This is a genomic window from Actinoplanes sp. NPDC051861, from assembly GCF_040681145.1.
Taxonomy (GTDB): Bacteria; Actinomycetota; Actinomycetes; order Mycobacteriales; family Micromonosporaceae; genus Actinoplanes.
In genome coordinates this window covers 57,672-173,014 of record NZ_JBFAYE010000008.1, presented here as the reverse complement: position 1 = coordinate 173,014, position 115,343 = coordinate 57,672, and the positions used below count along the sequence as shown (strand labels likewise).

78 protein-coding genes (1 of these 78 only partly in view) are annotated in these 115,343 nt (G+C 71.0%); 44 read left to right on the top strand and 34 right to left on the bottom strand.

What is annotated here, in order from left to right; genetic code table 11:
• Positions 1-242, bottom strand: partial view of a Crp/Fnr family transcriptional regulator gene (locus tag AB0M02_RS22845; protein WP_364229758.1) — the beginning only. 463 nt of this gene lie to the left of the window's left edge; 242 of the gene's 705 nt are visible here — the first part of the coding sequence; its start codon is at positions 240-242; the stop codon falls past the left edge of the window.
• A 131-nt stretch (positions 243-373) separates the two neighbouring features.
• Here AB0M02_RS22845 and AB0M02_RS22840 point away from each other — a divergent pair, with 131 nt between their 5' ends.
• Genes AB0M02_RS22840 through AB0M02_RS22830 form a run of 3 tightly spaced genes read left to right on the top strand, consistent with a single transcriptional unit; the run spans position 374 to position 4,043 of the window.
• Positions 374-1,111, top strand: coding sequence for a hypothetical protein (locus AB0M02_RS22840; RefSeq protein ID WP_364229757.1), 738 nt, complete (start codon positions 374-376; stop codon positions 1,109-1,111).
• Entirely contained in the window at positions 1,108-3,264 is a 2,157-nt protein-coding gene (locus AB0M02_RS22835; protein WP_364229755.1) for a hypothetical protein, read from the top strand. Before AB0M02_RS22840 ends, AB0M02_RS22835 begins: the two co-directional genes overlap by 4 nt.
• Positions 3,261-4,043, top strand: a complete 783-nt coding sequence (locus AB0M02_RS22830; RefSeq protein ID WP_364229753.1) for a hypothetical protein — start codon at positions 3,261-3,263, stop codon at positions 4,041-4,043. Before AB0M02_RS22835 ends, AB0M02_RS22830 begins: the two co-directional genes overlap by 4 nt.
• A gap of 16 nt (positions 4,044-4,059) precedes the next feature.
• Here the strand turns inward: AB0M02_RS22830 and AB0M02_RS22825 are convergent, their stop codons facing one another.
• Complete coding sequence (locus AB0M02_RS22825) at positions 4,060-5,550, bottom strand: phospholipid carrier-dependent glycosyltransferase (protein ID WP_364229751.1); 1,491 nt, start codon at positions 5,548-5,550, stop codon at positions 4,060-4,062.
• A 118-nt stretch (positions 5,551-5,668) separates the two neighbouring features.
• Between AB0M02_RS22825 and AB0M02_RS22820 the strand changes: the two genes are divergently transcribed.
• From AB0M02_RS22820 to AB0M02_RS22810, 3 genes are read left to right on the top strand one after another with little or no spacing between them, the layout of a single operon-like run.
• Positions 5,669-7,084 carry a hypothetical protein gene (locus tag AB0M02_RS22820; protein ID WP_364229750.1) on the top strand — a complete coding sequence of 472 codons (1,416 nt, stop codon included), beginning with the start codon at positions 5,669-5,671 and terminating at the stop codon, positions 7,082-7,084.
• Entirely contained in the window at positions 7,081-8,292 is a 1,212-nt protein-coding gene (locus AB0M02_RS22815) for a zinc ribbon domain-containing protein (protein WP_364229748.1), read from the top strand. The genes AB0M02_RS22820 and AB0M02_RS22815 overlap by 4 nt, the downstream gene beginning before the upstream one ends.
• Complete coding sequence (locus tag AB0M02_RS22810; protein WP_364229746.1) at positions 8,289-10,691, top strand: GTPase-associated protein 1-related protein; 2,403 nt, start codon at positions 8,289-8,291, stop codon at positions 10,689-10,691. Before AB0M02_RS22815 ends, AB0M02_RS22810 begins: the two co-directional genes overlap by 4 nt.
• Positions 10,692-10,694: 3 nt before the next feature.
• On the opposite strand, the gene AB0M02_RS22805 is transcribed toward AB0M02_RS22810, so the two are convergent.
• The 6 genes from AB0M02_RS22805 to AB0M02_RS22780 all read right to left on the bottom strand — a co-directional run bounded on the left by AB0M02_RS22805 (position 10,695) and on the right by AB0M02_RS22780 (position 21,651).
• Entirely contained in the window at positions 10,695-14,627 is a 3,933-nt protein-coding gene (locus tag AB0M02_RS22805; RefSeq protein ID WP_364229744.1) for an ATP-binding protein, read from the bottom strand.
• Positions 14,624-15,619, bottom strand: a complete 996-nt coding sequence (locus AB0M02_RS22800) for a MoxR family ATPase (RefSeq protein WP_364229743.1) — start codon at positions 15,617-15,619, stop codon at positions 14,624-14,626. Before AB0M02_RS22800 ends, AB0M02_RS22805 begins: the two co-directional genes overlap by 4 nt.
• 58 nt (positions 15,620-15,677) lie before the next feature.
• Complete coding sequence (locus AB0M02_RS22795) at positions 15,678-17,426, bottom strand: trypsin-like peptidase domain-containing protein (RefSeq protein WP_364229742.1); 1,749 nt, start codon at positions 17,424-17,426, stop codon at positions 15,678-15,680.
• Positions 17,427-17,647: 221 nt separating this feature from the next.
• Positions 17,648-18,394, bottom strand: a complete 747-nt coding sequence (locus AB0M02_RS22790) for a hypothetical protein (protein WP_364229740.1) — start codon at positions 18,392-18,394, stop codon at positions 17,648-17,650.
• Positions 18,391-19,902 (bottom strand): type VII secretion protein EccE, encoded by a 1,512-nt coding sequence (eccE, locus tag AB0M02_RS22785; protein WP_364229738.1) that lies wholly within the window; start codon positions 19,900-19,902, stop codon positions 18,391-18,393. Before eccE ends, AB0M02_RS22790 begins: the two co-directional genes overlap by 4 nt.
• Before the next feature lie 90 nt (positions 19,903-19,992).
• Entirely contained in the window at positions 19,993-21,651 is a 1,659-nt protein-coding gene (locus tag AB0M02_RS22780) for a right-handed parallel beta-helix repeat-containing protein (RefSeq protein WP_364229736.1), read from the bottom strand.
• Positions 21,652-21,944: 293 nt separating this feature from the next.
• On the opposite strand from AB0M02_RS22780, the gene AB0M02_RS22775 reads away from it, so the two are divergent.
• Together AB0M02_RS22775 and AB0M02_RS22770 are read left to right on the top strand one after the other, a co-directional pair.
• The gene (locus AB0M02_RS22775; RefSeq protein ID WP_364229734.1) at positions 21,945-22,250 is read left to right on the top strand and encodes a WXG100 family type VII secretion target; all 306 of its coding nucleotides are present in this window, start codon (positions 21,945-21,947) and stop codon (positions 22,248-22,250) included.
• 51 nt (positions 22,251-22,301) lie between these two features.
• On the top strand, positions 22,302-22,604 hold the full coding sequence (locus AB0M02_RS22770; RefSeq protein WP_364229733.1) for a WXG100 family type VII secretion target: 303 nt from the start codon (positions 22,302-22,304) through the stop codon (positions 22,602-22,604).
• Positions 22,605-22,728: 124 nt separating this feature from the next.
• Here the strand turns inward: AB0M02_RS22770 and AB0M02_RS22765 are convergent, their stop codons facing one another.
• Entirely contained in the window at positions 22,729-24,141 is a 1,413-nt protein-coding gene (locus AB0M02_RS22765; protein ID WP_364229731.1) for a S8 family serine peptidase, read from the bottom strand.
• A 155-nt stretch (positions 24,142-24,296) separates the two neighbouring features.
• Here AB0M02_RS22765 and AB0M02_RS22760 point away from each other — a divergent pair, with 155 nt between their 5' ends.
• From AB0M02_RS22760 to AB0M02_RS22745, 4 genes are read left to right on the top strand one after another with little or no spacing between them, the layout of a single operon-like run.
• Positions 24,297-24,680 (top strand): YbaB/EbfC family nucleoid-associated protein, encoded by a 384-nt coding sequence (locus tag AB0M02_RS22760; protein WP_364229729.1) that lies wholly within the window; start codon positions 24,297-24,299, stop codon positions 24,678-24,680.
• Between the two features lie 11 nt (positions 24,681-24,691).
• Entirely contained in the window at positions 24,692-25,018 is a 327-nt protein-coding gene (locus tag AB0M02_RS22755; protein ID WP_364229727.1) for a hypothetical protein, read from the top strand.
• A 16-nt stretch (positions 25,019-25,034) separates the two neighbouring features.
• Positions 25,035-42,551, top strand: coding sequence for a hypothetical protein (locus AB0M02_RS22750; RefSeq protein WP_364229725.1), 17,517 nt, complete (start codon positions 25,035-25,037; stop codon positions 42,549-42,551).
• 10 nt (positions 42,552-42,561) lie between these two features.
• Positions 42,562-43,398 carry an SMI1/KNR4 family protein gene (locus AB0M02_RS22745; RefSeq protein WP_364229723.1) on the top strand — a complete coding sequence of 279 codons (837 nt, stop codon included), beginning with the start codon at positions 42,562-42,564 and terminating at the stop codon, positions 43,396-43,398.
• A 3-nt stretch (positions 43,399-43,401) separates the two neighbouring features.
• Here AB0M02_RS22745 and AB0M02_RS22740 read toward each other — a convergent pair whose 3' ends face one another.
• The 5 genes from AB0M02_RS22740 to eccCa all read right to left on the bottom strand — a co-directional run bounded on the left by AB0M02_RS22740 (position 43,402) and on the right by eccCa (position 51,756).
• Positions 43,402-43,971 (bottom strand): hypothetical protein, encoded by a 570-nt coding sequence (locus AB0M02_RS22740; RefSeq protein WP_364229721.1) that lies wholly within the window; start codon positions 43,969-43,971, stop codon positions 43,402-43,404.
• A gap of 24 nt (positions 43,972-43,995) precedes the next feature.
• Positions 43,996-45,045 carry a PQQ-binding-like beta-propeller repeat protein gene (locus AB0M02_RS22735; RefSeq protein ID WP_364229719.1) on the bottom strand — a complete coding sequence of 350 codons (1,050 nt, stop codon included), beginning with the start codon at positions 45,043-45,045 and terminating at the stop codon, positions 43,996-43,998.
• Between the two features lie 15 nt (positions 45,046-45,060).
• Positions 45,061-46,893: a hypothetical protein gene (locus AB0M02_RS22730; RefSeq protein ID WP_364229717.1), complete on the bottom strand. Its 1,833-nt coding sequence runs from the start codon at positions 46,891-46,893 to the stop codon at positions 45,061-45,063.
• Positions 46,894-46,897: 4 nt separating this feature from the next.
• The gene (locus tag AB0M02_RS22725) at positions 46,898-47,707 is read right to left on the bottom strand and encodes a hypothetical protein (protein WP_364229715.1); all 810 of its coding nucleotides are present in this window, start codon (positions 47,705-47,707) and stop codon (positions 46,898-46,900) included.
• Between the two features lie 89 nt (positions 47,708-47,796).
• A complete protein-coding gene (eccCa, locus tag AB0M02_RS22720) occupies positions 47,797-51,756 on the bottom strand; it encodes a type VII secretion protein EccCa (protein WP_364229714.1) in 3,960 nt (1,319 codons plus the stop codon).
• Positions 51,757-51,865: 109 nt separating this feature from the next.
• Between eccCa and eccD the strand changes: the two genes are divergently transcribed.
• A complete protein-coding gene (eccD, locus tag AB0M02_RS22715; protein ID WP_364229712.1) occupies positions 51,866-53,257 on the top strand; it encodes a type VII secretion integral membrane protein EccD in 1,392 nt (463 codons plus the stop codon).
• A gap of 20 nt (positions 53,258-53,277) precedes the next feature.
• Positions 53,278-54,663, top strand: coding sequence for a type VII secretion protein EccB (gene eccB, locus AB0M02_RS22710; RefSeq protein WP_364229711.1), 1,386 nt, complete (start codon positions 53,278-53,280; stop codon positions 54,661-54,663).
• 38 nt (positions 54,664-54,701) lie between these two features.
• Here the strand turns inward: eccB and AB0M02_RS22705 are convergent, their stop codons facing one another.
• The 3 genes from AB0M02_RS22705 to AB0M02_RS22695 are packed head-to-tail and all read right to left on the bottom strand — an operon-like array spanning position 54,702 to position 57,037.
• Positions 54,702-55,328 (bottom strand): hypothetical protein, encoded by a 627-nt coding sequence (locus AB0M02_RS22705; protein WP_364229709.1) that lies wholly within the window; start codon positions 55,326-55,328, stop codon positions 54,702-54,704.
• A gap of 1 nt (position 55,329) precedes the next feature.
• The gene (locus tag AB0M02_RS22700) at positions 55,330-56,478 is read right to left on the bottom strand and encodes a hypothetical protein (protein ID WP_364229707.1); all 1,149 of its coding nucleotides are present in this window, start codon (positions 56,476-56,478) and stop codon (positions 55,330-55,332) included.
• Positions 56,479-56,488: 10 nt separating this feature from the next.
• Entirely contained in the window at positions 56,489-57,037 is a 549-nt protein-coding gene (locus tag AB0M02_RS22695; RefSeq protein WP_364229705.1) for a hypothetical protein, read from the bottom strand.
• Between the two features lie 33 nt (positions 57,038-57,070).
• On the opposite strand from AB0M02_RS22695, the gene AB0M02_RS22690 reads away from it, so the two are divergent.
• From AB0M02_RS22690 to AB0M02_RS22660, 7 genes are all read left to right on the top strand, one after another.
• Positions 57,071-58,321 (top strand): glycosyltransferase 87 family protein, encoded by a 1,251-nt coding sequence (locus AB0M02_RS22690; protein ID WP_364229703.1) that lies wholly within the window; start codon positions 57,071-57,073, stop codon positions 58,319-58,321.
• A 68-nt stretch (positions 58,322-58,389) separates the two neighbouring features.
• The gene (locus tag AB0M02_RS22685; RefSeq protein WP_364229702.1) at positions 58,390-59,415 is read left to right on the top strand and encodes a hypothetical protein; all 1,026 of its coding nucleotides are present in this window, start codon (positions 58,390-58,392) and stop codon (positions 59,413-59,415) included.
• Between the two features lie 148 nt (positions 59,416-59,563).
• Positions 59,564-60,697: a glycosyltransferase gene (locus AB0M02_RS22680; RefSeq protein ID WP_364229700.1), complete on the top strand. Its 1,134-nt coding sequence runs from the start codon at positions 59,564-59,566 to the stop codon at positions 60,695-60,697.
• 31 nt (positions 60,698-60,728) lie between these two features.
• Complete coding sequence (locus tag AB0M02_RS22675) at positions 60,729-61,811, top strand: glycosyltransferase family 1 protein (RefSeq protein ID WP_364229699.1); 1,083 nt, start codon at positions 60,729-60,731, stop codon at positions 61,809-61,811.
• Positions 61,812-61,823: 12 nt separating this feature from the next.
• Positions 61,824-62,984, top strand: a complete 1,161-nt coding sequence (locus AB0M02_RS22670; protein WP_364229697.1) for a glycosyltransferase — start codon at positions 61,824-61,826, stop codon at positions 62,982-62,984.
• Positions 62,981-64,753, top strand: coding sequence for a hypothetical protein (locus tag AB0M02_RS22665; protein WP_364229695.1), 1,773 nt, complete (start codon positions 62,981-62,983; stop codon positions 64,751-64,753). Before AB0M02_RS22670 ends, AB0M02_RS22665 begins: the two co-directional genes overlap by 4 nt.
• Entirely contained in the window at positions 64,750-65,964 is a 1,215-nt protein-coding gene (locus AB0M02_RS22660; protein WP_364229694.1) for a hypothetical protein, read from the top strand. The genes AB0M02_RS22665 and AB0M02_RS22660 overlap by 4 nt, the downstream gene beginning before the upstream one ends.
• Positions 65,965-66,760: 796 nt before the next feature.
• Here the strand turns inward: AB0M02_RS22660 and AB0M02_RS22655 are convergent.
• A complete protein-coding gene (locus AB0M02_RS22655; protein WP_364230005.1) occupies positions 66,761-67,801 on the bottom strand; it encodes an LCP family protein in 1,041 nt (346 codons plus the stop codon).
• Between the two features lie 451 nt (positions 67,802-68,252).
• Between AB0M02_RS22655 and AB0M02_RS22650 the strand changes: the two genes are divergently transcribed.
• Positions 68,253-69,755, top strand: a complete 1,503-nt coding sequence (locus AB0M02_RS22650; RefSeq protein ID WP_364229693.1) for a sugar transferase — start codon at positions 68,253-68,255, stop codon at positions 69,753-69,755.
• Positions 69,756-69,801: 46 nt separating this feature from the next.
• A complete protein-coding gene (locus AB0M02_RS22645) occupies positions 69,802-81,771 on the top strand; it encodes an SDR family NAD(P)-dependent oxidoreductase (RefSeq protein WP_364229691.1) in 11,970 nt (3,989 codons plus the stop codon).
• A gap of 334 nt (positions 81,772-82,105) precedes the next feature.
• On the opposite strand, the gene AB0M02_RS22640 is transcribed toward AB0M02_RS22645, so the two are convergent.
• Positions 82,106-85,087 (bottom strand): DUF4132 domain-containing protein, encoded by a 2,982-nt coding sequence (locus tag AB0M02_RS22640; RefSeq protein ID WP_364229689.1) that lies wholly within the window; start codon positions 85,085-85,087, stop codon positions 82,106-82,108.
• Between the two features lie 113 nt (positions 85,088-85,200).
• On the opposite strand from AB0M02_RS22640, the gene AB0M02_RS22635 reads away from it, so the two are divergent.
• The 3 genes from AB0M02_RS22635 (at position 85,201) to AB0M02_RS22625 (ending at position 87,110) form a co-directional block, all read left to right on the top strand.
• Positions 85,201-86,394, top strand: coding sequence for a S8 family peptidase (locus tag AB0M02_RS22635; protein ID WP_364229687.1), 1,194 nt, complete (start codon positions 85,201-85,203; stop codon positions 86,392-86,394).
• 90 nt (positions 86,395-86,484) lie between these two features.
• Positions 86,485-86,739 carry a type II toxin-antitoxin system prevent-host-death family antitoxin gene (locus AB0M02_RS22630; RefSeq protein ID WP_364229686.1) on the top strand — a complete coding sequence of 85 codons (255 nt, stop codon included), beginning with the start codon at positions 86,485-86,487 and terminating at the stop codon, positions 86,737-86,739.
• The gene (locus AB0M02_RS22625; protein WP_364229684.1) at positions 86,736-87,110 is read left to right on the top strand and encodes a type II toxin-antitoxin system VapC family toxin; all 375 of its coding nucleotides are present in this window, start codon (positions 86,736-86,738) and stop codon (positions 87,108-87,110) included. Before AB0M02_RS22630 ends, AB0M02_RS22625 begins: the two co-directional genes overlap by 4 nt.
• On the opposite strand, the gene AB0M02_RS22620 is transcribed toward AB0M02_RS22625, so the two are convergent.
• Genes AB0M02_RS22620 through AB0M02_RS22610 form a run of 3 tightly spaced genes read right to left on the bottom strand, consistent with a single transcriptional unit; the run spans position 87,083 to position 89,204 of the window.
• Positions 87,083-87,676 carry a lysoplasmalogenase family protein gene (locus AB0M02_RS22620; RefSeq protein ID WP_364229682.1) on the bottom strand — a complete coding sequence of 198 codons (594 nt, stop codon included), beginning with the start codon at positions 87,674-87,676 and terminating at the stop codon, positions 87,083-87,085. The two genes, AB0M02_RS22625 and AB0M02_RS22620, sit on opposite strands and share 28 nt — an antisense overlap.
• Complete coding sequence (locus AB0M02_RS22615; protein WP_364229680.1) at positions 87,673-88,500, bottom strand: sterol desaturase family protein; 828 nt, start codon at positions 88,498-88,500, stop codon at positions 87,673-87,675. The genes AB0M02_RS22620 and AB0M02_RS22615 overlap by 4 nt, the downstream gene beginning before the upstream one ends.
• The gene (locus AB0M02_RS22610; RefSeq protein ID WP_364229678.1) at positions 88,497-89,204 is read right to left on the bottom strand and encodes a GntR family transcriptional regulator; all 708 of its coding nucleotides are present in this window, start codon (positions 89,202-89,204) and stop codon (positions 88,497-88,499) included. Before AB0M02_RS22610 ends, AB0M02_RS22615 begins: the two co-directional genes overlap by 4 nt.
• A 41-nt stretch (positions 89,205-89,245) precedes the next feature.
• On the opposite strand from AB0M02_RS22610, the gene AB0M02_RS22605 reads away from it, so the two are divergent.
• From AB0M02_RS22605 to AB0M02_RS22570, 8 genes are all read left to right on the top strand, one after another.
• Positions 89,246-90,052 (top strand): hypothetical protein, encoded by an 807-nt coding sequence (locus AB0M02_RS22605; protein ID WP_364229676.1) that lies wholly within the window; start codon positions 89,246-89,248, stop codon positions 90,050-90,052.
• Positions 90,053-90,337: 285 nt separating this feature from the next.
• Positions 90,338-90,790, top strand: a complete 453-nt coding sequence (locus AB0M02_RS22600) for a helix-turn-helix transcriptional regulator (RefSeq protein ID WP_364229674.1) — start codon at positions 90,338-90,340, stop codon at positions 90,788-90,790.
• Between the two features lies 1 nt (position 90,791).
• Positions 90,792-91,325, top strand: coding sequence for a hypothetical protein (locus AB0M02_RS22595; RefSeq protein ID WP_364229672.1), 534 nt, complete (start codon positions 90,792-90,794; stop codon positions 91,323-91,325).
• A 28-nt stretch (positions 91,326-91,353) separates the two neighbouring features.
• A complete protein-coding gene (locus AB0M02_RS22590) occupies positions 91,354-92,550 on the top strand; it encodes an MAB_1171c family putative transporter (RefSeq protein ID WP_364229670.1) in 1,197 nt (398 codons plus the stop codon).
• Positions 92,534-93,127 carry a phosphoesterase PA-phosphatase gene (locus AB0M02_RS22585; protein WP_364229668.1) on the top strand — a complete coding sequence of 198 codons (594 nt, stop codon included), beginning with the start codon at positions 92,534-92,536 and terminating at the stop codon, positions 93,125-93,127. Before AB0M02_RS22590 ends, AB0M02_RS22585 begins: the two co-directional genes overlap by 17 nt.
• 148 nt (positions 93,128-93,275) lie before the next feature.
• Complete coding sequence (locus AB0M02_RS22580) at positions 93,276-94,082, top strand: alpha/beta hydrolase (protein WP_364229666.1); 807 nt, start codon at positions 93,276-93,278, stop codon at positions 94,080-94,082.
• Positions 94,083-94,133: 51 nt separating this feature from the next.
• Complete coding sequence (locus tag AB0M02_RS22575; RefSeq protein ID WP_364229664.1) at positions 94,134-94,445, top strand: hypothetical protein; 312 nt, start codon at positions 94,134-94,136, stop codon at positions 94,443-94,445.
• Positions 94,446-94,455: 10 nt separating this feature from the next.
• Positions 94,456-95,346: an alpha/beta hydrolase gene (locus AB0M02_RS22570; RefSeq protein ID WP_364229662.1), complete on the top strand. Its 891-nt coding sequence runs from the start codon at positions 94,456-94,458 to the stop codon at positions 95,344-95,346.
• Here AB0M02_RS22570 and AB0M02_RS22565 read toward each other — a convergent pair.
• From AB0M02_RS22565 to AB0M02_RS22545, 5 genes are all read right to left on the bottom strand, one after another.
• Positions 95,311-96,048 (bottom strand): aminoglycoside phosphotransferase, encoded by a 738-nt coding sequence (locus AB0M02_RS22565; RefSeq protein WP_364229660.1) that lies wholly within the window; start codon positions 96,046-96,048, stop codon positions 95,311-95,313. The genes AB0M02_RS22570 and AB0M02_RS22565 overlap by 36 nt on opposite strands.
• A complete protein-coding gene (locus AB0M02_RS22560; protein WP_364229658.1) occupies positions 96,049-96,474 on the bottom strand; it encodes a hypothetical protein in 426 nt (141 codons plus the stop codon).
• Between the two features lie 2 nt (positions 96,475-96,476).
• Positions 96,477-96,926: an Asp23/Gls24 family envelope stress response protein gene (locus AB0M02_RS22555; RefSeq protein WP_364229656.1), complete on the bottom strand. Its 450-nt coding sequence runs from the start codon at positions 96,924-96,926 to the stop codon at positions 96,477-96,479.
• Between the two features lie 36 nt (positions 96,927-96,962).
• Complete coding sequence (locus AB0M02_RS22550; RefSeq protein ID WP_364229654.1) at positions 96,963-97,586, bottom strand: lytic transglycosylase domain-containing protein; 624 nt, start codon at positions 97,584-97,586, stop codon at positions 96,963-96,965.
• Positions 97,587-97,651: 65 nt separating this feature from the next.
• Complete coding sequence (locus AB0M02_RS22545) at positions 97,652-98,938, bottom strand: alpha/beta hydrolase (RefSeq protein ID WP_364229652.1); 1,287 nt, start codon at positions 98,936-98,938, stop codon at positions 97,652-97,654.
• Positions 98,939-99,018: 80 nt separating this feature from the next.
• Here AB0M02_RS22545 and AB0M02_RS22540 point away from each other — a divergent pair, with 80 nt between their 5' ends.
• Positions 99,019-99,708 carry a hypothetical protein gene (locus tag AB0M02_RS22540; protein WP_364229650.1) on the top strand — a complete coding sequence of 230 codons (690 nt, stop codon included), beginning with the start codon at positions 99,019-99,021 and terminating at the stop codon, positions 99,706-99,708.
• Between the two features lie 16 nt (positions 99,709-99,724).
• On the opposite strand, the gene AB0M02_RS22535 is transcribed toward AB0M02_RS22540, so the two are convergent.
• Genes AB0M02_RS22535 through AB0M02_RS22515 form a run of 5 tightly spaced genes read right to left on the bottom strand, consistent with a single transcriptional unit; the run spans position 99,725 to position 105,297 of the window.
• Positions 99,725-100,549: a carbohydrate ABC transporter permease gene (locus AB0M02_RS22535; protein ID WP_364229648.1), complete on the bottom strand. Its 825-nt coding sequence runs from the start codon at positions 100,547-100,549 to the stop codon at positions 99,725-99,727.
• Positions 100,539-101,432 (bottom strand): sugar ABC transporter permease, encoded by an 894-nt coding sequence (locus AB0M02_RS22530; RefSeq protein ID WP_364229647.1) that lies wholly within the window; start codon positions 101,430-101,432, stop codon positions 100,539-100,541. Before AB0M02_RS22530 ends, AB0M02_RS22535 begins: the two co-directional genes overlap by 11 nt.
• A complete protein-coding gene (locus AB0M02_RS22525; RefSeq protein ID WP_364229646.1) occupies positions 101,429-102,667 on the bottom strand; it encodes a sugar ABC transporter substrate-binding protein in 1,239 nt (412 codons plus the stop codon). Before AB0M02_RS22525 ends, AB0M02_RS22530 begins: the two co-directional genes overlap by 4 nt.
• A gap of 13 nt (positions 102,668-102,680) precedes the next feature.
• Complete coding sequence (locus AB0M02_RS22520) at positions 102,681-104,288, bottom strand: FAD-dependent oxidoreductase (protein ID WP_364229644.1); 1,608 nt, start codon at positions 104,286-104,288, stop codon at positions 102,681-102,683.
• A complete protein-coding gene (locus tag AB0M02_RS22515; protein ID WP_364229643.1) occupies positions 104,281-105,297 on the bottom strand; it encodes a LacI family DNA-binding transcriptional regulator in 1,017 nt (338 codons plus the stop codon). Before AB0M02_RS22515 ends, AB0M02_RS22520 begins: the two co-directional genes overlap by 8 nt.
• A 192-nt stretch (positions 105,298-105,489) precedes the next feature.
• Between AB0M02_RS22515 and AB0M02_RS22510 the strand changes: the two genes are divergently transcribed.
• The 3 genes from AB0M02_RS22510 to AB0M02_RS22500 are packed head-to-tail and all read left to right on the top strand — an operon-like array spanning position 105,490 to position 107,471.
• Positions 105,490-106,458 (top strand): hypothetical protein, encoded by a 969-nt coding sequence (locus AB0M02_RS22510; RefSeq protein WP_364229641.1) that lies wholly within the window; start codon positions 105,490-105,492, stop codon positions 106,456-106,458.
• A gap of 52 nt (positions 106,459-106,510) precedes the next feature.
• The gene (locus AB0M02_RS22505) at positions 106,511-107,095 is read left to right on the top strand and encodes a hypothetical protein (RefSeq protein WP_364229639.1); all 585 of its coding nucleotides are present in this window, start codon (positions 106,511-106,513) and stop codon (positions 107,093-107,095) included.
• 13 nt (positions 107,096-107,108) lie between these two features.
• Entirely contained in the window at positions 107,109-107,471 is a 363-nt protein-coding gene (locus AB0M02_RS22500) for a nucleotide pyrophosphohydrolase (protein ID WP_364229637.1), read from the top strand.
• Positions 107,472-107,535: 64 nt separating this feature from the next.
• Here AB0M02_RS22500 and AB0M02_RS22495 read toward each other — a convergent pair whose 3' ends face one another.
• Positions 107,536-108,633, bottom strand: a complete 1,098-nt coding sequence (locus AB0M02_RS22495) for a cellulose binding domain-containing protein (RefSeq protein ID WP_364229635.1) — start codon at positions 108,631-108,633, stop codon at positions 107,536-107,538.
• 186 nt (positions 108,634-108,819) lie between these two features.
• On the opposite strand from AB0M02_RS22495, the gene AB0M02_RS22490 reads away from it, so the two are divergent.
• From AB0M02_RS22490 to AB0M02_RS22470, 5 genes are all read left to right on the top strand, one after another.
• Positions 108,820-109,089: a hypothetical protein gene (locus AB0M02_RS22490; protein WP_364229633.1), complete on the top strand. Its 270-nt coding sequence runs from the start codon at positions 108,820-108,822 to the stop codon at positions 109,087-109,089.
• Positions 109,086-110,318 carry a hypothetical protein gene (locus AB0M02_RS22485; RefSeq protein ID WP_364229631.1) on the top strand — a complete coding sequence of 411 codons (1,233 nt, stop codon included), beginning with the start codon at positions 109,086-109,088 and terminating at the stop codon, positions 110,316-110,318. Before AB0M02_RS22490 ends, AB0M02_RS22485 begins: the two co-directional genes overlap by 4 nt.
• A gap of 8 nt (positions 110,319-110,326) precedes the next feature.
• Entirely contained in the window at positions 110,327-110,788 is a 462-nt protein-coding gene (locus AB0M02_RS22480) for a SitI3 family protein (RefSeq protein WP_364229629.1), read from the top strand.
• A gap of 75 nt (positions 110,789-110,863) precedes the next feature.
• Positions 110,864-112,063 (top strand): hypothetical protein, encoded by a 1,200-nt coding sequence (locus tag AB0M02_RS22475; protein WP_364229627.1) that lies wholly within the window; start codon positions 110,864-110,866, stop codon positions 112,061-112,063.
• Positions 112,053-112,751, top strand: a complete 699-nt coding sequence (locus tag AB0M02_RS22470) for a hypothetical protein (protein WP_364229625.1) — start codon at positions 112,053-112,055, stop codon at positions 112,749-112,751. The genes AB0M02_RS22475 and AB0M02_RS22470 overlap by 11 nt, the downstream gene beginning before the upstream one ends.
• A 2-nt stretch (positions 112,752-112,753) precedes the next feature.
• Here the strand turns inward: AB0M02_RS22470 and AB0M02_RS22465 are convergent, their stop codons facing one another.
• Positions 112,754-113,653, bottom strand: coding sequence for a hypothetical protein (locus AB0M02_RS22465; RefSeq protein WP_364229622.1), 900 nt, complete (start codon positions 113,651-113,653; stop codon positions 112,754-112,756).
• A 57-nt stretch (positions 113,654-113,710) separates the two neighbouring features.
• Here AB0M02_RS22465 and AB0M02_RS22460 point away from each other — a divergent pair, with 57 nt between their 5' ends.
• Positions 113,711-115,294 carry a cellulase family glycosylhydrolase gene (locus AB0M02_RS22460; protein WP_364229620.1) on the top strand — a complete coding sequence of 528 codons (1,584 nt, stop codon included), beginning with the start codon at positions 113,711-113,713 and terminating at the stop codon, positions 115,292-115,294.
• Positions 115,295-115,343 lie beyond the last annotated feature (49 nt).

Below are 115,343 nucleotides of genomic sequence, written 5' to 3'. Positions count from 1 at the left end.
CCGACGATGTCCCCGGAGACGCGAATGCCCATCAGCGCCTGCCGGCCCCGTGGCAGCAGCGCGGTGACTTTGACCAGCGCGTCCTCGAGCAGGATGACGTGGGTCTCGAACAGTCCCTCGTGAATCAGGACGTGGCCGGCCTCGTAACGGCGACGCACACCGGCACCGAGCAGGTCGGCGCGCGCCGCGGCATCGAGGCGGCCAAGGATGGTTCGAGCCGCCCAGGTCGCCACGATCTGCATTCTTACGAACACCCAGCGCGACGCGCGACTCGATGCCAATAGCTGACAATCTATCTTTAGATGCATTTCGCCTGCGGCCGGACCGGTACAGATAGCAGAGCCCGATCCCCCCACCGGAAAGGCTGAGGCAGGTGCCCGAGTTCAGTGACCCGCAGCGTCGCGTCGTCGTCTCCGTAGACATGGAGAGCTACGGCCAGCGCGGCAACCTCCTGCAATACCGCGCCCAGCAGGACTTCCGCCGCATCATGGAGGACGCGGCGGCCGAACTGGGCGTGGACCGGCCGGCCTGGCTCCAGCAGCAGGCCGGCGACGGCGAACTTGCCATCCTGCCTCCGGGCGCGAGCGAGCGCACCCTCGTGAGCAAGCTGTCGCCCACCCTGGACCGCCTGTTGCGCCAATACAACCTGGGACGCACTCCGGACGGCCGGATCCGCCTGCGGGTAGCGGTCCACCAGGGTCTCGTCCACGTCGACGGCGCCAACGGCTTCCCGGGAGAGGCGGTCGTCACGGTGTCCCGGTTGATCGACTCACCGGCGCTGAAGGACGCCCTCAAACGCCGCTTCCCGAAGGCGAATGTGGCACTCATGGTTTCGGATCAGCTGTATGCGGACGTGGTGCGTGAGTATCAGGATCTGCGGCCGGACCTCTTCCAGCGGGTCCTGGCGGAGCTGCCGGAGAAAGAGTTCTCCCAGCCGGCGTGGCTGTATGTACCGGATGAGAACGCCGCAGGCGAAACGCCCGGCACTTCGCGAGCGGACGACGACCGGGTGCGACCGACGCAGGAGATCCACCACGTTTACACGAACGGTCCCGCGATCTTCGGCAACCACGGCACGCAGAACAACAACTACGGCGGTCCGCGGCAATGAGCGACGATCCGGCACAAGCAAAGGCAGATTCTCACCCACAGGAGCCGCCGGAACCGCAGAGGTCAACGGACATACCGGAAACGGCTGCGACGTCCCCACCCGATGGGCCGGAGGCCGAGCCCGTTGAAGAAGCACCGGCCCCGTCCGAGGAAACGGGTTCCGATGAGGCCGAGCCGGACTCCCGATACCTTGAGCGGGACGAACTGCGTGTCCCCGAGAGCCTCAAGGCAGAGGTCAACGGACCCGCTTACGAAGCCCAGGACTTTCACGACAACGTCACCTACGGGCCGTCGGCCTCGGGCCGGAACATCGTCCAGAACAACTTCGCGGACCGAAGGCTGCCCGACTTTCAGCGGCCACCCGCGGTAGAGGAGCTGGCGCGCTGCTACGCACCGACCGCCACCGACAAGGAACTGGAGAACGCACTCGGATGGCGTGCCACCGTGTGCCTGATCGGAGCGCCGGGATCCGGGCGTTTCAGCGCGGCCTGCCGATTTCTGATGAACCGCCTCGGACCCGACCACGTCACGGAGATCCTGCCACCGCTGGATCAGAGTGCCGCTGACGCGGTCCACGACATCAAAAGTCTGCGCCCGGAGCACGGCTACCTTCTCCGGATCTTCGATGAAGACGCTGCCCCGATCATCAGCCGGCTCGACGCCGTGGTGAAAGCAGCAGGGAGTCTCCTGATCCTCATTCGCGACGTGGCACCGAGAGCGGCGATCGACAGCGAGGCCGAGATCTGTCACATTCCGCCGGTCCCGCACGCGGTGTTCGCCGCTCACGTTTCGAACACGCCATGCGCTCGGCGGGAGGATCCCGAGACGTACCTCCGCCTCGTGCACGAGGGCGCACCGCTTCCCGAGCTGGCCCGAGAGGCAGCCGTCCTGGCGAAACGAGTGATCCAGCTGCCGAAGGAGGAGGCACGAGAACTTCTGGTCAGCGAGGACGGCCGGACCCGCCGGAAGAACGCGCTGTCGATCCTGGCTCCATCGTGCGAGGACGCACTTCCCAGCAGGCGACGACTCCGGCAGCACCGGAGAGCGTTCCGGCTCGCTTACGCGGCGCTGCGAGGCAATCCCATCGGTCATGTCTTCACCGCCACCGGCTGGCTCCTGTCGGAGCTGGATGCGGAGTCCGGATGGGATGATCTTGGCCGCACGGCCCTGGAGTGCTCCCTCAAGGATTTGCTGGGTACCGAGCTCGCGGCGCAATGGGAGCATGCCGACACCTACGGCACCGTCGGGATCAAGAGCAATCTCGTCGGCCCGATCTTCAGCGCCGCATGGCACGAGTTCGACCACACACGGCCCGCCCTGATCGCTTGGCTGCATTCGCTGGTCGAGGCGGATGATGCGTCACGGCAGGCGGCGGTACGCGTCGCCGCGACCCTTGCGCAAATCGACTTCGGCGAGATTCTCGTCGCCGTCATCGAACCGTGGAGTCAGTCGGGGAAATTCAGGGTGCGGGAGGCGGCCGCGCAAACCGTCGCGATCCTCAGCGCCACGCACACCTTGAACAACCGGGTCATGCGCATCGTCCACAGCTGGGTCTGGCACGGAACGAGAAGGCAACGCGCCACCACTGCCGCAGCGTACGCCAGCGGCCTGCGGCAACGTGACGCCCGCTGGACTCTCGCGGACCTGGGCGATATCGCCAACGACCCGATGCAGAGACATGACTGGACCATCGCCGAGGGCATCCGGCAGCTCCTGAAGCTCCACGGACCCGCGGTCGCGAATCTGGTCGTTGCGACGCTCGCCGCCTGGATAAGGAGCGACGATCCGGCCCGGCTCGCCACACGGCACGCCGCTCGCTCGCTGATTCGAGTGGCGGACCTGACCCAGCAGAACCGGTGGGATCGGCCGCCTCTGCTGGTGGCCGGCTTGGCCGACGGCACCGTCTCCGCAGCCGAACTGGCGGTGCTCTGGTACGCCGCGTTGCTCGGCACCAGTACCCAGAGCCAGGCATGGCCCGTGCTGCTCGACTGGTTACGCCACGCGGATGACGACGCCGGCCTGCGGACGGGGGTCGGGGCGTTGGTGACCGAGATAGCGGGTGCGGCGAATCTTCGCCGCCGGATGCGGCTCTTCCTGTCCAGACCGGACACGCCCGAATGGATCGCGAAACTGATCGAGGAGTGGAGACGATGAACCAGCCGACGGAGAAGACCACCTGGCGGCGACGCCTCGCCGCGTTCTGGCGGAGGTGCCTCGCCGCCCTGCGCGGTCCCGATCCGGTACCGCAACCGGCACCGGCGCCACCACTCCCTCCCGGGCACCTCGTCGAACGCCGGTCCATCACCCCGATCGACGTCGCGGCCCGCGGCTTCGCATTCCAGTTCCAGGTTCATGGCGTGTTCGTGTGGTCCAGTGACGGCCTTGAGCGACAGCACCTGCGCTCGCTCGTCGACCGCTTCGCCCCATACGCACACCGCTACCTGAAAGGCATCGCCGCCGGGCTGGCTCGAGGCGTGGAACCGCACCGTGGTGAGGAGTTCGAAGGCCGCCTGCGCCGCAGGCTCCGGGATCTGGGCGACTGGTCCTACACCCGGGACGGCATGAAAGTCACCTGCCGGCCCCAGGTTCACATCCAACTGGACGAGCGCGTACAGCAACACATCCGCCCGTTCTGGGAAGAGCTGATCTCGCTCGACTATGAGCGCGACGTCGCGGCGCGGCGGGCACGCCACACTGCCAGAACGAGCACCCAGTGGGCGGCGGTTCTCGACGAGCTTCTGACGGGTCCGGTGCCCGGTGCGGCGGCGAGTATGACGAACGAACGGCTCGCCGACGTGGTGCGGGAAGTCCTCAAGGAACGCCTGGCCGAGCAGCAGACCCTGGCAGATGCCATGACCGCGCTGGGCCCACAGAACGAATACGCCCGCGAGGGGTTCTTCGACCTCCTGGAAGAACATCGCGGACCGGCCTGACGAACGCGGGCGTCGCCTAGATCCAGCGGCTGCCCAGCCACATGCGGTCCAGCCAGGATTCGTACGGAATCTGCCAGCCCAGGAAAAGTGGGAGGAAGTAGGCGAAGCAGAGAGCGACCGCCCCCACATAAACGCCAGCAATCACAGCTCCGGCGCGGCGGTGGGACGGTGGGGTGACGATCGTGCCGAGGACGTAGACGACGGCGAGGATCAGGAAGGGCAGGGCGGGCAGGGCGTAGAACGAGAACATCGTCCGGCCGTCGGCCACCGCGAAGTAGAACCACGGCAGGAGGCCGGCTGCGGCGCCGGTGAGGAGGGTGTGAGCGCGCCAGTCGCGCCGGGCGATCGCGAACCACAACAGGGCGGCGAGGGCGGGCAGGAAGGACCACCACAGGAGAGGCGTGCCGAGCAGGAGGATCTGGCTGGCGCACTCGGGAGTGCGGCAGTCGCCCCTGTTGGGGAACCAGAAGTTGACCGGGCGGCCGATCAGCAGCCATTGCCACGGCCACGACTGGTAGTCGTGCGGCTTGGTCAGGCCGCTGTGGAAGTTGTACGCCTCCGAGTGGTAGTGCATCAGGTTGAGCAGGGCGCCCAGCACCGGTGGTTCGCTCATGCCGTTGGCGGCCCGGTAGTGGCGGAAGTAGCCGGTGTCGGTGAGGAACCAGCCGGCCCAGGTGGCCAGGTAGAAGACCGTGGTCAGGGTGAAGCTGACGACGCCCCAGCCCAGGTCGGCGATCGGTGAGCCGGACACGCCCGCGGAGCGCCGGGCCTGGAACCGCCACGTCAGGATCAGGGCGGCGAAGAACGGCAGGAAGAACAGCGCGCTCCACTTGACGCCGCAGGCCAGGCCGAACGTGACGCCGGAGACCAGCAGCCACCACGGCACGCCTCGGGTGTGGCCCGGACTGCCCTGTTCCAGGGCGCGCAGCTGGGACCGGCGGTAGTGGTCGCGGTCGAGGAGCATCGCGGCGAAGGTCATCAGGATGAACAGGCCGAGGAAGATGTCGAGCAGCGAGGTGCGGGACAGCACCAGCTGGAAGCCGTCCAGCGTCATCAGCAGCCCGGCGGCGCCGGCGAGGACGATCGAGTGGAACAACCGGTACGCCACGCGGATCAGGATGAGGATCATGAGGGTGCCGGCGATCGCTGTGGAGAAGCGCCAGCCCAGCTCGTTGTTGCCGAAGATCTGCTCACCGAACGCGATCAGCCACTTGCCGAGTGGTGGGTGCACCACGTACGCCGGGCCGTTGACCTTCTCGTCCCACTCCACGCCGTGCTGCAGCATGTCCCAGGCGTCGGTCGGGTAGTAGACCTCGTCGAAGACGTGGCCCTTGGGGCTGCTCAGGCCGGCGAACCGCAGGATCGCGGCGATCGACACGATGACCGCGGTGACCAACCACGAGGTCCGGCTGCCGGCGGGCGTCGACAGGCGGCGCCGCACGATCTCCGGCACGCCCGGGGGCTCGACCGGCGCGGGCGCCTGGGGGAGAACGGTCGCCGTAGTCACGCCGCGATCGTAGGACCCGGTGGCCAGGGTCGTCCGTCCGACGTCGCGTTCTGCACTCCCATCCCTTGTGCTCACTCCAGCCACTGTGGTCGGCTGCTAGCACTGACGACACGGAGCGATGGGGTTTTCTTTGTTCGACGCCAGTCGCTACGACCGTGAGGTGCTCCGGCCGTTGCGTGGCACCCACGGTCAGCTTCCCCCGGGTGATCTGGTCGCCCGTTACGCGGTGGACCCGGGCATGGACGCCGACGCCCTGCGCCTGCATCTCACGCGGATGCGCGCCTGGTGGGCGCAACGGGCCGAGGCACCGGACTTCCGGGCCGCGGTGTGCCGGCTGCTGCTGCAGGCGGACGAGGACCTGCAGGCCACGGTCGGCCCGGCGATGGAGGACCCGGACTGGTGGCGGGAGCAGGCCCGGGCGTCGCCGGCCACGGCTGCCGAGCCGGCCGAGGACTTCGTCGCGGCCGAGCAGCCGGCGGCGGAACCGGTGGCCGAGCCGGACTGGCGTGCGGACGCGCGGGCCCAGTTCTGGGCGGCGCTGTCGGCGCTGGACCGGGTGCCGGTGGCGGCGGGCGCGGCCCGGCCCGCCGCCCGCGAGCGGGTCGCCGAGCGGGAGCCGGCCGCGTCACCGCTGCCGGGGCTGCGGGTGGTGCCGGTGACGGCCGAGGGCGAGCGGTGCCGGGTGAACCTGTCCTGGCCGGGTGATCTGCCCGAGGGCGTACGCGTCCGCTACTCCCGTGACCCGTCCCCGTTCCCACCCGGCGCCCCGATGCCATGGTCGCAGGCGGCGCAGTGGGGCCGGGACCTGCACGCCGAGGCGGTACGCGAGGACGGCCGGACCGTGCTGGCCGCGACCGTGCCGACCGGTTACCACGTGTACGTGCCGTTCCAGATCTCCGGCGAGACCGCCGTACCCGGGCGGGGTGTGGCACTCGGCGTCGCCGCCCCGGTGCGACGGCTGCGGCTGGACCGCTCCGGCGCCGGCGCCCGGGTCACGTGGGAGTGGCCGGACCAGGCGACCGCCGTGCAGGTCGCGTGGACCGCCGGCGAGGTGACCGAGCGCGAGGTGGTCAGCCAGGCCCGCTACACGACAGCCGGAGGTTTCACGATCGAGGACGCCCGCGGTGGCGGCCGGGTCGAGGTGCGCGCGCTCACCCCGGTCGGCGACGGCACGGCGTACTCCCCCGCGGTCTCCGCCTCGATCGCCGCCGCACCGGCCGCGGTGGCCTACGACCTGCAGCGCCGCCGCAGGCTGGGCGCTGTCGACCTGGTGGTGACGCTGATCGCCGACCGCGACTGCGCCGGCCTCGAGGTGGACGTCGTGGTGAGTTCCGCCGAGGTCATCCCGCTGGACGCGAGCCGTGGCGAGGTGCACGCCCGGCTCGGCCCGCTCGACCTGACCGCCGGCGTCGAGGACCGGCACGTGCTGCCCTGGCCCCGCGCGGACCGCCCGTACTGGATCCGCTGCTTTTTCCGAGCTCCCTATCCGGTGTTCCCGAAGGACCCGGCGACCGACCGTATGAGGATCGCATGACGTCCAAGCTCGCCTGCCCGTTCTGCTACCACCCGATCAAGCGGCGCAGCGACCTGTGGTTCCTGTGCCGCGGTCGCCCCGCGGGCAACCGGCCGGCCTGCCGTCGCCAGGTGGATCCGGTACGGCTCAACCAGACCGGCTTCACCGAGGCCACGCTGCCGGCGTTCCCGCCGTCGGCCGAGCTGTCGCTGCTGCCGACGTCGAAGGCGAACTGCCCGTACTGCGGCGGGGAGACCCAGTCGCGCGCGTGCCCGGAGTGCCACACGAAGCTGCCGATGGAGTTCGGGGTGTCGGCCAGCCCGCTGATCTCGATGCTCGGCGCGCGCGGCACCGGCAAGACGGTGTTCCTGACCGTGCTCTCCGACGAACTGCAGCAGGAGCGGATCCGCAAGGAGTTCGGTGCCACGGTGCAGCCGATCGGTTCCGGTCAGGAGGGGTTCACGTCGCAGGCGAAGGCGGTCCGCGAGCGGATCCATCAGGTCTATGTTGAGGGACAGCTCTTCGACACCAGCCCGCAGGCGCGCGACGGCCGCAAGGAGCCGATGGTGCTGGAGTGGCGCAACGAGCGGCCCACCGGCAACCGGCTGGGCCTGCGCCGGCAGCGGACGCACTACCTGTCGTTCTTCGACACCGCCGGTGAGGATCTGGCGCACGACGCGGACACCCACAGCCTGCACTACCTGCGGGCGTCGAACTACCTGATCCTGCTGCTGGACCCGTTCCAGCTGCCGGAGGTGCAGCAGATGCTGAACCTGCCGGAGGCGGCGATCCTGAACCGGGAGCCGACCCGGGACGTGCTGACCCGGATCACCGAGACGCTCAAGGACAGCGCGCACTGGAACGGCCGGCAGATCACCGTGCCGGTGGCGGTGGCGTTCACCAAGATGGACGGTTTCTTCGCCAGGCACCTCGACGACAGCCATCCGCTGCGCCGCGCCGAGCGCCGGCCCGGCGGGTACGACGAGGTGCACGGCCGGCTGATCCACGAGCAGATGGCCGCGCTGCTGGAGGACTGGGGCGGTGGCGACATCAACAGCCAGCTGCGCGCGTGGTACCGCGACTACCAGTACTTCTTCGTCTCCGCGCTGGGTGAGCAGCCCAACTACGAGAGCGCCACCACCCGGGAGCGGCCCCGGCCGGTACGCGTCGAGGAGCCGCTGCTCTGGCTGATGAGCAAGGGTGGTCTGGTGGCGAAGGTGACGCCGTGACCGGTGCGTTCCACACGTACATCTACACGAACTGCCGCGCCGACGAGGGCCTGCAGCAGCGCGACGGCTTCCAGTTCCAGGCGGTGTCGCCGGGCGCGAACCTGTCGGCGATGTCGGTGATCCAGCGCCGCCTGCTCTACGAGCCCTCACCGCAGTGGATGCGTGAGCGCCGCCCGGTCTCCGACTATCCGCCGTCGTTCTCGCACGTCTACGACAGCAACATGTACGCCACCGCCGCCGGACTCTACGTGGGACGCGAGTCCACCGGTGGCCGTGAGGGCAACCAGCTCACCCACGCCATCGCCACCACCGACCCGTCCTCGTACGGCCTGGTCCGCCCGGCACAGCTGTTCGGTGCGCCGTTCTGGACCCCGGTGCAGGCGCCCGCCCAGCAGTGCCCGCCGCTGGAGCCGGGCTGGCAGCCGGGCCCGTTCGGCGTGGTCGAGGCTCAGCGGTTCGTCCGTTCCCAGGACCGTGGCGAGGCGATGCTGACCGCGCTCGTGTCGCACCTGCGGCGGGGCGACGACCGGCGGCGGGTGATGTTCGTGGCCCGCGAGCCGGAACTGGTGCTGCGCTGGGTCACCGCGGCCACCCTGTTGATCCCGCACCGGGAGGCCCTCCGGATCGGGTTCAAGATCTTCACGCTCAACCCGGCGTACGCCGACCACCGCATCCTGGCCGTGCACCCGGAGTGGTCGACCGGCTCGGCGAGCCTGGACAACCAGCTCGGCTATGTGGTGTTCGACCTGGTCGCGCACGACTGGACGCGGGTGGAGCCGGACCCGTCCTGCCGTCGCTGGGTGCGGCTGTTCCTGACCGAGGACCCGTACGACGTGGCGGACGCGGTCGAGGTGGCCGCCGAGGTGGCCGACGGGCATCGCGGCCTGGGACCGGCGGGCATGTCGCTGGCGCTGGCGGTCGTGCTGGGCCGCCCACCCGAGCCGGAGGCGGTTCCGGCGATCACCGAGTGGCTAGCGACGTGCCGGCCGAAGCTGCTCAGCCGGTACGGTCCCGACCTGATCGACCGGCTGCTGGAGAACACCGACCGCTGGCAGCCCGGCGAGCTGATCCGCCTGGACGAGGCGGTGCACGAGGCCCTGCCGCAGCGCGCCGCGGCGGTGCGGCTGGCGCTGCTCCGGTCCGAGATCCGCGAGCTGACCGACGGTGGGACGGTCCGGCCCGGCACGCTGGCCGAGATCGAGGACTCGGCGTGGCGGCCGGACGCCTCCGACCGGCTCGCCGACGCGATGCGGATGGCGCCGCCCGAGCCGTTCGAGGCACTGCTGCGGCTGAGCGCCCGGTTCGGGGTGGCACCGCAGCAGACGATGCTGGAGCCGGGGCTGCAGAGCTTCGTCGAACACTGGCTGCAGCACCCGGAGCTCAACTACTACTCGGGTGACTGGGCCGGCGGCGATGAGGTCGAGCACAAGCTCAAGGTGCTGCTCAACCGGCGGGTCGAGGACGATCCGAAGGCGGCGGACCGGCTGGCCGACCTGTGGTGCGACACGCTGGTGGACGGGGCGACCGGCCTGGCCACCCGGCTCGACGAGGTGCTGGTGAGCGCCGGCATGCGGATCCTGGAGGAGGACGACCGGTTCCGGTTCGTCCGGGACATGCTGCAGGCCGCCCGCGACGCGCCGGAGCCGATCGCCACCTTCGAGTTCGTGACCGCCGTGCTGTGGCGGCGCGAACCGCCGACCGAGACCGAGGCGGAGCGGCTGCTGGGTCTGCTGCCGGAGGGTGCGCGGTTCGGGCCGGAGCACTTCCCGGCGCTCTCCGCCCGGCTGCTCGTCCAGCGGGTCGAGGACGAGCACTTCCTGGCGGCGCGGGTGCTGGCCGGCAGCCGGGCCTGGACTCCGCCGGCACCGGTCATGCGGGCGCTGATGCACGAGGGAACCATGCGCGACGTGCTGGACGAGCTGGCCCGGGCCAAGGTCGACCCCACCGAGCTCACCAAGCTCGTCCGCCGGGTGCCCCAGCACACCCTCGACAACCACCGGAGCGAGTTGCTCGAGGCCATGGTCTCGGCGAAGGTGGCCGCCGCGGCGCTGGCGGTCCTGGAGGAGACCCCCGACCTGCAGCGCGACTACCAGCGCAAACTGGTGTCGAAGGTGGCCCGGCCGAAGTGGCATCCGGCGCAGATGGCGATGGTTTTCGTCCTGCACCTGCTGCCGCCGCCCCCGGACAGCCGGGAGTCCGACGAGCAGGCGATGGACTACATGGTCCAGCGGCTGCAGAACTTCCTGACCCGCGGCTCGGACGCCCGGCGCGGTGAGGTGGACAGCCAGATCGAGCTCCTCGGCGGTGACTGGCCGGCGAGGTGGGACACCTTCACCCGGCCGGGCCGGGCCCGTCGCCGGATCACCTGGCTGCTCCGGGGCGACAACAACACGATCTGAGGCTCAGTCGGCGCGCAGCAGGCGGGCACGCAGCGCCGGGGCGCGGGCGGCCTCGGTGTCGCCGCGACGCTCGTACAGCCACGCCAGGCTCTGCAGCCCGGCGGCCAGGTCGCGGCGCAGGCGCGCGTCGAGCGGGTCGTCGTTGTGCAGGCGTTCCCGCAGCTCGCACGCGGTGAGCAGCAGCGTGGTGGCCTCGTCGAAGCGCCCGGCGTCGGCGTTCACCTCGGCCTGCGTGGTGAGCACGCCGGCCAGCGCGGAGGTGTACGGCTCACCGAGCCCGCGATAGACCTCGGCGGCGCCGGCGAACGCCTCGGCCGCCTCGTCCAGGCGTTCCAGGTCGGCGAGCAGCACACCGCGCCCGATCCCGGCGGCGGCGAGACCGGGCAGGTGTCGCGGGTCGGCCGCGGCCAGCCGGCGGTAGAGCGCCGCGGCGCGGTCGAGCAGCCCCAGGCCCGCGAGGTGCGAGCCCAGGTCGGCAAGGTCCATGCCGAGGGCACCGCAGGCGTACGCCAGCCGCGCCCGCAGCTCCGGCGAGGCGGTGGCGAGTTCGGTGAGCCTGTCGACCGCCTCGTTCCCGGCGCGGACGGCGAGCTCGCGATTGCCCCGTGACCGAGCCTGGGCGGCCTCGATGAGCAGCGCCTCGGTGAGCCCGGCACGGTGGCGGGGGTCGGCGGCCTCCAGTGCCCGGTACCGGTTGGTGGCGTCGCGGGCGACCTCGGTGGCCTCCGTCCCGCGGTCCGCCCGGCCGAGCAGGCGGGCCTTCTGGACCAGGGCGTATGCCCGGAGCCGGGCGAGGACGGCGTCGTCGGCCAGACGGTCCAGCACCTGCAGCGCCTCGTTGATGACGACGAGCCCGTTCACCGGCTGCCCGGAGCGGTCGAGTCGCTCCGCGTACGTTGTCAATGCTCTTGCCAATGAAGCCGGACCCGGAAGCCGGCGACGCAGCTCGACCTCCTCCGCCGCGGCCCGCAGCGCCAGATCGTCGCGGCCCTCGCGCTCCCAGATCAGCCCGCGCTGGCGCACCGCCTCGGCCTGGCCGGACCGGTGCGGCGCGCTGACCGCGGCCAGCCGCTCGAACGACTCGGTCAGAGCCTGCGCGGTCGTCGTGTCCTGCCCGGTGAACAGCATCGACGTGTGCGGCAGGCCGTCCGCGACCGCCCGCAGCACGGCGACCGGCGCGTCCGCGTCCGCCATCGTGCCGCGCGCCAGGTCGAACAGCTCCGGTGTGATGCCGCCGGTGCGGGCGGCCAGGTCGAGGATCGTCGCGTAGAGCGCGGGCTGCCGGTCGGCGGCCTGCCAGAGCGCGCGCAGCAGGTCCGGGCGGTCGCGGGCGGCGGGCACCAGCAGGTCCAGCGCGCGGCGGCCCTGCGCCGGGGAGACGGTGGCGAGCGCGGCGATCAACCGCCGGTCGCGCAGCACGGCGGGTACGGCGAGGCGCTCGCGCAGCAGCGGCGGCAGCGGCGCCCAGTAGCTCTGCCGATCACCGGGATAGAGATCGGAGAGCCAGACGACGATCCGCCGGATGATCTCGGGATCGGTCGCGCCGACCCCGCGGACCAGGTCCTGCGCCTCGGTGACCGTGCCTGCGCCGTAGAGCTGGGCGGCGGCCAGATAGGCGTCGAGCCGGTCGGAGTCGGCGAACGGGATCTCGGCCTGGACGGCGGCGTGTTCGGCGTACTGGCGTTCCCGGCCGAGCAGGAAGTCGGCGACGGGCGCGGCGGCGGGGCCCAGCAGGGCGCGGGACGCGTGCAGGGCCAGCGCGAGCGGCGTGGCGCCGTCCTCGGCCGACGGTTCGCCGACGGCATGCCGGGCGCGCGACACGGCCGATCCGTCCTCCGGGAAGATCCGCTCCCCCAGCTCGGAGACCATCTCCCGGGCGTAGGCCGCGTGGTCCTCGTCCCGGCCGAACGAGGACAGCTCGATGGTGCGGCTGGGGCGCAGCGGCTGGTCCGGCATGCCGATCCGCACGTCGCGCCACCAGTGACCCGCGCTGCGGGCGATCACCAGGAGCCGGATGGCCCGGTCCCCCGGCGCAGGCAGCGGTTCCAGGATCTTGTCCTGGTAGATGTCCGCGCGATCCGCCACGATCAGCACCGGCGCGTCGCCCGGTGGCACCTGCCCGGCGCCGCCGATCACCCGCCAGCCGGCCGCGACCTGGTGCCGGGCGAGTTCGTAGGCGAGCCGGGACTTACCGGCGCCCGGTGGGCCGGTGAGCAGGACCATCGACGTGCCGCCGCCGGCGCACCAGTCACGCAGGGTGGTCATCTCGGCGTCGCGGGCGCGGAACGCCAGCGGCGACGTGCGGGGCAGGAACAGGCTGTTGACGTCGACCGTGACAGTGGGCTCGGCCGTCGCGGTGCTCTCCGGCTCGGCGACCGGCTCCGGGGTGTGCTGAAGGCGGCGACGGGCCAGGTCGACCCGGCGCAGGCCGAGCGGGGTGATCGCGAACGGGAGGCTGCCGGTGCTGAGCTGCTCGTCGCCGTCGGCGGGTGTCAGGGCGGGGAAGCGGTCGCGGCCGGGCGACAGGCTGCGTACCGAGGCGGAGACCCGTTCGAGGAGCTGGTTGGCGTACAGGGTCTGGCTGACGCTGAGCGTGGCGGTGAGCACCTCGGGCACGCCGTCGACGAACCGGTACCGCCCGAGCCGGCTGTCCTCGACCCGCAGCAGGCCGCTGAGCAGCACCTCGGCCAGATGCGCCGGGAGGGCCGGGCGGAACATCGCGTGGTGGACGTGACGGATGACGTCCAGCACCGGCTCGCCGAGGGCCACGTACCGGGCCAGCTCGAACGCCTCGCTGGAGGCCACCGCGCGGAAGGCCCGCACCCGCTGGTCGGGGGTGGGCGCCGGCCCGGCGGGACGGTCCGGCGCGGGCCCGGCCGGTCGGCTGGTGACGCCGGTGACCGCGGCGGTGACCGGTGGCCCGCCGGCGACCAGCGTGGTCCAGCGGCGCAGCCAGGCGCCGTCGATCTCCAGCACCGGCACGACCGTGCCGGCGGGCCGGCCGCGCCCGCCGAAGGCGGCGAACCGCAGGTCACTGTTGGGTGCGCAGGGCCGTGGCGCGGTGAGCACCCCGGCGACGGTCCGGGCGAACGTGCGTCCCCAGAGCCGTTCGGGCAGCGGCTGCAGGATCGCCACCGGACCGCGCCGGGCCAGCTCGCGCAGCACGTTGCCGGCCGATCCGGACCGCCAGGTCGGCCCGACGCAGTCGCTGACCACCAGCACCACCCGCCGGTTCACCGGATCGACCAGCCGTCCCGCCGGCATCGCGCGGCCCTGCCAGTCGGTGAGCCGCGCGGTGCCGCCGTCGTCGTCCAGGCGGTGCCGCGACACCTGCCGGAAGACGCCCGACTCGCGCAGCACCGCGATGATCTCGGTGGCCAGGTCCTGCCAGATCGCCATCGAGTCGCCGGTGTCCACCACCACGACGGCGTCCAGCCAGAGCCGCATCGCCGGGCGCATCACAGCCTGCCAGCGGGCGTGCTCACCGTGCCGGACGGTCTGGTCGGCGGCGCGCTGCGCGGTCGCCTCCTCGTCGAGGGTCCCGATGCCGGGCACCGGCATGCGTCTCAGCAACGGGTGCAGGGCACGCTGGAAGGCGAGGCGGTCACCGAGCTCGATCGGTTTCGGTACCTCCTCCAGCGCCGCCTCCCGCGCCCGCCCGGCGGGCGGAAGATAGGGGTGCAGCTCGACCGGGGGCGGCGCCGGCGGAGGGGGTGGCGGCACGGCAGTCGGTGGTGACTCCGGCGGGTCCGGCGGCGGCTCGCGTCTCGGTCGTTCTTTTTCCGGGGGTACGGGTAAAGCGTCCGCGATGGGGACGGCGTCCACCCGCGCCGGGGACATCTGGGCCGCCAGCCAGAGGGTCTCGGCGAGCTCCAGAGGGGTGGGCTCGTCCACCCCGCCCCGGCGCACGACGGCGCGCAGGTCCTCCAGGTTCATCGTGGTATCAGCCGGGTCATCACCAGATCGGCCAGGGCCCGGCGGGTCTCCTCCTCGTCGAGACGGGACGCGTACACCAGGTAAATGGCGTTGAGCAGCTGGTCGGTGGCGAGACCACGGGCCTCCCGGTTCTCCAGGAAGTCGCCGATCACCGCGGCGCTGCCCGGCTCCATGTCCGGCAGGTGGGCGGCGACGATCTCCTTGAGCTTCTGCGGGCCCGGGGTCTCGATCTCGACCGGGATGCAGCGGCGCAGGAACGCGGGCGGGAACTCGCGCTCGCCGTTGCTGGTCATCACGACGATCGGGAAGCGGCTGCAGCGGTTGCGCCCGCTGACGGTGACCGGTTCGCTGCTGTCGATCGTGGTGACCCGGATCGGGGTGTGCTCGGGGCGGCGCAGCAGCTCGGCGATCTCGAACTCGCCGTCCTCGAAGATGGTGAGCAGGTCGTTCGGCAGATCCAGGTCGGCCTTGTCGATCTCGTCGATGAGGAGCACCCGGGGCCGGCGGCGCGGGAGCAGGGCGGTGCCGAGCGGGCCGAGCCGCAGGTACTGGCCGAGGTCCTCGTCGCTGTCGGCGGGCTCGTCGTCGCGGCGGCTGGCGGCGTACAGGCGGGCCAGGGGGTCGTACTGGTAGAGGCCGTCGCGCAGGGTGACCCGGCTGGTGATGTTCCAGCGCAGCACCTGGCCCAGCCGCAGCTCGTGCGCGATGGCGGTGGCCAGGGTGGACTTGCCGGTGCCGGGTGAGCCGGTGACCAGCAGCGGGCGCCGCAGATACAGGGCGGCGTTCACCAACTTGACGATCTTGGCGTCCGGCCGGTAGCGCTCACCGGCCCGGCGCTCCTTGTCCCGTACCTCCGCCACGAACGGCGGGTCGTCGGCGAGCGCCGGATCGGGGCCGAACGCCCGCCACGGCGGTGGAGGCGGGAGCTCCTCGATCCGGTTGTGCTCCCTCCCGGTGCCCTGGTAGATGAACCAGGCGTCGTCGTCGGGCACGGTCACCTCTCTCGTATCCTGTTCTCGCCGCTCATATCGCTCATACCGCTCATTTCGGTCACTCCGCGAAGCTGAGTGGGATCGGGCGGCGGCGGGCGTCGTCACGCAGCAGCGAGAGGCCGGTGCCGAAATGTGCCTCGTCCTCCGCGGCGACGGCCGAGGCCCGCATCTTCCGAACGGCGGAGCCGATGCCGTCGATGGTCACGTTGTGCAGCCGCTTGCGAAGCTCCTCGACGAAGCGCGTGCCGCTGCACTCACCGTCCTCGACGTGCGCGCCCGGAGGACACGGCTGACGGCGCCAGAGCAGGATCGGCGGGCATGCGGCAGCGGCGGCGCTGACGTGCTCCGATCCCGCCCACTCCCCGGACAGGCCGACCGCGAACGGGCCGTCGTCCTCGTCGCGCAGCCATCCCCCGAACGACCGCAGGCTGCGCGGCGGGTCACCGCAGTCCTGCGACCGCAGAACCTCGCCGATGCTGATCCGCTGGTCGCGCAGCACGGCGGCACGGCGGATCAGGTCCGACGGGTAGGCGTCGCTGAACCAGTCGAGATCGCGTACCGCCACCGGCCGGTTCACGCCGAGCGGCACGCCACCGTCGACGAAGTCCTTCCACTCGTCCACCGGCTCGGCGAGGAACCTGCGGGGGAGGACGAATTCCACGTACACCGTCCCGGACGTCGGCGGAAGCCGGCGACGGGCCTTGACCAGCTCCTCCTCCACCCGCTCCTGCCACTGCGCCGGCGTGACCCGCTCCTTGTTGACCACCGGCTCGCACAGCTCGCCGTCCGGCTCGCTGACCGTCCACACGGTCAGCTCGTAGGACTCGGTACCGGTGGCGGCGGCCGGTTCCAGACAGACCACGATCGCGCAGTCGTGGTCGACGACCCGGGGCGGCGGCGCGGCGGCCGGCACGTCCGGGCCCAGGTGCTTATGGGCCCAGCGCCAGGTCTCGTCTGTCTTGAGCATGCCGAGCAGCGCGTTCAGGTGGTACCGCATGCGCCGGTCGTCGACCATGACCGTCTCCACCACCAGGGCCTCGACGAGCGCCTGCACGGTGTTCAGCTCCGGGATGTCCTTCACTCCCCCGGCGCGGACCAGGGTGAGCAGCTGCCCCACCTCCTCGCGGGACAGGTCCCGCACGGGGTGCAGAGCGGCGCGCAACTCCGTGTACGCCCTCGGGCTTATCGAACCGAGCCGGATGATCTCGTTGAGCTGCGGGCAGTGCTCGGCCAGCTGCGACACCGGCACCATCACGCCGAGCCGCTCCTGGTCCCACACCGCCGACTTGACCATGCCGACCACCTGCCGGGTCGTCATGTGGTACGCCGCGGCGCCGCTGAAACCGGACTGCAGCCAGACGCCGAGGTCGTCACTCGCGTCGAGTTGCACGTTCGGCCCGATCGGACGGTCCGGTGCGGCGGTGAACGAGCTGTTGACGCCGTCGCGCACGAACCGCTCGGGAAAGCCCAGCGCGGTCAGCTCCTGCCGGGCGTAGATCTCCACCGCCGAATGCGGCGCCAGCCGGGCCGGCGCGACGCTGACGGGCCGGTCCAGCTCCACGACGGCCAGATCGGCGTCCTTGGCGGTCGGCGAGAACCACGGCCCGGACGTGACCACGGTGCCCGCCCGGCGCTCCGGGGTGTCCCGCAGCTTGACCAGCACCTCGGTCGCGTCGAGCACGACGTGCGCACAGGTGAGCACATGCCGGTCGGTCACCAGAAAGCCACTGCCCCACCGGGAGGTGGCCGGAACATCGACCCGGGCCTGCCAGAGCGGTTCGCTCATCCGGCGCTGTTCCCGTCCCACCCGAACTCAGTCGGCACCTCACGCCCTCCCGCGTCACCAGCGTGAGACGAGCTTCCCTCTCCGCCCATACGGGGCACTATCGGCCATCCGTCCACGATGCTCAAACACCCCGACACACACCCCAGACATCCGAGGAACACCCGCCGCGCCCTCGGCAGATCTTGGGCACCCACACCGGCGGCGGACGGCCGCGAGGCCCAAGGTCCCGGCGGCGGTGGGGGTCAGCGGAGGGTGGGGGGATTTGCCTGCTGCTGCACGGCCTGGGCGGTCATCACGGGGTAGGCGAAGCGGTCGAGGGGGCCGACCACCCCTGCCTCGACGTCGGTGGGGCCGAGCATGACCCAGCGGACGGTGCGCTGGCTCAGGACGGCGACCATCGAGGGGCGGATCTGGGTGAGCCAGTGTTCGATCTCGGAGAGGCCGGTGGTGGGTGCGGCGACGGCGGCCTCGGCCGGGGTGAGCTGCTGCATGATGGCGGCGTCGACGCGGGTGAGCAGGTCGGCGTCGACGGCGGTGACCTCGTGGCGGACCACCAGCGCGGGGACGTCGGGTGGGACCGGGCGCAGGAAGTCGCCGGTCACCGGGCCGACGTCGATCACCACGGCCCGGGAGCGGCCGGCCGGTGCGACCTGGATGGGCTCGCCGGGCTGGGCCGGGATGAGCAGTTGCGGGCCGATGCCGGTGCGGTGCACGAACGGCGCCCACTCCTGCGGGCGCAGCGACTGCACGATCACCTGGACGCCGAGCGCCACCAGGCGGAAGACCATGAGCTGCGCCATCGGCAGGCCGCCGACCAGCAGCAGCCGCGTCGGCTCGGGGCGCAGCACGCGCAGGGTGACCGGGCGGTTCTCCCGGTCGCGGCCCACCATGAGACCGTCGCCGGCGACGGTCGGCGTGAGGTCGGCCAGTGCCGCGGCCGGCGCCAGGTGGGGTGCGACCTTGCTGAGGCCCGACGGATACCGGATCACAGCAGGAAACCTCCGAACGGTAGGGTCGCCGCCAGCCCGGCGGCCTGCCGGCCGTCCAGCCGCTCGACGTCGCCGCCGATCGCGCGGATCAGCTCGGCCAGCCGCTTGCCCGCCGCGTCCAGGGTCACCCGGTCCGGCGCCACGAGGCGGATCACCAGTTCCATGGCGATCTTCCCGCTGTCACCGGCGTGCACCGGGTCGTTGCTCGCGGCCAGACCCACGGCGACCGTCGTGGACAGGTTGCTCAGCAGCCGGTCGAGGGCCCACTGCTGGGTGGGCCACTTCCTGATCCGGAACGAGGACTGCACGGTCCGGCCGGTGGTCACGCGGCTCCAGCCCTCCCGGGCCGGCACGGCGTTCGCACCCGCCGCGGCGGCACCCGGTTCGAGCCGGGCCAGCGCGGCCGCGGCCACCAGCAGCTCCTCCGGGCCGAGCAGGCGGTTCGGCAGCTTGTCCTGGCGCAGCCGGCGGCGCGCCCGCTGAACCGCGTTCAGCAGCGCGGGCCGCAGGTCGTCGTCGTGGCAGGCCTCGGGCGTCCGCCGGACCTGGACGGCCAGCCAGCCCTGCCGCTCGGTCGGCACCTCACCGTCGGTGAGCAGTCGATAGGAGTCGAAGGCGGCGCCGGCACCGGCCCAGGCGGTGACCGCCTCGGCCCGGATCAGCGACTGCACGACCACGGGCGGAAGGTCCGGCTCGCCGACCGGCAGCAGTGACACCAGGTCGGGCAGGCGGCGTGCCTCGGCGCCGAAGAGCGTGTGGTTTCCGGGCGCCAGCTCGAGCACCGCGGTGATGCCGCTGGGGTGCGCGATGGTCGCCACGGCCTGGCCGTCGACCTGGAGCTCACCGAGCACCAACGACGGCTGGAGCTGGCGCAGCAGCGTCAGCCGGGGGTCGTCGAGCGCACCCGCGCCGGCCCGGCCGCGGTTGCGCCACGAATACCGCATGCGCAGGCCGAGCCACTGGTAGAGCCAGACGCCGCGCCACGGCAGGCTGGTCACCACCAGGCAGACCACGGCAACCGCGGACGCGGCGGCCATCACGGCGGGATGACGTCCCCAGGCCACCAGCACCGCGACGATCGCCACCTGCCAGGCCACCACCTGGGCCACGCCCAGCCGGCGGGCGCCCGGGGTCTCCGGCCGAGCGAAGCCCGCCGCGTCGCCCGCCGGGCCGCGTGGGCCGCTCGACGAGGAGGCGGCGCGGGGAGCGGTCGCCGTGACACCGCTGGTCGCGCCGACACCGGTGGCCTCGACCGCGGCACGGGCACCGGCGGCCGCACGGGCCGCCTGCCGGGCGGCCTCGGCACCGGCCGCGGACGTTCCGGCGTAGGCCCGCTGGTCGGTGCGCGCCGCGTACTGCGCGGGGGCCACCTGAGCGGCCCGGGCGTCCGGCTGACGGACGGCCTGCGCCCGTGGATCGGCAGCGGCGGCGGGCACGCGCGCGGAACCCCGCGCCTGCGCCTGCTGTTGCTGCTGCCAGTCGGGCTCCGGCGCCTGCGGCGCGGTCATGCCGGCACCCCCCGTGGCGCTGACGTCATGTCAGCGGGCCTGGATCGCGGCGCGGTCATGCCGGCACCCCCCGGTGGCACTGAGGTCATGTCAGCGGGCCTGGATCGCGGCGAGCACGTCCGCCACCGCGATGGTCCGTAGGTCTTCCATGCTCGGCATCCGGCCGAGAGCGCGCAGCCGCTGCGCCTGGAACTTGCGGACACCCTCGAAGAGGGTCCGGGCCTCACGGGCGTTACCGAAGTTCGGCCCGCGGTCGATCGTGGTGAAGTGGTCCACCAGCACACCGAGCACCTCGGGCGACAAAACGTACGAGTCGGCCTCGGCGATCCGGATCGTGATCTCACCGAGCTCCTCGGCCGAGTAGCTCTTGAACTCGATCGTCCGGGTGAACCGGGAGGCGAGACCGGCGTTCGCGGCCAGGAAGTCGACCATGTCGGCCGTGTATCCGGCGGCGATCACGGCGACCTCGTCGCGGTGGTCCTCCATCAGCTTGACCAGCATGTCGATGGACTCCTGACCGAAGTCGGCACCGGAGCCGGCCGAGCGCGACAGGGTGTACGCCTCGTCGATGAAGAGGACGCCGCCCAGCGCCTCGTTGAAGACGCCGGCCGTCTTCTCCGCGGTGTGACCGATGTACTGACCGACCAGGTCGCGCCGCGACACCTCCTTGAGGGTGTCCTTCGGCAGCACGCCCAGTGCGAACAGCAGCTTGCCGTAGAGGCGGGCGACGGTGGTCTTACCAGTACCGGGGGCGCCGGCGAAGATCAGGTGGCGGCTCACGCTGGAGCTGCCCAGACCGGCGAGGCGGCGCCACTCGCTGACCTGCATCTCGTCGATCAGACTGCGGACCTCGGCCTTCACCTCGGCCAGGCCGATCAGGCTGTCCATCTCGGCGAGGAGTTCCTCGACCTTCTCCTGGCCGCCGCCACCGGTGTCGGCGCCGACACCGACGCGAGCGGTGACCGCCGCCTCGATGATCTCCAGGGTGGCGCCGGGGTCGATCGACATGCCGGCCGAGTCGACCTTGCAGCCGTCCAGCACGCCGCCGCAGCCCGCGTCGGCGGAGATGGCGAAGTCGTCGGTGTCGCGGATCGCCGTGCCACGGATCGTCGGGCTGCTGCCGTGCGCGATCGCGATGCCGACGGCGCGGGTGCCGATCACCTCGCAGTTCGCGATGGTGGGCTTCCCGTACTGATAAATGTAGATGCCACGGTTGCCGCAGTTGCGCACCGTGGTGTCGCTGATCACCGGGTCGGCGCCGAGGCTGACGATGATGCCGTCGCCGCCGATCTCCTCGACCGTGCTGCCCTTGACCGTGCCCGAGCAGCCCTCGAGCGACAGCCCGTACTGCGAGTTTGTGATCTTTACCGCGTCGAGCGCGAGGCGGGCGCCCTGGCCCACCTGGACGGCCACGCCGAACTCCGCGGAGATCTCGCAGTTGTTCGCCTTGAGCTCGCCGCCGTCGACCGTGATCGCCGCGCCGTAACCGCCGCGCAGGGTCAGATCGGCCAGCGTCACGGTGCCGGACTCGAGGCGCAGCACCGACTCGGAGGAGTCGGACAGGAGCACGACGGTGCCGGGCCCGTCGGCCGCGGACAGGGTCACGTCACGGCCGCGCAGGACCAGCGCCTCGCGGTATTCACCGGGGGTCAGAGAGATGGTCCCGCCGTCGGCGGTGATCTCGAGTGCCTCTCGGACGGTCGGGACGGCACCCGGCCGGTCGGACGAGACGATAACGGTGCGTGCCATGGCTCCGAGAGGGGGTCGAGGAATCGTCAGGCGACACTACAACAGGGCCGCCCGTGGATCGTGCGGGCGCCGTCAGACTACTCGCCCACGGGGTTTCACCGCCGTCCCGCGTGACAGCGTTGGCACCATTCGCGTCACCATTGTCGCCAATGTGGAGATCTGGGGCCTCCCCCGTCTTTGAGCAGTCCGGTAAGTTCGATGTCTGAACGTAGAAGACCATCACTCCGGCGCGGGCTGCCGAGGCGCCGCAGTCGGAGGACGACCGAAACGGGTGGATGACCTTGGCCGAAAAAATGGACGCAGTAACCGGTCAGCTTCTTGCAGCGGCAAAGGACGCGGACCAGACCGCGGAGAACATCACGGCGAGCCTCGCCCGGCTGATGGGTCAGCTCGACGACCTGCCGGGTGGCTTCAAGGGCGCGGCGGCGACCGTGTTCGACCAGACCAAGGCCACCATGCAGCAGAAGCTCACCAACATCACCGACGCCCTGCACAGCGTCTCCAACGGCATCACCAGCTCGAGCCACAAGTTCGACGCCGCCGACGAGGAGGCCGAGCGCGAGGTCTCCAGCATCCTGGCCGCCCTCGGCGGTAACTGACGGGCCGCGCGGCCACCGGCACTTTCACGAAGCGAAAACAAGGAGACGAGAATGAGTGGCGACGGCTACGGCGGCATTACCTATGCCTACGGCACGATCGAGACGGCGGCGGGCAACATCGACGCGTTCATCAACTTCATGAACTCGGAGTTGAGGGACATCGAGAGCAAGCTCATGCCGCTCGAGACGGACTGGACCGCCGACTCGCAGAAGGCGTACCTCGAGCAGAAGAACAAGTGGAAGACGAACGCCGAGGAGATCGTCGAGACCCTGGGCCGCCTGAAGACGGCACTGAGCTCGGCCGGAACCCGGATGCAGGAGGCCGACCAGGCCGCCACCAAGATGTTCGGCTGACCTGTCGGATTTCCGATCGCACATTCCACAGGCTCGCGGCAGGTCGTTCCCGACCGGCCGCGGGCCTGATTTATTTCAGGATTTCAGAGGACGAAAGTCTTCCTGTTCGGGGCATCCGCCCCGGTCACTCGTCCTCGAGGTCGTCGAAGAGACGGCGGTTGCCCTCGGCCGGTGTGCGCGGCGCCGGCTGCGGCGCACGGCCCGGGCGCCAGCCACGGCGACGGCCCCGCGGCATCGCGATGCTGCCCATCCCGGCCGCCGCGGCGACGGCCAGCACCACCACCGCGATGATCAGCGCCCAGCGCACCTGATTGGCCCGGACCGGGTCGGTCTCGTCCGGCGAGTACGCGCTGAGCGCCTTCGCCTCGCGCGGCTCGGCCGCGACCGGGCGCTCGACCAGCGCGCGTAGCGGCTGCACGATGCCGAACCCGTACCCCGTGCCGTTCGCCCACGGGCGCACCGGCGAGCCGCCGAACGTCGGGTCGGCGGTGGCGAACAGTCGCCGCGAGACCTGGTCGGGCGTCAGGCCCGGCTCACGGGACAGGATCAGGGCGGCCGCCGCCGACACGAACGGCGCGGCGAAGCTGGTGCCGTTGTAGCGGGCGTAACCCCTCACCCGGGTCGCGGCGATCACCTGGTCGCCCGGAGCCACCAGGTCCACCCACGGCCCCACCGGTGAGGAGTCGGGGCGGGCCGCGCCCTCGTTCACCGCGCCGACGCCGATCACACCCGGGTACGCCGCCGGGTAGGGCGTGCGGCCGGCATTGGCGGACTTCGCGTCGACGTTGCCGACCGCGGCGACCACGACCACACCGCGGTCGATCGCCCGCTGCACCGCGTTGCGGACGGCGGGCACGTCCTCGTACAGGACCAGGGAGATGTTGATCACTTGGGCGCCGGCGTCGGTGGCGAACCGGATGCCCTGGGCGAACCCGGACGCCGAGCCCGGCTCACCCTCGCCGTCCTTCGCGTTCTTCTCGCTGACCACGACCGGCACGATCTCCACGCGGGGCGCGTACCCCCGGAAGGGAATGCCCTCTTCGCCGCCGCCGGCGATGATGCTGGCGACCGCGGTGCCGTGCCCGATGCAGTCGAAATCACCCGGGCCGCCGCCGGGGAAGAGCAGGTCACGGCCGGGTCGGACCTTGCCGGCCAGCTGTGGATGGCCGCTGTCGACGCCGGAGTCGATCACCCCGACGACCACGCCGCGGCCGTCCGACAGGGTCGCCACCTTCGCCGGGTCCAGCGCACGCTGATGCCACGGAACGTCGCCGATCGGCTCACCCGGATCCGCGCAGTCCCGGTTCGCCGGCGGCTTTCTGACCGCCTGCTCAGCGACCGGCGCGTTCGCGACGGCGGCTTTCCCGGCCGCCTGCGCCTGGCCGAGCGTCGCCAATTCGACAACGGGTGCTTTTTCGGGCGTGGATGTCTCGGGAGGCGGGGTCGCCAGGGCTGTCGTGGGCGCGATCGCGCCGCAGAGAACCGTTACCAGCGAGACGGCGGACAGCCGTCGCAGCAGCAGGAACCCGCGCCGCACATCGCCTCCCTCCACCGTGTCGGTCGCGGCGATGGTAGTACTGTTCTGCCTCCCGCCGCGGGGCGGGACATCGCTGTGTGCCGTCATTGACTATCGTCGGGTAGCGATACGCGTACGCCGCGGCACGGCGGGCAGTCGAGGTAACGGGGGAAGCCATGCAGCCGGGAGGGGAGTCCCGTCAGCGTCTCGAGTCGATGATGGAGGACGCTCAGAAGCTGCTGACCAACGCGGCCGAGATGAAGCGGAAGCTCGACGAGCTCACGGTCAGCACGCGGTCCGAGGACGGGTTCGTCGTCGCGACCGTCGACGCGCGCGGTCGCCTGGTGCAGCTCGACCTCGACCCGCGGATCTACCGGTCCCCCAACGCGGGCGGTCTGGCCAGCCAGATCATCGAGACCTATCAACGCGCGGTCGATAAGGTCGATACCGATACCCGTACAATTCTGGAGCGGTATCTGCCGCGCGAGTTCGACGTCGATCAGTTCACCAACATCGACTTCGACAAGTACGCGTCTCGCCGCGACGTGGCTGACTACTGAGGGGGTTCGCGATGGCCAACAACCTGTGGTTCGACAGTCGTGGTGTGATCGCCGGCACCTCCGACATGAAGGCCAGTGGCAAGGAGCTGGGCGAGGCGTTCACCAAGCTGAACGACGCCGGCAACCGCCTGGCCGCACTCGCCGCCGAGAAGCCGGCCGGCACCGACGACACCGGCACCGAGTTCGAGAAGACGTACAACGAGCTTCTCACCGGCCTCGTCAAGCAGGGCAAAGAGGTCGGCGAGCTCCTCACGGGTGTCGGCGGTGACGCGGAGAAGGCGCTCGCGATGTTCACCAAGACGGACCTGGAAAGTGCCGACGATCTGAAGCTGGACTGAGGCCCGCCGGATGGGGATGAGCCTCGACTGGCTGATCGAGTGGATCGAGGATTGGCCGGAGCCCATCCGGGACGCCGTTTCGATTCTCTTCACCGGTCAGAGCTGGCCTGAGGGCGACGAGGACAAGGTCTGGGAGCTCGCCGAGGCCTGGGGCCAGTTCAGCGAGCAGATCGCTCGTATTCACACGGACGCCGGCAACGGCGCCAACCAGGTGATGAACAGCTGGTCCGGCGACGGCACGCCGGAGGCGTTCCGGGAAACCTGGATGCTGCTCGCCGTCAACCAGGACTCCGCGGTGATGGCGCTCTACGAGAGCATCACGGTCGTCCAGGACGTCACGTATCAGACCGGTTTACAGATCTCGCAGAGCAAGTACGAGATCGTCATCGAAATCATCATGCTGCTCGTCGAGCTGATCGTCTGGGCGATTCTGATACCGCTCACCGGTGGTGGCTCGACCGGCGGCATGATGGCCTCGGTCGCGATCAGACGTCTCGCCATCCAGCGCATCATGTCCACGCTGCGGTCCAAGGTCGCGGCGCTCGGCCTCCGCCGGCTCGCCACCACGACCGCCCGGCGCGGCGCACAGCAGGCGGTGCAGGCCGGCCGCCGGGCGATCACCCAGGACCTCCGCAAGAACGCGCTGAAGCTGGGCAAGGAGGGCCTGCAGGAGGGCGTCGAGGAGGCCGCGACGAACGCCGCGGCGCAGGCGGGCGCGATCGGGGACTCCGGCAAGGACGTCTCCGACAACATGGACTGGAAACAGGTCGGCCAGTCCGCGTGGGCCGGTTTCGCCGGTGGTGTCGGCGCGGGCGCCACCGGGATGGGCCTGGACAAGCTGGGCCGCCGCGGCCGGACGGATCTGCCCGACGGCGCCACGCCGGGGCCGCGGTCGCTGGGCCAGAAGGCGGCCGACGTCGCGAAGGCCGCCGGCAAGGACGCGGTCGTCGAGGCCGGCGGTGAGATCGCCGGCTCGGCGGCGATGGGCCAGCTGCCGACGCTGGACAGCCTCGGCGGGTCGATGCTGTCGGGTGCGTTCACCGGGCAGCTGCAGGCGGGCGCGCATGCGGGGTCGACCGCGATTCATGACGCTTTCGCCAACCGCGGAGGGACCGAGCCGTCGCTCGGCGGCAACGAGGGCGAGGGCGAAGAGGGCGAAGAAGGCCAGGGCAACCGCGGGGGCAATCAGAGCGAGGGCGAAGAGGGCGAGGGGAACCGCGGGGGTAACCAGAGCGAGGGCAACCAGGGCGAGGGCGAAGAGGGCGAAGGCAACCGCGGCGGTAGCGAAGAGACGCAGACCGGCAACCAGAGCCAGACGGGCAACCAGAGCCAGACCGGCAACCAGGGCGAATCGGGTAACCAGGGTCAGACCGGCAACCAGGGCGAGACGGGCAACCAGGGTCAAACCGGGAGCCAGACGCAGGCCGGGAGCCAAGGGCAGACCGGGAGCCAGGGTCAGACGGGAGCCCAAGGGCAGACGGGCGGGCAGCAGCAGACTGTTGTCAATCAGCCTCAGGCGCCGGTCCAGGCGCCCGGTGGGGCCCAGGGCGGGCAGGGCGCCGGCGGGAGCCAGTCGTCGGGCACGCAGTCGACCGGGTCGCAGTCGTCGGGGTCGCAGTCCGGGTCGCAGTCGGGATCCCAGTCCGGGTCGCAGTCGGGTGACCGGTCGTCCGGGTCGAGTCAGTCGTCGGGTGGCACGGACGGGGTGGATACCGGCTCCCAGGATGGTTCGACGGAGAGCTCGGAGACGTCGGGCGGCGAGACCGGCAGCCAGGAGAGCAGCGCCCAGGACAGCAGCACCCAGGACAGCAGCGGCCGGCAGTCCACGGAGACCGGGCCCCAGGCCAGCACTGAAACCGACACCGACACCGGGACGCAGACCAGTGCTGAGACCGGGACGAACGGTGTTGTCGCGGATGGGACTTCGACGTCGGTCGCGCCGGGGTCGACGGTCAACGCGGACCCGACGCAGCAGGTGGCCAACGGCCAGACGGCCGGGCCGGCGACGGAGACCGCGAACGGTGCGGGGCCGAGCACGGATACGAACGGTTCGACCACATCCGGCGGGCCGGGGATCACGCTCACGCCGGGCACTCCGGGCGGTTTGTCGACGCCTACGGCTACCGGGCCCAGCTCGACACCCACGGCTACCGGGCCCAGCACGACTACCACGGGACAGGTCTCCACCAGCACGTCGACGAGTACCAGTACGTCGACGACTCCGGGTAGCCGGTCCGAGACCGCGACGACGACGGCGCAGTCGGCGACCACCGACACCACGACGTCCGTCGAGACGGACACGAGCAGCGAGACCGAGACCGCGACTGATCAGGACTCGGATGTCGAGGTGGAGACCACGGCGGCCACGCCCGAGCCGGTCGCCACCGACCAGGACAGTGATCTCACGGTCCTGGTCATGCCGCCGCCGACGGTGAGCAGCAGCACTACGACCACAGCGAGCGACCAGGATCCGGACGCCGAGACGGAGCCGGAAGAGGACTTCGACGACGACGCGCCGGTCTCGTTCGGCGAGCCGGAACCGGACGCCACGCCGGACGACACCACGCCGGAGACCGAGTCCTCGTCGGACGGGCCGACGAACCGGAACGCCGCCCTTGAAGAGCAGGCCATCGCGGACCTGACGCCGGCCGAACGTGAACTCTTCGAGGCGGCGCTGGCCGAGGCGCAGGTGGCGGCTGACCGGATCCTCGGCGATCTGGGGAACATCGCCGAGGACATGCGCGGCGCGCCTGGAGGCTCGCCGGACATCGAGCCGGTCAGCACCAATAATCGGGTCAAGGGGCTCGGATCGCTGGCCCGCAAGTACCTGGACGCTGTGGCGGCCGGGTCCATCACCCGCGATCCGGTGGCTTTCCTGGACAGCACCGACGACCTGGTGCGGTTCTCGCTTCAGCTGCCCGCCGGTGACTACGGCCGGATGATCAACGAGGCTCTGCGGCGGCTCGCCGCGCAGGGGTACATGGCAGATACCGACGGCAGGGGCGCGCTGAGCCACGGCTGGGCGGAAGGCAGCCGTTACCTCGGCGGGAGCGTCATCCTGACGGACCGGTCGGGTCAGCGGTTCGAGCTGCAGTTCCCCACGCCGGATTCGTATGCCACCGGCAACCGAACCCATGGCTACTACGAAGACGTCCGAACTCCGGGGCCGGACCCGGAAAACCCCCGTGGTCTGGAGAGGCTCGAGTCGTTCATCACGATTCTCCAGATCAACCGTCAGGAGATCCACTCCCCGCCGCCGCCGGAGGGTCAGGAGGAAGCACCTCGGCGGTTCCCTGACCTCGACGGTCTTCCGCCGGCCCAGCCGCGCCTACTCTCTGACTGGGTCAACGGCAGCGGTACACGGGCATGGGCGGACGTCGTCGCCAACCACGGCAGGCAGGCCGTCGTCGACCTGCTCAACAATTACGGCCTGCGACCGGAGGATGTGCCGGGAGCGCCGGAAGCACTGGGAGTGAGCTTCGATGACGAACAAGGTGCTTGGGTACTGGGTGATGTGGGGACCCCCGCCACGCCCGGGGACACCGCAGGGGATAGCGATCGAGGGACCGGGGACCGGTCCGATCAGCTGGGAACCGACCCGGCCGGAGTGGACGTACGGCCAGCCGAACGTGGGACTGATGATCGATCGGGCGGGGCCGCAGACACCGACACCGCCGGAGCGGCTGACGGCCGAGGCGGGGCCGGTACAGCCGATCGATCGGCCGACAGCGGAGCGGATCGCGACGGAACTGGGGCTGACCCTGCCGCCGGAGACCGAGCTGTGGGAGATGCTGCGAGCCGGGATGGCGAAGCGGGACGCACAGAGGTGGCCGGCGAGCCTGCAGCGGATGTACGGCCGGACGCACACGAGTCTGGGATCGAAGCCGATGCGGAATCCGGGATGGGAGCCGGAGCAACAACAGACGACGTTCTACCTGTCGTACCCGACGGACCAGGCGACGGAGGCGACCGGGGTGGCGTGCGTCCAGCCGTGGACGACGTACATGCGGGCGGTGGCCTGGGCACCGAGTCGCAAGAAATGGGTGTACGCGGGGAAGGCGGTGCGGTCGTTCCTGAGGGACGGCAGCCCGAAGCGCAAGGAAGTGGTGGACCGGGAGACGGCGGAGCAGGTGTCGCAGAGGGTGAACGGGGCGGCGCTGCCGACGGACGAGGAGATAACCCGGATCTGCGACGCGGCGATAGCCAAGCTGCCCTAGAGGACCGGGCCAGCCGGGTACGGGACATCGCTGCGAGGATCAAGAACGCCATCGTCACCGGCGGCAACGCGCCGACGATCATCCTGGGAACACACGAGTTCAGCGGGAACCTGGGCGAGTTCCTGACCTCGATGGGAGCGGAGGGCTTCCAGCGGGTGAGCCGGGACGAAACCTGGACGTCAACGGGCGGGTACACCATCACGTTCCGTGACCCGAAGACCCAACAGGAGTTCACGGTACAGGTACACACCCCTGCTAGTTTCCTGGCTGACCGGGCCGCCCGGGCCGTGGCCGAGGCGGATCCGAACGACCCGGAGCAGCAGCGGTTGCGGCAGGAGCGGGCGGATCGGCTGGCGGGCCGCTCGAGTGAGCCGCTCAGCATGGAACGGCACGGGGCACGGACAGAGGAGCAGCATGACGGCGACGGAACTGCCGGACGGCCTGTACATCCGGTGGCAGGGCCGGACGCGGCAGGCGATGGAGACGGCGGACCCGCCGGAGACCGTCCTGGTGCAGCTGGACCCGGGGGAACAGGCTCCGGACCGGTACGAGAGGGAGGACGGGACGGAGACCTGGATCTTCGTTCCGGAGAGGGAGCTCGAGGAGATGTTCGAGCTTCAGACGATCGCTCTGTGGCAGGGGATGCGCTGCCCGGTGCAGCGGATCGGTCCGGACCGGGTGGTGCTGTCGACCCCGATCATCGGGGAGGACCGGGCACGGGAGCTGGGGCTGACGCCGACTCTGGACCGGGGGATCTACGTGGGCGAGGTGCCGACGGCGGACCTGACGCTTCTCCAGGAACGGACGGAGATCGACCTGGACTGACCGGCGAGACCGGAACAGATCAGGACGGCGACGACGATCCGGACGGCCCGGATGGCCCGGACACCGACGGGCCGGAGCCGGACGGGCCGGCGCCCGACGGCACGGACCCCGACAGCAGCGGGCCGGACGGGACCGACCAGGACGGTGCGGAGCCGGACAGCGACGACGACCCGGTGTCGTTCGGCGCGGACGACCAGGGTGACCCCGGGACCGGCGAGCCGGGCCCGATCCAGAACGCCGCCGGTGGCACCACGTTCGGCGGGGCGAGCCTGACCCCGGACCAGGCGCGGACCGAGGCGGCGATCCTGGCCGGCATCGAGGCCGCGCTCGGCGGCGACGTCGAGCGGGACCCGGACAACCCGCGCGCGGTCATCGACAGGCGGTCCGGTTACCGGATCGAGTTCGATCCGCACCCGCCGCTGGGCCCGGACGTCGCCCCGGTCGCGATCCCCGACGCCGCCTCGGCCGGCGCGACGGTTCGCGTCTCGACCGGCGCCACCCCCGAAATGATCCGCCGCGCCGTGGTGAGCGCGGTCGCCGAGATGACCCACGGCGCCCGGGAACGGGCCGGCGGGCACCGGACCGACGCCACCCCGGCTCTCGCCGAGGGCGGGTTCATCCCCGGCAACCGGCGCAACGAGGTCGACCCGGACTTCGAGATCACCCTCGCCGAGCGCGACCACGGGCGGATCGCCGAACTCCGGCTGCTGCTCAACGACCTGGCCGAGGCGGAGGCGTCACCGGACACCGCCGCGCGGGCCGCCGAACTGCGTACCCAGATCGTCGGTCTCGCCCTCGACATGGGCCTGAACGAGCCGGAGACCAGGGTCCACCGGCATGGCATCAGCCAGCCGGTCGTCGGGCCCGAGGCATCAGCGGCCCGCCAGCAGGCCGTGGACACCGAGCTCGGTCCCGATGCGGCGAGTGCTCTGGCCCGTACCCTCGCAAGCCCTGAGGCCGCGGCAGACCGCGATGCGATCCGCGCGGCACAGGCCGAGATGCGCGCCCAGGCCCGCGAATGGGCCCGGCAGGAGGCCGCCCGGCGCGACGCGGCCGACCGGGCGCTCACCGACCGTGTCAACCAGGCGCTGGCGGCCGACCCGAACCACGTCTTCGACCGGCTGATCATCGGCAACGGATGGGCCGCCACGCAGTCGTTCGTGACGATGGGCGCGCCGCCGGACACCGGGACCGGACTACCGCCGGTGATGGCCATCGGTGACGGACCGCAACCGTGGGGCGGGCGCGGCGACCTGATGCTCGGGCAGGTGCCGAGCGAGTACCACCTGCCGGGGATGCCGTTCCAGGTCGGTGACCTGGCCGACAGCGGCACCGAGTTCACGCCGTCGAGCACCTTCAGCGCCGCGGTGGCGGCCGGGCGCGGCATGGCCGACATGCCGACCTACGAGGGCCGGGTCACCCAGATCGAGGCCCGGACCAGCGACGACACCGACTGGCCGGACGGCGCGGCGTTCCGGATCACGGTCGGTGACACCACGATGTACGCCTCCTCGGTCGACATCACCGGCGGGCCGGGGCCGGCGCGGGTGCCGTCCGCACCGTTCACCGCGTCCGGCGTCTACACCGACCCGGCGACCGGGTACTCCGTCGACTGCTCGACCGCACCCCGCTTCCTGGACGATGCCGGTAACCCGGTCGGCCGGTCGGATCTCCCGCCCGGCGAGTACGTCTGGGACGACGGGAAGGGCCGCCAGCACACGATCACCCTCAACCCGGACGGCTCGTTCACCGATCAGGACGGCCGGCAGCTCGACGACTCGCAGCTGCCGCTGGAACGGTTCGTCGGCCCGGACGGGCACGTCATCGAGCGGCGCCCGGTCTACACCGACCCGAACGGCTCACCCGTCGACGTCGAGGACCTGCCGCCGGCCGCGGAGATGGCGCTGGCGACCGCCGACCGGCAGACCCACGTGCTGCCGCTGTTCGCCGACCCGTCCGGCCGCCTGACCGACCCGGTGGTGCTGGACCCGGACACCGGTTACAGCGTCAACCCGAGCGTGCCGCCGTCGACGGCAACGGACCCGGACGGCAACCCGGTCGGGCTCGCGGGCCTGCCGGAGGGTGATTACACGAACAGCGAGACCGGCGAGCAGGTCAACCGCAACCCGGACGGCTCGTTCACCCGGGCCGACGGCACCACGGTCCCGCCGGGGTCGCTGGACTACGGCACGTGGACCTCGGACAGCGACTTCGCCTTCGAGCGGGCGCCGGTCTACATGGACGAGAACGGCCAGGTGGTCGACGCCACGCCGGAGATCGAGGCGGCTTTCGAAGGGGTGCGGCCCGGCCAGGAGGGCCGGCGCCTGGCCTTCGGTGGACAAAACCTTTCGCAAACGTACGGGCCGAACGACAGCATCCTCGTGTTCGGCTCGGCCGCCTCGGGTGCCTGGGACATCGAGCAGGCGGTCGGTCTTCCCGGTCCGGGCGGTGAGGCCCGCGCACCGCAGGACGGCGACTCCACCGACGGCCGTCACGTGGAGTGGACCGCCGACGTGTCCGTGCCGGCACCGGCCGACCTCCCCCGCAACGCGACGCCGATCCAGCGTCGCCTCGCCGCGATCTACCACAACCCGGACCCGAACATCCCGCAGGAGTTCCGCGACCGGATCGCACAGCGGTACGCGTTCTTCCACTCGGGTGGCTACAACCGCCGCAACACGGTGCCCGGCCTCGGTGCGTTCTCGCGGGAGGTGTTCGCGCGTACCAACCCGCGGCTGTCCGCGATCAGCTCCGTCCGGGCCACCACGGACGGCCGGTTCCGGGTCGAGTTCGCCAACGGTGACGTGCGGACGTTCAACCACGTCGTGCTCTCCATCGGGCAGGACGCCGGTTATGTCGGCGGGCCCGCCGGTCTGGCCGGCAACCTGCCGGGCGGGCTGCGGCCGATCCACGGCCCGCAGACGACGCCGGCCCGGGAGCAGGACGTGCTCGGCGCTCAGGGCGCCAACGACCGGCTGCGGCTGCTCGGGTACGCGTCCGTCACCCCGCCGATCGCGCGGGCGATGGGCACCGACGCGAACAACGGCGTCACCGACCAGGCGTCCGAGCTGCCGCCGGACTCGCGCGGCATCGCGCCCAGCATCCGGGCACAGGCCATGCGCATCGCCGAGGCGAACCGGTCGATGCCCCGGCCGCCGGCCGCGCCCGATCCGGCCGGGCCCACCGTCGACCCGGCGGGGTCAGACGGCGGTGTAGTCGGGGGGCCCGCTGCGGGCGAAGGCGTCGCTCAGCCAGACGAAGGGACCGAACTTGGTGTCGAGGATCTCGGCGTACCGGGGGCGACGGACCTCGAACTCGGGGAGGGGGGCGTCCCAGCTGTCGGAGACGGTTCCCTCGACCTCGGCGACGAACGGAGTGAGGCGCAGCCGGTTGTCCTCGAAACCGAGGAATCGCAGGCTGGGCAGGACGTCGCGGGCGGTCGAGACCAGGGTGTAGGCACCGGCCTGGTCGATCCGGCATCGGTGGAGACCGAGCCAGCGGACGGCACCGAGGTGCGGCGAGGCGAGCAGGGCCTTGACCCCGTCGTCACGGAGGGCGTTGCCACTGAGGTCCAGGACGGCCAGCCGGGCCAGGAGGGGACTCGCGGCGAGGTCGGCCGCGACGGCGGCGTCGACGTCGGTCAGGACGGCACCACGCCACGGGACGACACCGGCGAGCTCGGCGCCCCGGGCCAGGAAGTCGGCACCGGACATCTTCAGGATCTCGGCGAAGCCCCGGCGCATCAGGGACCCGTCGGTGAGTCCACCGAGACTGCCGCCGATCCGGCGGGCGACCTTCCAGGAGAGCTCCTCGACGTCGCGCAGGACGGCGGTGTCCTGGACGGGCTCACCGGCGATCGCGAGGCGGTCGTGGGTGATCTGCAGCCGGATGAGGGCGGCGTGGTCGGGGTCGGACCCGGCGACGGCGTCGGCGTAACGGAGCCTGAGGTCCATGTCGAAGGGATCGGCGAGGACGGCGGCGAGGAGGTCGTTGGCTTCGGTCACAGGCGCAGCGTATCCACCGGCGCCGACTCCGTCGGCCCGCCGCCGCCCCTGAACGCCGGTACGGACGGCTGGGTGCGGATGGCGAACGGCGAACGGGTGCGCCCGGCGTTCTCCCGCCAGGCCATGTCGGGCCGGCCGTCGTTCGAGTCCACGCTCGGGAACAACCTGCCGCCGGGGATGACCGCCGAGGAGTTCAACCGGCTGCGTCAACTGCCGCCGCGGGAGCTCACGCCGGAGCAGGTCGCGCAGATGCGCCAGGTGCGGGACAGCGTGCGTACGCCGCGCAACCTGCCGGTGCAGCGCGCGCTGCCGCCCGAGACGCTGCGGAACTACCTGTCGAACAACCCGGTCGGCAGCATCTTCGACCCGACCCGGGCGCGTGGCTTCACCTCGCGGTACGAGGACACGCAGATGCTGGCCACGCCGGAGTCGGTGTACGAGGGCCTGCGCCTGGACTACAACGACCCGGGGTACGTGGGGCGCAACGGGCGGCCGCCGTATCACCCGGCCGACGCGGGTGTCGCGGTCATGCGGTACTCGCTGGGGCGGCCGGGGCGGTTGTCGACGCCGTATGGCGGGCCGACGCCGGAGGACCGTGCGGCGATGGGCGGCAGCGTCAGCCAGTCGGCGCCGTTCACCGGGAACGGGTTCACGGGCAGCGCGGAACACTCGGTGCCGGAGTTCGAGATGGCGGAGAACGCCATTCCGAACCGGGCGGAGATCTATCTGCTGGACCGGGACGGCAATGAGGTGTTGCTGGCGCGGTATCGGGGCCCGGACCGCCAGTGGGTGATCACGGACGAGGGTCAGGCGATCCTGGACGACGCGGGGTGGCCGCCGAGCGCTGCTACCGCCACGCCGCCCGCCGCTTCCTCTGTCGATCCGGCTTCGTCTGTTGATCCCGCTTCGTCTGTTGATCCCGCTGCCTCTGTTGATCCCGCTGCCTCTGTTGATCCGGCGTCCACGACGACATCGCCGGACCCGGCGGCGACGACGGACCCGGGGACGGATCCGGCGGCGGCTGGGCCGGCGCGGTCGGAGTTCCCGCCGGCGACCGACGAGCAGGCGCTCGCGGCGATGGCCGGCAACATGACGATCGGCCCGAACGGTGTCCTCGGCTTCCACGCCGGCCCGTCGATGCCGCTGCACCCCGACCGGCTGCGCGGCGTCGACGGACACGTCACGATCGCCGCGCACACCGGGCGCGACGGCAGCGTGCTGGTCGGCGGGCTGCGGCTGACGCCCGAGCAGTTCGCCCGCGCGCTCAACACGCTCGCCGCCGAGGGCCGGATCGACCTCGGCTCGCCGGACACCGCGCTGCGCCTGGTGATGTGCCGCTTCGCCGACGGGCAGGGCGCCGCCACCGTCGCCGCGATCACCGGGCGCCAGGTCCGGGCCGCCACCGACCTGGTCTGGGCGTGGCGGGACGGCTCCGAGGCCGTCGCGCCGGCCGACCCCGCGCGCGGCGGGCTGCCGTCGCAGACCCAGCACGGCGAGTGGCACACCATCAACCCGGACGGCACGGTCGTCAGCACGGAGCCCGGCAACCGGACGATCCCGCCGCGCGACGGCGACCCGGTCAACTACGGCGCCGGCAACGGACCCGTCGGCCCCAGCCAGAACGACGTCAACCAGTCCCTCGACAGAGCGGTCGACGCGTTCCGGGCACTCGATCCGAACAGCGAGATCGCTGTGGTCCGGGATCCTCAGGGCAACGGCGTCCGGGTGCAGGTGCCGGGCCGGCCGGAGCAGACGGTCCGGATCGCGACCGCGGAACTCGCCGACGGCGACGTCCGGGTGGGCCGGGGCGGGCGCCGGGACGTAACGGTCCTGGTGTCGGAGGGTCAGGTCGCCGCGGCGCTGGCGGCACAGGACACCGCCGCCCTGGACCGGCTGCTCACCGACGCGCTGGCACTCGGCATCGGTGAGGCGAGCGCTCGGCGTGGATTCCGCGTGGGTGGGCGTACCCCCAGTCCGGTGACCGACCGACGGCGCGCGACCCTCCCCGCCGCAGCCGGACGGCTGCGGGTCCTGGAGACGCAGCTGGATGCCGCCCGGCAGGCGGCGCAGACCGACCCGGCTCGCGTCGCCGAGGTCGAGGCCGCCCTGCAGCGTTTCATCGACGAGCAGGGCCTGCGCGACGGCCGGGTGGGCGCGGACAGCCGGCGCGAGGCACTCGACCGGCTGGTCCCGGAGAGCACCCGCACGATGCTGGACGAGCGGCGCGGCACCGACCGGGCCGCCAACCCCGCCGCCGCGCTGGTGCGGTCGTTCTTCACCGATGGGTTCCGCTTCCCGGGCGTACGCGTGACGCCCACCCCGCACGGCGACCACGACGTCTACCGGATCACTCCGCGACGGTGGTTCGGCCCCGGTCTCGCGTCGTTCACGATCCGGGTCCTGCCCGGCACCACCACGGACGGCGTGCTGATCCGCGACGTCGTCGACGGCCGCCACTTCGACCTGGTGATCGATCCCTCGCTGCTGGCGCCGCAGCCGAACACCCCGGACGCCTGGGTACGCGAGAACGCCGCCAGCCGGATCGCCGAGGCCGTCCAGGCGATGGTCGACCGGCAGGCGCAGCGCCCGGCCGAGATGATCGCCGGTCTGCGCAACCGGGTCGCGGAGTACCTGGGCCCGGTCGCCGGTGGCCTCGCCTCCACGGCCGTCGCCGCCATCTGGAGTCAGGTGAACCGGGCGGCCCGCCCGTTGACCTCCGGCGTCCTGGACGCGGCCGCCAACCCGGCCATGGCACGCCGGACGGCCCTCGACAAGCTCGATCGCACCCACGACCGGGCCCTCGGAACGGCGCTGAACCAGCCCGAGGTCAGCCGCAGCCAGATCACCGACGACGTCGCCGCCGACCGGGAGCGGATCACCAGGCTCGCGGCCGGCCAGACCGCACTCACCTGGGCCACGCCCGAGACACCGCCGTCGAGCGCCGTCGACACGCAGGCCGCTCAGGACGAGGCCACGATCCGGCAGAACACCCACGAGATCATGAACGAGCTGAGCCGCCGGGGTGGCTCGCGGGTCGCCGGGATATCCCGGGTCCGGTTCCGGCGCGGCACCCAGCCGAACGGCGAGGCGCGATACCGGCTGCGGATCAGCCGGGGCGTCAGCGTGACGGTCTCGGTCCGCGTGGTGACCGGTGCCGCCGACACGACCGCGGTGGCTCAGACCGCGCAGACGCACGGTCTCTCCCTCGACATCCCGCAGGAGCTGGCCAACGACCGGGCCGCCCTGGAGCGCGCGCTCCACGAACGCCTCGCCACCATCGCTGCCGGGCGGCAGCGCCACAGCCGGAGCCTGGCCACCATCGCGGCCAATCTCCGCAGCCGGGTGGTGCCCGACTCCCTGCAGCACTCCGGTGGCCGCTGGTACGGCAACCAGGTCCGCAACGAGCGGAGCCAGCCGGCACCGGCGCCGAACACCCCGGCCCCGGCCACGCAGCAGCCGTCCTACCTGCGCGTCGGCAACGCCGACATCAACGCCGCCAACTCGGTCACCCGGTCGCTGGTCGAGGCGATCGCCGCCCGCTGGCGCCTCCGGGCCGAACGGGAGCTCAAGGAGCTGCGCAAGGCGTTCGACGCCACGCCGCCGGCGATCACCGCACGGCCCGGGCGATTCGGGTACGAGCAGGCGATGCCGATGCGCGGCTCGCAGCGGCGTACGGTCGCCGAGCGCCTGGCCGACGTGTTCCGCAACGGCACGACGCTGGCGGACGCCCTGCGGACCCGGCTGGCGCCGCACTCCACGAGGCCGCCCCGCACCACCACGCCACCGCCGGCCGTCACCGGGAACCGCCTCCAGGACGTGGTGACGAACGCCGTGCACCAGACGCTGCAGGGCGGCTCGCGCCGGACCCGGATCCCGTTCCGGGTCGTCACGCGCGAGACCACGGATACCGGGGCCCGCGTCGAGGTACGGGTCGACAACCGGCCGCACGCGCAGTCCCGGGTGGAGTTCTCCGTCCCGTCGAACATGAGCCGGGAGGAGGCGGTCCGGCAGGCCGCCGAGATCGCCACGTCGCTGCGTGACCGGCAGCAGTTCGGCATCCGGCGGCTCGGCGCGTACCTGATGACACGCGTGCCTCCGGCGATCGTGGCGGTGGCGGGCGGTGCCACCTCCGCCGTGGTGATGAGCAACCTGCCGTCGTTCATCGCCGGCGGTGTCGTCGCCGCGGGCACCGTGTTCAGCGGCTGGATGAGCTGGCGCAACGACCGGCGCACCGCGGTCGCCGAGGTCGTCGAGACGATCAGCGACGACCCGAGCACGATGCCGCCGCGCGAGCTGCGCGCCGTCGCTCAGCAGCACCAGGAGGCGGTGGAGGCGCTGGAGGCGGCGCTCGCCGAGCGGGAGCGGCAGATCCTCGCCGACCACCCCGGCGCCGCCGACCGGATCAACGCGCTGCCGGACCAGCCGCGCCCGCTGGCCGAGATCGTGACCGGCATCCGTGACGCGATCGCCGCGGCGCAGGGCCTGATGCCGTACCGGGCGACCCTCGCGCCGGTGGACAGCAACGACCCGAACGTCCTGCGGATGGACTTCCGCGACGGCGGGCGGACCTTCACGTTCACCTTCGACATCGCGACCGGGCAGACCCAGCAGGTCGTCGACGGCACGACGGTACGCAACGACGTGCACGCCTCGGTGATCGTCGACCCGACGCAGGCGCAGGCCGCGATCGACCGGGCCCTGCTGGACTGGCTGAACCGGCAGATGGACGCCACCGCCAACATGCCGCCGGGTGTGGTCTCGCCGCGGACGCGGGCGGAGGGCTACGGCGTGGCGGCGGCCGGTGCGATGGCGACGGCCGGGGTGGGCTTCCTCGCCACGGGCGGGGCCCTGGGGCCGGTCATCGCCGGGCTGGGGCAGAGCCTGACCGCGCCGGCCGTGTCGGCGGCCACCGACGCCCGGCACGACGAGGCGAAGCTTCGGGCCACGGAGGAGGGTGAGCGGCGGCTGCGTGCCACGCACACCGATCCGACGGACGCGCAGTTGCAGGCGGCACGGCAGCGCAGCCAGAGCCTGGCGGAGCGGACCGAGCGCGCGATGGAGCGGGCCGCGGAGCTGGACCGGATCGAGGCCGACTTCGCCCGGCAGCGCCAGGAGGAAGAGCGCCGGCAGCAGGAACAGCAGCGCCAGGAGGAGCAGCGCCGCCAGCAGGAGGAACAGCGGCGGCAGCAGGAAGAGCAGCGGCGGCAGGAGGAACAGCGGCGGCAGCAGCAGGCTCCGCCTCGGGGGCCGGACCCGGTCACCGCCGTGGGTGTCGACGGCACCCGGGCGCAGGGACGCTTCGGCCTGCGCGCCGAGCCGGCCGCGGTGGTGGACACGGCACGGCGGACCCTGCCCGACGTGGTGGCCCGGGTGCTCGGCGACCGGGTGCAGCGGATCGAGGACCTCGGCGACGGGCAGTACCGGATCCACCCCACCGACGGGCGGCCGTTCGAGATCACCATCGACGCCGGGGACCTGAGCGGCGTACAGACGTCGCGCAGCCGGGACGTGGTCGCGCACACGACGCGGTCCGGGCGCAACGGCTACCGGGTGCGGCTGTCGGAGCGGCTGGAGACGCATGCCGTACCGGAGGCGGTGATCCACGAGCTGCGCGAGGTGATGGCGCTGCGCTCCGGCTCGCTGCGCCAGCGGATGACCGCCCGGTTCCGCCGCGACGCGCTCACCCGCGGCACCGAGCTGCCGTCCAACGGGCCGCTCTCCGGGCACGACCACGGCGGTCTGGGCCAGCTCGACCTGCACGGCGACGACGCGCAGTCGCTGCGCGGCACCGGCTGGCCGTGGGTGCGCACGATCTTCGAGTCCGCCGCTCTCGCCCGGCATCTGGGCCTGGACTCCGGCAACCCGGCCGCCGGAACCCGCCTGGACCGGCTGCGCGCCGAGTCGGCGATCAACCCGGCCACCCAGGACCTGCTGGCCATGCTGGGCTGGCAGTCGTCGCTGACACCCGCCGAGCTGCTCGTGGTGCAGATGGCCCACTCGCTGGCCTCCGCTCCCCCGCGGACCGGCGACCCGGCCGACCTGTACGCCGGATGGGCCCGCGCCGTCGCCGACCTGGCACACAGCCTGAACCACCCGCAGGCCGCCGGTGAGCTGGTCTCGAGCTTCCTCGGTGACATGGACCCGGCGCACCTGTCACAGCTCGCCAGCCGTAACCCGGCGGTGTACCAGCGCCTGATGGCCGCTTTGCCGCCCGGCAGCCGGCCCACCGGGCGGATCTCCGCCGCCGAGCTGCGCCACATGGCCGCCGCCTACCCGACCGCCGACGACAGCACCCGGCAGGCCATCCGCCGGCAGGTCGCCACGACCGTCGACCGGTACCGCAGCCAACGGGCCCACCCCGCCGCCGACCGGCTGCTGCTCGACGTGCCGCCGGACGTGCGGCCGTTCCTGGACGGGCTCGCCCCGCCGAACCTGGACCCGGCGAACATCCAGCAGGTCGCCGCGACCCATGTGCAGGGCGCCCTGCCCACCAGCGCGTCGCTGCAGGCCGCGGACTTCGCCCGGAACCTGATGACCGGCAACCAGCCGCTGAGCGGGCCGGCCCTGCGGGACACGCTGGACCGGCTGGCGGTCGAGGGCGAGCGTACGGTCACCAGCCTGCCCCGGATGCCGCACCTGGCCGGGCAGGTCGTCCGCCCCGACCCGGCGCTGATGAACGCTCTCGCCGCCTCCGACCAGGCGCTGGCCAACCGGGTCTGGCAGGAGGGCGTCTACGTCGACCTGCGCGGCGTGGTGGACCTGTCGCCGTTCGCGCCGCAGGGCTTCAACCGGGTCACGCTCGGGCCGGTCGGCGCTCACATGGACCCGTCGACACCGGCCGGGCGGTCCGCGATCGTGCTGGACGACCAGCGCCGGGCGGAGGTGACGTACCGGGCCGGGTACGTGCAGTCGCCGCAGGTGGCCAACGTGCTGGCCACGCACCGGTTCCACCACGTCGGCGACGGGCGGTCGATGCTGCCGGTCCCGGCCGACCTGGCGAACCTGGTCGCGGCGATGAACCCGGGCCAGGCGCCGATGCCCGGGTCCACGGGTGTGCGGGTCCAGGCGGACGGCAACCTCCGGCTGACCGGTCACCGGCCGGAGCTGGTGACGCCTAGCCGGGGCACGGTCGCGTACGGCACGCCGCTGGACAGCGCCACCGGCCGGATGCCGCTGTGGCAGGGCCGTCCGGACCGCAGCCAGTTCGGCCAGGGCTCGCTGGGCAACTGCGGCACGATCGCCACGATCCGCTCGGTGGCCTCGCGGCAGCCGAACGCGCTCGGGCACGCGGTTCGCGCCAACGGTGACGGGACGTACACGGTCCGGCTCGCGCAGACCGTGACCGTCAACGGCGTGGTCACCCCGACCGGCACGTTCCTCGACGTGGTGGTCGACGGGAACCTGCCGGTGCTGAACGGCGGGGCGCACGACTTCGCGTACGGCCGGCCGGTGAACGCCGCCTGGGGTGCGGTGATCGAGAGCGCGCTCGCCTCCGTCGACCAGTCGTGGGACATGCAGCGCCAGGCCGACCAGCACAACAGTTGGTACTGGAGCGCGGTCGCCGAGAGCGGGCAGAACAACACGCCCGCACCGGACCGCTTCCAGGCCGCGCCCGCCGGTTACCGGTCGGTGGTCGGCGCGCCGCTGAACCGGCTCGCCGAGATGATGGCCCAGCTGACCGGGCAGCCCGCCCGGACGTCGCTGATGGACACCTCCCCCAACCGGGAGACGGTGATGCGGCAGCGGCTCCAGCAGCTGATCGCGATGGGCAGCCCGGTGATCGTCTGCACCCAGGACAAGAAGCAGTACACCGGCAGCCGGCAGACGACGCTGCCGCACAACCTGTACCACAACCATGCGTACGAGGTCGTCGCGGTCAATCCGGACGGCACCGTGGAGCTGAGCAACCCGTGGAACCGCGCGCACCCGGCCGTCATGTCGATGGGTGACTTCCTGGACCTGATGGCCGGGGAGATGGTCCACCTCGACATCACGCCGCCGCCGGTACCTCCCGCGCCTCCCGCGCCGCCGGCGCCCACCCCTCCGCCGCCTCCCGCGCCCGGCCCCTTCGGCGAGGGCTCCGACCGGGCGAACACCGAGTCCGACCGGGCGAGCACCGAGCAGGAGAGCGAGCCGCCGGCCCGGCCCGACATTCCGGACACAGCGTCGTCGAGCCCGGCGAGGCAGGGCACGCCGACCCGCCGCTACACTCCGCAGATCGTCACGATCAACTACTACATCCTGCGCATGCCGGACAACTCGGAAGCGGGCATCGTGATCCTGGTGAGTCGCGACGGTGAGATGACCAGTGTCTGGCAGGTCGAGGGCGGGTTCGTCTGGCAGACGATGCCCGGCGCCGTGCTGCCCGCCGAGACGCCCGGTGCACGCCCGGACCCCGTCGACCGGGCCGGCGCCGAGGCGGCGTCGTTGCGGGTGCTGCGCCAGCCGCTGCCCGCCGAGGCCTGGCTCAAGTCACTGATCGGTTAGGAGCTCCCGCATGAACGCGCCACGCGAGGTGGTCATCGAGTCGGCCATCCAGTTCGCGGACGTCGCCGCTGGCGTCTACTTCGACGTGCGCGGCATGGACGACGAGGTGCCGCGGGTGCTGCTCGGGGTCACGGTCGGCGACGAGCGTGTGGAGGAGTGGCGCTCGCTGGGCGACACGGTGCCGGTGGGTGACGAGATCTGGCGGCTCGAGGACATCGAGTTCGGCAACACCTCCGACGACTGGCTGGTCACCCTTCGCCCGGTCGGCCCGGACACCCCGGCGTACAAGATGCCGCCCCTCACGCCCAACCACCGGGTGTGGAGCCCGGCGCTGCTCCAGCCGTTCGGCACCCTCGACGAGGGCACTCTGGTCGCCCTCGAGGAGCGGATCGGCACCCGGCTGCCCCGCGAGTACCGGCAGTGGCTCGCCGAGAACAACGGCGCCTCCCCCGCACAGGACGTCTGGATCAAGGGCTGGAACTTCTGCCTCAACGACCTCCACGCGCTGCTCGGGGTGCGGCCGGACGCCCCGTACCTCGACCTGGGCTTCGGTGAGAGCCGGCGCAAGCCGTTCCTGACCGACGACTACCTGGTCATCGCCGTGCCGCTCGGCGGCGTGCTCGCCGTCAAGATCCGCGGCGCGGCGCCGGACCAGATCGTGTTCCTCAGCGACCCGGCGATACAGGCGTCCTTCGGGTACGCCCAGCAGGGCTATGCCAGCCAGGCGGACTTCGTGGTGCCGGGCGCGCTCGTGGTCGTCGCGCCGTCGATCAACGTCTTCTGCGCGAACCTGCAGCCGATGCCCCCGGTCGAGCCGGCACAGATCGCCACCCCCGGCCCCTGGTGACGCTCAGCCCCGGGCGGCGTTGATCTGGTCAGCCATCGCCCGGTACTGAGCTTCGTATTCCACGAGCCGCTCCCGCCGGAACGCCTCCGGCTGCTGCTCCCGGATCGTGCGCCCGATCTCCGACCAGAACGCCTCGTCGGGCACCTCCACGGCGTTGTCCGGCAGGAACTTGCCGATCTCGGCCAGCGCCGAATACGCCACCTCGACGTTGTTGGCGATCTCGTTCACCTCGTCCGGTGACAGCGGACCGCCGGCCGCCTGCTGCACCAGCGCCGCGATGTTCGACGCGGCGAAGTCCTCGACGGCCCGCCACTGGCCCGCGTCGATGATCAGTGACGGTTCGCGGCCGGTGCCGTACAACTCTCCGGGACGGGTGTCACCGGTCCGCCCCGGCGTCACGATGGTGAAGTCGTGCTCCTCGCCGTCGTGCCACCCGTTGACGCGCAGGACACGGTTGCCGTCGACGTAGTCCAGGTCGGTGAGCGCGGTCAGGTCCACCGGCTTGTTGCGGCCGACCACCAGGTCGACGAACATGTACGCCTCAGCCAGCGTCCTGGCCTCGAACTGGGTCATCCCGCCACTCCTCTTGTCGCGCCGTCACGGCACCGCGAACGTGACCAGTTCGTAGCCCGATCCGTCAGCGGTCTTCTCCAGGCCCACCAGTGCGGCGCCGCCCGGCACCACCATCAGATCACTCGTCCGGTACGGCGCGCAGACCTCGAACGTCCGCACCGCCTTCCCGTCCGCCAGGCCGGTCCGGCTCGCCTTGGCATCGCTGGAGGTGGTGACGATCGTGCTGCTGTCCGAGCCGAACGCCATGCCCGCGACGAAGCCCGACGCCGGGACGACGGCCACCTGACGGCCGGTCGCCACCTCGACGGCGGTCACCGGGCCGCTTTCCTCGAGCGCCGCCACGTACTTGCCGTCCGGGCTGACCGCGATCGACGTCACGCTGTCCCGGCCGGAGTCCACCTCGCCCTGGGCCTTTCCGGTCGCGGTGTCCCAGAGCAGCAGCTTTCCACCGGAGCCGGTGGCGGCCAGGAGTTTGCCGTCCGGGGCGAAGGCGACGGTGCCGGAGCCGCCGTCGACCTTCAGGTCACCGGTGAGGCGCCCGGTGCGTACGTCCCAGAGGTGGACGCCCGTGCCGGTCGCGGTCGCGACCTGCTTGCCGTCCGGGCTGACCGCCAGGCCCGCGACCTCGGTCCCGCCCTGCTCGACGAGGGTCTGCGCCTCCTTGCCGGAGGCGGTCTCCCACACGCCGGTCCGGTGCAGCGCCGAGCCGCCGTCCAGGCCGTAGGCCGCGACCGAGGTTCCGCCGTCGCTCAGCGCCTCGAAGTCGCGCCGACCGGTGCCGGAGATCCGGCCGGCGACCTTCCCGGTCGCCGCGTCGATCACCACCAGCTTGCCGTCCTGCTCGGCCAGCAGATGGCCGCCGTCGGCGCTGAACTGCGGCCCGGCCACCTCGGCGGCATCCAGCTCGGTGCGCACGGTGCCGGACGAGGCGACGCACGAGGCGTCACCGCCCCCGTCCTGACACGCCACCAGACCACCGCCGGAGGCAACGAGCGCCGCGGCGAACAAGAGATGCGAACCGCGCCGCCGTCGGGGCCGAGACCCGGACGGCGGCGCGGTGTGATTACCGCTCATTGCCAACTTTCGTGATCAACCGGCCTGACCGATCGCCGGGCCGCGTTCGTCGCGTTCGTGCCGCTCCGGCGTCTGGATCACCGGGGCCGCGCTCTCCTGCTCCGACACACCGTAGTCGTCGTCGAGCGGCTGGTGCTGCTGGCGGCGGGCGGGCGGCGGTTCGCCGTGCACCCTCGGTGCCGCCGGGCGTTCCCGGCCGAGCACGGGCGGAGCCGCGTCACGGGCGGCCAGCCCGGGACGGCGGGTGTACTCCGGCCCGTCGGCGCCCGGCTGCTGCCGGCGGGACTGCTGCCCGCTCGGACGGCCGCCGATGGCGTCGTGGTCCAGGCTCGCCGGTCCGGTCGGGCGGCTGGTGTTGCCGATGGTGGGCGGCGGGGTCCCCCAGGCCGTGCCGGCCGGCCCGATCGTGCCGGGAATGCCGTCCGGTCCGATCGGCTGGTTGTCCACGTTGCGCCGGTCACGTCGCTGCGCGGGCGGCGGTGTGCCGTGCCGGCCCTGGTCGTCCGCACCCGGGCGGCGGCCGATCGTGCCCGGCTGCCGTCCCGCCGGCGGCGGCGTCGCGTTGCGCCCGGTGCCGTTGCCGGCGCGGGGCGGCGTCGCACCGCGGCGCTGCTGGCCCGGCGGAACGCCCGGCTGCCCGGGCTTGCCCTTCTGCTGTCCCGCGGCGGGTGGCAGGCCGGGCCGCTGGCCCTCGCCCCGGTTGCCGATGACGCCCTTGCCGGTGCGCGCCGACGGCGGCAGGGCCGGTTTACCGGGGGTGCCGGCTCCCGGCTTCTGCCCGATGACGCCGGACTTCTTCATGCTGTTGCGGCCGGGCGGCGGAGGCATGCCCGGAGCGGACTTGCCGCCCTTGCCGCCGCCTGGCAGGCCGGGCGTGGGTGGCGGGCTGAGCTTGGGCCCACCGCCGCCACCGAGATTCTGCTGACCCGGCGTGTTCAGGCCCGGGACGACCGGCGGCACCGGCGTGCCGGGGATGCCCGGAGCGTTCGGCACACCGGGGGCGACCGGCGGTGTGAGGACCGGCGCAACCGGCGCGGCCGGGTTGCCGACGAGCACCGGGCCCTGTCCGGGCGGGGGCGGCACGACCGGAACACCCGGCGGAGTGGGTGTCGGCGGGGGCGTGGCGGTCGGCGGGTTGCCCGGCGGGGTGGGCGGCGACGGCGGCAACACCGGAACCGGCGCGCTCACCGGCGGCGGTGCGGCGGGCGCGCCCGGCGCACCGGGCACGTTCGGAATCGGTACGGCGACGATCGGGCCCTTGTATTCCGCGAGCGTCGGCCGCTTCGTGTTCGCCGTCCAGTACTTGTTCTGGAGGGTCCGCATGATGGCCTCGGCCTGCTGGTCGAACTGCTTCATGCGGGCGGCGTCGATGTGGCTGTCACCCTTGATGCGGTGGTAGGTGTCGTTGGTGACGTCCACGACGTCACGCCACCCGTCGACCAGCCACCACGAGTCGCTGCCGTCGCCGTTGTCCCGGTAGTCCTCTTTCTCCTTGATGTACTGCTCGCGCTCGTTGTTGAGCTTGTTCAGGTCCGCCTGGGCGGTCACCACCGCGTCGGCGGTGTCGTCCAGGATCGTCGCGAAGATCCGGATGTCAGCGGCGTAGTCGTCGAGGATCGTGATGACGTCGGTCATCTTCTCCCGGAACGCCTGGCCGCCCTTCGAGTTCCAGTCCGGCGCGACCTGGTCCCGGTAGTGCGTGAGGTTCCCGCTCAGCGCCTCGAACTGGCGCGCCAGCTGGCGCCAGCCCTCGGCGGACATCCTCTGCCGGTCAGCACTCTGGCTGTGGCCCATGTCGTAGAGGATGTTGAACGGCTTGCCCTCGATCTTGAAGTCGTCGTCAGCCATCAGATCACGCCATCGTCGTGGATCCGCCGCCGGAGTTCGAACCCGTGCCGTAGTCCTGTCCCGGCGCCAGGATGATCGTCTCCCGCGACTTCATGTCGTCATAGGCGTCGCCGTCGAGGCCGGTGCCGTCGCCGACGTTCTTGCCGTCGACGTCGTCGTCGTCGCGCAGGTTGATGTCGGTGGCCGGCTTCCAGCCCTCGCGGTTGCGCGGGTCGTCGTTGCCCGGCGGGTCGTTCTTCGAGTCCGAGTCGAGGTTCTCCGGCTTCTTGCCGCTCGCACCATACGGAATGTCGACCTTGCCGTCCTTGTTCGTGTCCCAGCCGTCCTTGAGCGCCACCCACTGGTCGGCCGGTGGCAGCTTGAGGCCCTGATCGGCGCCGCCGGCCGGCTTCTTCGGCTCGGGGAACATGGCGGTGATCTGCGACAGCGAGACCGCGTTGGCGTCGTCGAGGTTCTTGTAGCTGTCCGCGAGGATGTCGGCGCCCTTGAACAGCGCACCGATCCCGGCCTCGATCATCCGCGCGGCGACGATCGCCTGACCGTACGACTTGTCGTTGGCCTCCTGGAGGTCGACGCTCGCGCTGAACGGCCGACTGACCGACTTCGGCTGCGATCCGGCCAGCTTGCTCGGCGCGAACTGCGCGTTCGTCGGATGGGCGTATTTCGACTTCTGGTCCCAGTTGGCGAACTCGCCGTGGAAGTCCTTGCCGTCGTCGTCCAGCTCGGTGGCGAGCTTCCGCAGGGAGTCCACTTTGACGTCGAGCTTGTAGCCCACACCGCTCGGGCCTCCGCCACCGTCATCCCGTCTGACCATGTCCCCCGCTCCCGTCGTCAGATTCCGTCTCAATCCACCCTATCGAAGCCGGGGAATAGCCCCAACCCCGCTTCACGGTGTGTAAGTAATCAACCAGCAGGCGGTGTCCAAGCCATCTGGATGAGCTGTGTACCGCCGCGGCGCGTGACCAGGTGGCCGCGGCCCGGCGGCAGCTGCTCGGGCTTGCGGTTGCCGAGGAGCACGCCCTCGTCCTTGTTGCCCGACATCATGATGCCCGGCGAGGCGAGCTCGCGCAGCCTGGCGATGACCGGCTCGAACAGCGCCCGGGCCGCGCCGCCGCTGCGGCGGGTGAGCACCAGGTGCAGGCCGACGTCCCGGCCCTGTGCCAGGTAGTCGATCAGCGGCGCGATCGGGTTGAGGCTGCCCGCCACCAGGTCGTAGTCGTCGATGATCACGAACAGCTCGGGGCCGGTCCACCAGCTGCGGTTGCGCAGCTCCTCGGCCGTCACGTTCGGGCCGGGCAGCCGGCGCTTCATGCCGGTCACCACGTCCTTGATCATGTCCCCGGTGGTCTGCGCCGACGTGCCGTACGCCAGAAGGTACTCCGGCGGCACCGAGCCGAGCAGGCTGCGCCGGTAGTCGACCGCGATGATCCGCGCCTGCGCCGGCGTGTACCGCATGGTGATGCCCCGGACCACCCCGCGCAGGAAGCTGCTCTTGCCGCACTCCAGGTCACCGAAGAGCATGCAGTGCGGTTCGGCGTCGAAGTCGAGGAACACCGGCTGCAGGTCGCTCTCGGCGATGCCGATCGGGACCCGGCCGGCCGGCCCGCCGGCGTGCAGGGGCAGCTGTTCGTAGGTGAGCTCGGTCGGCAGCATCCGGACCTGCGGTGCCCGCGGGCCGGTCCACGCCTCGTTCATCTGGTGCACCAGCTTGGCCACGCCCTCGGGCACCGTCTGCGGGTCGGCCGTGCCGTCGACGCGCGGCAGCGCCGCCAGGAAGTGCATGCCCTCGGCGGTGACACCGCGGCCGGGCGAGTTCTCCGGCACGTTGAGCGCGGCGCGGCGGTCCATGACCGAGTCGGTCGGGTCACCGAGGCGCAGCTCCAGCTTGCTGCCGAAGAAGTCGCGCAGCGACGGGCGGACGTCCATCCACCGGGCGGCGGAGGCGACCACGTGCACGCCGAAGTTGAGGCCGCGCGCGGTGATGTCGGCGACGTCGAGCTCCAGGTCCTCGAACTCCTTGCGCAGCGTGCCGAGGCCGTCGACGACCAGGAAGACGTCGCCGAACGGGTCGTCGCCGAACTCGCCCTGCAGCTTGCGGCGGCGGTAGACGGCCATCGACTCCACGTCGTGGTCGGCGAAGTACCGCTCGCGGGCCTCCAGCAGGGAGCGGACCTCGGCGACGGTCCGGCGCATCCGGTCCACGTCGAGGCGGCTTGCGACACCGCCGCTGTGCGGCAGGTCGCGCAGTGCCGCGAGGCCACCGCCGCCCAGGTCGAGGCAGTAGAACTGGGCCTCCAGCGGCGAGTGGGTCAGCGCCAGGCCGATGATCACGGTACGCAACAACGTCGTCTTGCCGCTCTGCGGACCACCCACCACGACGAGGTGGCCGGACGCGCCCGCGAGGTCCAGGTTGAGCAGCTCCCGGCGCTGGTCGAACGGCCGGTCGACGAGGCAGACCGGCACCTGCAGCGCGCCGCGGCTCTCGGTGACGCTGACCGTGAGGCCGCGCTGGTTGTCCACCACGAGCGGCGGCATGATCTGGTCCAGGGTGGGCGGCACGTCCAGCGGCGGCAGCCACACCTGGTGTGCCGGAACGCCGCCGCCCTCCAGCCGGTCGACCAGGATGTCCAGGACGCTCTCGCCCATCGCGTCCTCGTCGGCCTCGCCCGGGACCACGACCGGCGCCTCGGTCACCTTCGGCGCGACGTACTGCGTCGAGTAGGGCAGCGCCGGGTCCATGTCCGGGGTCAGCTCGGTCACCGTGGCGCCCGACGTGTCCTCGTACTTGCCGGAGACGTAGGCCGCGCGGAACCGGACCAGCGCCTCCATGCCGAACTTCAGGTAGCCGTGACCGGGCGCGCGCGGCAGCTCGTAGGCGTCCGGCACACCGATGGCCGCGCGGCTCTCGCTGCTCGAGAAGGTCCGCAGACCGATGCGGTAGGAGAGGTGGGTGTCGAGGCCGCGCAGGCGGCCCTCCTCCAGCTTCTGAGAAGCAAGAAGCAGATGTACGCCGAGCGAGCGCCCGACACGACCGATCTGCACGAACATGTCGATGAAGTCGGGTTTGGCGCTCAGCAGCTCGGAGAACTCGTCGCAGATGATCAGCAGGTTGGGCAGCGGGGTGAGGGGCGCGCCGGCCGCGCGCGCCCGCTCGTAGTCACGCTGCGAGTCGTACTTGCCCGCGTCCTGCAGCAGCTCCTGCCGGCGGATCAGCTCACCGGAGATCGCGTCGCGCATACGGTCGACCAGCGACAGGTTGTGCCGCAGGTTGGTGATGACCGCGCTGGTGTGCGGCAACCGGTCCAGCTTGGCGAAGGTCGCGCCGCCCTTGAAGTCGACGAGCACGAAGTTGAGGATCTCCGAGCTGTGCGTGGCGGCCAGCGCCAGCACCATCGTCCGCAGCAGCTCGGACTTTCCGGAACCGGTCGCGCCGACCAGCAGGCCGTGCGGGCCCATGCCCTCCTGCGCCGACTCCTTGATGTCGAGGTCGATCGGCGAGCCGTCCGGCGCGATGCCGATCGGGACACGCAGCCGGTCGCGGTTGGGCCGCACACCCCACGCCGTCGCCGGGTCGAAGTCGTACGGATTACCGAGGTTGAGCAGCTCGGCGAGGCCCATCTCGGTGCTCAGGCGCGACTCGCTGCGGGACGCGACCGACAGCCGCAGCGGCGCGATCTGCCGGGCCAGCCCGAGCGCCTGCTCCTCGTGCAGCGTGTCCGGCCGGCCCACCCTGGTCCGCCCGTCGATGCTGGCGGTGTGCAGGTCGCCCTTCTCGTCGAGCTCGAGGACGAGCGAGGCGCGGTCGAGCATCCGGGGCGGCGCCGTGGTCAGGTCGATCAGCGTGACGCCGTCGATGCCGCCCTCGGTCATCAGGTGGTCGGAGCCGCCGACGTCACCGCCGTCGAGCACGACGATCAGGTGCGGGCTCACGGTCATCACGGCGTCCGGGTCGAACCGGGGCCGGGAGGCGACGACGTCCTCGAGGATCGCCTCCAGCATCGGGATGTTGGAGGCAACCATCCGCAGCTGGCCGAGCGCGTCGGTCTTGGTGGGGTGCAGCGCGTGCGGCAGCCACTTGGCCCACTCCCACTCGGCGGCCACCTCGGGGCCGGCGCAGACCGCGACGAGCAGGTCGTCGGGGGCGTGGAAGGTGACGGCCTGCGCGAGCATCGCGCGGACCAGGGCCCGGGTCTGCTGCTGCGGCCCGCGCAGGTAGACCCGGCCGAAACCGGGCAGCGAGAGCGCCACCGGAAGATCCGGCACGACAGCGTACGTCTTGACGAAGCGGCGCAGCGCGACCGCGCAGACCGGCTCGAGGTCCTCGACCCGGCTGGTGCGCGGCGGCACGATCGGGGTGGCCACCTCCAGCGGGCCGAGGCCGAGCCGGACCGTGCCGAAGTCGCCGTCGACCGGGCGGCGCTCCCAGAGGCGGTGGCTGCCGACCGTGGACCAGAGCGCGTCCGGGTCCGGGTGCCGGTAGTACATCGCCTGGCGCTGCTCGGTGATCACCTTGATGATCTTGCGGCGGTGCTGGCTCAGATGGTGCATGTACTTCTGGCGCGACGCCGCCATCTCGGCCTTGCTGGGCTGCCCGTTGTTCGTGACCACCTGGGCGAGCAGCATGCCGAGCATGCTGACGCCGAACATGGCACCCACGATGTAGCCCAGCGGCCCCGGCTTCTGGAACGAGAACATCATCGCCATGGCCGCCGAACCGGCCACCATGGGAAGCGTCATGAGCAGGTTGGTCCAGCCCTTGTTGCCGGGCGGGGGCAGCTCGGGAGGCGGGTCCAGGACCACGTCGCCGGACGGGATGGCCGGTGCGGGGCGCCGGGGGTACCGCTTGACGGTCACCGTGCTCACGGACTGCTCTCCCCGTTGTTGGACGACTGGTGGGTGGACGCCATCGTAGGCAACCGGCTGCTAGGTTGACAGCCGCGGGAAGCCTGAACGGACAAACGGGAGTGCAACGGTGACTACGACACCCGTCACTGGACTGGCGCGGGTGACCGTCGCCACACCGGATCGTCGTATCGACCTGGCTCTACCGAGCAATGTAGCGCTCGCGGGCCTGCTTCCGAGTCTGATGCAACACGCCGGCGAGAGCTTCGCCGACACCGGTGAGACACATGGCGGCTGGTCACTGCGCCGGACCGACGGTACAGAACTGCGGACCGACCAGAGCCTCGGCGCTCAGGACGTCCGCGACGGCGAGCTGCTGCACCTCGTGCCGCGGTACGCGGAGTGGCCGGAGCCGGACTACGACGACGTGGTGCACACGATCGCCGCCGGTTCGCGCCGGCACGGCAAGCCGTGGGAGCCGGCGACCACACGCCGGGCCGCGCTGACCGTCGGCACGTCGCTGCTGACGATCGCGCTGCTGATCCTGCTGCTGTCCGGGCCGGAGTGGGTGATCCCAGGCGTCGTCGCGCTCGTGCTGTCGGTCACGCTGGTGATCACCGGGATCGGGCTGTCGCGGGCGATGGCCGACTCGATGGCCGGGGTGTGGGTGGCCGGCATGGGCCTGCCGTTCGCGTTCGCCGGCGGCTGCCTGATCATCGCGGCCGAGGGCCCGCTCGTCGACCTGGGCGCGCCCAGCCTGCTGCTCGGCTCCGTGCTGCTGTGCGGTGCGTCACTGATCGGGTACGGCGGTGTCGCCGATCGGACACGGATCTTCGCGGCCGGTGTGGTGCTCGGGCTCACCGGCGCCTTCGGATCGGGTATCACGCTGGCCGGCCTGGACACCACGGCCTCCGCGAGCGTGGCGCTCACCACTGTCGTGCTGCTGTCCCCGCTGGCGCCGCTGCTGGCGATCCGGCTCGGCAAGATCCCGGTGCCGGAGCTGCCGGAGAGCGCCGGCGACATCCTGGAGGACCAGCCGCGTACTCCCGCGCCCAAGACCTTCGCCGCGGTGGCCCGCGCCGACGACATCCTGACCGGCGTGCTGCTGGGCGGCAGCATCGCCGCGTCGATCTGCGTGGTGGTGGTCGGCTCGGCCGGCGGCGTGGCCGCACCGCTGCTGGCCACTCTCTGCACCGCCGCGCTGCTGCTGCGCACCCGGATGTTCCTGGCCACCCGCCAGCGGGTGCCGCTGCTGGTGGCCGGCCTGGTCGGCGTGGCAACGCTGAGCGTCGGCCTGTCGATGCTGCTGCCGCCCGCGCTGCGCCCGCTGATCTCGGTGCTGGTGCTGGCGCTGGTGGCGGCCGCGGTGATCGCCGGCGGCCTGGTCTACAGCCGGCGCCAGTCCTCGCCGTACCTCGGCCGGTTCCTGGAGCTGCTGGACACCGCTGTGCTGATCACGATCATCCCGGTCGCCTGCGCGGCCGTCGGCGTGTACGCGGCCGTTCGCGGTCACTTCGGGTGACCAGGGGAGGTTGACGCGACATGGCTACCCGTAGGGACCGACTCCACTCCTACCAGTTCCTGCTGCAGCGTGTGGTGTCCGCGCTGGTCATCCACGACACCGACCCGCAGCAGTCGCCGCTGAAGCGGTTCGCCGGCTCGGCGTTCGCCGGTCTGATGATCGCGGTCATCGCGGTCGGCGGCGTCGCCGTCTACGGCATGCTCAAGAGCGGCGGCAAGACCTCCTGGCGCACCCCCGAGGCGGTGGTCGTGGAGAAGGAGACCGGCGTGCGGTACATCTACCGCGACGACGTGCTCTACCCGGTCGCCAACCAGGCCTCGGCCATGCTGCTCGGCTCGGTCAACCCGGTCTCGGTGTCGCGCAACTCGCTCACCGGCACCCCGCGCGGCGAGACGCTGGGCATCCTCGGCGCCCCCGACGTGGTCCCGCGCCCCGGCGACCTGCTGACCGGCTCCTGGACCCTGTGCGCCCGGCCCGGCCCCAACGACCAGGGCTCGCAGACCGTTCTGCTGGTCGGGTCGAGCCCGGCGGCCGACAAGCCGCTGGGCACCGGCGCCATGCTGGTCCGCGCGCTCGACGGCGAGGACGGCGCCCTGCACCTGATCTGGAACGACCGCCGCTACCAGATCCGCGACGCCGAGGTGGTCCTGCGCGCGCTGACCTGGGAGGGCTACGACCCCGTCCCGGTACGCGCGGCGTGGCTCAACGGCCTGCCCGCCGGCGCGCCGATCGCCCGGTTCAACCTGCCGTCCGGCGGCTCGGCCTTCCGCGACGTGCCGGTCGGCCGCCTCTTCTTCATCCGCAACACGGCCGGCAACACCCAGTTCTACGTGGCGATGCCGGACGGCCTGGCCAAGGTGACCTCGATGCAGGCCGACATCATGCGCGGCGACCCTGCGCTGAACCCGGACGGCGTGCAGCCGGAGGAGATCCAGGCCAGCCAGCTCGTGGAGAGCCAGGCGACGTTCTCCGCCGAGGGCGACGACCAGCCCCCGGCCGCCACCCCGAAGCTGGTCACGACGAACGCGAAAGCACCGCTGTGCGCGGTCTTCCCGCCCGGCGGCGGCGCTCCGTCGCTGCTCACCGAGGCGGACATCCCCGAGGGCACCAAGGCCGGCGACACCGCCGGCGTCGGCAACGGCGGCACCCCGCTGGCGGACCGGGTGATCGTCCCGCCCGGCCGCGGCACCCTGGTCCGGGCAGTCGCCTCACCGGACGCCAACAGCGGCACGCTGTTCCTGATCACCGAGCCCGGCCGGGCGTTCCCGGTGAGCCCCGAGGTGGTCGGCAACCTCGGTTACGACCCGGAGTCCGCGATCCGCATGCTGACCAGCGTCGTCGGCCGCCTCCCCCTCGGCCCGGCCCTCGACCCGAACGCCGCCGGCCTGCCCGCCGCCCGCCCCTGACCGCACCCGGGCCCGCGTGGGTGCCGGCTGGTGTCTGGTCAGCCGTCGCCGAAGACCAGGCGGCCCGCGTGCTGGAGTGTCTGGTCGTCCACCTCGGACCAGCGGTATCCCCGGGCGCGGATGTGCGCCAGCAGCTCCGGCTCGGGCGGCAGGCCGTAGCGCTCGGCGAAGTAGGCGAGCGACTCGGACCACACCCACACGCCGTCGGTGTGGATGTGCAGCGGCACGACCGGAAGGTCGCCGTCATAGGGGTCCTCGCCCGTCCCGAACGCCGACAGGGCCAGTGGCGCGTCGCGCAGGAAGGCCACCACCTTCGGCCGTTCCGAGGCGGGCAGGGCGGCCGAGGGCGCCGGGAGTGCCGCCGGGGTGGCCGCCTCGGCGAGCCGTAGCGGCGGCCCCGCGGTGAACTGGCGTTCCGCCTCGGTCAGCGCCGCCTCCCAGCGGGCGATGACGCGCTGGGCCAGGTCGTCGGAGATCTCGACGAGGTGGTCGTCGTCGTTCTCCGGGTCGGCGTCGCGGATCAGTGTGGTCGGTTCCCAGCCGCCGTCGTGGCGGTAGATCTCGTCGACGGTCCCGCCCGCGTCGCCGGGCCGGCGTCGCAGCACCGCGCCGGGCCGGCGGACCGTCTCGTCGCCGCGGAGCCGGGCGTAGTAGGTGATGGTCACGTCAGAAGTCCTCGGGCTCGGGGTGACGGGCGAGAAAGTCGGCCAGCCGCCGGGCCCGCTCGTCGCGGGCGGTGACCAGCGCGGACCGGTCGAACACGGCCGGGTCGGCGCGCAGGGCGTTGCGTCCGGTGGCGGTGCGGAACGCCTCGGACGGCACCCGGCCGGTGCCGTCCGGGATGAACCTGAGGACCTCGTCGCACGCCGTGGCGCACCGGGCCATCAGCGCGGTCATCTCCTCCCACGCGTCCAGGTCCACCCACGCCACCGCCGGGTCGACACCCTCCTCGATCGCCTCGGTGAGCTCGGTGAGAGCGACCGAGGCGAGCCACCACTCCCCCGGGTCGAGCAGCTGCGACGGCGGGTCCTCCAGGGTGCTGAACGCGTCGTCGGGGGTCTGTTCGTCCAGCGGCAGCAGGAAGGTGAACGCGCGCTGCGTGCCGCAGCCGGCGCACGGCCCGGCATAGGTGGCGACCCGGAGGCCGTGGCCGGGGTCGTCCTCCCAGCTCATGTCGCGGTCGAAGGAGCTGTCCCCGCAGACGCAGGAGCGCAGGTCCATGAAGAGGACCGCCTCGGCGGTGCTGCGGGCCCGCAGCGGGACTCCGCGGGGTACCGGCTCACCGGCGAGCTGCCGGTACAGATCGCGTTGCACCCACAGCTGGTCCACGGTGAACCGCTCGGGGGTGACGTCGAAGACCGACCGGCCCCGCTCGGAGCGGATCGCCTCGACCGGGACCGCGTCCGATCCGGACGGCACGAACAGCAGCGCCTCCTCGACGGCGGCGGCCGCCGCGGCCAGGTCGGTGCACCGCTCGGCGGCCTCCAGCGGCGAGAGCACGCCGTCGTCGGCCGGGTAGCTCGCGTACCGGTCGGCGACCCAGAGCCACTCGCCGGGATCAAGCAGCTCGGACGGCGCGGCCAGAGTGGACCAGGCCGACGGCGCGAGGACCGGCACGTCCTCCGACACCCGGAAGCTGAACGAGCGCTGCCGGCCGCACCCGGAACAGGCCCCCGAATACTCCACCTGGCGGCCCTCCGGCCCCGGCCCGTAGTGCGCGGTCCGGGCGAAGTCGGTCTCGCCGCACTCGCACGGGTGGAGATCCATGTAGAGGTGAGCCTCGAGGTGTGACCGGGCGGCCGACAGCGTGGACATGGCCGCCATCCTAGGCGTCGTACGCCTGCAGGATCTGCCTGTAAGTGTTGTCCAGGGCCGTCAATCGGCGCCGGGAGAAGGCCGTGGGGTCGTCGCCGTGGGCTGCCCGGCCGGCCGGGGTGAAGAACGCCTCCGGGGGCACCTCGTTGCCGTCGGCGGGCAGGAACTTGCGGACCTCGGTCAGCGCGGCCACCGCGAACGCGATCGCCTCGCGGGCGTCGGGCCGGTCCTCGGCCGGGCACTGTGCCGGGTCGGCGGGCACCATCCCGGCCAGCTCGCGGGCCACCGTCCAGAACTGGCCCGCGTCGATGAGCGCGGACGGCTCCGGCCCGCCGAACTGCGGTGGCGCGGGCGGCTCGTCCGGCACGGTGAACTCGAACTCGGCGGCGGCACCGCACTGGGCGCACCGGGTCTGGTAGCCGCTCACCAGCACACCACCGTCGTCCTCGCCGAGCCACTGCGCGGCCACCTCGAGTGCGGGTGCGCCGCAGCTGGCACAGGGCTGCAGCTCGAGATAGAGACGGGATTCCTCGGGCGATCGGGTGGAGAGCGGGGACACGCGGTCACCGTACCTCGTTTATAGTCCCCGCTCGTGAGCCAGCTAGACACCACGGTCGTCATCCCCACCAGGCAGGGCGACGGATCCCCGGATGTGAACGACACCTTGACGGACGTGAGCGAGACGGCGGGTGGTGGCTGGCGGCGTGCGGCGTACGCCGCGCTGGCGACGTGGACCGCCGCGCTGGCGATGTACGCGGTGATCACCGTCTTCGCGTGGCGGCTCACCAAGGCGCAGACGCCGACGATCCCCGAGATGTTCGGCATGTACAAGTGGCAGGACGCCACGTTCTACATCGAGATCATGGAGCTCGGGTACCACAACAACCCGGACTCGCTGGCGTTCTATCCGCTGTTCTCGATGGTGTCGTGGGTCTTCAACGTGGTGCTGCCGGGCGGTCCGCTGATCGCCGTGGCGGTCGTCTCGGCCCTCTGCGCGTTCGTGACGCTGATGCTGCTGTTCCGGTTCGTCGACATGGAGTTCGGCACCGAGACCGCGCACCGGGCGCTGCTCTACTTCGCCGCCTTCCCGATGGCCTTCTACCTCTACAACGGCTACAACGCCTCGATGTGCGTGATGTTCATCATCGGCGCGATGTACGCCGGCCGCCGCGGACACTGGTGGCTCGCCGGTGTGCTGACCTGCCTGGCCGGCTCCACCCGCCTGTTCGGCCTGCTCGTCGCCGTCGCCCTGGCGTACGAGTACATGCGCCAGCGGGACTGGAACGTGCGCCGGATCCGGTGGGACGTGCTCAGCTTCGCCATCATGCCGCTGGGACTGGTCGCGTTCTCCGTGTACTGCAGGGTGGTCCACGGCGACTGGCTCGCCTTCGTCCACGCGCAGGACAGCTGGAAGCGCGCGTACGGCTGGCCCGGTCAGTCCCTGATCGAGCCGTTCCGCAGGCTCTACCACGCGGTGAACGAGGACGGCCCGTTCATCCCCAACGAGTACATGACGATCACCGCGTTCGAGGCGGTCACCGTGCTGCTCGTCCTGGTCCTCGTCGTCCTCGGCTTCGTCGGGCCCTGGAAGGTCCGCCGCGACCAGTGGTTCCTGCTCATCGCGACGATCGTCCCGCTGATCCTCGTCACCTCGACGATGATCGGTGACCAGCGCTGGCTGACGTCCGCGCCGCGGTTCACGCTCGAGTGGCTCGCGCCGTTCGTGATTTTGGCCCGGATCGGGCGCAACATGTTCATCGACCGGCTTGTCCTGATGCTGGCTTTATCACTCCAGGCGATTATGCTCGCGACGTTCGCCCTGCACGTGAACTGGGTCGCCTGACGGACCGGCAGGCATCGGAGATCACCGCCGTTCCCCGGCCCTGACCAGCAACTGCTAACGTGCGGGCCGTGAACGATGAGGCGACTCAGGACTGGAACGGAACAGGCGCGTCCGACAACCGCAAACCCAAGGCGCCCCAGTGGGACGGCGCCGCGGTTCCGCCGCCGTCCGATCAGACGCCGCCTTGGGAGACTCCGCCGCCCAACAGCGGCCCGCCCTCGCCGTGGGGCTCGTCGCGGCCGAACAGCGTGCCGCCCTCGCCGTGGGGCTCACCGCAGCCGGACAGCGGGCCGCCGGCCCCGTCCGCGCCCGGCGACGAGGCCACCTGGCCGCTGTCGGTGTCCGCGCCACCGCAGACGAGCCCCGGCTGGGGCCGGCCCGAGCCGGTCTCCGCCGTCCCCGCGCCGCACTCGGCGCCGCCGGCGGTTTCCGCGCCCGCCGCGCCGCGACCGCCCGCGGGCAAGCGGGTCGCGGGCTGGATCGCGGGCATCGTGGTCGCCGCGCTCGCCGCCGGTGCCGCCGGTTTCTACTTCGGGACCGCCAACGCGGACGGGGAACCGGCGAACGAGACCACCACCGGAACCCCCGCGAGCACCGGGGAGTTCGAGGCGCTGCAGGTCTCCCTGAACAAGAGCAAGCTCGACGGCGAGCTCGCCGCGATGGGTGATCCCTGGCTCACCTCCTCCGGCCTGGACAGCTGTGTGTCCAACACGGACAAGGGCGCGGGCCCGCTCAACGAGAACGAGTCCCGGCACGTCACCTGCCGCTACGCCACGGCCTGGGTGCACTTCATCGTGTACAAGTCGCCGGAGCAGAAGGACACCGCCAGGTCGTACTGGCAGCAGCTCAACTTCAACTCCGACGCGATCAACCCGGGCGTGCAGGACCCCAGCCGGACGACCGGCGGCGTCAGCAAGGCGAGCGGCAAGCTGATCGAGTACGCGACCCGCAACGATCAGGGCGTCGCCATGTGCGGCGTGTTCTGGGAGCGCGAGGACACCCCGCTGACCGTCATGCAGGTCGACGCGCCGTGCGAGGAGGGCCTGGGCGGCAAATGGGACCTCCTGCGCGATCTGTGGCAGCGCCACAGCTGACCCGCGGGGGCAGTGCCCCGAGTGATCAAGATCATCGCGTCGGTGCGCGGCCCGGCTCCCCAGGGGGCAGCCGAACCGACCGGTGATCCGTACGATGCCGTGCCAGGGTTCCAGGCCCGGGACCACGGCCACGCAGAAATGGACAGAAGTGACCGTCTACTACACCTCCGGACACCAGCCCGCGCACCAGGGCCTGCTAGCGGACCGCAAGGTCGCCGTGGTGCACGAGTGGTTCGGCTCCACCGGCGGCTCCGAGGCGGTCTTCCTGGCCATCGCCGACCTGATGCCGCACGCGCAGCGCCTGGTCCTCTGGGCCGACGAGGGCGTTCCGGCCGACGAGCTGCACCTGCGGCAGTCCTGGCTCTCGAAGACGCCGCTGCGCAACAGCAAGGCGCTGTCGCTGCCGACCATGCCGCTGGTCTGGCGGACGCTGACCAACGAGAAGTTCGACGTGGTCGTCTCGTCCAGCCACGCATTCGCGCACACTGTCAAGCTGGGTGATCCGGAACACACCAAGCACCTCAGCTACATCCACTCGCCGGCCCGCTACATCTGGAGCCCGGACTTCGACGGCCGCGGCTCGCACCCGCTGCTCAAGCTGCCGCGCAGCGTGCTGCAGCAGGCCGACGTGCGGCTGAGCAAGCACGTGCACGCCTACGCGGCGAACTCGCGCGAGGTGCAGGGCCGGATCAAGCGGTTCTGGAAGCGCGACGCCGTGGTGATCAACCCGCCGATCGAGGTCGGCTACTTCGGTGACGCCCCGGTCCACCAGCAGCACCAGAACCGTGACTACCTGCTGGGCCTGGGCCGCTGGATCCCGTACAAGAACTTCGATCTGATGATCGGGATCGCCGAGGCAGCGGGCCTGCCCCTGATCATCGCGGGTTCGGGCCCGGAGGAGGAGCGGCTGCGCAAGCTTGCCGCCGGCTCCCGGGCGCAAGTTCATTTCGAGGTACGACCGGAGCGTGATCGCCTCCGCGAGTTGTACTGGGGCGCCCGGGCCCTGCTGTTCCCCGCGCACGAGGACTTCGGCATGATCCCCGTCGAGGCGCAGGCGTGCGGCACCCCGGTGATCGGGATGGCCCGTGGCGGCCTGCTGGAGACCGTGCTCGAAGGGGAGACCGGTTTCCTGGTGGACGGCCTCGACCCGGGTCCGTACGCGGCCGCGGTGCACCGGCTCGGCGGCATGTCGCCGGACCGGATCCGCGCACACGCCGCGGAGTTCTCGGCCGACCGGTTCGCCGAGCGGATGACGCATTGGATCGGCGATGTGGCCGGCTGAGGCCACTATCGGTACGGGGGAGGAACACAGCATGAGGACCACGATCGTCGACGCCAGCGGAGTGGGGCCGGGCGGAATCACCCGGGTCCTCAGCGAGGTCGTCCGTTACTGGCCGGCCGGTGAGGAGCTGCGGATCGTCGCGGCGCCGTCCGGATGGTCCGCGCCCGGCGACAGCGCCGCCCACGTGACCGTCGTCAGCACACAGGCCGGTGGGCGGGTCGGCACGATCGCCGACGCCACCCAGACGCTGCGCAAGGCGACCGGCCGCGACGCCGGCCCGAACGCGCAGGTGCTGTCGCTGAGCCCGTCCCTCGCGGTGCGGGGCAGCCGGCTGCCGGTCACCACGATCGTGCACGACCTGGCGTTCAAACTGTGGCCGAACGGACTGTCGTCCTCGGTCCTGCAGTACCGCAAGCTCAGCTACGGCACCGCGATCGGACGGTCCGAACGGCTGCTCTGCGTGAGCGCGCGGACCCGGCACGACCTGCTCGGTCTCTACGGCGTGGGGTACGACCGGACCGCCGTCTGGACGCCGGGCAGCGACCTGAGTGTGGCGCCCGGTGCGCTGCCCGCTCCGGTCGCCGCGGTGCACCAGCGAGGCGGCCGGTACCTCGTGGTGGCGGGACATGCCGCGCACAAGGGCGTGGAGCTGGCCATCGAGGCGACAGCGCAGCTTCCCGCGTACCATCTCATGGTTTTGACCGGTGGCCACGCCGTGGAGGAGTTCCGCCGCACGGCGGCGGAGTCGGCAGCGAGCTCGCGTGTGATTTTCCTCGATCGTCTCTCCGACGCGGAGTACGCGGCGACGATGGCCGGCGCGACCGCCTTCCTGATGCCCAGCCACTTCGAGGGGTACGGCCTGCCCGCGGCCGAGGCGCTGCGCCTGGGCACCCCGACGGTGATCTCCCCGGACCCGGCGCTGCTCGAGGCGACCGGCGGCGCGGCTGTGCGAATGGACACATGGACCGGCGATGCACTGGTCCGCGCGCTGCGGCAGGTGGAGAGTGGCATACTCCCCGCTCCGGTGGCGGAGCTCGGCGGGCGCTCCTGGCGTGACGCCACCGCACACCTGCACGCGCTGCTCAGCGGCGAGCTCACGGCGACCGCCCGGTAGGGAGAGAAACAGATGCGAATCGCCATGGTCCACTCGTCGTTCGCGATCCGCGGCGGCGCCGAGCAGTACGTGCGCGACCTGACCGGCGCCCTGCTCGCGCGCGGACACGACGTGCGGGTGTTCAGCCGCGAGTCGGAGCACGCCGAGCTGGGCGACCAGCCGGTGCGGCGGCGGATGAGCGAGCGGCTGGGCCAGCGGACGGGCGCGCTGCGCAAGGCGTTCACGCACCTCGGCGACGTCGCGGACCCGAGCGGCCTGAGCCCGGCGGAACTCGCCGCGTTCCAGCCGGACCTGGTGCACGTGCACAACTGGCAGGGACTCGGCGCGCTGCCGCTCGCCCGGATCGCTGGGAAATACCCGATCTGTCACACCGTGCACGACTACGCGATCGCCGACCCGAACAACGCGCTCGGCAACCGCGGCAAGTCGCCGGTCCTCGACGCGTTCCTCAAGATGCGCTCGGCCGTGCTGGTCGGCCGTTTCGAGCGGATCCTGCTGCTCTGGCCGGCCGAGCGGACCCGGCAGATCCTGGAGCAGCACGTCCCGGCGGCGCGCCGCCTGCCCGGCCGGGTGGTCCCGCTCGCCGTTCCCGAGCAGGGCCCGCCGCCGCAGTGGCGTCCCGGCGACCACCGCACGTTCCTGTTCATGGGCGCGCTCAGCCCGCACAAGGGCGTCGACCTGATGATCGACGCGTGGCGGCAGGTGTCGGCGCAGTTCCCCTACGGCGTGCGGCTGATGGTGGCCGGCGCCGGCGCGCTTCAGGAGCAGCTGGCCGCGGCGGCCCGCGAGGTGCCGACACTGCAGCCGCTCGGCTTCATCGACGCGGCCGGCAAGGAGGCCGCGCTGCAGCAGGCCGGCTGGCTGGTGTTCCCGAGCCAGTGGGCGGAGAATTTTCCGATCTCGTGCGTGGAGAGCCTGCGGGCGGGGCGGCCGATCATCGCCAGCACCATCGCGCGGCCGCCGATGGCGTCCGACGGCGCCCTGCTGACCTTCGACGGACGGGACGGCTTGGCGGAGCGGTTCCGGCAGGCGATTCTGATGCAGGAGCAGGAGTACGCGCGGATGACCGCGACCGCAGCCGCCGACGGCCGGGCCCTCAACTGGGACCGGCACGTCGACGCGATCGAGAAGGCGTACACGGAGCTGCTCTCCGGAACGGTGCACGTATCGTGACAAACCTGACGCGTAACCGGTGGTTCCTGATCGGAGCCCCGGTTCTCGTCGCAGCGGTGGTGGTCTGCCTTCTGGCCGGACTGCCGCCGCTTCTGCCGGTCGTGCTGGCCGCGCTCGCCTATGCCGCGGTCACCCCGGTCGCCGGCATGATCTACGTCCTGGTCGTCCTGATGGCCCCGCTCGGGCTCTGGCTGATCCGCGTCGACGCCTTCATGGCGTGGGTGTTCGACGGCCGGGACTACGCACTCAGCCTGTCCGCCTCGGTCATCGCGGTCGTGCTGATGGCCGGCGCGCTCATCCGCCGCCCGCCGACGAAACGCCAGCTGATGATCGCCGCGCCGGTGCTGCTCGTGTTCGGCGTCTACGGCGTGATCGGCCTGCTGCACCACGGCTTCGGCCAGACCGTCGCCGGCGCCCGCATCACCGCACTCCCCGCGATCCTCATGATCATCGTGGTCGGCCTGACCGCGCGCGAGCTGAACCTGCTGCTCACCGTCACCGCCTGGCTGATGGTGGCCAACGGTGTCGCGGCCGTCGTCGAGTACATCATCGGCCCGGAGAAGCTGGTCTCCTACGGCTTCGAGGAGGGCCGTGCGGTCCGCCTCATCGGTGACACGTTCCGGGCGCCCGGCCTCACCGAGGTCAACGCGGAACTCGGCCTGCTCGCCGGCTCCTTCCTGCTCGGCTACCTCGCGCTGTGGCTGGTCAAGGACCTGCGGCCGAGCAAGGTCGTGTGGCACGCCGCGGCCGGCGCAGCCGTGATCGCGCTGGCGCTGAGCACCAGCCGGTCGGCGGCGCTGCTGGTGGCCAGCGGCCTGGGTGCGGCCGTGGTGCTCAACCGCGGAGGCGGCCCGGCGGCGCGCAAACGGGCCCGGCTGATCGGCGGGGCCATGGTCGTGGTCCTGGTCGGCGGGTTCGCCGCGATCGGCGCGACCGGTGCCTCGAGTCTGCTCGAGCGCTTCCAGATCTGGGGCCGGCTGATCGAGTCCGGCGGTCCCTGGTACGGCAACGGCGTCGGCGGCGCGGGCGCGGCCACGTACTCGCGGGTGGCCTCGTCGCCGCAGGTCTTCGTGGACAACTACTTCGTCAGCATGATCCTGCAGTACGGCTACCTGGTCGCCGCCGCGGTCGCGGTGCTGATCATCTGGGGTCTGTTCCGGCTGTGGCGGGGCTCCGAGGGCAACGACCACTACGTCGTCTACATCGCGGTGCTGGCGGGTGCGACCTGCGGCTCGTTGATGATCGAGCTGTGGGAGTACACGAGCGCCATGGCGTGCCTGGCGCTGTTCGTCGCGTACGCCATGCGCTCCGTCCCGGCCACGCCCCCGTCGCCGGCCACGGAGTCCGAGCCCGCCGCGCCCGCGGTCGATCCCGCGCAGACCGTGCGGCTCAACCTCGACCCGGCCGCCACCGTGCGCCTGCATCTCCCGCCGCCGGTCGATCCGGCCGAGACCGCCCGGCTCAACTTCCCGCAGCGGCCGCCTCAGCCTCCGCAGCCGCCTCCCCACTCCCGACAGCCGCCGCCCCCCTCCCGGCAGCCGCCGCCCCCGCCTCCCCCCTCGCGGCAGCCCTATCCCCCGCCGCCGTCGCGGCAGCCCTACCCCCCGCCACCCGCACGGCCGCCGCAGCAGCCGCCGCCGGGTGGCTGGCAGCCCCAGCCGCCGACATCCCCGGTCCCGCGGGTTCCCCACCCGCGGCACAACGGCGAGCATCCCCCGATCAATCCCGGACAGACGCAGTGGCAGCAACCCTCGGAGCGACGTCAGTGATCGGAACCCTTACCCGCGCCGCACGCCGGCTGCAGGGCACCCAGCTCTCGGTGCAGGCGCTCTCCCGCCTCTCCAGCGTCGTACTCTTCCTGCTCGCCTCCTGGGCGGACACCGAGCACCTCGCACTGGTCGCCCTCCAGGGCATCCTGCTGGCACTCCCGTTCGCCCTGATGGAGTCCCTGGTCGGCCGCCCGATCTCGGCCGGGCTGCTCCCCGCGCACTGGGACATCGAGTCCTGGGCCCGCCGCGCCTCGGTCGCCACCTTCGCGCCGGTCCTGCTCATCGCCGGTGTCTCCGCCACCGTGGCGCTGCCCGAGGCCACCTGGACCGACCGCCTGCTGATGCTCACGCCGGTCCTGCTCCAGCTGCCCCTGGAAGCCATGTTCTGGGCACAGGCGCGCACCCGCTCCACCGCGACCGCCAACCTGATCCCGCAGTCCGTGGCCATCGGCACCATGCTCTTCGGCGCCGTCTTCGCGCTCACCGGCGTCCGCGTCGACATCGCCGCTGTGCCCGGCCAGCTCGCGATCCTCGCCTGGCTCCTGCTCCTGCAGCGCCGCCCTCTCGCCGCCGGCACGGTGCGCCCCGGATACGTCGCCTCCGTCCGCGTGGGCGCCACCTACTTCGTCACCGCGTCGGTGGACCTCGCCTACTCGGTTGCCCTGCCCTCGGTGGCCGGCGCCCTGGCCGGCCCCGCCGCGGTCGTCGTCCTGCGCGCCCTCGAACTGGCCTTCGGACCGTTCCACGTCCTGCTCTCCGCCACCACCCGCGAGGACGTGGTCCTGGGCCGCGAGAGCCGCTGGATCAACCCGGTACGCCTGATGACCGTCGCCGGCTGGGCCCTGGTCTCGGTGGTGATCACCGCCAGCCCCTGGGTGCGCGGCCTGCTCGCCACCGACCTGCGCGACCTGTCCCTGCTCGCGGTTGCCGTCTTCTGCGCCTACAAGGGCCTGCTGATGTTCTCCACGTGGATGTCCGTCCGCCACATGATCTGGGCCCCGCCCCGGCGCTACCTGGTCTCCGGCGTCGGCTCCCGGGTCATCGCCCTCTCCGCGCTGGCCATCTCCGTCCTCTGGGTCGACCGCGTACCCGACCTCCTGCTCTCGCTCCTGATCTGCGAAGCCCTCGTGGTGACGTGGTTCGCCTACCGCACGGCCCGCACCCCGGTCACTCCCGCCCCCACCGCTCCCGTCCCCACCCCCACCGCCTGACCCCCCACCCCCACCCCCCACCAGCGTGTGGAGTACGGCCCACCCACACACCCCAACTCCACACGCAACGTGGCAACCCACGGCTGCGTGTGGAGTACGGCCCACCCACGCGCCTCAACTCCACACGCAACGAGCAACCCACGGCCGCGTGTGAAGTACGGCCCACCCACACACCCCAACTCCACACGCAACCTGGCAACCCACGGCCATGTGTGGAGTACGGCCCACCCACACGCCTCAACTCCACACGCAACCAGCAACCCGCGGCCGTGTGTGGAGTACGGCCCACCCACACGCCTCAACTCCACACGCAACCAGCAACCCGCGGCCGTGTGTGGAGTACGGCCCACCCACGCGCCCCAACTCCACACGCAACGAGCAACCCGCGGCCGTGTGTGGAGTACGGGCCTGTGGGGCTCGTGTGGGCGTTGAGACGGCTGTCGTGATCTCGGCCTGGCGTGGGCGGCGTTACGACTTTGAGCGGGCAGCCAGACGGCTCTGAAAGCCCTCGCCGATCAACTGCCCACGAGGGAGACGGCTGCGTGGTCGCTCAGACCGCGAGACGGCGCCGAGAGCGACACAGAGCGCGACCGGTCGAATGCGTGCCGAATTGGCTCGCCACGGTGATACACAGTGGACACGTCATGAGCGAGAAACTGCCGAAACGGGCCAAGGGAGATCGGCCGAATGGGCAGAGTGAATGGCACGGAAATGTGAGATGAACCGCCAACCGCGAAAAAAGAAACCGCGGGCACCCGGACGAACTCCGGGTGCCCGCGGGCAGAACCAGCCGCTACTACTTCGTCTCGGCGAGTGACTTGATGGTGTCGACGTCGTCCTTGCGGACGGCGGTGAAGAGGGCCTTCGCCTTCGCCTTGTCCGGCAGCACCACGCTCTGGTCCCCGATCCGTCCCGTGCCCTTGGTCGGGCTCGTGTAGAAGCCGAGGTTCTCGCTGCGCAGGTGCCGCAGGTCCATGGCCATGTCGACCATGTTCATGTCCTTGTCGACGCTGACCGTGTTGGTCGTCGCCTTGAGGAACGAGTTCAGCCGGCCCGGGTTGGTGAGCACGCCGCCGGAGACCGCCTTGTCCAGGATCGCCTTGATGACCTGCTGCTGGTGGCGGATGCGGGCGAAGTCGCCGTCCTTGAACGCGTACCGCTCGCGGGCGTAGTCCAGCGCCATGGCGCCGTCCATCTGCTGCGGGCCCTTCTCGAACTTCCGGATGCTGTTCGCGTTCAGCGAGTGCGTCGAGGTGAACGACGTCTCCACGTCGACCTCGACGCCGCCGAGCGCGTCCACGATCTCCTTGAAGCCGGCGAAGTCAACCAGGGCCACGTGGTCGATGCGGACGCCGGTGTAGTTCTCGACGGTCTGCACCATGAGCGGGACGCCGCCCCACGCGAACGAGGCGTTGATCTTCGAGTTGGTGTCGCCGTGCTTCCCGTTCGCCGACTTGGGGATGTAGACCCAGGTGTCACGCGGGATGGAGATCAGCTGAGCGGCGTCCTTCGCCTTGTTGATGTGCAGCACGATGATCGTGTCGCTGCGGGACCCGCCGTCGTTCTCCGGGTCGCGGGAGTCGCTGCCGAGGAGCAGGAAGTTCTGCGCCTCACCGGCCGCGGCCTCCTTCTGCGGACGGGCGGCCTCGGGCACCTCGTTGAACGCGTCGACGCGCTCGATGTCGTTCTCGACGGACTGCAGGTACCACCCGGCGCCGATCAGGCCGAGGCCGGCCAGGATCACGGGCACGAGTAGGACGATCAGGGCGATCTTCCACTTCTTACGCGACTTCTTGGCCGCGTGCTTCCCCGGTTCCGGGGCGTCGACCGGCTGCATCACCTCGGTGGAGTCCGGGTCGTAAGTCGGGTATCGGGTCGGCATGGCGACGATGCTACAAAGCCGCGCAAGCCAGGATGGGCCTGCAAGGGACCTGTTGTGACCCGGTTCGGGCTCGACTTCAGGCGATCTCGGCGAAATACCGACAGTTCGCCACCTGTCGATGGCGAAGATCACACCGTTAGGCACGTTTCGGGGAGGAAAACGAACGCGACAAAGACTACAAAGCGAGGTACCCGGGGTGGCATTGACTGATACGAACCTTTACGATCCGCTCCGATCACGGTAGCTGAACCGTGTTCACCGCACGGGGGACCTGATGATGCAACACACTGGTCCGGCACTTCCGGAGCAACAGCCTTCGGGACCGATCGCCGGCGCACCGCACGATGCGCAACACCGCAACGGTGAGTTCGGATGGTGGGCACCACCGGCTGAGGAAGGCCGCCCGATGACCTCGATCCCGGCTCAGAACTCGATCCCGGCGCAGAACTCGATCCCGGTTCAGCGCACCGCAGGAGTCGAGAAGCACGAGCCTGCGACCGAGCGCCTGATCCTTCAGGACGGCGACCTCGGCTCGACCGTCGTGCTGCCGTACGTCGCCTCGGCGTCCGCGAAGCGGACCCGTCCGCTGCGCGCGTGGATGCTGACGCTGCCGGCCGACTTCGTCGCGATGCTGACCCCGCTCATCTGGAGCAGTCAGTTCTGGAAGGCGACGGTGGCCACCGCCTTCGTCACGGTCTTCCTCTTCGCCACCGGTGGGCTCTACCGCGCGCGCCGGCACATCAGCATCCTCGACGAGCTGCCCAGCCTCTACCTGCGGATGCTGACCGGCACCGCGGCCGTGGCCATGGTGGTGGCGATCCGGCACGACTCGATCGACAACGTGGACGGCTTCCTGCGCGTCGCGGCGGTCTCCGCCGTGCTTCTGCTGCCGGCCCGGATCGCGAGCCGCCTGGTGGTGCTGATGGCGCGCCGCCGTCGCTGGGTCGAGCACAGCGCGATCATCGTCGGCGGTGGCCCGGTCGCCATCGAGCTGGCCCGGCTGCTGCGCCGCTACCCGCAGTACGGCCTGCGCTTCGGCGGGTTCGTCGACGTGGCCCGCACCGGCCACGACAAGAAGGAGAGCATGCCGTTCGTCGGCAAGCTCGACGGCCTGGAGGCGCTGGTCAAGCAGACCGAGTGCGACGTGGTGATCATCGCCGACGTGGACACTCCGGAGAGCAACCTGCTACGGACCGTGATGGCGCCCGGTCTGGCCGAGTGCGACCTGTGGATGGTGCCCCGCCTGCGCGAGTTCCCTCAGCACACGGGTGCGCCGGACCACATCGGCGCGATCCCGGTGGTGCGGCTGCGGCGCCCGGTCCTGGACGGCCCGAGGTACGCGGTGAAGCGCTTCTCCGACATCCTGGTCGCCGCGCCGGCGCTGATCCTGCTCAGCCCGATCATGCTGTTCTGCGCGATCGGCACCTTCTTCGAGGGCGGCCCGGGCATCATCTTCAAGCAGCAGCGGATCGGCCGTTACGGCAAGCCGTTCAACGTGCTGAAGTTCCGGTCGATGCGCCCGGCGAACGAGGCCGAGTCGCAGACCAACTGGAACATCGGCGACGACCCGCGCGTGGGACCGTTCGGCAAGATGATGCGGCGCACGTCGCTGGACGAGCTGCCCCAGCTGTGGAACGTGCTGCGCGGCGACATGAGCATCGTCGGCCCGCGCCCCGAGCGGCCGTACTTCGTGGACCGGTTCTCCAACGACTACCCGGAGTACGCGATGCGTCACCGGGTGCCGGTCGGCCTCACCGGTCTCGCCCAGGTCAGTGGCCTGCGCGGCGACACCCCGATCTCGGACCGCGCCCGGTTCGACAACTACTACATCGAGAACTGGTCGCTCTGGCTCGACGTGAAGGTCGTGCTGCGGACGGTCAGTGAGGTGTTCCGCGCCGGCGGGCGGTGACGGCGGGCCCGGCCAGCTCCGGGCCCCGCTCGGTACTGTTCCGATCATGACGTTGACCGACGTGCTGGTGCGCGCCGCCACGGAAGCACCGGACCAGGTCGTGGTCCACGTCGACGGGTACGGCGACGAGCGGCTCACCACGTACGCGGAGCTGCTCGCGGACGCGAGGCGGGTGGCGGGCGGGCTGCGGGACGCGGGCCTGGCCGCCGGCGATCCGTTACTGATCGTCACCGATGACTCCGAGGAGTTCCTGCCACTGTTCTGGGGCGCGGTGCTGGCGGGCGTCGTTGCCGTACCCCTTCCCGCTGAACCTGATCGCCTGGCCGGTGTGTGGCGCCTTCTCGGGCAGCCGCCGCTGGCCGGTGACGCGGCGCCGGACGGTGCCCGCCTGCTCTCCCCCGCCGAGCTGCGCGCGGCCGGCCCGATCGCCGAACCGTTCGCGGCCGGGCCGGACGACCTGGCGTTCCTGCAGTTCTCGTCGGGCAGCACCGGCACGCCCAAGGGTGTCGAACTCACCCACGGCAACCTCGTCGCCAACCTGGAACAGTCCGCCCGCGCCAGCGAGTCGCACGCGGATGACGTCGTGGTGACGTGGATGCCCTACTTCCACGACATGGGCCTGATCGGCACCCACCTGGCGCCGCTGTACGCGCTCGGCAAGCAGGTGAGAATCAGCCCGCTCGCCTTCGCCAAGCGCCCCGAGCTGTGGCTGCGCACCGCCGCGCGGCACCGCGCGACCGTGCTCTCGGCGGCGAACTTCGCGCTGGCCCTGACCGTCCGCCGGGTCGCCGGCGAGGTGCTGGACGAGCTCGACCTGAGCAGCGTCCGCCTGGTCATGGTGGGCGCGGAGCCGATCTCACCGTCGGTGTGGCGCTCGTTCGCGGCCGCGCTGGCGCGGGCGCGGATGGATCCGGGCGCGCTGCAGCCGGTGTACGGGCTGGCCGAGGCGACCGTGGCCGTCTCGTTCCCGCCGATGGGCGAGCGGGCGCGACCGCATCGTCTCAGCCGGGCGGCGCTGGCCCGCGGGGTGGCCGTGGAGGCCGGTCCCGATGTGCCCGCGGTGGAGTTCATGGACGTCGGCCATCCGGTTCCCGGGTGCGCCGTCCGGATCGTCGACGACACCGGAGAGGTGATCGAAAACGGTCTGGTCGGCCACATTCACGTGAGTGGCCCGAACGTCACGCGCGGCTATCACCGGAACGCCTCGGCGACGGCGGAGGCGCTGGACGGCTCGTGGCTGCGCACCGGCGATCTGGGTTTCCTCCGGGACGGGCGGCTCTGTGTGACCGGGCGGCACAAGGATGTGCTGTTCGTGCACGGGCGGAACTTCCACGCGTCGGATCTGGAGGAGGTGGCTGCGGGGACGCCGGGTCTCGGTCAGGGTCCGGTCGCGGTGGTGGGCGCCTTCGATCCGGCCGGTGGGCGGGAGCGGGTCGTCGTGTTCGTGGCGGCGTCGGCGGTCCGGCGATCGCCGGAATTGGCGGAACAGGTTCGGGTACGGGTGGCAGAGGCGCTCGGCTACGACGCGGTCGAGGCGCGGGTGGTGCCCAACGGGGTGTTCGCCCGGACAACCAGCGGAAAGCTGCGCCGCAACGTCCTGCGCGACATGATCAGCTCCGGCCAGGAGCCCCCGGCGACAGCGGAACCACCGGCGCCGGCCAGAGCGGAGACCCGCGGCAAAGCGGAGGCCCACAGCAGAGCGGAGGTCGAGCGCGTCGTCCGGGAGATCTGGGCCCGGGTGCTCGGCATCTCACCGGAGCGGATCGGCCCGGACGACCGGTTCCTGGCGATCGGTGGCTCATCACTGAAAGCCCTCGAGGTGCTCGGCCTTTTGGAGGACGCGTTTGCCCGTACGCTAAATCCGGTTTTATTGCGTGATGGCGCGACCATCCCCGCTTTGACCGACCTGCTCCTCGCTTCGGAGTCCGGCCGAGCGCATCCCGCCCCACCCAGCGCAAGGCCGGCCGGCGACGTCGCGATCATCGGCCTCGCGTGCCGCTTCCCGGATGCTGACACACCCGAACAATTCTGGGCGAACCTGATCGCCGGCCGCGACAGCGTCGGCCCGGTGACGCGCTGGCCCGACGGCGGCCACGGCGCCTTCCTAGACGACCCGGCACAGTTCGATGCCGGATATTTCGGAATTGCGGATGCCGAGGCACGCCTCCTCGACCCGCACGCCCGGATCTTCCTCGAACTCGCCCACGAGGCCCTGGAACGCGCAGGCTACGCCGGGCCCCGCCGCCACGCCCGCCGGATCGGGGTGTTCGCGGCTGTCGGCGAGAGCGGCTACCCGGAACTCGCCGCGGCCGCGCCGCAACCCGCCGCAGCCGCGCCGGACCTCGCCGCGGCGGCTCCACTCAGCCCGCACGCCCTCACCGGCAGCCTGCGCAACCTCACCGCCGCCCGCGTCGCGCACCTGCTCGACCTGCGCGGCCCGGCCCTCGCCGTCGACACCGCCTGCTCGTCGGCCCTGGTCGCGCTGCATCTCGCCCGGCTCAGCCTGGCCGCCGGTGACTGCGACATCGCGGTGGTCGGCGGCGTCAACCTGAACCTGACCGCCACCGGCGAACGCCTCCTGACCGCCGCGCAGGCGCTCTCCCCCAGCGGGCGCTGCCGTGCCTTCGACGCCGGCGCCGACGGTTTCGTACCCGGCGAGGGCGGCGCGGCACTCGTCCTGACCCGCCTCGCCGACGCCGGGACGGACGAGGTGCTGGCCGTCGTACGCGGCACCGCAGTCAACAACGACGGCCGCTCACTCAGCCTGATGGCCCCCAACCCACAGGTCCAGCAGGAGGTGATCGCACAGGCCTACCGGGACGCCGGATTGGACCCGGCCGACGTCTCCTATGTGGAGGCACACGGCACCGGCACCGCTGTCGGCGACCCGATCGAGGCGCGGTCGCTGGCGTACGCGTTCCCACCCCGCCCCGACGGCCGGAAGCGACTGCTCGGATCGGTGAAGACCAACATCGGTCATCTGCTGAACGCCGCGGGCATGCCCAGCCTGGTGAAGGTGATCCTCGCGCTGCGGCATCGCGAGGTACCGCCGTCACTGCACCACACGCAACCCTCGGAGCGGTTCGACCTGGCCGGCTTCGAGGTGGCCGTCAGCCGGCGCGCCTGGGACGGCCCGCTGGTCGCCGGGGTGAACAGCTTCGGGTTCGGCGGTACCAACGCGCACGCGATCCTGGCCGCAGCCCCGCCGCTGGCCGCCGGGGACACGCCGCCGCCCGGGCCGCGACTGCTGACCCTGTCGGCGCGTTCCGGGCCCGCGCTCCGGGCCGCCACCGCCGACCTGGCCGCCCATCTGCGCCGCCACCCGGAGCCGGCCGAGGCGGACGTCTGCGCGACGGCTTCCACAGCACGCGACGACGGGCCGCACCGGGTGGCGCTGGTCGTCGACGGGGACCTCGCCGAGCGGTTGGAATCGGTCACCGTGGGGAAGCCGGTCGGCCGGGCACCCCGCGTGGCGTTCCTCTTCAGCGGACAGGGCAGCCAGAGTCCGGGTTGCGGTTCCGCCCTCTACGCGACCGCAGCCGTTTTCCGCACGGTCCTGGACGAGGTGTCCGCCGCAGCCGGTCCGATCGCCGGCCGAACACTCGTCGACTGGTGCACCGACCCCTCGATTCCCGCCGCTGAGCTGTCTCGGACCGAGGTCACCCAGCCGCTGGTGGTGGCGTTCGCGGTGGCGCAGGCCGCTCAGCTGCGGGCCTGCGGGATCCGGCCGGACGCGGTGGCGGGCCACAGCATCGGCGAGCTGGCCGCGGCGGTCACGGCCGGCATGCTGACACCGGTCCAGGCCGTACAGCTGGCCACCACCCGCGGTCACCTCACCGCCACCCTCGTCCCGCCGGGCGCCATGCTCGCCGTGGCCGGGCCGGTTCCCGATGATCTCCCGCCCGGCGTGGTGATCGCCGCCCACAACGCCGCCGACCGGGTCGTTCTCGCCGGCCCTCCACAGGCGATCTCCGCCGCCGCCGCCCACTTCGCCGCGCGCCGCATCGCGACCCGCCGGCTGGCTGTCTCGCACGCTTTCCACTCGCCCGCGATGCGGCCGGTGGCCGACGCCCTGCCCGCGCCGGATCTCGCACCGGCGGAGATTCCGCTGGTCAGCACGGTCACGGCTGCGTGGGGAGCGGCGTATGACGCGACCTATCTGACGAACCAGGCGGTGCGGCCGGTGCGCTTCGCCGAGGCGATGGCAAAGCTGCGAGAGGCCGGTTTTGACAGTTTTGTCGAGGTTGGTGCGTCGGTCACGCTGGCATCATTGATCAAACCCTTTGATGTACGCGCCGCGGGCTCCGACATCACCACGATGCTGACGACGGCCGGGTCGTTGTGGACTCGTGGTGCCGGGTTGGACAGGGCTCACCTGGACGCGGGCACGCGTCGGGTCCCGCTGCCGACATACCCCTTCCAGCGACGCCGCTTCTGGGTCACCGATTCGGTGGGGCCGACGCTCTCGGTTCCCCGCTGGGTGGATGCGCCCATCCCGGTGGCCGCCCCGGCCGTCTCTCCCGTCATCGTCCTTTCAGCGGTGGACGCCAGGGAGGCCGCTGCTGCTGTCGGCAGTGCTCCACGCACCGGCCATGTCCTGGTCGTCACCCGGGATCTTCACGTGACCGGCGCCGGCTCGGAGACCCCCGACCCCGCCCACGCGGTCTTCGCCGGTCTGGCGATGGCGCTCGCCGACGAGAACCCCCACCTGCACGTGCGCGTGATCGACCTCTGCTCCGCCGACTCCCCCGAGTCACACGAGGAAGCCCTGGCCCACGAGTCCGCCGCGCCGCCCGCACCGGGTCCGGCCGAGCTGGTGGCCTGGCGCGACGGCCGCCGTCTCACCCGCCGGTTCGTACGCGCTCCCGGCGCCGACCGGTTCCCCGCTCCGCCGGACGGCCACTACCTGATCGTCGGCGGAGCCGGAGCCGCCGGCGCCGCCATCGCCCGCCACCTGGCCCGTCACGGCAGCCCCCGCCTGCTCCTGACCGGTCGATCAGCCGAGCCGGCCGCCCTGCTGGACGAACTGCGCATGCTCGGCGCCAAGGCCACCTACCAGACGGCCGACATCACCGACCCGGACGACGTCACCGCGCTGATCGCCGGCCACCGCTTCGACGTGGTCATCCACGCCGCCGGCATCGTGCGCCCCGGCAGCCTCCGCGCGAAGACACCCGCCGAGATCACCACCGGACTCGCCGCCAAGGTCCACGGAACGCGGCTGCTGACCGAGGCACTACGCCACCAGAACCCGCTCTTCCTCGCCCTCTCCTCGATCTCCTCGGTCCTGCCGGGCCTGGCGGGCGCGCTGGGCGACTACGTAGCCGGCAACGCCTACCTGGACGCCACCGCCACCACCGAGCAATCCAACGGCCGCCTCTTCGTCGCGGTCAACCTCCCAGCCCTCACCGGCGGCGGCATGGCGTCCCCCTCCCACGGCGACGGACTCCCACTCGATCAGGTGCCCGATGTGCTGTGGGCGGCGGCCGCCCTCGGCACAGCCCAGGTCCTGGTAACCCCGGCACCGTCCACCCCGGCACCGTCCACCTCGATACCGTCCACCCCGACACCGTCCACCCCGACACCGTCCACCCCGGCACCGTCCACCCCCGCGCCGGTCACCCCCGCGCCGGTCACCTCCGCGCCGCAGCCTTTGGTCGCGCCCGAGCGGCAGGTTCCAGCCTTTGCCGCGCCGCAGGCCCCGGCGCCCACCTCCCTGCACCGAACCGCCGATGGTCTCGGCTACGAACGCGTCGTCGCGGTGGTTCGGGAGCTTTTGTCCGGGCCGCTGGGGCGGGAGCCGGAGGCGATCGGTCTCGACGAACCCTTCCTCACGCTCGGCCTCGACTCGCTGACCGCCGTGGACCTGGTCAAGACGCTGGAGACCCGCCTCGGCCGCACGCTGTCGACGACCCTGTTCTTCGAGCACCGCACGGTCGGTGAGCTGGCCCGCCACCTCGCCGGGTCACCGGACTTCCCGTTGAGCCCGGTGCAGCTCGCCTTCCGCACGACCGGGCGGCTGTACCCGGACGTCCCCGCATACGCCTACGTCCGGCAGACCGTCACCGGCCCCCTCGACCTCGACCGGCTGACCGCGGCCCTGACCGAGCTGGAACGCCGCCACCCGATGCTGCGCGTCCGGTTCAGCCCCGCAGGCCAGCGCTTCACCGCACCGAGCAGCGGCCGGCCCCCCTGGTTCACCGTGACCGACCTGCTCGAATCCACCACGATCGACGAGATTGACGCCGGGCTGCGGAATCGCACGTTCGATCTGACGCGGGAGGCTCCGCTCCGGGCGGTTCTCGCGGTCTCTCGCCCCGACCTCGCGTACCTGATCCTGGTCGTTCATCATGCCGTGGCCGACGGGTACAGCATCGCGGTGCTCGGTGACGAACTCTGGTCGCTCTATTCCGGGACCGCGATTCCCGCCGCGCCGCACAGCACGTTCGCCGACCATGAGGCGCTGCGCACCGGACCGTCCGATTCTGATCTGGACTTCTGGCGGGCGGCGCTGCGCTCGTACCCACGCCTCGCCCTACCCTTCGACGGCGAGGCCGAGGGGGATCCTCGGGCGCCTTTCCGCGTACATCTGGAAAAGACGGACCCGGAACTGACCGCGCGCCTGACCGCTCAGGCCCGTGCCGCTCGCGTGTCGCCCTTTCATCTGCTCCTGGCGGGATATGCCCGCTGCCTGGCCCGATGGGGTGGCCAGACGACCGTGCCGGTATCCGTTGCCCGCGCCGGTCGCGAAGCCCGCCTGACCGGTATCGATCGCATGGTGGGCCCGTTCGCCGACACCCTGCCGATCCTCGCCCACGTGCACCCCGACGAGCCCGCCACCGTGCTCGCCGATCAGCTGCGCCGCTCCTGGCTGCTGGCCGAGCAGCACGGCTCGGTGTCCACAGTCGACCTGGCCCGGCTGTTGGCTGTCGACGGTTCAGGCCCCCGGACCGCCGCACCGGCCGGCTTCAGTTTCGCGCGCTTCCCGCTGCCCGACGCCGCCATCGAGCAGGTCACCGAAACCGTCGCCGGCACCGCCTCCGCCGCCACCCGCCTGTCCCTGGTCTGCTTCGAATCGCGGGGCACCCTGCACTTCTCCTGGAACTACCCGACGTCCCTCTTCCACCCCGCCACGATCGAACGCCTGGCCGCCGAACACCTGGCCGAAATGACCGCTTTGGCGAAATCCCCGGCGGACGGCGCGTCGCGGAGGCAGACCACCCTCGCGCCGAGCCCTGCGACGCTTGCCGGCGGCGCGTCGCGGAGGCCGATTTCGGTCATCGAGCGGATACGGGAGCAGTGCCACCGCACGCCCGCGGCCACCGCCGTCCTCACCGACGGCGAACCGCTCAGCTACCTCGACCTCGACCTCGCCTCCGACCGCCTGGCCGCCCGCCTCGCGGCGACCGGTGCCGGCGGAGGCGGAGGCGCAGGCGGTGCCGGTGGCGCAGGCGGTGCCGGTGGCGCAGGCGGTGCCGGTGGCGCAGGCGGTGCCGGTGGCGGAGGCGCAGGCGGCGCCGGAGGCGGAGGCGGAACACGGCGGGTTGGTCTGCTGACCAGCCCCGGCGCGGACACCGTGATCGGGCTGCTCGGGATTCTCAAGGCGGGCGCCACCTGGGTGCCGATGGACCCCGCCCACCCGCCGTCCCGCCTGATCTCCCAGCTCGCCCGCGCCGGAGCCGACGTCGTCGTCTGCGACGCCGGCACCCGCGCCGCGGCACGGGCGCTGACCGAACTCACCACGGTCGATGCCACCCCCGCACCATTCGCGACGATCGAACCCGCCACCGCACCGCTCACGACGGCCGAGGCCGCCACCGCACCGCTCACCACGGCCGAGGCCGCCACCGCACCGCTCACCACGGTCGATGCCGCCACCGCACCACTCGCGACGGTCGAACCCGCCACCGCACCGCTCACGACGGTCGAGGCCGCTACCGCACCACTCGCGACGGTCGAGGCCGCCACCGCGCCACTGACCCTGGTCGAGGCCGCCACCGCGCCGTTCGCGCCGCCGCCGGAGGTCAGCACCGGCCCCGATGACATCGCCTACATCATCTTCACGTCCGGCTCGACCGGGCGACCCAAGGGCGTACCCGTCACCCACCGGTCGATGGCCGAGTACCTCGACTGGTCCGTTGCCGCTTTCGGCTACCGCGCGGGTGACCGTCTCGCGCAGACCGCGTCGATCTGTTTCGACGCCTCGGTGCGCCAGTTGCTCGCCCCGTTGCTGGTCGGCGCGACGGTGGTCGCGTGGGACCGGGACGTCGTGCGGGATCCCGCCGAACTGTTGCGCCGTGTCGAGCGGGACCGGGTCAGCGTGTGGAGTTCGGTACCTACGTTGTGGGAGCGGCTCCTCGGTGCCGCCGAGAAGCGGCGACCGGATCTGTCGGCGCTGCGCTGGGTTCATGTGGGTGGGGAGGAGTTGTCGCCCGCTCACGTACGCCGGTGGTTCGACCTGTTCGGACCGGGTCAGCGGATCGCCAACCTCTACGGGCCCACCGAGACGACGATCAACGCCACCTTCCACGTGATCAGCGAACGCCCGGCCGACGACGTCATGCACCTGCCGATCGGCCGTCCGGTCGCCGGAGCGGTGGTCGAGGTCCGCACCGCGGACGACCGCCTCTGCGCGCCCGGCGAGGTTGGTGAACTCTGGATCGGCGGCACCGGTGTCGCACCGGGCTATCTGGACGATCCCGGCAATCCGGCGTTCGTCATTCGTGACGGCCAACGCTGGTACCGCAGCGGCGACCGCGCCGTCGCCGACACCGACGGCGTGCTGTGGTTCCGGGGCCGTGTGGACGACCAGGTGAAGATCCACGGGTACCGCATCGAGCCCGGCGAGGTCGAGGCCACCCTGCGCGCGCACGTCGCGGTGGACCGGGCGGCCGTCCGGGTCGAGGGCTCCCGGTTGCACGCGTGGGTCCAGCTCCGAGGAACCACGACTGCTGCCGAGTTGCGCGCCTATCTTGAGGAGTTGCTTCCCGCGTATCTCGTCCCGGCACGAATCGACCCGGTAACGGACCTGCCCCTGACCACCACCGGCAAGATCGACCGGGCGGCGCTGAACCCCGTCGACGTGGCACCCAGCCCGCCGTCGACCGAGACCGAGCGGTTGCTGGCCCGGATCTGGCGCACACAGCTCGGTGTCGCGTCCGTGGGACGGGAGGACGACTACTTCAGGCTGGGCGGTGACTCGATCAGCGTCCTGGAGATGTTCGCAGCCCTGGAGCTGGAGATGCCGGTTCTGCCCCGCCCAACCATCATTTATCAGCATCGAACCCTGGCGGCACTGGCAGCGGCACTCGACACGGAGACGGGCAAACCCGCACCCGAGGCGCGGACGGGCGAAGCAGCAGCCGCCACCGAGACGGGCAAAGCAGCAGCCGCCACCGAGACGGGCGAACCAGCAGCCGCCACCGAGACGGGCGAAGCAGCAGCAGCCGCCACCGAGACGGGCAAAGCAGCAGCCGCCACCGAGACGGGCGAAGCAGCAGCAGCCGCCGAGACGGGCAAAGCAGCAGCCGCCACCGAGACGGGCGAACCAGCAGCTGTCCCGACAGCCGAACCCGGGGCGCCCTATCCGCTGACGCCCACCCAGCGCGGTTTCCTCCTGGCCGACGCGCTGGGCACCCCGTCGACCTGGCTGGCCACCCCCCACCTCCACGGACCTGTCGACCCGGCCCGCTTCCAGCAGGCCGTCGACACTCTCACCGCCCGCCACCCCATGCTCCGGACCGTCTTCACCCGGGACAGCCAGCGGGAGTTGCCGGACCTCCCGCTCCGGGTCGACTACGCAGCCGACCCGTCACCGCTCGCGGAGGAGGTCTCGGCCGAACGTGCCCATCACTTCGACCCGGCCACCGGCCCCCTGATCCGTCTGAAGCTTCTCCGGGTCAGCGACACCGAGCACGTACTCCTCCTCCACGCCCATCACCTCATCGGCGACGGTTACAGCGCGGCGTTGCTGATTCGCGAGCTGCTCACCGCGTACGATAAAAGCTCTTTTATCCCTCTCCGCACGACATTTCGTGATTATGTGGAATTGTTGGGCAGCCTCACACCCACGCCGGTACTGCGGGACAGTCCGATTCTGAGCACCGCGCCCACCGCCACGACCGGTTTCACCCTCTCGCCCGGTGCGACCGAAGCCCTGCGCTCGCACGCCGGGGTGACGCCGTTCGTCCCGGTCCTGGCCGCGTTCCACCGCGCGCTGACCGGACTGACCCCCGATCCGCTCATCGGCGTAGCCGTGACCGGCCGCGATCACGCCCTCCCCGACCTGCACCGCGTCTTCGGCCCCTGCGCCACCGCCGTAGCCGTCCGCCCCGGCCCCTCCGCGAGCCTCACCGAGCTCGCCGCGACCGTCCAGGAAGCACGATCCCGGCTGTTCCGCGCGCCCGAGGGGTGGCGGTTCTTCTTCACGTACCTCGACTTCACCTCGCTGCCCGCCCCCGAGCACACCACCCTCACGCTGACCTGGCCGGACACCGATCCCGACCTGCCACTCCCGCCCGGCACCGACCTCCTGCTCGCCGCCCGCCCCACGCCCGCCGGCCTCCGCCTCACCCTCCGCGGCCGCGTCCCCCAGCTGTCCCAGATCCTGACAAGGATGCGCCAGGATCTGGAAAGCTCTGCCGTCCACGTCGATGCCGCGCTGATCGGTTACCTCCCGGCTCCCGCGCAACTTGCGGCTTTCGCCACAGATCTCCCTTCAGACGTACGCGAAAAGCTCCCCGATCTCGACCGCGAATCCATCCGCACAGCCCTGTTCCCGCACGGCCCCCGCCTCCTGGAAACAGTCACCACTCCACTGGGCCGCTCCGCGTTCGTCTGCATCCCCCGCTTCGCCGACGAGTTGTCCCACGACGGCCTCGCCCACGAGACAGCCCGCGCCGCGGATCTGGCCGCGTCGCACGGCGCCCGAACCGTCTCACTGGCCGGCATGATCCCTGCTCTGACGGGCTACGGAACCGCCGTCGCCGCCCTCACCGAGTCCCCCATCCCCGTCACCACCGGCCACGCCGTCACCGCCGCCTCCGTGGTCCACACAGCCTTCGCCGCCCGCTCAGCCCTGTCCCGCTCAGCCCCGTCCCGCTCAGCCCCGTCCCGCTCAGCCTCCGCCTCCGCCCCTCCCGCCTCCGCCCCTCCCGCCTCCGCCCCTCCCGCCTCCGCCCCTCCCGCCTCCGCCCCTCCCGCCTCCGCCCCTCCCGCCTCCGTGTCCGCCGCCACCCCTCCCGCCTCCGTGTCCGCCGCCACCCCTCCCGCCTCCGTGTCCGCCGCCACCCCTCCCGCCTCCGTGTCCGCCGCCACCCCTCTCGCTTCCTGGTCTTCCGCCCTCTCCCGTTCCGCGTCGGGCGCCCGGGACCTCTCCCGCTCTGTCCTGGCGATAGTCGGTGCCGGCTCGATCGGCACCTCGTCCCTGCACCTGCTCCTGGCCCGAGCCGAACAGCCCCCCGCCGCCCTGATCCTCTGCGACCTCCCAGCCGCGACCGACCGCCTAACAGCCCTGGCCGCCACCGTGAAAGCCGCCGGATACCCCAACCCGATCACCATCGCCACGGCCACCCCGGAAGCTCCACCCGAGGTCTACACCGCCGACCTGATCATCGCCGCCACCAGCGGAGGCCCCGGAACCCTCGACGTAGGCCTGCTCCGCCCCGGCACGATCCTGATCGACGACTCCTTCCCGCACTGCTTCGACACCGCCCGGGCGCTGTCCCGCATGCGCGACCACCACGACGTCCTGATCGCCGGCGGCGGCCTGCTCGACTGCGGCCCCACCGACCGCACCGTCGCCCCCGGCCTCCCGGTCACCGCCCGCCCCGGGCTGCCCGGCACGATCGCCTCCTGCCAGCTCGAGTCCCTGATCCACGCCGCAACCCCCGGCCTCCCCCTGGTGGACGGCCCGGTCGAGCCCCACGAGGCATCCGCCTACTGGGCCGCCCTGGACGCCGCCGGCATCGAAGCCGCACCCCTGCACCTGCTCAACCACCGCCTGGCCGAACTGTGATAAATGTGGCCATTTCGACCGGCCGCCGCCGCCCGCCGGGCGGTCCGGGAAGTACCCGGCTGCGCCGCCGAGAGGGCACCGCACCCCGCGCGCGGAGGCACCCAGGAGCGGCCCGGCCCGCGGGGAGCGGCCCGGCCCGCGGGGAGCGGCCCGGCCCGCGGGGAGCAGTCCGGCCCCGGGGAGCAGTCCGGCCCACGCGAAGCGGCACCGCCAGGCGCGAAGCGGCACCGCCCGGCGCGAAGCGGCGCCGCCCGGCGCGAAGCGGCACCGCCCGGCGCGAAGCAGCACCGCCCAGCACGAAGCAGCACCGCCCGACGCGAAGCGGCACCGCCCCTCAGCTGACCAGGAACAGCAGGTCCCGCAGCACCTCCGAGCGGGCGATCGGGCTGAGCGCGCCCAGCTCGGCCGGTGAGCCGTCGCGGGTGCGGATCAGCAGGCTGTGCAGTTCCTGGGGGAGGTCGGTCTCCTGCCAGTGGTAGCCGGGGCCGAAGACGATCTCGGCGCTGTGGCCGTCCGGCCAGTAGCGGACCAGGGAGTTGTGGCCGCTGGTGAAGTCCCAGCCGAGCGCGCTCAGGGCGAACAGGCGTTTGCCGGCCACCGAGGTGCCGGGCGGGGGTGGTGCGTCGGACTCGGTGAGGAGTTCGCGGCCGATCTGCGGGAACGGCTGGATCACGGCGTAGTCGGCGAACAGCTCGGCCCACGCGGAGCGCTCGCCGGTGAAGTGCCACGGGTGGGCCAGGCCGACCACGGCGTCCGGGTCGAGGGTCCAGGTCTTGTCGTCCACGTCGGCGAAGGTGCGGTCCTCGGCGGCGCGGAAGGTGGCGGTGACGGTGCCGCCGGAGTCGAACGTGGCCCACAGCAGGCGCCGGGTGAGCTGCCACATGAGCGGGTGGCGTACGAAATGTCGCTCGAACTCGGCGGCGGTCCAGCGGCGTTCCATGACCATGGCCTCCTCGAGGGCGCGGGTGCGCTCCCGACCGAGGGTCTTCAGGTCCTTGCGCAGTTCCGCGAACCGCTCGTAGGGCGCCTGGTCCGGTGCGGCCGCGTTCCGGGAGAGCCGGCTGAGGCGCTTGCCGGTCTGGTCGGCGAGCAGCGGCTGGAGATGCTCGTCGAGCGTCACCGTGAACCGGCGGGGCCCGTAGTCGAACTCCACCCGCCCGTCGTCGCCGAAGCCCAGGTCCGGCACGATCCGGTCGTCCAGCTGCGCGATCGCGAGCCCGCGGGCCTCGGCCACGGCGGTCAGCCGTTCCCGGGCGAACCGCCGGAACCCCTCGGTCCGCGCCTTGCGGGACAGGCGGCTCAGGTGGGTGAGGGCCAGGTCGGTGCCGATCGCGGCGAGCACGTCCATCCCCGTGCGCACGCGCATGGCGGCCGACGCCCAGGAAGGAAACAGCCCGACGAGCGGCGGCACGGTCGAGTCGTCCCCGAGCAGGGCCAGCGCCACCATGGCGAGGTTGCTCCGGGACGGGTGGCCCGCCGCCTGCCACTGCTCGAGGATGCCCCACGCGAACGCGGCGAGGCCGGCCGGCTCGCACCCGGCGCGCACCTCGGCGACACCGGGGTTGGGCTCACCGGCCTTCGAGACGGCGAGCAGCACGCAGAGGGCGCGCACCGCGTCCGCTGAGAGCACGTCGTCGCTGTCGCGCAGCCGGACCGCGGGCAGCCGGAGCAGAACCAGCCACTCCGGCAGATCGGGCACCCGCAGAGCCCGCCCGCTCACCCCGCGCGGCGGCCCCGCCAGCACCGGCAACGTCACCGATCTATCCGATGAAACGGAAATGTCCGGCACAGATGGCGGCGAATACATCAGGACGTGGTCGCGGAGTAGTTCGGCGGCCACCTCGGACTCGGTGGCCTTGGCGGTCAGCACCCGGAAGGCCCGTTCCGGATCACGCTTGGCGGCGGTCAGGAAGGCCGCCCGGAAGTACTTCTGGTCGATCCGGTCCACCACCAGATCGAGCGCCACCCCGGCGAGCGCGGTGACCGCACGCTTCTGCTCGTCCGCCGAGTCCAGCTCCTGCCAGACCGGCCGCGGGCTGCCCGCCGGCTGCCATCTCAGCCCGGATCGAGTCAGCAGGCCCGCCCACCCCTCGCCCAGGCCCGCGCCACCGCTCGCCACGATCTCCTCGGCCCGCGCGCGCACCGCGGGAGGAAGCGACGCCGCCACCGCCGGGAGAAGTCGCGGCTCGCCGAGCAGGAGACCACCGAGCAGGTCGGTGTAGAGCGGATGCACGCCCTCCAACTCGGTGAGGATGCGCAGGGCACGCTCCGGGAAGCGGGTGAGCAGCCCGGATTTCAGCAGCAGCCCGGCCCGGCTGCGGGCGCTCTCGACCGTGTGCCGGCACACCGTGCGGAACGCCTCGTCCGTCGGCACCGTGGCCAGAAGCTTGACCGCCTCGGGCCTGAGCCGCTCCCGGTTGCGCCACGCCTCGTCCTTGAGACGCAGTTCGTCCAACCAGAACGGCTCGGCGAGCACGTGTGCCGCCTCGGGGCCGACCGCGTCCAGGATCGTGCCGACCTCGCCGACCTTTTCGTAGCTCAGGCCGTGCAGGCGCACGTTGCCCTCGAGCTGAGCGAGGTGCTCGACCGTGCTTGCGGAGACGAGCAGCAGCCCGGTCAGGTAGCGGTGGTCGCCCCAGGAGAAGTTCTCGCCGCCGGACTCGTCGCGGACCCACGTCGCGGCCTGCGCGCAGTCCGCGTCGACCCAGTCGGCGCGGGTCGGCACCAGGTAGGAGGCGACGATGCGGCCGGCGGGTGTGGTGCGGGCGGCGGCCAGGATCTCGGTGGCCCGCTCGTAGTCCGCGTCGGAGGCGGTGGCGAGACGGGGACGGAACGCGCGCAGCACCCGCGAGAAGCTGGTCAGGTCGTCGCCGCGCCACGACCGTTCGTAGTCCTTCTCCGCCTCCGGGTCGTAGACCCAGAGTGCCCCGGTGACGACGAGGTCGACGAGTGCGGTGACGACGTGGGTGGTGAACTCGACGCCGAAGCGGGAGACCCACACGTCGACGAACTCGGCCGCGGCCCGGCCCCGGGTGACCTGATTGGCCACGGAGGCGGTGCGCGGCTCGGGCTCGCCGGCCCGCTCCCACTCGGCGACGTAGCGCTGCCCGTCGGCGAGCAGCGTGGTGTCGAACAGGACGGTCCGCTCCAGCAACCGGGTCACGCCCTTGCCGACGGACTCGGACGCCAGTCGCTCCCGCAATCGCTCGGTGGTGCCGGGGGGAATCGGGTCCGGCGTGAACCGGCTCCCTCGGCGGTGGTGCAGTCCCTCGCGCCACGGTGCGGGCAGTTCCCAGGAGTCCTGATCCTTCAGCACGCCGCGAAGGCTAGACCACGGGTGCGACAGAAAAGACCCATTCACAGCTTTCGATCAGACTGCTAGCTTCACTCCACGTGGTTGCACGAACACCCAACGTCGGGGAGGTTCTGGTGAGAACGACCATCGGCCTAGGAACAAGAGCAGCAGCGGGCGCCGGGGCGATCGTCCTGGCCGTCTTCGGGCTGGCGACCGGTGCCCAGGCGGCACCACCGGAAGCGGCCGTGCAGGCGGTGCCGGGAGCCGAGGTGGTGCCGGACAGCTACATCGTGGTGCTCAAGAGCGGCAAGACGGCCCGCACGGTGGCCGGGCGGCACGAAACGCGCGTGCTCCACGCGTACACCAAAGCTTTGAACGGTTTTGCGGCGACCATGACGGCGCGCAAGGCGCGGCAGCTGGCGGCGGATCCGGACGTCGCGTTCGTGCAGCCCAACGTGATCCACCGGATCTCGGACACGCAGACCAACCCGCCCTCCTACGGCCTGGACCGCATCGACCAGCGCAACCGGCCGCTCAACCAGGCGTACACCTACAACACGACCGCGTCGAACGTGCACGCCTACATCATCGACACCGGGATACGAACCTCCCATCAGGACTTCGGCGGGCGCGCGACGAGCGGCTTCGACGCGATCGACGGCGGCGCGGCGGACGACTGCAACGGTCACGGCACGCACGTGGCGGGTACGGTCGGCGGCACCTCCTACGGCGTGGCCAAGGGCGTGCAACTCGTGGCCGTGCGCGTGCTCAACTGCGACGGCAGCGGCACCACCGCCCAGGTCGCGGCCGGCATCGACTGGGTGACGGCGAACGCGGCGAAACCCGCCGTGGCGAACATGAGCCTCGGTGGCAGCGCCGACACCGCCCTGGACAACGCGGTCCGCAACTCGATCACCTCCGGCGTGACCTACGCGATCGCCGCCGGCAACGGGCTGTTCGGCATCTTCGCGCTGGACGCCTGCACGCAGTCCCCGGCCCGCGTCACCCAGGCGATCACCGTCTCGGCCACCAACAGCAGCGACGCCAAGCCGTCCTGGGCAAACCGGGGAACGTGCGTCGACGTCTTCGCGCCGGGCATCAGCATCACGTCGGCGTGGTACACGAACAACACCGCCACGAACACGATCAGCGGAACGTCGATGGCGGCGCCGCACGTGGCGGGGGCGGCGGCGCTCTATCTGGCGAACAACACGGGTGCGACGCCGGCCCAGGTCCAGACGGCCGTCGTCAACAACGCGACCACGGGCGTGGTGACGAGCCCGGGGTCCGGCTCACCGAACCGGCTGCTCTACACCGGCGCCTTCTGACCGCTTCCGGCAGGCGGCCACACCGAGCCGCCTGCCGGCTGTCATGGCGACGCCGAACGGACTAACCTCTTAGCTAACCTAGGAGGTGTCATGCCGGCGGACGCAGTGCACTTCAACATTCACGACGCCAAGACACACCTGTCGCGCATCATCGAGCGGGTGGAGCTCGGCGAAGAGGTCATCATCGACCGCGCCGGCACCCCTGTCGCGCGGGTTGTCCCGTTGCTGCACAGGGTCAATCGCACCGCCATCGGTTCGCTCGCCGGGCAGGTGGACCTCAGCGAGGGCTGGGACTCGCCGGAGACCAACGCCGAGATCGCGGCCGACTTCGGCATCGGCGAATGACCCTCCTGCTCGACACCCACGTCGCCCTGTGGGCCATCGCTGGCGAGCGCACCCTGGCCGCCGACTTTCTCGACCGGCTGCGCCACGACCCGGACGTCCATCTGTCTCCGGTGAGCCTGTGGGAGATCACCATCAAGCAGGCGGCGGGAAAGCTGACCGGCCCGCCCGACCTCACCGAGCGAATTCGGGACATGGGCTTTCGCCCGCTGCCGGTGACTCACGCCCACGCGCTCGCCGCTGGCCGCCTTCCGCCGCACCATCGTGACCCCTTCGATCGGATGCTGGTGGCGCAGGCGATCACCGAAGGGCTGACGCTGGCATCCCGCGATTCGGCGATCGCGCTCTACGACGTGGATCTGCTCAAGGTGTGAACGCGCACCCAGCCCGTGGTTATCAGGGCGAGTGCGGCCACGTAGGTGGTCATCACCAGGACGTCGTGCGCGGGCAGGCGCAATCCGGCTGCACCCACGCCGATCAGCAGGTCGGAGACGAGGAAGAGGGCGCCGCCGGCGGCGACGCGACGGGAAACCCCTGCGGCTGACGCGGCCATGGCGGTCAGCGCCAGGCTATAAACCAGCACGGGTACGCGCAAAGCGCCCAATTCCGACCAGAGCACTGCGTTGGCAACAACCCAGAGCGTCCCGTAGGCGGCACACGCCCTCGCCGACGGCCTGGGGAAGGCCGCGATCAGGCACACCTGCGTGCCGAGAAAGAACAGCATCCCGGTCAGGAACGCCATCTGCCCCGGCACCAGCAGCGCGATGTCACCGGCCGTCGCGAAGCACAGCGCCACGACCACCAGGTCCCGCCGCCCGTGGCGCACGAGGTACCAGATGAGCAGCGGCGCCAGCAACGGCTTCGCGATCCACTGCACCACCGTCCAGTCCGCCGCGACCGCCACGATCTCGGCCAGCGCGACGGCGAGGAACAGCGTCATGCGGCGGGGTTCCAGCCTGGACGGCCGAACAGGTAACCGGCCCGGTTCCGCCACGAACGGGCCGAGCGCACGTCACGCCAGATGGCCGCGTACTCGTGTGTCGCCACCCGCAACGGGTTGTACGTCTCGATGTTGCTGGTCAGGCCGTACTTCACCCGCTCACCCTCGGGCTCGAAACTGCCGAACAGCCGGTCCCAGATGATCAGGATGCCGCCGTAGTTGCGGTCCAGATAGGGATCGTTGGAACCGTGGTGCACCCGGTGGTGCGACGGCGTGTTGAAGAACCACTCGACCGGCCGCGGCAACCTGTCGACGCGCTCGGTGTGCAGGAAGAACTGGTACGCCAGGCTGATCGACTGCTGCAGGAAGATCATCCACGGCGGGAACCCGAGCGCCGCGAGCCCGAGCCAGAACGGCAGCGACGTCATCGGCGTCCAGCTCTGCCGCAGCGCCGTGGACAGGTTGAAGAACTGGCTGGAGTGGTGCACGACGTGGCCGGCCCAGAGCACCCGCACCTCGTGGTGCAGCCGGTGGAACCAGTAGTAGGCGAGGTCGTCGGCGAAGAACAGCAGCACCCACACCCACCAGTCGTGCGGGTCGAGCTTGATCGGGCTCAGCACGTACAGCCCGGCGAAGGCGACCGCGGTGAACAGCTTCCACGGCACGCCGATCACCTGGCTGCCGAGGCCCATGGTGAGGCTGGTGGCGGTGTCGCGCGCCTCGTAACCCTTCTCCTCGTCGTCCGGCAGCACCTTCAGCGACACGAACTCCAGAACGATGAGCAGCAGAAACGCGGGAACGGCGTAGAGAACGGCGGGTATCACCGGTTGACCTCCCGAGCGACGACGGCGGCGGACAGCAGGGCGCGAGCGGCACTTTCGGCACCGGCGGCGTCACCGGCGGCGATCAGCTCGGACAGGCGGCGGTGCGCCCCGACGTCGAGCAGCTCCGCGGTCCGCCGGTGCGGCGGGACATGACCGACGGCGAGCGATCCGGCGGTGAGACTGTTGAACGCCAGCAGGTAGGCGATGTTGCCGGACCCCTCGACGATCCGCCGCCACAGGGCCAGGTCGGCCGCGCCCATCGCGCCCAGGTCGGGGACCGCCCGCGCATAGGCCTCGACGGCCTCGGCGATGGCCACCCGAGCCTGCGGCGTGGCCCGCTCGGCGCAGAGCCGCGCGGCGTCGGCGCCGATGCAGGCCCGCATCTCCAGCACGTCGCGCGCCAGCGTGTCGACCGGTAGGACATCGCCGGCCTCGGTGAGCGCCATCGCCAGGTCCAGCCCGGCGGTGGCCCGCCAGTCCTGAACCCTGGTGGCACCACCCTGACTGACCCTGACCAGCCCGAGCTGCTGCAGCCGCCGCAATGCCTCCCGAATCGCGTGCCGGTTGACCCCGAACGCGGAGGCGAGCTCCCGCTCGCTCGGCAACGCCTCACCGGCGGCATAGCGCCCGGCCACCACAGCATCCCGAAGCCGCCCGAACACCTGGTCCGACAGCGATTCCCGCGACAGCGGATCGAAAGTCATGCCCGGGAGCATGCCTGCCCACCCATCATCCCGTCAACTGGTTGGACCAGTCCGCCCGTCTCTGGCTCGGCTTCAACGCCACCACACCCGGGCGGCCCCAATCCCTCGCCCGAACTGATCACCCTCAACGGCTCCACCTGCCGCTGAACCCCGTCATCGGCGCGGTCCGCGTCGGGGCGAACGCCCTGCCCAATAGGGTGAGCGCGGCTGGCGTTCGTAGGAATCTGTACAACACAGACGGGAAGCTCGTCGACCACGGCACGTTCATTCCGGACGGGGACAGCACCGCGCCGGCAGGGCCGGGCAAGGGCTCCTCGGAGTTGAAGGACCTGGTCAAGGCGCTGGCTCTGGAAGCCACCATGAGGGCCGCCGTGGCGGCCGCGCCGCACGTCGAGCGATGGTTGACGCAGCAGGCGCTGCCGGCGGTGAAGACGGCGTGGAACAACCAGGCGCTCCCGGCCATGCGGTCGACGTGGAAATTCGTATCGCGGAAACGTGCGATGGCCGTTGAGCCGGCGCCGGAGGCGGGCCCGATCCGGGTCACGGCGACTGTGGGCGAGGAACCGTCGCGAGAACTGGTTGCCGCGCTGGAGAGCTTCAGTACCGGGACGAGCGAGGTGGATGCGCGGGAACGCTTTGTCGCAGCCTTGATGGCCCAGCTGCTCAGCGAGGACGGCCAACTGTTTCTCGAGGTGCAAGCGAGAATGCGGCACAACGCCGGCGCTGACGACCTGGACGCGGTGAGCACGGAGCAGGTCGGCGAAAGCATCAAGCGGATGCTGGAGGAGGACCCGGCATTGATCGACGAACTGGTGCGGGCCTTGGGACCGGGCCGCATCGAGGGATGAACGACCGGCGGTCCGGGTGCCGTCCTCCACCGGAGAGGTTTCAGCGGGCTGGGCTCTCCGAGGGCATGGCACCGCGGGCGCAGCGCTGTCCCTCGTCCCCGTGTTGTGAGACCGGCACGCCGTACCTCCCCGGTGGACACCGAGGAACCACAGATCAATGTCAACTGATGGTGTCCGGTACGCTTCGTGCGCATCCGATCGGTTGACAGCGATGATGAGCATACGCATGATCGCCGGACTGCTGTCAACCAACCGGTGCATGAGTTGACACCGGAAGGGGCGGCGTTGAGCGAGCGCTCATTGGACAGCATGCGCGACCGGCTGAACTATCTCTTCGAGACGGTGCGGCCGGCCGGCAAGCCGCGCTACTCGGTGCGTGAGGTGGCCGAGGCGATCAAGCGGGATCAGGACTTCGACATCTCCGCCGCGTACATCAACTACATCTGCACCGGCGAGCGGGAGAACCCGGGCGTCCAGCAGGTGCGAGCGCTCGCACAGTTCTTCGGGGTGCCCGCCGCGTTCCTGCTCGGCGAGGGTGACCCGGGTCAGGTGGCCCGCGAGCTCGACCAGCTGCGCGCCGCCGTACGGATCAAGGAGCGGATGCAGGCCGCCGACGACGCGATGAACGATCCCGGCGTCCGTGTGGTCGCGCTCAAGGCCCGGGGGCTGTCCCCCTCGCACCTCAAGCTCGTCTCGGCGATGCTGGACCAGGTGCGCGAGATCGAGGGCCTGGACTGAGGTGCGCGCCCGCGAGGTCCGGCGCTACGAGCAGATGCTGCGCGAGCTCGACATCACCATCCCGGTGCCGTTCGACGCGCGTTCCTTCGGCGAGCACATCGCCGCCAAGCGCGGCCGGCCGCTGCACATCCTGCCGATGGACACCAGTGAGGCCGTCGCGCCGTGCGGGCTGTGGATGGCCACCGCCAAGGCCGACTACGTCGTGGTCGACGAGCGCGCCCCGGCCGTGCTGCGCGAGCACATCCTGCTGCACGAGCTGGCACACATGCTCTGCGACCACACCGGACGGCTCAGCCTGGACGCCACCGACCTGTCCTTCGAGTTCCTCGACCCGGCCATGGTCGAGCGGGTCCTCGGGCGCACCAGCCGCTACCCCGACGAGCAGGAGCGCGAGGCCGAGGGGCTGGCGAGCGTGATCAGCCAGTTCGCGGCGCGCCGCTCACCGGTGCCCCGGCCCAGCGACGCCGCCGACGAGCGCACCGCCGCGCTGGACCGGGTCAGCTCCGCCCTGGCCGCCGACCGGAGCTGGAAGTGAACAGCAACGGCACCGGCCGGTGCCGCCGATGACCGGAAACGGCCCGCTGCTGGCCGCGCTGATCGCGTTCCTCGCCCTGATCCCGAAGAGCCGCCAGCTGCTGCGCGACCCGGGCAACCCGGCTCTGCGCGCCACGTGCGGCGTGCTGGCCAGCCTCGGTGTGGCCGAGGTCGTCTCCTGGGGACCCGTCTATCACGCCATTGGGCAGCTCAGCGGTGTGCCGAACCTGGCGCGGTACCTGATGCACCTCTGCGCGCTTGTGGCGGCGGCCGCCGTACAGTCGCTCTTTCTGCATCTGAGCGATCCCCGGACGGCGCGCAAGCGGACCGCTCACCGCTGGCTGCTCCTGGCTGCCATCGCGGTGATCATGGGTGGCGTCTTCCTGGTGGCCGGCTTCGACGTGGAGGATCCGCAGAATTTCGCCGACCGCTACGCCGGCGCGCCCTGGATGCGCGAGTACATGGTCAGCTTCCTCGCCTACCTGGCCCTGGCGATGATCGACATCATGCGGATGTCGATCCGTTACTCGCGGCAGCTGCCCGCCTCGGCGCTGCGGACCGGTCTGCGCGTGCTCACCGCGGGCGCGCTGGTCGGCCTGATCTACGTGGTGCACAAGGCCGGTTTCATCCTGCTGGTCTCGCTCGGCGGCCCGAAACCGTGGCCGGAGGGTCCCGTCTCGACCGTCCTCATCCTGCTCGGCATCGTCCTGGTCAGCGCCGGCCTGGTGATCCCGTCGGCCGCGAAGGCCGCCGTCGCGGTCCGGCAGTGGCCCGGTCAGTACCGCCTCTACCGCGCCATGCATCCGCTGTGGCGGGCCCTCTACGACCTGGACAGCACCGCGAACCTCACCCCGCCGCGGCGCCGTCCGCCGCTGTCCACTCTGGGCGTGGAGACCTATCGCCGGGTCATCGAGATTCTCGACGGACTGCGCCGGCACGACGGATATCTGGATCCGGCCGCGGGCGAGGAGGCCGCCCGCGCGGCTGCCGCCGCAGGACGATCAGCAGCGGAGGCGCGAGCTGCGGGAGACGCCGCCAGCATCGCTGCCATGGTCGACTACATCATGCGTACGCCGGAAGCGTCCCGCCGTCCACCGAGCCCCGCTGCCGCACCGGGTTTCATGGACGAGCCCGACATCGACGCCAGTGTCCGCCACCTCGCCGCCGTGTCCCGCCTGTTCCCCGCCGCCCTCGCACAGCAGAAGGCCCATGACCACGCTCACTGATCGCCTGGCCCGGTTGCTCACCGAGGTTCTCTCGCCCGCTGTGCTCGTCGCCACCGTTCTGATCTCGGTTGCCTGGCACGCCGCCGACTCCCCGCTGACCGCGCTGGTCTGGGGTGTCATCGCGGCCGCCGCCGCCAGTTTCCTGCCGATCGCGTACATCCTGCACGGCGTGCGCCGCGGCGCCTGGACCGACCGGCACGTCGGAGTACGGTCCCAGCGCACCCTGCCGCTGCTGGTCTGCCTCGGCTCCACCGCCTCCGGCACCCTCGCCCTGTACGCCGCCGGAGCACCCCGCGACCTGCTCGCCCTGATCGCCTGCATGGCCGCCGCCCTGGTCGTGGCCACCCCGATCACCCTGCTCCTGCGCTGGAAGATCTCCATCCACGGCCTGGTCGCGGCCGGCACCGCGGTCACCTTCACGGTCGTCCTCGGCTGGTGGCTCGTCTTCACCTGGGCCCTCGCCGCGGCCGTCGGCTGGTCCCGCGTACGCCTCGGCGACCACACCGCCGCCCAGGTCCTCGCCGGCGCCGTGGTCGGCGCGTGCGCCACCGGTTTGCTTTTTCCCGCACTCCGCTGAGGATCATGACTGGACGTAGCGGTCGTCGTCCGATAACGTTCTGTCAACGCCGTTGCGAGTTCTTCCCCCGTGGAATTCGCAGCGGCGCCTTTATTGCCCGGCGATTTCGCCGATCCCCTCCCGGCTGACATCGACGACCGTCTCTGTCATGAGACGCCTTTCGCTGATCGTCGCGGCCGTCCTCGCCGCCACCGTGATCCACTCCGCGCCCGCGAGCGCCGCCGGGCCCTATCCGGCCGGTTACGAGACCACCGTCCGCCTCTACAACCACACGATCTATCGCCCGAACACCCTGCCGTCCGAGCTCCTGCCGATCGTGGTCTGGGGCAACGGCGCCTGCCGGGCCGACGGCACCTGGTTCCAGAACATCCTCACCGAGTTCGCCTCGCACGGCTTCCTGGTCATCGCGAACGGGCGGCCCGGCGGCACCGGCAGCACCGACGCGGACATGCTGACCGACGCCATCGATTGGGCGATAGCCGAGAACAGCCGGGTCGGCAGCAGGTACCGCGGAAGGATCGACACCGGCCGCGTCGCCGTCATGGGACAGTCCTGCGGCGGCATCGAGGCCGTCGAGGCCAGTGCGGACAGCCGCGTCGACACGACCGTCATCTGGAACAGCGGACTGCTCAGCGATCGGGAGAACTACCGGCTGGCGCGGCTGCACGGCCCGGTCGCGTACATCACGGGCGGGCCGGACGACATCGCTTACCCCAACGCGGTCGACGACTACGGCCGCCTGCCGTCCGGGCTCCCGGCCTTCATGGGGCACCTGCCGGTCGGGCACTACGGCACGTTCGCCCAGCCCGCCGGCGGCGAGTACGGAAGGGTCGGCGCGGCCTGGCTGAAATGGCAGCTCAAGGGCGATTCGGTGTCCCGTGCCCTGTTCGCTGGTCCGGCATGTGGACTCTGCACCGACTCACGCTGGACAACCACCAGCAAGAACCTGGGATGATCACCGGCCGGTGGCCCGGCCGGTTTGGCGGGCCGCCGGTGGGAAATGTCCTTGGGAGGACAGGACCCAGACGGAATCGCCGACCGGGAGAACGACGACGTGAACTGGCTGGAATTCTCGCTGTTGCACGCGACCGAGCCCTGCGCCGTGCAGGTGGAGACCGGGAACGGACCGGTTCAGGTCGGCCCCTGCCTGGTCACCGACCGCACCGTCTTCTGCCCACCGGACACCGTCGCCCCACCCGGATCCCGCATCACCCTGCCGACCGGCGACACGGTGCGGGTGGTGGACGCCCACTACCTGGACTCCTGCGGCACCCGGCTGCCCGAGCACTGGCAGCTCGAGGTGGCCGGCCGCCGCTGACGTGGACACGGTGAAGGCCGGCGTACTGTCGGTCGCCTACCTCCAGCACGGCCCGGCGGACGGCTGGCCGGTCGTCCTCTCACACGGCTTCCCCTACGACGTGCACGCCTTCGACGAGGTCGTCCCGGCGCTGACGGCACACGGCGCCCGCGTGATCCGCCCGTACCTTCGCGGCTTCGGCCCCACCCGGTTCCGCTCCACCGCCACGCTTCGCAGCGGGCAGCAGGCCGCCCTCGGCTCCGACCTGATCGCTCTGATCGACGCCCTGCGCCTCGACCAGCCGATAGTGGCCGGCTACGACTGGGGCGGCCTGGCCTCCTGCGTCGCCGCCGCACTGTGGCCGGAGCGGGTGGGTGGACTGGTGTCGATGGCCGGCTACGACATCATCGACATCTCGCGCCAGCGCCACACGTTCGGCCCGCTCGTCGAGCACGCCGTGTGGTACCAGCACCTGTTCCAGACGGAACGCGGCCGCGAGACCCTGGCCGACCATCGCCGTGATCTGTGCCGGATGCTGTGGCGGCAGTGGTCACCGCGTTGGGACTTCGACGAGGCGACGTTCACCCGGACCGCCGTGTCCTTCGACAATCCCGACTTCGTCGACGTCGTCATCCACGCCTATCGGCACGCGCTGGGCCAGGTCCCGGGCGATCCGGCCCATGACGACCTCGAGGCCCGCCTCGCCGCCCGCCCGGTCATCACGGTGCCGGCGGTGACCCTGGACGGCGCCACCGACACTTTGAAGCCGGGCGGCACCGCCGACCACGCGCCCATGTTCGCTGCCGCCCATGAACACCGCCTGATCGACGCCGGCCACAACCTTCCTCAGGAGGCACCCGCGGCCTTCGCCGGCGCGATCCTGTCCCTAGAGCGCCCTGACCTCGGCGAGCCGCCGCACTGAATAGTCGTCGTCCCAGCAGACGGCGGCCTCCCACGCGGCCGACGCCTGGGCGGCGATGTCATACGCGCGGTCGTCGAGCCCGGCGGCGTTGCCCGGCAGCACGAGATCGAGATCGGGCACATCGACGTGCGCCTCGTCCCAGTCGATCAGCGCGACCCGCTCCGTGGTCACCCGGACGTTGCCGAGGTTGTTGGAGTCGCCGTGCACGACACACGTCTGGCGTCCGGCGAGCCGAGCCCACGCCGCCCGGCAGCGCGCGACACCCTCGGCGGGCATCGCAGTGAGGTCGACCCGCGTCCCGCGCTCCGCGTGCAGGAGATCGGTGGACGACCGCCAGCCGGGCCGCTGCGGCCACCCCCGCGTCAACCGATGCACCTCCCGCAGCGCCTCGGCGGCGCGACGCCAGTCGTCCGGCGTCTCGGGCGGCCCACCCTCCACGTAGGTCATCACCACCAGACCGTCCACGAACAGCCGGCCGTCGGTGGTGGCGACGGGCACCGGCACGGCCAGCCCGGCACGGTCGAGGTGCTGGAGGAGCGCGGTCTCCCAGGCGAGATCAGCGTCGCTCCGGCTGCCCAGCCGCCCGACGGCAAGACGGCCGCCGACGCGCACGCTCCAGACGTCGTTCGCGACGCCTCCGCTGAGCGGCTCGATGCGGGCGGCGTCGTCACCCCAGCTCGCGAGTGCTCCCCATCCCGGCATCTAGCGGCTCAGCTTTCGGTACAGCCAGCTGCCGGTGAGTGTTCCGGCGATGCCCGCCACCGTGAAGAAGAACCAGCGCGGGAGCTGGTCGGCCGGGTCGTAGCGGGTGCAGTACTCCGGGGTCCAGTCGAGGGGGATCCGCGCGTTCAGCGGGGGCAGGACGCCGTCGGGGAACGAGGTCTTGCCCAGGCTGCAGCTCACCGCGCCCTTCGAGGTGACGGCCCGGACCGCGACGTAGTACGGACGGCCGAGCGAGTCCGGCACCACGGTGTAGACGGTGGCGTCGACCAGTTCACCGTCCGGCGGGCTGGGCTCGAGGTCGTCGAAGAGCCCGACGAGCAGGAAGCTGACGGTCAGAACGACACCGAGAAGCGGAAGCGCGACGCGCGCGCGACTCTCGAAGTGCCCGGGTTGGTAGAACGGCATGGTCAGTGCAACAGGATGTCGTCGACGCGAACGTCGACGCCGCTCACGTGCAGGCCGTAACGTTCGACGGCCTCGATGACCCGGGTGCGGACCGCCGCGGTGACCTCGGACTCGATCTCGCCGGCCGCGATCACCAGGACGACCGTGATCTCCACGTCGATGCCGTCGACCCGTGCGGACACGCCGCGAGTGGCGTCGCCGACCTTGTCCAGGCCGACCCGGTCCAGGACCGCGTTGAAGAAGCGGGCCACGTCGCCGCCGAGTTCGGCGACGCCGGGGACCGATCGGGCGGCCGCGGCGGCCACCTTCTCGATGACCTCGCGCTCGAATTTCGTGTCGCCCCGGTAGGCGGCGACCTCGATCACCTCGGCGCCGCCGTGCCGGGGTGGGTCGGCCGGCACCACCGCGGGGAGGAACATCTCCTGTGTCCGGTCCGGGTGGAAGTCGCTCATGGCCGCGAAGCCTACTAAAGAGAAGCCGACTGAAGATCAGTAGTGGTGGTTGTTCTGCCAGTACGTCCAGGCGCCGCAGGGCGACTTGTACTTGCCCTTGATGTAGCCGAGACCCCACTTGATCTGGGTGGCGGCGTTGATCCGCCAGTCGTCCGCCACGGAGGACATCTTGTCGCCGGGATAGGCCTGCGGGATTCCGTACGCCCCTGAGCTCTTGTTCTCCGCCAGGTGGTTCCAGCCGCTCTCCTTGTCCCACAGCTGGTTGAGACAGGGGAACTCGGCGATCCCGAAGCCCTTCTCGAGCATCAGCGCGCAGCCGGTGGCGCGGTTGCCCTTGAACTCGTTGCAGGAGGCGGGTATCGGCCCGTTGTACGGCACCGACCCGGTCGTCGCCTTCTTCTCCTTGCGCTTCTTCTCCAGGGTCCTGGCCTGTTTCGCCGCCACCTTCACCTCGGCCGCCGCCTTCTCCGCGGCCTCGCCCTCGGCGGCGTCCCGGAAGGAGCGGGCCGCGACCTGCCGGGCGTGCCGCTGTTTGAGCAGCGCCGTCTCGTCGACGGCGGCCGTGGTGGCCGCCGGGCTGTCGCGCTGGAGCTGCAGGCCGGCGGCGGCGCCCGCGACGAGCAGAACCACGGCGGTCATCCGCCAGAACCACTTCGCCACGTTTCCTCCCCCGGCCACTGAGATCCCCGGCCCCTATGACGATCCGGGGCCGGGGAATTGTTGCATCAGTGATCGTCGACTTCGATAGAGACCCGGTGCCGGTCTGATGGCCAGTTGGGCACGGGGAGGTAGGTGCATCCGTCGCCGCGCCCGCGAACCATGATCGAAACGGTAGAAAGACGGCGATAAGACGGGATAAAGACATCTATCCCAGACATGAAGGTCACGGCGAAGATCTCCGGGATCGGCGCGGTCAGATCGGTCACGCCGTCGCTGCCGTCGTCGAAGGCGAAGATGCCGATCACACGCTTGGCGCGGGGCGCGTTCGCACCGTTGAGGATGTTGCGGCCGTTGACGTAGAGCTCGTCGCCCTCCGCGCCCCACCACTCCTTCTGCCGCTGGAAGGTCAGCGCGGTGTGCCGCTCGCTCGTGTCGACCAGCGCGCCGATCCCCTCGCCGGGACGGCTGGTGAGCAGCCGCACGAACGTGTCCGAGCGGCGGAACGGCTCGAAGTAGAAGTGGTGGGTGGACTGGCCGGGACGGATCAGGGCGAACTCGTACCGGGTGTGCGGGTGCAGCGGCAGGGGCCCGAACGAGCCGTCGGGGGCGATGTCCGCGGTCAGCCCGCGCCCGGCGCGGTGGCCGGTGAGCGGGCTCACCGGGTGGGCCTCCAGCCTCGCGCCGGTCACTCCGGCGTTGCTGGGAAAGAGAACAACACGACCGGAGACGTACGCGGTGCGCTGCGCGACAACCCGCGTGGTGCGCGGCTCGCGCCCGGTGAGGAACCGGTAGATCTCGGTGAACGACTCCTCGGACGAGACCGTCTGGGTGTGCGACTGGTCCGGGAAATAGACGTTGCGGGCGCCGGTGACCGCCCGAGCCGGGTCCCCCTCGCCCCAGACGGCCAGGGTCTCGACGCCGCCGGGCAGCGCGGTGGCGGTCCGGCCGTCGAGGTTGACGTAGTGGGCGACACGCGCGGCCCGCTCCGGTGAGCTGTTCAGATAGCCCTGGGTCACGAACGTGCCGAGCGAGTGCGCGAGCAGATCGACCCGGTCGGCTCCGGTGGCGGCGAGCAGCCGGGCGATCCGGGCGTCCAGCTCGGCCCAGACCGCGGGCAGGATCGTGGCGATGCTGGGCGAGTCGTACTCCTGCGCCTCGATGACGCCGATCGGGTAGCCGTTGCTCGCCAGGCGCTTGGCCTGCGTGCGGAACTGCATCGCCGAGCCGGCACTGCCGTGTATGAAGATCACCGGCCGCGTCCTGCTCGTTCTCGCCGCGGCCGGTGCGGCCACCCCGCTCGCGGCTGCGGCGGCCGTGGTGGCCGCGATCAATGTCCGACGGGTGATCCCCATTGACCCTCCTCTTTATGCACTGACAGTGTGGATACTGCCGGTCAGTGCGCGAAGGCACAACGGGCTTAGGATTGCTGCTCATGCGGTGGTTGCGAATGGGGCAGGCCAGGCGGCAGGTCCAGCAGGATTCCGGGCAGCAGCACGCCATGCTGTCCGACCTTCGGCAGCGCTTCGGCGCGCACGTGCGGGTCCCGTTCGGCGACCAGGCCGGTTCGGTCGCGCAGGAGCTCGCGAGCGACGACGGGCTCGCGGTGGCTGCCGCGATCCTCCGGGAGGTCGCCGACACGGCCTGGACCGAGATGTACGCGCAGGCGACAGCGTTACGCGTCCCCGCGGACCGGATGAACTACCGGCCACTGTGGCAGCACTCCGGCACGCACCTGCGGTGGCCGCTGTTCGGGCTCGGCTTCCACCCGTACGTTCATGTCACCGCCGCCGCACACGTGATCGGCGCGCAGGGACGCCAGACCGTCCGCGTCACCGACCCGGACCCGCTGCTGGACCACCTGTTCGAGATCCTCGACCTGACCCTGGACGGCTGGGAGTTCGGCCGCGTCCGGGTCGACGCCGACGCCGCCACCCTGGCCAGCCGCCTGATCACCGCGGCTCGCGAGGTCCGCGCCGCGATGAGCAACCCGCCACCGCTGCCCGGCCCGGTGCGTGAGTGGATGCGCCGCAACCAGAGCGTCCACGTCCTCGACCCGTCCGGCACGCAGGTGGTCGGTGGCTGGAACCCGGGCCGCGAGATGCGGGAGTCCCTGCTGGCCTGAACCGATGGCGGCCCGCTCAGCCTTTGAGGCCGGTGTGTGCGAGGCCCTCGATGAACTGCCGCTGGGCCAGCACGAAGACGATCAGGACCGGGATGGCCGTCATCGAGGCCGCGGAGAGCTGGACGTTCCACAGCTGGCCCTGGTAGGCATCGGTGAACTGGGTCAGCGCCTGCGGCAGCGTGTACCGGGTCTGCGAGGAGATGTAGACGACCGGCTCCAGGTACAGGTTCCAGCTGTGCAGGAACGTGAAGATGGCGACCGCTCCGAGCGCCGGCCGGGCGAGCGGCAGCGCGATCCGGCGGAAGATCGCGGGCCGGCCCAGGCCGTCCATCCGGGCCGCCTCCTCCAGCTCTCCGGGGAGCGTCAGAAAGAACTGCCGCATGATGAACGTCGCCAGCACGCTGGGCGGCCCGAGCATCGGCACCAGGATCAGCGGCCAGTGGGTGTCGACCATGCCGAGGGCGTTGAACATGCGGAACAGCGGGACGATCGTCACCTCGCTGGGGATGAGCAGGCCGGTGAGCACGACCAGGAAGAGCGCGTTCTGGCCGGGGAAGCGGATACGGGCGAACGCATACCCGCCCATGGCCGCCACGACCAGGGTGCCGAGCGTGACGACGACGGCGATGTAGGCGCTGTTGAAGTACTGCTGGGCGAACGGCTGCATGGTGAAGACCTGCCGCCACGGCTCGAACGTCCAGTCCGAGGGCCACAGCGACGCGGAGAAGATCTCGGCGTTGGGCTTGAACGAGCTGGTGATCATCCACCAGGTCGGGAAGACGAACGGCACGCAGAGGACGAGCAGTACGCCGTACAAAAAGATCTTGGTCTTATGACTCATGGAAGACCCACCTCTTGCGCATCTGCCATTGCAGGACAGTCAGCGCCAGGACGATGAGGAAGAGCAGGACGGAGAGCGTGGAGCCGTAACCGAACGCGTGGAACTGGAAGGCCTGCTGGTACAGGTAGTAGACGAGCACGGTGGTGGACGTCCCGGGACCGCCCTGGGTGAGGACGCTGATCTGCGCGAACACCTGCAGCGACCCGACCACCGTGATGATCGACGTCAGCAGGATCGTGGGGCTGATCAGCGGCAGGGTGATCCGGCGGAACACGGTCCACGCGCCGGCGCCGTCGGTGCGCGCCGCCTCGTAGAGCTCACCCGGCACGCCCTGCAGCGCGGCCAGGAACAGCACCATGTTGAGGCCGACGTTCTTGAAGACCTGCACGACGACCACCGACGCCATCGCGGTGCCGCCGGAGCGCAGCCAGTTCGGCCCCTCGACACCGGCCGCGGCGAGCAGCCCGTTGACGCCGCCGTTGTCCTGCAGCAGGAATCCCCAGACGATCGTCCAGGCCAGCAGCGACACGACGACCGGCGAGAAGAACAGCACCCGGAAGACCGTGGTGCCGCGCAGTTTCTGGTTGAGCAGCACCGCGAGCAGCAGGGCCAGGCTGAGGTTGAGCACGACGAGGCCGATCGAGAACAGCGCGGTGGCGCGCAGCACGGCCGGGACGTTCGGGTCGGCGGCAAGCTGCCGGTAGTTCTCGGCGCCGACGAAGTCGAACGTGTCGGCGAGGACGTTCCACTCGTGCAGGCTGTACCAGACGACCAGGGCGAGGGGCAGGAAGACGAAGGCGACCGCGCCGACCAGCGCCGGCGTGATGAACACGTATCCCGTGAGCTGATCACGCCGGCGCGTCGTCCAGAAGGACCGCGTCACTTGGCCAGCAGCGGGTTGATCGCCGTGCACACGCCGCGCAGGACACCCGGCACGTCGGCGCCCGGCTTCCACAGCGGGTCGAGCGCGGAGCGTACGGCCTGGCTGATCTCGGCGTTGCCGGTGTGGCTGGGCTTGACCACGCCGCCGTCGATCCCGTCGATCACCACGTCCTGGAGTTGTTCCGGCTTGAGCAGCGGGTTGGCCTTCGCCAGGGTGTCCGCGGTGAGCTGGGACTGCCGCGGCGGCGGGAAGAACTGGGCGAGCTTCGCGGAGTTCGGCGGGCTGGTGAAGAACTTGACGAAGTCGGCGGCGGCCGCGGCGTGCTCACCCTTCTTCAGCACACCGAGTCCACCCTGGCCGATCACCGAGTACTCCCCGGACGGCCCGGCCGGCAGCGGCACCAGGTCCCAGCCGAACTTGGCCTCCTTGAGCAGCGAGGCGCGGGAGATCTGGGCGATCGTCATGGCGGACTCGCCGGCGAAGAAGTCGGCGGCCACACCGGGTGCCGGCAGCGCCTTGCCCGTGAAGATCGCCTTGTGCAGGAACGTCATCGCGTCGATCATCGGTTGCTGGTCGAACCCACACGTCTTGCCGTCGGCGCTCCACGCCTCGGCGCCCCAGCCGCGGAAGACCGTGGCGAGGTTGGTCCAGTCCTTGTAGTCGAAGTCGCGGACCACGAGGCCCTGCTTGCCGGTCTTCGCGGCGGTCGCGGAGGCGGCGGCGACCGCGTTCTCCCAGGTCCACCTGTCGCCGGTGGGCAGCGTCTGCCCGGCCTGCTTCAGCAGGTCGGTGTTGACGAACACGCCGAACGGCGAGGTGGAGAACGGGTAGCCCATCAGCTTGCCGTCCTGCCGCCACAGCGCCGTGGCGGCCGGTGACAGGTCGGCCGCGTTCTCGATGCTCTCGTCGAGCGGGGTGAGCGCGCCGGAGGCGACGAAGTCGGGTGCCGCCGCCTCCAGGATCCAGGCGATGTCGGGCGGGTTCCCGCCGGCGATCTGCGTGGTGACCGTGGTCGTGTAGTTCTCCAGCGGCAGCGCCTCGAACGTCACGGTCACGTCCGGGTTGGTCTTCCTGTAGTCGGCGGCGATCCCGTTGAACAGTTCGACGTGGGCCGGGTTCGACGACCAGGTGGTCATCCGCAGGGTGACCGGCCCGCCGGCCTCGGCCTCGCCCCCGCCGCACGCGGTGAGAGCGCCGAGCAGGGCGAGCACGGACAGGGACGCTATCTTCTTCATCCGGACTTCCTTTCTAGTAACCGCTGATGTCGGGCCAGCGCAGCTCGACACCGCCGGCGCTCAGGTGGTTCTGGAACTCGGCCAGCAGGCCGGGGGTGTTGCGGACGGCTCGCGGCGACACCGACCGGTCGAGGCAGAAGGCGGCGAGCGCGCCGGCCACCTCACCCGCGTTCCACTCGACCGGGTGCAGCCGGTACGAGCCGTTGGTGACGTGCGTCGTGCCGATGTTCTTTCCGGCCGGCAGCAGGTTCTCCATCCGCTGCGGGATCAGCGCGCCGAGCGGGATCTCGAAGGGACACGAGGCCACGTCGATGTAGTTGTCGCCGCCGGTGGAGGGGTGCAGGTCGATGCGGTACATGCCGACACCGACCGCGTCGTGGTACGACACGGCGCCCTTGTCCCCGCGCACCCGCAGCGACAGGTCCTGCTCGACAACGGTGTACTCGGCGCGGATCCGGCGGCTCTCCCGCACGTACGGCGCCATGGCGAGCCCGTCGGCGCCGCCGGTCACGTCGCCGCGCAGCCGCAGTCCGGGCCAGCCGGTGCCGCCGTCCGGCCGGGGCGCCTCGGTCTGCAGCCAGTACAGGACCGAGAACGACAGCTCGCGGGCGGCGCGCTCGACGGCGGCCGGGTCGGGCACGTCGACGTACGGCTCCTCGAAGTAGTCGATCATCGGCCAGTTGACCAGGCAGATGTCGCTCGGGTAGAAGCCGACGGCGAAGTTGCGCCGGGCCGCGATGCGCCGGAACGTCCACAGGTTCCCGTCGCCCGGGTTGACCCGCTGGTCGGCGTCGACCAGCCACGGGTCGTCGTCCGGGTTCGGCGTGAACGAGCGGGTGGAGATCTGCAATGTGCGCGGGTTCGGCGTCTGCCAGGAGAGCATCGGCGCGCCCCAGAACGGCGGCTGATACGTACGCCAGAAGTCGTAGGACGAGGGCCGGTCGATCGTGTGGTCGCCGTCGACGTGGTCGATCGCGAAGCAGACCGACAGCGCCTGCATGTTCGCCGGGTTCGCGATCTCCGCCGCGCTGGGTTCACCGGTCTCGGCCTGCGACTCGGCGCCGGTGACATATTCCGTTCCGGTCATCGGCAGCAGGGCGCCGGTCTCGGTGGCGTCCAGGACGTAGGGCGCGGTCAGCACTCGGTCCACGCCTTCGTGGCGAACGGTCACCGAGGTGACCCGGTCGCCGTCGGTCTCAGCCGCCACCGGAACCGCCGGCTGCAGCACGGTCAGGCGGCCCGCTCCACGGTAGGGCGCGAGCATCGCGTCGATCACGGCGACCGCCACGCGCGGCTCGTGGCACAGCCGGCTGACATGCCCGGCGCCCGGGTTGAGGTCGCGGGTGCGGCGGGCACGATCGGTCAGCGGGTAGTGCGCGCGGTAGTGCTCCCGGATCCCGTCCCGCAGCGCGCGGTAACTCGCCGTCACCCCGAAGCGCTCCACCCAGCTGTGCTCGTCCGGTGGCACGGCCTGACTCGTCAACTGGCCGCCGAGCCACGCGTACTCCTCGGTCAGCAGCACCGTCCGCCCGGCGCGCAGCGCGGCGAGAGCCGCTGCCACCCCACCCAGTCCGCCGCCGATGATCAGGACGTCGGCGCTTTTTTCCGGCTTTTCAGGCACGAGCCACCGCCAGCGTGGCCCCGGCAACCGGCTCACACGGCAGCAAACGCTGCGTCTCACCACCCGATCCATCGATGATCGATGCAAGAACCTCCACCGCCTGCCACCCCATCTCCCTGCGCGGAATCCGGAATCCGGCGAAATCAAGGTGCGTGGAGGCCTGCCGGGTCGGGTCACCCAGAGCAACAAAAGAAAGATAATCGGGTACGTTCAAAGCGCGCTGTTTCGCCTCGGAGGCAAGAATCGCCCCGTCCGCGAACTCCTCCACGAAGATCGCGGTGACGTCCCGCGCGAGCAGCTCGTCCATCACCTCCGCGGCGTCGGTGAACCGCACGTGCACCCCGGTGATCCCGGCTTCGGAGACCGCGGAGGTGAAGCCACGCAGCCGGTCGGCGTGCGACTCCGCTCCGGCGCCCTCCCCCACGTACGCGATCCGCCGGTGCCCGAGCTCGACCGCACGGCGCACCTGGCCGGCGGTCGCCGACGGGTAGTCGGCACCGACGTAGGGCACCGGCCCGCCCGCGTCGTCGCGCCGGCCCACGCTGACGAACGGCTGGCCCTCGGCGATCAGCCGGGCCAGCTCGTCCGGGTCGAGCCAGCGGCCGAGCAGGATGCAGCCGTCGGCCAGCCGCAGCCGGTTGTCCTGGTGGAAGATCCGCCGGCGGCCGTCGACGACCGGCGCGCTGGTGAACAGCAGCAGGTCACAGCGCATCCGCTCGGCACACTCCTCGATGCCGACGAGGAACGGGTGGTAGAAGTCGCCCTGCCCGGCCGGGAACACCGGCTCGTAGGTGAACACGCCGAGGAACCGGTTGCGCTGTTCGGCGAGCCGGCGGGCGATCGGGTCGGCCACATAGCCGGTCTTACGGATCGCCGCCAGCACCCGCTCGCGGGTCTCCGGTGCGATCCGGGCGGCGTCCTCACGCTCGTTGAGGACCATCGACACGGTTGTCTGGCTGACGCCGGTCATCCGGGCGATGTCCTGTTGCGTCACCCGCCGGTTGCTCATGAGTCTCTCCTGTTACGCCGCTAATACGCATTAACAAACGTGGAGCAGATCGTGGGGCACGGCATCGCCGCACGTCAAGGCTCTCTGGCACGAAACCCCAGGAGTAATAGGTATTAGCACCTTGACCGACACGGTTAACGGCGTCGAAACTTCGTGATATCAGCGGTGTCGACCTGCGAAGTTGCTCCCGGTTTGCCGTACCCCCTGAAGGAGGACGTCTCGATGCACCGCCGCAACCTTCTCCTCGGTGGCCTGGCCGGTCTGTCCGGCCTCGCCGCCGCGAGTCCCGCCCACGCCGCCGGCCCCGCCGGCATGCCCACCTACCGCTACCTGCGCGACGCGCTGAGGATGCCGCTGAACTACAACCCGACCGGGGAGTTCATCTTTCCGTGCATCCGCGGCGTCTACGACAAGATCAGCGGAGCGCGCGGGCGGTACTACCTGTACTACGCGCCCCACGAGAAGCCGGGCGGCATCTGCGTGGCCTGGGCGAACTCGCTCGACGGGCCGTTCACCGAGCACACGGCCAACCCGGTGATCGACAACGTGCTGCCGAGCACGACGGTTTCGCACGTGTCGTCGCCGCACGTGACGTGGGATGCGGCCAGCCGGCAGTTCTTCCTCTATTTCCACGGGGAGAACACGACGACGCGGGTTGCCCGGTCGTCGGACGGCCTCACCTTCCGGGACGAGACCCCCATCCTGAGCACTCGTCTTGTGCCGGGGCTCTCCGAGACGTCCTACGCTCGGGTGTTCGCTCACGGGGGCCGGTACGTGATGGTGTACATGGGCGTCCAGGCGGGCCGGCGCCGGATCTATCACGGGTTTTCGCCCAACGGATGGGATCAGTGGACGTTCGCGCAGACGCCCCTGGTGAATCCGGAGCCGGACGGTCTCACCGACATCTCGGGGCCGTCGCTGGTGGTCCGGAACGGGACGGTCTACGTGGCCTACCACGGCAATGACGGCCGGATGCGGATCACCGAGGTCGGCAACGGGTTCGACCTGGAGAACCACCTGGGGGTGTTCTACTCACCGGTGGCCTCGGACAACGGGCGGGCGGCGGCGCCGTCGTTCGGCACCGACGGCGGCGTGCAGTACATGTTCTACGAGGCGGGGCCCCGCCTCAGCGCGCGCATCTGCATCGCCCGCGCGGTCTGAGGCTCCCGGCCTTGCCCCGATCTTGTTGAGCGGCCGGGATACGGTCGTCGGTATGGCTTCCCTACCGCGGGCCGTTGCGATGGCCGCTCTTCAAGCTGCACTCAGCGCGTCCTGGATCGCCGCCCGGGAGCTGCCCCCGGCCAAACGCCGCCTGGCCCGCCTCGCCGTCGTCGGCGCGGTCGCCGCGGCCGGCTATGTGGCCTCCCCCGATCCGGAGCCGGGCCGCGACCTCGCCGACGAGTTCTCGCTGGCCGGACCCTCGGAGTCCGGCCTGCCGTCCTCACCCTCCGCGGCCTCCTCCCCCGCGGCCTCCTCCCCCGCGGGCTCTTCCTCCGCGGCCTCCCCCTCCGGCGTGAGCCCTTCCCCGGCCGGCCCGGTGGTCCCTTCCCCCTCCGAATTCGTGATCGACAAGCGGAAGGCGGCGGTGGGGGTCGCGGTTCTCGGGCTGTCGGTGGCGGCGATGGCCGGGCGGCGGCAGTTGGAGAAGCGGTGGCTGCGGCGGCTCACCAGCAAGGGGCATGCGCATCCGACCAGGGCGCTGGCGGTGCGGATGGCGGCGGTGGAGTTCACCGGGCAGCTCGCGATCCAGCTCGCTGACCTGCGGGTGGCCCGGCTGCGTGAGCGGCAGGGCAGCTGACGTCTTGGCGTCGATGGATGAGCTGACCGCGGCGGTGCGTGCGTTCGCGGAGGAGCGGAACTGGGAGCAGTTCCACACGCCGAAGAACCTGGCGATGGCGCTCGCCGGGGAGGTCGGTGAGCTGCTGGCCGAACTGCAATGGCTCACTCCGGAGCAGTCCTCGGCCGTGATGGCGGACCCGGACCTCGGGCCACGGGTCCGGGCCGAGATCGGTGACGTCATGATCTATCTGGCGCGGCTGGCCGACGTGCTGGGCATCGACCTCGTCGAGGCGTCTCTGGAGAAGTTGACGGAGGCCGGAAGCCGGTACACGGTTGAGGCGGCTCGCAGCTCGGCTTCCAAGATCACGGGTGCTTTACCCCGTACCGTTGAATGATCTTTAAAAGGCCGACGGAGCCGGCGGCAGGCCGGCTCCGTCGGAGTCATCGGGTTTTCCAGCGTCAGCTGTAGTTCAGCGAGAAGCTGTTGACGGTGAAGTTGGACTGGCCCGCGGTGCCGCTGATCTCGAAGCCGAATTGCGCCTCGCCGATCGTGACGTCGCCCCACCAGCCGTTGGTGCGCAGCCAGTTCAGAACGGCCCGGATGTCGATGGTGCCCGAGCTCGTGTTCGTGCGGATGAACGAGAACACGGCGTTGGCGCCGTTCGAGCCGCGGTAGACGTTCCAGGTGTGTCCGCCGACCGAGAGATTGCGGACGTTCGGGACCGCGCCGTTGGCGTCGTAGGATTCGGCGATCGGGCCTACCGCACCGGCCTGGTTCGTCCAGATCATGACCTCGTAGGCGTGGTTGTTCGCCCAGATGTCATAGGTCGTGGAGTAGTCACCACTGGACGGCACGGAGACGTTGAACGAGCTGGTGAGGGAGTTGAGGGAGCTCAGCGTGCGGTTCAGCGTCTTGCCGGTGTTCGGGTACGACTTGACGCCGCTCGTGCGGGGGTGGTTCGCGACGACGCCCCAGTTGGTGCCGGAGCGGGCCCAGATGGTCTGGGTGCCGGCGCCCGAGCCCCAGATGTTGTTGTAGAGGATGTAGCCGTTGTTGGTCCAGTTCGCCCATTGGCCGGAGTCGACCCAGACGGCGTCGCTCGGAACCCCCGTGCTCGGGTTTGACGGTGCCGGACTTGTCGGGTTTGTTGTCCCTCCCGTGCACGTAGTGCCGTTCAGGGTGAAGGCGGTCGGCACCGGGGTGCTGTTGCCGGATCCGTTGAAGCCGAAGCTGACGGTTCCGTTGGTGGCGACCGAGCCGTTGTAGCCGGCGTTACGGGCGGTGACGGTCGATCCGCTCTGGGTCAGGCTGGTGTTCCACGCCTGAGTGACAGTCTGACCCCCGCCGTAGGACCACACCAGGGTCCACGAGCTGAGCGGGTCACCGAGGTTGCGGATCGTGACGTTGGCACCGAAGCCCCCGGGCCAGCTGCTGCTCACGGCATAGGTGACGGAGCAGCCGGCGGCCGCCGACGCGGGCATTGCGGTGACCAGCCCGACCGCGGCGGCGAGGCTCGCCACGGCGGTCAGCGAGAGCGCGATCTGACGTCTGCGCATGTCGGTCCAATCTCATGGGGGAATCACACAACGCTCATCGAACCGCTTCGACAGAGAGGCTGGGGATATTCGTGAACGTCAGTGCGAGATTGCGCCGATGTTACGCGGGAGCGCTCCCATCGAGCAAGATGAACCTGTCGTCGTGTTGACGGGGTACACGGCTGTATGCAGCTCCCCGTCTCCTCCGTGACCGCCCACATCGACACGGTCTCCACCACGGCCGATGCCGTCCGCACCGCTCGAGCGGCGGCTTCGACGGCCATCAACCCGGATGCTTATGGGCAGTTGTGCGGGTTTCTGCCCGCGGTGCTGAATGTGGTGTTCGAGGCGGCGGTGGTCGCGTTGAACGGCAGCGCGGAGGCACTGGAGGAGACGGCGCTGAACCTGCGGGCGGCGGTGTCGACTCTCGAGCAGACCGATGTCGCGGCAGCCCGCTCTCTCGGCGGGCCGCCGTGACGGTCAGCGCTTTCACCGGCCTGGGCCTGGCCGAGGACGCCGAGCTGATCGCCTCAGGAATCCGGGACGGCAGTTGGATCGACGGCACGCTCGGCGGTTTCGGCGCGACTCTGGACACCCTGGCGCTGGCGATGGATCCTCTCGGGACCCTCGCCGCCTGGGGTGTTGCCTGGCTGATCGAGCATGTCCGGCCGTTGCAGGAGGGTTTGGACTGGCTGGCCGGCAACGCTGATGAGGTCACCGCGCAGGCCACGACGTGGTCGCAGGTGGCGGCCGCTGTCGAGGCCGCCCGCCAATCCTTCGCCGACCGGATCCAGACCGAGTTGGTGGGCTGGTCGGGCGCTACCGCCGAGGCCTACCGGGCACATGCCGGCACTCAGCTGACCGTGCTGCAGGGCCTCAGCACCGCAACCGGCGGCATCGCCTCAGCAGTCGAAGGCGCCGGCCTGGTGGTGGGACTGGTCCGCAGTCTGGTCCGAGACCTGATCGCCCAGTTCGTCGGAACCCTGGCGGTGCGGTTACCCCAATGGCTGGCGATGGAAGGCCTCAGCCTCGGCGTCGCGACACCCCTGGTGGCGAGCCAGGTCGCGGGGCTGGTAGCCCGCTGGGTAAACGAGATCCAGCGGTTCCTCCGGGCGCTGCTCGCCAGCCTTCGTCGGCTTCTCCCGAAGGTCGACTCGCTGAAGGAGGCTCTCGACCGCCTCCGCATGCTCAGCGACCGCCTGTCCCGGCCGCACACCCCGGGTTCCAAGCCAGATCCCCCACCCCCAGCCGGCGGAGGTGCCTCTTCCGGACTCACCACGCCGTCGAGTCCGCCCGATCCCGCGCGCCAACCACGTGGCGACAGAACTCCTGCCCACCCGACCAAGAAGATCCACCGGCCACTACGGCGTGAGAACGAGTCCGCCGACACACTGGCGGCGGCTGGCTTCGATGTCGAACAGAACCCTCCGAAGAAAACGAACGGCAAGGAACCCGACTACCGGATCGAAGGCAGGTACTTCGACTGCTATGCGCCGCAGGGCGGCAATCTCAACACCATCCGCGATCAGATCAGCGACAAGGTGAAGGAGGATCAGGCATACCGCATCATCTTGAACCTGGAGGACACGCCGCGGACCACTGATGAGATCGCGAACATGCTGCAACGCAAGCCGGTGGCGGACCTCGAAGAGATTCTGGTAATCCAGGACGGGAACATCGTGCCCTTCTACCCCTTTGGTGAGTGATCCCCGAGATGGCGATTGAGTACACGCTCCGTGGCGACGCCCACGCGGATCTCGACCAGCTCACGTCGTTCTTCACCGAGGCCATCGAGGGACGACTGGGCCCGGACAAGACCGTGTTCCGGGACGGCATGTATGTGACCGCCTACCCGGTTCCCGACGGCGAGGGTCACGAGACAACGCGCCTCCTGGGGTTCCAGCATCGGATCACGGCGGTCTACCACTTCAGCAATCTCGCCGATCAGGCAACGCACGACCACAACGTCGCCGTGATGATCAGATCCGTCCTGGCCTTCTTCGACCGCTTCGGCGGCCACGGCGCACTGCTATTCAACGGCGAAGAGGTAACCATCCAGCGCCTGACCAACGAAATCATCTTCAACAGCGACTGGGACGACTGGACCGGTGTGGACGCACTGACATCCCTGATCGCGCCTCACTCGTCTCGCCCACTGCCGCAACCGTTGCTGTAGGCGGCACGTCGTAGGGAGATGAACCTGCAGTCGTAGTCGTGGGTACACGGCTGTATGCAGCTCCCCGGTTCCTCCGTGGCCGCAGCTGACGCAGACCTGGACGCTGCGACCACCGCTATCACCGGCCTCGGCCTGGTCGAGGACGCCGAGCTGATCGCCGCGGGGATCCGGGACGGCAGCTGGGTGGACGGCACGCTCGGCGGGGTCGGCGCCTCGTTGGACACCCTGGCCCTGGCGATGGATCCCCTCGGCACCCTGGCGGCGTGGGGCGTCGCCTGGCTGATCGAACACGTCCGCCCACTACAGGAAGGCCTGAACTGGCTGGCCGGCAACGCCGATGAGGTCGCCGCGCAGGCCACGACGTGGGCCCAGGTGGCAGCCGCTGTTGACCTCGCCCGCCAGGACTTCGCCGACCACCTCCAGTTGGAACTCGGCGCCTGGTCAGGCGCGACCGCCAACGCCTACCGAGCCCACGCGGACAGCCAACTGACCGTCCTGCAGGGCATCAGCACCGCAACCGGCGGCATCGCCTCAGCAGTCGAAGGCGCCGGCCTGGTGGTGGGGCTGGTCCGCAGTCTGGTCCGAGACCTGATCGCCCAGTTCGTCGGAACCCTGGCGGTTCGGTTACCCCAATGGCTGGCGATGGAGGGCCTCAGCCTCGGCGTCGCGACACCCCTGGTGGCGAGCCAGGTCGCGGGGCTGGTCGCCCGCTGCGTGAACGAGATCCAGCACTTCCTCCGGGCATTGCTGAACAGCCTGCGGCGTCTCCTGCCCGATGTCGACGGTCTGAAGGAGATTCTCAACAAGCTCGGCGTGATGTCCGCCGAGAGCGCCCGCAAGTCACCGACCAGCGCGGGCGGCCGGGCCGGCACCGCAGGCACGTCCGCTGAGACGCCGGGCAGCGGCGGGCATGACAAACCGGACCCGAAGGCCGACGCGCACCGTGCCTTCACGGACAACATCGTCGCGCAGCCCCGCTCCGTGGCCGGGCGTTCCGCGCAGTCAATTGCTGATGAATTCAACGGGGCCGGGTACCCTGCGGTCGTCGAGCAGAGCACCAGAAAAGGCACTTCCGGCAAAGCCGTTCAGGTGCGTATCGAGGGGCATCCCGAGGTCACCAACATTCAGGTGCACCCGGGTGGGGGCAGGCACACACCGGAAGGTTCGCCCTATTGGAAGATCTCGACGAGCACCGAGGGAAAGATCTGGGTGATCCCCAAGGATTTCCGGGGCGCCGACGAACTGGTGGGGAAAGTGGTGCGCTATGACGATTAAGGTCATCAAGGTGGACCGGGTGGGCTCCGCCGACGAGGCGACCACTCTCGAAGCGCTGGGTGCTGGCGTCATCGGCGTCGACGTGGACGTCGATCCGCGATTCGCGGATGATCGCACCCTGGACGCAGGGCACGTCGCGAGGATTCGGCAGGAGATCCGGCGGGCCAAGATCGCCGTCGCCATGAATCTCCATGCCGACCCGGCACACGTGGTCGAGCGCGCGAGGCTCACCGGAGCCGACCTGGTCCAGCCGATCACCAGCGCCATTCCGCCACACCCGGTGCGTCTTGCCCTCAGGGACGCAGGCATCGGCATCGTCTATGCCGGCATTGAGATCTCCCACGACGACGATCCCGGCTGGGTCTTCGGCACCTACGACGACACACCCGACCTCAACGCCTCGCTGTTCCAGGTCGAGGTGTTACCGGAGTATCGAGACTCGTGGGCCTTCCTCCGCGACCGCTCCCCCGAATTCGAGGACGAGTTCCAGATCGACGACCTCGTCGACCTGGCTCGCGATCGGCCGATCACGGTGGGACTCGACCTGACAACACAGAATCTCGGTGAGGTCGCTGCGGCGCTGGTCACCGTGCAAGGCTTCACCGTCACGCTGGCCGAACGGGCAACTCGGGCTGACGCAAGGCATCGCTCGTACGTCGAAATCGTCGACATCCTGAAGGCAGCCTGATTTCAGCCTTTCTCCCACCACTGGAGGATTCGCAAGGCGCGGAGCGTGTTCCAGCGGCTGGGTTGGCCCGGCTGCTCGAAGTCGAACCAGACTTGGCCCGGGTGTACGCGGTCCAGCAGCCACCAGCCCTCCGGACGGCGTTTCGAGCGGACGACCTCGACGGCCTCATTCAAACGGGGGTCCGGTGGCGCCCCCGCCCGGCGGAAGTAGTCCAGGGCGCGCAGCACGTCGTAGTGCCAGTAATAGGGGAAGGCGAAATCCAGATACTCCGGCTTGATCACCGCCCCGTCACGGCGGCGGCGGAACAGTCCTCGGGAGAGCAGGTACTCCTCTCCGCGACGGCGGGTCTCCGCGGCGGCCGGGAACGCCAGCAGGCCGTCCAGGACGCATAACGTCGTGTCGAAAGACGCGTGCGGCGATTCCTCGCAGTTCCAGCCTCCGTCGGGAAGCTGTTCGGATACGAGGCGGGCGACGAGCGGGTTCACGTTCATTCCGAAGTAGGCGCCGGTCTCGATGGTTCGGCCGTTGATGCACGGCTCTACCTCGCCGCCGAAGTACGGGAGATTGTCGTACTCCCAGCGGCCGTTCGCGGCGACCAGGCAGATCGCGCGCCGCGCCGAGGGGCACGACGGGTCGAGGCCGAGTATCTGCAATGTCTGCAGGGTGTGCATGGTCGCCGTCCATGGTTGTCCCGGCGATTCGTCGGTGAAGTCCCAGCCGCCGGGGAAGCAGGCGCCGCCGGCCCACAGGCCGTTCTCGTCCGCCAGTGACAGCAGGCGGGCACTCCAGCCGGCATGTTCGATCTCGGCGCGGTCGGGCGCCGCGTCCGTGGCGAGCAGGTCTCGCTTGACCTGCCATCGCAGTGCGGGATCCGAGTCCAGCAGCCAGTCGATGACGTTCATGAAAGCAACCTATCGATGGCCATTGTTGTGGGAGCGCTCCCATGCAACCATGACGTCATGTTCCCCAAACCCCTCTCTGCCGTCCTCACCGGCTTGGCGGTTCTGGCTGCGACGGCGGCCACCGCGGTCCTGACCTCCGCCTCCCCAGCGAGCGCCGCCGGCACCGGCACCGGCTACCTCCACACGTCCGGTAACAAGATCGTCGACTCGACCGGGGCCACCGTCCGGTTGACCGGGATCAACTGGTTCGGGATGGAGACCGACAACAAGACGTTCCACGGTCTCTGGTCGAACAACCCGTGGCGCGGCCAGATCGACACGATGGCCTCGCTCGGCTACAACACGCTGCGCATCCCGTATTCGGACGACGCGCTCAAGACCGGCGCGACCGCGACCAGCGTCAACGACTACACCAATCCGGACCTGGCGGGCCTCGGGCCGCTGGAGATCCTGGACAAGGTCATCGGGTACGCCGGGCAGAAGGGCATGCGCGTCATCCTCGACCGGCACCGCCCGACCGCCGCGGGGCAGAGCGCGCTCTGGTACACGGCAGGTGTACCAGAGAGCACCTGGATCGCGAACTGGCAGATGCTCGCCCGCCGCTACGCCGGGAACACCACGGTGATCGGCGCGGACCTGCACAACGAGCCGCACGCCGAGGGCACCAACCCGGCCGCGACCGGTTCCTGCTGGGGCTGCGGCGACACGGCCCGGGACTGGCGGCTGGCGGCTGAGCGCGCCGGCAACGCGATTTTGTCGGTTCAGCCGAACTGGCTCATCTTCGTCGAGGGGGTGAGCTGCCCGAGCGGCGGCCTCTCCAACACGTGGGACAACGATCCCAGCAACGACGAGGACTGCGGCTGGTGGGGCGGCAACCTGACGAAGGCCGGCGAGTTCCCGGTGCGGCTCAGCGTCGCCAACCGGCTCGTCTACTCGCCCCATGAGTACGCCACCTCGGTCTTCCACCAGAAGTGGTTCGACGACCCGTCCTACCCGGCGAACATGCCGGCGATCTGGGACAAGTACTGGGGATACCTCTACAAGCAGAACATCGCCCCGATCATGATGGGCGAGTTCGGCTCGACACTGCAGAACCCGGTCGACAAGGTGTGGCTGCAGAACCTGCTCGCCTACACCGGGACCGGCGTCAACGGGATGTCGTTCACCTACTGGGCGTGGAACCCGAACTCCGGCGACACGGGTGGCATCGCCAACGACGACTGGACCACGATCAACACGGCGAAACAGGCGATCATTTCCCCGTACCTTATTGCTCCTGTTGGTGGAAACGGCCCGAATCCGTCCCCGTCGGTCTCCACCCCCGATCCGGTTGGTTCCTGCAGCGTGACCTACTCGCAGACCAACGCCTGGCAGGGTGGTTTCCAGGGATCGCTGCAGGTCCGCAACGCGGGCAACACCACGCTGAACCCCTGGCAGGTGACCTGGACGTGGCCTTCCGGGGTGACGCTGGGCAGCGGCTGGAACGCAACGGTCACCCAGAGCGGGACAACGGTAACGGCCGCGGCGCCATCTCACGCGCCGTCGCTCGCCGCCGGCAGCGCGGTTTCCATCGGTTTCACAGCCAACGGTACGGCGAGCGCGCCGTCATCCGTGAAATTGAACGGTTCCGCCTGTTCCTGAACGGTGACCGGTGGCGGCGTTCCAGCCGGGGCGCCGCCACCACGCACTT

Excerpts from the sequence above, each read along its gene's own strand:
- AB0M02_RS22835 (WP_364229755.1), top strand. The coding sequence starts at position 1,108 with ATGAGCGACGATCCGGCACAAGCAAAGGCAGATTCTCACCCACAGGAG.
- AB0M02_RS22830 (WP_364229753.1), top strand. The coding sequence starts at position 3,261 with ATGAACCAGCCGACGGAGAAGACCACCTGGCGGCGACGCCTCGCCGCG.
- AB0M02_RS22820 (WP_364229750.1), top strand. The coding sequence starts at position 5,669 with ATGGGGTTTTCTTTGTTCGACGCCAGTCGCTACGACCGTGAGGTGCTC.
- AB0M02_RS22815 (WP_364229748.1), top strand. The coding sequence starts at position 7,081 with ATGACGTCCAAGCTCGCCTGCCCGTTCTGCTACCACCCGATCAAGCGG.
- AB0M02_RS22805 (WP_364229744.1), bottom strand. The coding sequence starts at position 14,627 with ATGAACCTGGAGGACCTGCGCGCCGTCGTGCGCCGGGGCGGGGTGGAC.
- eccE (WP_364229738.1), bottom strand. The coding sequence starts at position 19,902 with ATGACCGCGCCGCAGGCGCCGGAGCCCGACTGGCAGCAGCAACAGCAG.
- AB0M02_RS22780 (WP_364229736.1), bottom strand. The coding sequence starts at position 21,651 with ATGGCACGCACCGTTATCGTCTCGTCCGACCGGCCGGGTGCCGTCCCG.
- AB0M02_RS22775 (WP_364229734.1), top strand. The coding sequence starts at position 21,945 with ATGGACGCAGTAACCGGTCAGCTTCTTGCAGCGGCAAAGGACGCGGAC.
- AB0M02_RS22770 (WP_364229733.1), top strand. The coding sequence starts at position 22,302 with ATGAGTGGCGACGGCTACGGCGGCATTACCTATGCCTACGGCACGATC.
- AB0M02_RS22760 (WP_364229729.1), top strand. The coding sequence starts at position 24,297 with ATGCAGCCGGGAGGGGAGTCCCGTCAGCGTCTCGAGTCGATGATGGAG.
- AB0M02_RS22755 (WP_364229727.1), top strand. The coding sequence starts at position 24,692 with ATGGCCAACAACCTGTGGTTCGACAGTCGTGGTGTGATCGCCGGCACC.
- AB0M02_RS22750 (WP_364229725.1), top strand. The coding sequence starts at position 25,035 with ATGAGCCTCGACTGGCTGATCGAGTGGATCGAGGATTGGCCGGAGCCC.
- AB0M02_RS22745 (WP_364229723.1), top strand. The coding sequence starts at position 42,562 with ATGAACGCGCCACGCGAGGTGGTCATCGAGTCGGCCATCCAGTTCGCG.
- AB0M02_RS22740 (WP_364229721.1), bottom strand. The coding sequence starts at position 43,971 with ATGACCCAGTTCGAGGCCAGGACGCTGGCTGAGGCGTACATGTTCGTC.
- AB0M02_RS22735 (WP_364229719.1), bottom strand. The coding sequence starts at position 45,045 with ATGAGCGGTAATCACACCGCGCCGCCGTCCGGGTCTCGGCCCCGACGG.
- AB0M02_RS22730 (WP_364229717.1), bottom strand. The coding sequence starts at position 46,893 with ATGGCTGACGACGACTTCAAGATCGAGGGCAAGCCGTTCAACATCCTC.
- AB0M02_RS22725 (WP_364229715.1), bottom strand. The coding sequence starts at position 47,707 with ATGGTCAGACGGGATGACGGTGGCGGAGGCCCGAGCGGTGTGGGCTAC.
- eccB (WP_364229711.1), top strand. The coding sequence starts at position 53,278 with ATGGCTACCCGTAGGGACCGACTCCACTCCTACCAGTTCCTGCTGCAG.
- AB0M02_RS22700 (WP_364229707.1), bottom strand. The coding sequence starts at position 56,478 with ATGTCCACGCTGTCGGCCGCCCGGTCACACCTCGAGGCTCACCTCTAC.
- AB0M02_RS22675 (WP_364229699.1), top strand. The coding sequence starts at position 60,729 with ATGAGGACCACGATCGTCGACGCCAGCGGAGTGGGGCCGGGCGGAATC.
- AB0M02_RS22670 (WP_364229697.1), top strand. The coding sequence starts at position 61,824 with ATGCGAATCGCCATGGTCCACTCGTCGTTCGCGATCCGCGGCGGCGCC.
- AB0M02_RS22655 (WP_364230005.1), bottom strand. The coding sequence starts at position 67,801 with ATGCAGCCGGTCGACGCCCCGGAACCGGGGAAGCACGCGGCCAAGAAG.
- AB0M02_RS22650 (WP_364229693.1), top strand. The coding sequence starts at position 68,253 with ATGACCTCGATCCCGGCTCAGAACTCGATCCCGGCGCAGAACTCGATC.
- AB0M02_RS22645 (WP_364229691.1), top strand. The coding sequence starts at position 69,802 with ATGACGTTGACCGACGTGCTGGTGCGCGCCGCCACGGAAGCACCGGAC.
- AB0M02_RS22630 (WP_364229686.1), top strand. The coding sequence starts at position 86,485 with ATGCCGGCGGACGCAGTGCACTTCAACATTCACGACGCCAAGACACAC.
- AB0M02_RS22625 (WP_364229684.1), top strand. The coding sequence starts at position 86,736 with ATGACCCTCCTGCTCGACACCCACGTCGCCCTGTGGGCCATCGCTGGC.
- AB0M02_RS22620 (WP_364229682.1), bottom strand. The coding sequence starts at position 87,676 with ATGACGCTGTTCCTCGCCGTCGCGCTGGCCGAGATCGTGGCGGTCGCG.
- AB0M02_RS22610 (WP_364229678.1), bottom strand. The coding sequence starts at position 89,204 with ATGACTTTCGATCCGCTGTCGCGGGAATCGCTGTCGGACCAGGTGTTC.
- AB0M02_RS22590 (WP_364229670.1), top strand. The coding sequence starts at position 91,354 with ATGACCGGAAACGGCCCGCTGCTGGCCGCGCTGATCGCGTTCCTCGCC.
- AB0M02_RS22585 (WP_364229668.1), top strand. The coding sequence starts at position 92,534 with ATGACCACGCTCACTGATCGCCTGGCCCGGTTGCTCACCGAGGTTCTC.
- AB0M02_RS22580 (WP_364229666.1), top strand. The coding sequence starts at position 93,276 with ATGAGACGCCTTTCGCTGATCGTCGCGGCCGTCCTCGCCGCCACCGTG.
- AB0M02_RS22565 (WP_364229660.1), bottom strand. The coding sequence starts at position 96,048 with ATGCCGGGATGGGGAGCACTCGCGAGCTGGGGTGACGACGCCGCCCGC.
- AB0M02_RS22560 (WP_364229658.1), bottom strand. The coding sequence starts at position 96,474 with ATGCCGTTCTACCAACCCGGGCACTTCGAGAGTCGCGCGCGCGTCGCG.
- AB0M02_RS22555 (WP_364229656.1), bottom strand. The coding sequence starts at position 96,926 with ATGAGCGACTTCCACCCGGACCGGACACAGGAGATGTTCCTCCCCGCG.
- AB0M02_RS22545 (WP_364229652.1), bottom strand. The coding sequence starts at position 98,938 with ATGGGGATCACCCGTCGGACATTGATCGCGGCCACCACGGCCGCCGCA.
- AB0M02_RS22540 (WP_364229650.1), top strand. The coding sequence starts at position 99,019 with ATGCGGTGGTTGCGAATGGGGCAGGCCAGGCGGCAGGTCCAGCAGGAT.
- AB0M02_RS22535 (WP_364229648.1), bottom strand. The coding sequence starts at position 100,549 with ATGAGTCATAAGACCAAGATCTTTTTGTACGGCGTACTGCTCGTCCTC.
- AB0M02_RS22525 (WP_364229646.1), bottom strand. The coding sequence starts at position 102,667 with ATGAAGAAGATAGCGTCCCTGTCCGTGCTCGCCCTGCTCGGCGCTCTC.
- AB0M02_RS22515 (WP_364229643.1), bottom strand. The coding sequence starts at position 105,297 with ATGAGCAACCGGCGGGTGACGCAACAGGACATCGCCCGGATGACCGGC.
- AB0M02_RS22505 (WP_364229639.1), top strand. The coding sequence starts at position 106,511 with ATGGCTTCCCTACCGCGGGCCGTTGCGATGGCCGCTCTTCAAGCTGCA.
- AB0M02_RS22500 (WP_364229637.1), top strand. The coding sequence starts at position 107,109 with ATGGATGAGCTGACCGCGGCGGTGCGTGCGTTCGCGGAGGAGCGGAAC.
- AB0M02_RS22495 (WP_364229635.1), bottom strand. The coding sequence starts at position 108,633 with ATGCGCAGACGTCAGATCGCGCTCTCGCTGACCGCCGTGGCGAGCCTC.
- AB0M02_RS22480 (WP_364229629.1), top strand. The coding sequence starts at position 110,327 with ATGGCGATTGAGTACACGCTCCGTGGCGACGCCCACGCGGATCTCGAC.
- AB0M02_RS22470 (WP_364229625.1), top strand. The coding sequence starts at position 112,053 with ATGACGATTAAGGTCATCAAGGTGGACCGGGTGGGCTCCGCCGACGAG.
- AB0M02_RS22465 (WP_364229622.1), bottom strand. The coding sequence starts at position 113,653 with ATGAACGTCATCGACTGGCTGCTGGACTCGGATCCCGCACTGCGATGG.
- AB0M02_RS22460 (WP_364229620.1), top strand. The coding sequence starts at position 113,711 with ATGTTCCCCAAACCCCTCTCTGCCGTCCTCACCGGCTTGGCGGTTCTG.